At 58.2% G+C, this 115,343-nt stretch carries 95 protein-coding genes and 2 pseudogenes; 37 read left to right on the top strand and 60 right to left on the bottom strand.

Annotation, left to right across the window (positions count from 1 at the left end):
• Positions 1–655: 655 nt before the first annotated feature.
• Positions 656–997 (bottom strand): hypothetical protein, encoded by a 342-nt coding sequence (locus tag GGD67_RS13300; protein ID WP_179733334.1) that lies wholly within the window; start codon positions 995–997, stop codon positions 656–658.
• Positions 998–1,092: 95 nt separating this feature from the next.
• Here GGD67_RS13300 and GGD67_RS13295 point away from each other — a divergent pair, with 95 nt between their 5' ends.
• From GGD67_RS13295 to GGD67_RS13270, 6 genes are all read left to right on the top strand, one after another.
• Entirely contained in the window at positions 1,093–2,211 is a 1,119-nt protein-coding gene (locus tag GGD67_RS13295) for a hypothetical protein (RefSeq protein WP_179733332.1), read from the top strand.
• 347 nt (positions 2,212–2,558) lie between these two features.
• Entirely contained in the window at positions 2,559–2,936 is a 378-nt protein-coding gene (locus GGD67_RS13290) for a hypothetical protein (RefSeq protein WP_179733330.1), read from the top strand.
• Positions 2,930–3,349 (top strand): SET domain-containing protein, encoded by a 420-nt coding sequence (locus tag GGD67_RS13285; RefSeq protein ID WP_179733328.1) that lies wholly within the window; start codon positions 2,930–2,932, stop codon positions 3,347–3,349. The genes GGD67_RS13290 and GGD67_RS13285 overlap by 7 nt, the downstream gene beginning before the upstream one ends.
• Positions 3,350–4,059: 710 nt before the next feature.
• Entirely contained in the window at positions 4,060–4,209 is a 150-nt protein-coding gene (locus GGD67_RS39255) for a hypothetical protein (RefSeq protein WP_246790775.1), read from the top strand.
• 1,678 nt (positions 4,210–5,887) lie between these two features.
• Entirely contained in the window at positions 5,888–6,439 is a 552-nt protein-coding gene (locus tag GGD67_RS13275) for a MarR family transcriptional regulator (protein WP_179733326.1), read from the top strand.
• Positions 6,440–7,125: 686 nt separating this feature from the next.
• A complete protein-coding gene (locus GGD67_RS13270) occupies positions 7,126–7,617 on the top strand; it encodes a hypothetical protein (RefSeq protein WP_179733324.1) in 492 nt (163 codons plus the stop codon).
• A gap of 331 nt (positions 7,618–7,948) precedes the next feature.
• Here GGD67_RS13270 and GGD67_RS13265 read toward each other — a convergent pair whose 3' ends face one another.
• From GGD67_RS13265 to amoC, 11 genes and pseudogenes are all read right to left on the bottom strand, one after another.
• Positions 7,949–9,253, bottom strand: coding sequence for a type II toxin-antitoxin system HipA family toxin (locus GGD67_RS13265; protein ID WP_210286455.1), 1,305 nt, complete (start codon positions 9,251–9,253; stop codon positions 7,949–7,951).
• Positions 9,253–9,537, bottom strand: coding sequence for a helix-turn-helix domain-containing protein (locus tag GGD67_RS13260; RefSeq protein WP_179733322.1), 285 nt, complete (start codon positions 9,535–9,537; stop codon positions 9,253–9,255). Before GGD67_RS13260 ends, GGD67_RS13265 begins: the two co-directional genes overlap by 1 nt.
• A 322-nt stretch (positions 9,538–9,859) precedes the next feature.
• Positions 9,860–10,672 (bottom strand): transposase, encoded by an 813-nt coding sequence (locus GGD67_RS13255; RefSeq protein ID WP_409411347.1) that lies wholly within the window; start codon positions 10,670–10,672, stop codon positions 9,860–9,862.
• 146 nt (positions 10,673–10,818) lie between these two features.
• On the bottom strand, positions 10,819–11,127 hold the full coding sequence (tnpB, locus tag GGD67_RS40075) for an IS66 family insertion sequence element accessory protein TnpB (RefSeq protein WP_409411362.1): 309 nt from the start codon (positions 11,125–11,127) through the stop codon (positions 10,819–10,821).
• Between the two features lie 118 nt (positions 11,128–11,245).
• A pseudogene (locus tag GGD67_RS13245) lies at positions 11,246–11,845 on the bottom strand (transposase); the annotation flags it as partial.
• 150 nt (positions 11,846–11,995) lie between these two features.
• Entirely contained in the window at positions 11,996–12,508 is a 513-nt protein-coding gene (locus GGD67_RS13240) for a copper chaperone PCu(A)C (protein ID WP_179733320.1), read from the bottom strand.
• Positions 12,509–12,962: 454 nt separating this feature from the next.
• Positions 12,963–14,897, bottom strand: a complete 1,935-nt coding sequence (locus GGD67_RS13235) for a CopD family protein (RefSeq protein ID WP_179733319.1) — start codon at positions 14,895–14,897, stop codon at positions 12,963–12,965.
• Positions 14,897–15,835 carry a copper resistance protein CopC gene (locus tag GGD67_RS13230; protein WP_179733317.1) on the bottom strand — a complete coding sequence of 313 codons (939 nt, stop codon included), beginning with the start codon at positions 15,833–15,835 and terminating at the stop codon, positions 14,897–14,899. Before GGD67_RS13230 ends, GGD67_RS13235 begins: the two co-directional genes overlap by 1 nt.
• A gap of 80 nt (positions 15,836–15,915) precedes the next feature.
• Positions 15,916–17,163 (bottom strand): bacterial ammonia monooxygenase, subunit AmoB, encoded by a 1,248-nt coding sequence (gene amoB, locus GGD67_RS13225; protein WP_179733315.1) that lies wholly within the window; start codon positions 17,161–17,163, stop codon positions 15,916–15,918.
• Between the two features lie 25 nt (positions 17,164–17,188).
• Entirely contained in the window at positions 17,189–18,010 is an 822-nt protein-coding gene (locus GGD67_RS13220) for a methane monooxygenase/ammonia monooxygenase subunit A (protein WP_179733313.1), read from the bottom strand.
• Positions 18,011–18,164: 154 nt separating this feature from the next.
• A complete protein-coding gene (gene amoC / locus GGD67_RS13215) occupies positions 18,165–18,941 on the bottom strand; it encodes a bacterial ammonia monooxygenase, subunit AmoC (RefSeq protein ID WP_179733311.1) in 777 nt (258 codons plus the stop codon).
• 944 nt (positions 18,942–19,885) lie between these two features.
• Here amoC and GGD67_RS13210 point away from each other — a divergent pair.
• Positions 19,886–20,119, top strand: a complete 234-nt coding sequence (locus tag GGD67_RS13210; RefSeq protein ID WP_179733309.1) for a hypothetical protein — start codon at positions 19,886–19,888, stop codon at positions 20,117–20,119.
• A gap of 68 nt (positions 20,120–20,187) precedes the next feature.
• On the opposite strand, the gene GGD67_RS13205 is transcribed toward GGD67_RS13210, so the two are convergent.
• Positions 20,188–20,433, bottom strand: coding sequence for a hypothetical protein (locus GGD67_RS13205; protein ID WP_179733307.1), 246 nt, complete (start codon positions 20,431–20,433; stop codon positions 20,188–20,190).
• A 517-nt stretch (positions 20,434–20,950) separates the two neighbouring features.
• Between GGD67_RS13205 and GGD67_RS39690 the strand changes: the two genes are divergently transcribed.
• Positions 20,951–21,085 (top strand): hypothetical protein, encoded by a 135-nt coding sequence (locus tag GGD67_RS39690; RefSeq protein WP_283814109.1) that lies wholly within the window; start codon positions 20,951–20,953, stop codon positions 21,083–21,085.
• 149 nt (positions 21,086–21,234) lie between these two features.
• Here the strand turns inward: GGD67_RS39690 and GGD67_RS13200 are convergent, their stop codons facing one another.
• Positions 21,235–21,396 (bottom strand): hypothetical protein, encoded by a 162-nt coding sequence (locus tag GGD67_RS13200; protein ID WP_210286489.1) that lies wholly within the window; start codon positions 21,394–21,396, stop codon positions 21,235–21,237.
• A gap of 178 nt (positions 21,397–21,574) precedes the next feature.
• Between GGD67_RS13200 and GGD67_RS13195 the strand changes: the two are divergent.
• Positions 21,575–21,796, top strand: a pseudogene (locus tag GGD67_RS13195) (IS21 family transposase); the annotation flags it as partial.
• 168 nt (positions 21,797–21,964) lie between these two features.
• On the top strand, positions 21,965–22,780 hold the full coding sequence (locus tag GGD67_RS13190) for a YopT-type cysteine protease domain-containing protein (RefSeq protein WP_179733305.1): 816 nt from the start codon (positions 21,965–21,967) through the stop codon (positions 22,778–22,780).
• 207 nt (positions 22,781–22,987) lie between these two features.
• Here GGD67_RS13190 and GGD67_RS13185 read toward each other — a convergent pair whose 3' ends face one another.
• The 3 genes from GGD67_RS13185 to GGD67_RS13175 form a co-directional block, all read right to left on the bottom strand.
• On the bottom strand, positions 22,988–23,272 hold the full coding sequence (locus tag GGD67_RS13185; RefSeq protein WP_179733303.1) for a hypothetical protein: 285 nt from the start codon (positions 23,270–23,272) through the stop codon (positions 22,988–22,990).
• 1,370 nt (positions 23,273–24,642) lie between these two features.
• A complete protein-coding gene (gene groL / locus GGD67_RS13180) occupies positions 24,643–26,283 on the bottom strand; it encodes a chaperonin GroEL (protein ID WP_179733301.1) in 1,641 nt (546 codons plus the stop codon).
• 90 nt (positions 26,284–26,373) lie between these two features.
• Positions 26,374–26,688: a co-chaperone GroES gene (locus GGD67_RS13175; RefSeq protein WP_179733299.1), complete on the bottom strand. Its 315-nt coding sequence runs from the start codon at positions 26,686–26,688 to the stop codon at positions 26,374–26,376.
• 720 nt (positions 26,689–27,408) lie between these two features.
• Here GGD67_RS13175 and GGD67_RS13170 point away from each other — a divergent pair.
• A complete protein-coding gene (locus GGD67_RS13170; RefSeq protein WP_179733297.1) occupies positions 27,409–27,570 on the top strand; it encodes a hypothetical protein in 162 nt (53 codons plus the stop codon).
• Between the two features lie 3,205 nt (positions 27,571–30,775).
• Positions 30,776–32,122, top strand: coding sequence for an MFS transporter (locus GGD67_RS13165; protein WP_179733295.1), 1,347 nt, complete (start codon positions 30,776–30,778; stop codon positions 32,120–32,122).
• A 1,431-nt stretch (positions 32,123–33,553) separates the two neighbouring features.
• Here the strand turns inward: GGD67_RS13165 and GGD67_RS13160 are convergent.
• The 11 genes from GGD67_RS13160 to GGD67_RS13110 form a co-directional block, all read right to left on the bottom strand.
• Complete coding sequence (locus GGD67_RS13160) at positions 33,554–35,794, bottom strand: hypothetical protein (RefSeq protein WP_179733293.1); 2,241 nt, start codon at positions 35,792–35,794, stop codon at positions 33,554–33,556.
• A gap of 564 nt (positions 35,795–36,358) precedes the next feature.
• Entirely contained in the window at positions 36,359–36,715 is a 357-nt protein-coding gene (locus tag GGD67_RS13155; RefSeq protein WP_210286453.1) for a hypothetical protein, read from the bottom strand.
• Between the two features lie 293 nt (positions 36,716–37,008).
• Positions 37,009–38,250 carry a cytochrome P450 gene (locus tag GGD67_RS13150; protein ID WP_179733289.1) on the bottom strand — a complete coding sequence of 414 codons (1,242 nt, stop codon included), beginning with the start codon at positions 38,248–38,250 and terminating at the stop codon, positions 37,009–37,011.
• A 325-nt stretch (positions 38,251–38,575) separates the two neighbouring features.
• Positions 38,576–39,457, bottom strand: coding sequence for a pantoate--beta-alanine ligase (locus GGD67_RS13145; RefSeq protein ID WP_179733287.1), 882 nt, complete (start codon positions 39,455–39,457; stop codon positions 38,576–38,578).
• A gap of 202 nt (positions 39,458–39,659) precedes the next feature.
• On the bottom strand, positions 39,660–41,141 hold the full coding sequence (locus GGD67_RS13140) for a pentapeptide repeat-containing protein (protein ID WP_179733285.1): 1,482 nt from the start codon (positions 41,139–41,141) through the stop codon (positions 39,660–39,662).
• A gap of 909 nt (positions 41,142–42,050) precedes the next feature.
• Complete coding sequence (locus GGD67_RS13135) at positions 42,051–43,775, bottom strand: ABC transporter ATP-binding protein (RefSeq protein ID WP_179733283.1); 1,725 nt, start codon at positions 43,773–43,775, stop codon at positions 42,051–42,053.
• Positions 43,776–44,639 (bottom strand): ABC transporter permease, encoded by an 864-nt coding sequence (locus GGD67_RS13130; protein WP_179733281.1) that lies wholly within the window; start codon positions 44,637–44,639, stop codon positions 43,776–43,778.
• Entirely contained in the window at positions 44,636–45,625 is a 990-nt protein-coding gene (locus GGD67_RS13125) for an ABC transporter permease (RefSeq protein WP_179733279.1), read from the bottom strand. Before GGD67_RS13125 ends, GGD67_RS13130 begins: the two co-directional genes overlap by 4 nt.
• Entirely contained in the window at positions 45,597–47,285 is a 1,689-nt protein-coding gene (locus tag GGD67_RS13120) for an ABC transporter substrate-binding protein (RefSeq protein WP_246790774.1), read from the bottom strand. The genes GGD67_RS13125 and GGD67_RS13120 overlap by 29 nt, the downstream gene beginning before the upstream one ends.
• Before the next feature lie 34 nt (positions 47,286–47,319).
• Positions 47,320–48,660: an NtaA/DmoA family FMN-dependent monooxygenase gene (locus tag GGD67_RS13115; RefSeq protein WP_179733275.1), complete on the bottom strand. Its 1,341-nt coding sequence runs from the start codon at positions 48,658–48,660 to the stop codon at positions 47,320–47,322.
• Complete coding sequence (locus GGD67_RS13110) at positions 48,647–49,072, bottom strand: hypothetical protein (protein ID WP_179733268.1); 426 nt, start codon at positions 49,070–49,072, stop codon at positions 48,647–48,649. The genes GGD67_RS13115 and GGD67_RS13110 overlap by 14 nt, the downstream gene beginning before the upstream one ends.
• Positions 49,073–52,122: 3,050 nt before the next feature.
• Between GGD67_RS13110 and GGD67_RS13105 the strand changes: the two genes are divergently transcribed.
• Positions 52,123–54,450: a hypothetical protein gene (locus GGD67_RS13105; RefSeq protein WP_179733266.1), complete on the top strand. Its 2,328-nt coding sequence runs from the start codon at positions 52,123–52,125 to the stop codon at positions 54,448–54,450.
• 637 nt (positions 54,451–55,087) lie between these two features.
• On the opposite strand, the gene GGD67_RS13100 is transcribed toward GGD67_RS13105, so the two are convergent.
• On the bottom strand, positions 55,088–55,528 hold the full coding sequence (locus tag GGD67_RS13100; RefSeq protein ID WP_179733264.1) for a VirK family protein: 441 nt from the start codon (positions 55,526–55,528) through the stop codon (positions 55,088–55,090).
• 1,503 nt (positions 55,529–57,031) lie between these two features.
• Here GGD67_RS13100 and GGD67_RS39240 point away from each other — a divergent pair.
• The 4 genes from GGD67_RS39240 to GGD67_RS13080 all read left to right on the top strand — a co-directional run bounded on the left by GGD67_RS39240 (position 57,032) and on the right by GGD67_RS13080 (position 62,055).
• Positions 57,032–57,196: a hypothetical protein gene (locus GGD67_RS39240; RefSeq protein WP_246790773.1), complete on the top strand. Its 165-nt coding sequence runs from the start codon at positions 57,032–57,034 to the stop codon at positions 57,194–57,196.
• Between the two features lie 2,050 nt (positions 57,197–59,246).
• The gene (locus GGD67_RS13090; protein ID WP_104461805.1) at positions 59,247–59,936 is read left to right on the top strand and encodes a response regulator transcription factor; all 690 of its coding nucleotides are present in this window, start codon (positions 59,247–59,249) and stop codon (positions 59,934–59,936) included.
• Positions 59,937–59,963: 27 nt separating this feature from the next.
• The gene (locus tag GGD67_RS13085; RefSeq protein ID WP_179733262.1) at positions 59,964–61,412 is read left to right on the top strand and encodes a type II and III secretion system protein family protein; all 1,449 of its coding nucleotides are present in this window, start codon (positions 59,964–59,966) and stop codon (positions 61,410–61,412) included.
• Positions 61,413–61,422: 10 nt separating this feature from the next.
• A complete protein-coding gene (locus GGD67_RS13080) occupies positions 61,423–62,055 on the top strand; it encodes a CpaD family pilus assembly lipoprotein (protein WP_179733261.1) in 633 nt (210 codons plus the stop codon).
• 194 nt (positions 62,056–62,249) lie between these two features.
• Here the strand turns inward: GGD67_RS13080 and GGD67_RS13075 are convergent, their stop codons facing one another.
• From GGD67_RS13075 to GGD67_RS13025, 11 genes are all read right to left on the bottom strand, one after another.
• Entirely contained in the window at positions 62,250–63,287 is a 1,038-nt protein-coding gene (locus tag GGD67_RS13075) for an EscU/YscU/HrcU family type III secretion system export apparatus switch protein (protein ID WP_179733259.1), read from the bottom strand.
• Complete coding sequence (sctT, locus tag GGD67_RS13070; RefSeq protein WP_179733257.1) at positions 63,284–64,099, bottom strand: type III secretion system export apparatus subunit SctT; 816 nt, start codon at positions 64,097–64,099, stop codon at positions 63,284–63,286. Before sctT ends, GGD67_RS13075 begins: the two co-directional genes overlap by 4 nt.
• Before the next feature lie 692 nt (positions 64,100–64,791).
• Positions 64,792–65,067: an EscS/YscS/HrcS family type III secretion system export apparatus protein gene (locus tag GGD67_RS13065; protein ID WP_050403016.1), complete on the bottom strand. Its 276-nt coding sequence runs from the start codon at positions 65,065–65,067 to the stop codon at positions 64,792–64,794.
• Position 65,068: 1 nt separating this feature from the next.
• Positions 65,069–65,734, bottom strand: a complete 666-nt coding sequence (gene sctR / locus GGD67_RS13060; RefSeq protein WP_104461810.1) for a type III secretion system export apparatus subunit SctR — start codon at positions 65,732–65,734, stop codon at positions 65,069–65,071.
• The gene (gene sctQ / locus GGD67_RS13055; RefSeq protein ID WP_179733255.1) at positions 65,727–66,782 is read right to left on the bottom strand and encodes a type III secretion system cytoplasmic ring protein SctQ; all 1,056 of its coding nucleotides are present in this window, start codon (positions 66,780–66,782) and stop codon (positions 65,727–65,729) included. Before sctQ ends, sctR begins: the two co-directional genes overlap by 8 nt.
• 57 nt (positions 66,783–66,839) lie before the next feature.
• Positions 66,840–67,376: a hypothetical protein gene (locus GGD67_RS13050; RefSeq protein ID WP_179733253.1), complete on the bottom strand. Its 537-nt coding sequence runs from the start codon at positions 67,374–67,376 to the stop codon at positions 66,840–66,842.
• The gene (gene sctN, locus GGD67_RS13045) at positions 67,352–68,707 is read right to left on the bottom strand and encodes a type III secretion system ATPase SctN (RefSeq protein ID WP_312013679.1); all 1,356 of its coding nucleotides are present in this window, start codon (positions 68,705–68,707) and stop codon (positions 67,352–67,354) included. The genes GGD67_RS13050 and sctN overlap by 25 nt, the downstream gene beginning before the upstream one ends.
• Positions 68,704–69,327, bottom strand: coding sequence for a type III secretion system stator protein SctL (sctL, locus tag GGD67_RS13040; protein ID WP_179733250.1), 624 nt, complete (start codon positions 69,325–69,327; stop codon positions 68,704–68,706). The genes sctN and sctL overlap by 4 nt, the downstream gene beginning before the upstream one ends.
• Positions 69,324–69,944: a nodulation protein NolU gene (locus GGD67_RS13035; RefSeq protein ID WP_179733248.1), complete on the bottom strand. Its 621-nt coding sequence runs from the start codon at positions 69,942–69,944 to the stop codon at positions 69,324–69,326. Before GGD67_RS13035 ends, sctL begins: the two co-directional genes overlap by 4 nt.
• Positions 69,945–69,965: 21 nt before the next feature.
• A complete protein-coding gene (gene sctJ / locus GGD67_RS13030) occupies positions 69,966–70,805 on the bottom strand; it encodes a type III secretion system inner membrane ring lipoprotein SctJ (protein ID WP_409411361.1) in 840 nt (279 codons plus the stop codon).
• A 32-nt stretch (positions 70,806–70,837) separates the two neighbouring features.
• The gene (locus GGD67_RS13025; protein WP_246790770.1) at positions 70,838–71,359 is read right to left on the bottom strand and encodes a nodulation protein NolB; all 522 of its coding nucleotides are present in this window, start codon (positions 71,357–71,359) and stop codon (positions 70,838–70,840) included.
• A gap of 190 nt (positions 71,360–71,549) precedes the next feature.
• Between GGD67_RS13025 and GGD67_RS13020 the strand changes: the two genes are divergently transcribed.
• The 11 genes from GGD67_RS13020 to GGD67_RS12970 all read left to right on the top strand — a co-directional run bounded on the left by GGD67_RS13020 (position 71,550) and on the right by GGD67_RS12970 (position 84,593).
• The gene (locus GGD67_RS13020) at positions 71,550–72,251 is read left to right on the top strand and encodes a nodulation protein NolW (protein WP_246790769.1); all 702 of its coding nucleotides are present in this window, start codon (positions 71,550–71,552) and stop codon (positions 72,249–72,251) included.
• Positions 72,252–73,761: 1,510 nt separating this feature from the next.
• Entirely contained in the window at positions 73,762–75,561 is a 1,800-nt protein-coding gene (locus tag GGD67_RS13015) for an HrpF/NolX family T3SS translocon protein (protein WP_409411346.1), read from the top strand.
• 890 nt (positions 75,562–76,451) lie between these two features.
• A complete protein-coding gene (locus GGD67_RS13010; RefSeq protein ID WP_179733244.1) occupies positions 76,452–76,748 on the top strand; it encodes a hypothetical protein in 297 nt (98 codons plus the stop codon).
• Between the two features lie 71 nt (positions 76,749–76,819).
• Positions 76,820–77,053, top strand: coding sequence for a nodulation protein NopA (locus GGD67_RS13005; protein ID WP_084674877.1), 234 nt, complete (start codon positions 76,820–76,822; stop codon positions 77,051–77,053).
• 114 nt (positions 77,054–77,167) lie between these two features.
• Complete coding sequence (locus GGD67_RS13000; RefSeq protein ID WP_179733242.1) at positions 77,168–78,058, top strand: hypothetical protein; 891 nt, start codon at positions 77,168–77,170, stop codon at positions 78,056–78,058.
• 33 nt (positions 78,059–78,091) lie between these two features.
• Positions 78,092–78,631 carry a hypothetical protein gene (locus GGD67_RS12995; RefSeq protein WP_179733240.1) on the top strand — a complete coding sequence of 180 codons (540 nt, stop codon included), beginning with the start codon at positions 78,092–78,094 and terminating at the stop codon, positions 78,629–78,631.
• A gap of 2 nt (positions 78,632–78,633) precedes the next feature.
• Positions 78,634–79,062 (top strand): M48 family metallopeptidase, encoded by a 429-nt coding sequence (locus GGD67_RS12990; RefSeq protein ID WP_179733239.1) that lies wholly within the window; start codon positions 78,634–78,636, stop codon positions 79,060–79,062.
• An 8-nt stretch (positions 79,063–79,070) separates the two neighbouring features.
• Entirely contained in the window at positions 79,071–81,188 is a 2,118-nt protein-coding gene (gene sctV / locus GGD67_RS12985; protein ID WP_179733237.1) for a type III secretion system export apparatus subunit SctV, read from the top strand.
• 215 nt (positions 81,189–81,403) lie between these two features.
• Complete coding sequence (locus GGD67_RS12980) at positions 81,404–81,802, top strand: tetratricopeptide repeat protein (RefSeq protein WP_246790768.1); 399 nt, start codon at positions 81,404–81,406, stop codon at positions 81,800–81,802.
• Between the two features lie 1,262 nt (positions 81,803–83,064).
• Positions 83,065–83,814, top strand: a complete 750-nt coding sequence (locus GGD67_RS12975; protein ID WP_091956594.1) for a hypothetical protein — start codon at positions 83,065–83,067, stop codon at positions 83,812–83,814.
• 59 nt (positions 83,815–83,873) lie between these two features.
• Complete coding sequence (locus GGD67_RS12970; protein WP_179733235.1) at positions 83,874–84,593, top strand: hypothetical protein; 720 nt, start codon at positions 83,874–83,876, stop codon at positions 84,591–84,593.
• Positions 84,594–84,835: 242 nt separating this feature from the next.
• Here the strand turns inward: GGD67_RS12970 and GGD67_RS12965 are convergent, their stop codons facing one another.
• The 3 genes from GGD67_RS12965 to GGD67_RS12955 all read right to left on the bottom strand — a co-directional run bounded on the left by GGD67_RS12965 (position 84,836) and on the right by GGD67_RS12955 (position 87,858).
• Positions 84,836–86,662, bottom strand: coding sequence for an NEL-type E3 ubiquitin ligase domain-containing protein (locus tag GGD67_RS12965; RefSeq protein WP_179733234.1), 1,827 nt, complete (start codon positions 86,660–86,662; stop codon positions 84,836–84,838).
• A gap of 805 nt (positions 86,663–87,467) precedes the next feature.
• Positions 87,468–87,713 carry a hypothetical protein gene (locus tag GGD67_RS12960; protein ID WP_246790767.1) on the bottom strand — a complete coding sequence of 82 codons (246 nt, stop codon included), beginning with the start codon at positions 87,711–87,713 and terminating at the stop codon, positions 87,468–87,470.
• Positions 87,694–87,858, bottom strand: a complete 165-nt coding sequence (locus GGD67_RS12955; RefSeq protein ID WP_183236302.1) for a hypothetical protein — start codon at positions 87,856–87,858, stop codon at positions 87,694–87,696. The genes GGD67_RS12960 and GGD67_RS12955 overlap by 20 nt, the downstream gene beginning before the upstream one ends.
• Before the next feature lie 3,197 nt (positions 87,859–91,055).
• Between GGD67_RS12955 and GGD67_RS39235 the strand changes: the two genes are divergently transcribed.
• From GGD67_RS39235 to GGD67_RS12920, 7 genes are all read left to right on the top strand, one after another.
• Positions 91,056–91,358 carry a hypothetical protein gene (locus GGD67_RS39235; RefSeq protein WP_246790766.1) on the top strand — a complete coding sequence of 101 codons (303 nt, stop codon included), beginning with the start codon at positions 91,056–91,058 and terminating at the stop codon, positions 91,356–91,358.
• Positions 91,359–92,050: 692 nt separating this feature from the next.
• Entirely contained in the window at positions 92,051–92,413 is a 363-nt protein-coding gene (locus tag GGD67_RS39230; protein WP_246790765.1) for a hypothetical protein, read from the top strand.
• A gap of 159 nt (positions 92,414–92,572) precedes the next feature.
• A complete protein-coding gene (gene modC, locus GGD67_RS12940; RefSeq protein WP_179733230.1) occupies positions 92,573–93,697 on the top strand; it encodes a molybdenum ABC transporter ATP-binding protein in 1,125 nt (374 codons plus the stop codon).
• Positions 93,698–93,751: 54 nt separating this feature from the next.
• The gene (locus GGD67_RS12935; protein WP_312013678.1) at positions 93,752–94,348 is read left to right on the top strand and encodes a DUF2478 domain-containing protein; all 597 of its coding nucleotides are present in this window, start codon (positions 93,752–93,754) and stop codon (positions 94,346–94,348) included.
• 441 nt (positions 94,349–94,789) lie between these two features.
• Positions 94,790–94,993, top strand: a complete 204-nt coding sequence (locus GGD67_RS39905; RefSeq protein ID WP_179733226.1) for a hypothetical protein — start codon at positions 94,790–94,792, stop codon at positions 94,991–94,993.
• Positions 94,994–96,109: 1,116 nt separating this feature from the next.
• Positions 96,110–96,664, top strand: coding sequence for a peroxiredoxin (locus tag GGD67_RS12925; protein WP_179733224.1), 555 nt, complete (start codon positions 96,110–96,112; stop codon positions 96,662–96,664).
• 3 nt (positions 96,665–96,667) lie between these two features.
• The gene (locus GGD67_RS12920; RefSeq protein ID WP_179733222.1) at positions 96,668–97,216 is read left to right on the top strand and encodes a carboxymuconolactone decarboxylase family protein; all 549 of its coding nucleotides are present in this window, start codon (positions 96,668–96,670) and stop codon (positions 97,214–97,216) included.
• A gap of 232 nt (positions 97,217–97,448) precedes the next feature.
• Here GGD67_RS12920 and GGD67_RS12915 read toward each other — a convergent pair whose 3' ends face one another.
• The 8 genes from GGD67_RS12915 to nifH all read right to left on the bottom strand — a co-directional run bounded on the left by GGD67_RS12915 (position 97,449) and on the right by nifH (position 105,258).
• Positions 97,449–97,745, bottom strand: coding sequence for a ferredoxin family protein (locus GGD67_RS12915; RefSeq protein WP_179733220.1), 297 nt, complete (start codon positions 97,743–97,745; stop codon positions 97,449–97,451).
• Between the two features lie 40 nt (positions 97,746–97,785).
• Complete coding sequence (locus tag GGD67_RS12910; RefSeq protein WP_179733219.1) at positions 97,786–99,093, bottom strand: FAD-dependent oxidoreductase; 1,308 nt, start codon at positions 99,091–99,093, stop codon at positions 97,786–97,788.
• 11 nt (positions 99,094–99,104) lie between these two features.
• Entirely contained in the window at positions 99,105–100,214 is a 1,110-nt protein-coding gene (locus GGD67_RS12905; protein WP_179733217.1) for an electron transfer flavoprotein subunit alpha/FixB family protein, read from the bottom strand.
• A 14-nt stretch (positions 100,215–100,228) separates the two neighbouring features.
• Positions 100,229–100,486 (bottom strand): hypothetical protein, encoded by a 258-nt coding sequence (locus GGD67_RS12900; protein WP_179733215.1) that lies wholly within the window; start codon positions 100,484–100,486, stop codon positions 100,229–100,231.
• 721 nt (positions 100,487–101,207) lie between these two features.
• The gene (nifW, locus tag GGD67_RS12895) at positions 101,208–101,549 is read right to left on the bottom strand and encodes a nitrogenase stabilizing/protective protein NifW (protein WP_179733213.1); all 342 of its coding nucleotides are present in this window, start codon (positions 101,547–101,549) and stop codon (positions 101,208–101,210) included.
• 476 nt (positions 101,550–102,025) lie between these two features.
• Positions 102,026–103,216 carry a homocitrate synthase gene (nifV, locus tag GGD67_RS12890; RefSeq protein ID WP_409411345.1) on the bottom strand — a complete coding sequence of 397 codons (1,191 nt, stop codon included), beginning with the start codon at positions 103,214–103,216 and terminating at the stop codon, positions 102,026–102,028.
• Positions 103,217–103,402: 186 nt separating this feature from the next.
• A complete protein-coding gene (locus GGD67_RS12885) occupies positions 103,403–104,224 on the bottom strand; it encodes a nitrogen fixation protein NifQ (protein ID WP_179733211.1) in 822 nt (273 codons plus the stop codon).
• Between the two features lie 149 nt (positions 104,225–104,373).
• Positions 104,374–105,258, bottom strand: a complete 885-nt coding sequence (gene nifH, locus GGD67_RS12880) for a nitrogenase iron protein (RefSeq protein ID WP_179733819.1) — start codon at positions 105,256–105,258, stop codon at positions 104,374–104,376.
• Between the two features lie 558 nt (positions 105,259–105,816).
• Here nifH and GGD67_RS12875 point away from each other — a divergent pair.
• Together GGD67_RS12875 and GGD67_RS12870 are read left to right on the top strand one after the other, a co-directional pair.
• On the top strand, positions 105,817–106,230 hold the full coding sequence (locus GGD67_RS12875) for an ArsC/Spx/MgsR family protein (RefSeq protein ID WP_179733817.1): 414 nt from the start codon (positions 105,817–105,819) through the stop codon (positions 106,228–106,230).
• A gap of 439 nt (positions 106,231–106,669) precedes the next feature.
• Positions 106,670–107,413, top strand: a complete 744-nt coding sequence (locus tag GGD67_RS12870; RefSeq protein WP_179733209.1) for an OmpW family protein — start codon at positions 106,670–106,672, stop codon at positions 107,411–107,413.
• A 388-nt stretch (positions 107,414–107,801) separates the two neighbouring features.
• On the opposite strand, the gene GGD67_RS12865 is transcribed toward GGD67_RS12870, so the two are convergent.
• From GGD67_RS12865 to nifB, 9 genes are all read right to left on the bottom strand, one after another.
• Entirely contained in the window at positions 107,802–108,149 is a 348-nt protein-coding gene (locus tag GGD67_RS12865; protein WP_179733207.1) for a ferredoxin, read from the bottom strand.
• Positions 108,150–109,521: 1,372 nt separating this feature from the next.
• A complete protein-coding gene (locus GGD67_RS12860; RefSeq protein ID WP_246790764.1) occupies positions 109,522–109,968 on the bottom strand; it encodes a Rieske (2Fe-2S) protein in 447 nt (148 codons plus the stop codon).
• 602 nt (positions 109,969–110,570) lie between these two features.
• Positions 110,571–111,725 carry a DegT/DnrJ/EryC1/StrS aminotransferase family protein gene (locus GGD67_RS12855; RefSeq protein WP_179733815.1) on the bottom strand — a complete coding sequence of 385 codons (1,155 nt, stop codon included), beginning with the start codon at positions 111,723–111,725 and terminating at the stop codon, positions 110,571–110,573.
• A gap of 41 nt (positions 111,726–111,766) precedes the next feature.
• Positions 111,767–112,036 (bottom strand): DUF6129 family protein, encoded by a 270-nt coding sequence (locus tag GGD67_RS12850; protein WP_179733203.1) that lies wholly within the window; start codon positions 112,034–112,036, stop codon positions 111,767–111,769.
• 34 nt (positions 112,037–112,070) lie between these two features.
• A complete protein-coding gene (locus GGD67_RS12845; RefSeq protein ID WP_179733201.1) occupies positions 112,071–112,430 on the bottom strand; it encodes a DUF3024 domain-containing protein in 360 nt (119 codons plus the stop codon).
• Between the two features lie 14 nt (positions 112,431–112,444).
• Entirely contained in the window at positions 112,445–112,684 is a 240-nt protein-coding gene (locus GGD67_RS12840; RefSeq protein ID WP_179733199.1) for a nitrogen fixation protein NifZ, read from the bottom strand.
• Positions 112,681–112,995 carry a nitrogen fixation protein NifZ gene (locus GGD67_RS12835; protein WP_179733197.1) on the bottom strand — a complete coding sequence of 105 codons (315 nt, stop codon included), beginning with the start codon at positions 112,993–112,995 and terminating at the stop codon, positions 112,681–112,683. Before GGD67_RS12835 ends, GGD67_RS12840 begins: the two co-directional genes overlap by 4 nt.
• Before the next feature lie 345 nt (positions 112,996–113,340).
• Positions 113,341–113,565 carry a 4Fe-4S binding protein gene (locus tag GGD67_RS12830; protein ID WP_179733194.1) on the bottom strand — a complete coding sequence of 75 codons (225 nt, stop codon included), beginning with the start codon at positions 113,563–113,565 and terminating at the stop codon, positions 113,341–113,343.
• A gap of 11 nt (positions 113,566–113,576) precedes the next feature.
• Positions 113,577–115,076 (bottom strand): nitrogenase cofactor biosynthesis protein NifB, encoded by a 1,500-nt coding sequence (nifB, locus tag GGD67_RS12825; RefSeq protein ID WP_409411360.1) that lies wholly within the window; start codon positions 115,074–115,076, stop codon positions 113,577–113,579.
• Positions 115,077–115,343: the final 267 nt, after the last annotated feature.

Here is a 115,343-nt window from a genome sequence, read left to right as displayed (position 1 = left end):
AAATACGACGGATACTGCCTTCAAACGCCGCGAAACGTCTTGGTTGCAATGTTAACGTCCCTCGCCGATCGGGTCGGGGAACAAGCATGGCTAAGGCACTTCGCAGTACCGTCATGGCACTCACTTTTGTCGTCGTCGCCGGCAGTAACATAATTTGGAGTTTGCTGGATGACTACGTCGCGTGCGGCCTAGCGCTAGCCGCTTCAGTCACCGCCGGCTTTTGCGTCGAGCGCGCCTTCATCAAACGGTCCCATCGCGAAATGATCCGTCAACACGGCACAGACTGGCAGGCTGGTTGCGAGCGGTAGAGAACTAGGACGGCGAAGGCGGAGAAATGACAGTGGATCGGAATATCCTCGAGAGCGGCACGAAGCGGCAGGCGCCCAAGCTGGAGGTGCTCGATTGCCAAACCCCGTAGCGACCGCTGCGAGCCCATGCATCGGCGATCGAGGCATTGCACGCCTGGTACGCCATGCAGTCAACCGTCAATACTGTCGCGCTCTACGACGCCGCAGCAGCGCTATTCGGCTCGGACTTCCACCGGGCCGAATACCATGAGGTCGAGTGAACATATCTGATCTCGACGCGCTTGCAGTTGGACAAGCGCGATGCCGAAGTCCAGATTATCTTACGTCGACAGAACGGGCGAAAGCCTCTAATTCGATTCCTTCCGGAAAATCTTTTCAGCGCCAAGATGCTTGAGCGTGAATTCAATCCTTGTGGCGTCAGATGCCTTCTGGCTAAGGCCCCGACCGGTAATCACCACCACGCGCTTGAAAGTTTGTTCGGTGAGATCCCAATGCTCGGCTGCGGTGCGGCCCCCAACATAGGCTGGCGCGAACAGCGCCGGTACCCAGCGCCCAGGCATCATCGAAGACGCGGTCAGTGCCGAGGGTGTCGATCGAGGCCGGCACGGAGGCACCCACGCCAACCCAACTGAGCCTGCCTTGCTCCCGTCGCGTTTCTCGAGCGAAGTGTGGCGATCGGGCAGGCTCATTTGGCTCACCGAACTCTCTGAGTGCGTCAGCTTGTCGACAGCTGGTCCTGATAGAGTGAGGACCAGAGAGCGACACACTCGAACCAGAGGGGGACATGGACCCATTTAACAGCATCAACCCGTTCAACCCGGAGTTCTCTGCTTACAACGCCGCGGTGCCGCAAGCGCAACAGCAGCAAGCGGAGTTTGAGCCGTACTTGGATGAAGTGCCGCAGCTTGGTACCTCTGCCGTCGCAGAGCATCCGGTTTCTCGTGTTCCCTACTATCCACATCTGTCTGAAGAAGGCCTCAGGCTCGCCGAGGCCTTGGGACTTGAGCACCAGAGGGCCGAGGGGTCTCATCCCCAACACGCAGTCACCGGACACGAGGACGCCGCTGCCCTGATGGGTGAGGACTACACCGGCCAGTTGAGGCCTGCGAAGAGGCAGAGGACACTAAGCCACACGGCAGGCGATGCCATCGAGCGCCAGCCCAGCGAGCCTAGCAATTCAGCCGCGCGCGCGCTGACTGAAGACGCCGGCACACCGTTTCGGGCCAGCGGTCCGGTGATCCTTCCTGCGGAAGGCTACGATCAGGATCTGCTGTGGGCGATGCTGGGAAACGCCGGTTCATCGTCATCTCTCGAGCCAACCGCCCCTCATGACCACGCCGTGGATTCAGGAGCGGCCGTTCGTTCCGTCAACTCGCGGCAGGACGACCAGCGCACATCAGCTGCGCATGAGGGTAGCAGCGTCCCGCCGAGCCAGGACAGCGCACCCGCACCTTTCATAGTTCATAACGACCGCTTCACGGCGCTGTTCGTGCCCGCGGCGGCGATGAGGGGCCGCTCTCCACTCAATCTGTCAGGCGCAACCATTCATTTCGGATCTCGACCGGAAAGCGTTTCGCAGCCGAGCGCACAGCCGGCGAATCGGCCCTCGCCAGCACTGCTGGCACAGATGATGGAGCAAGCCGCTCCGGCGTCCGCCAGAGCTGAGACGACGCCGCCCGCGGCCCGCGAGATTTACGCTGCATCATTCGCCGTTCCTGAGGGCTTTTCGCACGGCACACAACCTGCCCCAATCACGATGATCTCGAAGCTCGGCCACTGGGGCCTCTTGCCGGACGCAGCGCAGCCGATGAAGCAATACGACATTCGCGGCGAGCGTTACACGGCCCTCTTGGGGTCGGGAGGACCCAATGACGTTCGGCTCATCCACCATCCACAGATATAGACACCAGGGACAGTCGCTACGTGAGGGGCCGGTCCAGATAGTTGAGGTAGCGGACTTGTTGATGGACGATAGCATCCTTCAGCGACTCTTGCGAGCTTAGTGGGGTTCAGGGCGGTGCGGATAAGCGCTGCCGGCCCCAACGAACTTGCGGGCGCCATGGCTTAGCGGCTCCTTATTGAGCCGAACGAGCCATGGCGCCTTTTTGTTTGTAAAGAGGATGATCACGTTGGCGGGCTGGTTGCGGCGAGAGGATATGCAGAAAAATCGGAGGTGACTGCCGACCCCTCACGGGCCCGCTCGTCGCTATAGTGTCTGCCCATGTCTCCACTTTCTTTCCGGCAAGGCACATGAACGAATGGGCATTGACGCATCCGGCCCCCGCTCTTGAAGGCCTTGATGAAGGCCTGGTCGGCGGCTTGCAGGGCCACGAGAAAGTCCAGCGTGCCGCCGCGATGAGAGTCCATAGGTCACGATCACCGGCCTTCTTGATGGGCGCGGATCTTTGCCCGGAATTCCACCGACCTGCAGCCCCTTTTCAGCAACACCAGGATGGCGGTGCCGGGGAAGGCGATCCGGAGCATGCAGCCGAAACGAATGCCAAGGAACTCCAAATTGTGATGAAGGCGCGGACACACGCCCCCTACCGATTCGTGCAGGAGATTTCGCAGCACACGTCAGTTAGCTTGGTGGCTGTTAGTGTCTTTGGGAGATTTCTTCGATGTTGATTATCGAAACTATTTTGAAGCCAGACCAGTTTGGCGGTATTGGACTTTTCTCCACGACTCATTTGCCTAAAGGCGCGTTAGTTTGGATTCACAACCCGATCGTTGACATTGCGGTGACGCGCGAACAATACGAAACTCTAGCTCCAACATTTCAAGCTCTACTTGATAAGCATGCCTATCCGAGAGACCACAAGATTAATGACGGTGTCGTAGAGTATAATGCTGACAACGCTCGCTTCATGAATCACAGCAGTCATCCAAACACATATCAAGACGATCATTGCAGAATTTTCACAGCCCGTGACGTACACCCCGGTGAAGAACTGACTTGCGATTACTTGTCTTTCGATCCAGGGTGTGACTTAGCGTGGAATAGGGAGCTACTGCCGAACGTTGGTGCCGCAGCCGCCTAGGCGGCAATAGATTGGAGACGCAGTCTGGCGACTTCGATTTCGTCGGCGAATTAACACCCTGGAGTTTCGGCAACTGAAGGCGCCAGCTTTCCAGGCTGCCTGGTCGAGCTTGAGTTGTGGCGAACGCAGCCTTGTTCGGCAGACTTCGCTTGTCACGCGGTGCGCGGTGGCACCGTCGGGAACGTGCTTCCGATGACGTTGGTAGCCTCCGACGTGGAGTTCACGAGATCTGTGGAACCTACCCTGGTCAAGATCTCCGCGGGTGCGCGCGATCTCAGCTTTTTCACCAGGTAGGATCGTAATCACGCTCGATCAACTCACAATCGCTGCTGAGTTGGCCCGGTAGCTGATCCCGATATCATTTTAGCATGCGCTGATAGTGCTGCTCCATATCAGAGACGAAAGATGTGCGGCTCACTAACGCACTTGATCGCAACTGCTTGCGGCTCGATATTTGGTCCTCAAATTGCTCTCGCACGCAGAAGAGACCCTTTCAATCCAGACGCGAGCTTGGCTACAGAGACCTTAAAGATCTGCGACTATCGAGTGCTCGAATTCTTCAGCCAAGGCCCATTCGGGCTTGCCCTTGGGGCTTATCAAACGCAATCTTTATGCGATCAAGAGTTCTCCTTTTGGGTCCTACCACGATGGTGCTCGTCACAACGGGTAGAGCCATCACGAACCGCGAGTGACAGGCACTGCCACCGGCGGTGTGGAACTGGCCCCGAGGCTACATTGGCGGGCACGTCGGCGCCGGGGTACGGCCGACCTCCTTCAGCAATTTCTTCGGCCCGTCGATCTACGGCGACGTCGTCGATATTCCATCGTTCGTCGCAGGTGGCCAGATCGGCTACGATTAGCAGAGCAACAGCTGGGTGCTCGGCCTCGAACTGGATGCCAGCACAGCTGGCGCCAACGGCTCAAACACCTGCCTGGCCGCCTCCCACTTAATTGCAAGCGCAAACTGCAACGCAGGTGCAACCCCTTTGCGACCCGGACCGGTCGCATCGGTCACGCCTTTGGCGCGCTCGGGCAAACGCTTGCCTATCTCAAGGCATGCATAGCCTGGCAAAACAATCGGGGCGACGTCGTCAACAACTTCGAAGGGGCGACCTAGCAGGGGAGAACACGCATTTCAACTTTGACCGAGTTGGTGGCGTCATCGGGCTTGGTATCGAACAAGCTCTTACGCCTGCATGGATCGGCGAACGTCGAGTATGACTATCTGCATTTTGGAGGCGCCGAGTGTCGCGACCGCTTCGACATTGCAGCTATCTCCGTTTGAAATTCTGCCGGCGAGCATACTAGCCTGTCCAACTTATCACATCGGACAAATTCGCCTGAACTATCATCTTGGTGCGGACCCAAGGGCCCCATCAAATTCCTATGCGCCGCTGAGGTTGGCGAAACGCCCAGCAGGCGGTGATCGAGGTGGAAGGGCTGCTGTTCCGAGGCCATCCCGAAGTGCCCGTAGAGGTGCGGGAGTGGATAGGTCCCGCCCTTGCGTCGCCTGACCTTGTGAGCAACGACCTCATCTTTCCACGCAGTGTAGCGGAATGGGGCCATCCACCCCAACACGAGAGCCCGGTGCGGCGGAAGCCGACGCGCGAAAGCAAGCGAACCCAAACGCGAGCTGCTGCGTGCCGTTGCGCCAGAGAAGGAGATTGGGCAGCCCCTGACACAACCTATGAGGCACGCAGCCAGATGAAGGGCTCTCGACCGGCAGCGTCACAACCGCCGCAGTCGGAGCCATTTGCGACAGAGGACCGTTCGAAAACGCCGTCCGCCGCCCTCTTTGAAAACATCCAGGAGCTGGCCAGCCGGTTTAAAGAAGCCCGCTTGCCTAAGCAATTGCTGAACTAGTCTCGCCACCTGGGACGTTAGATCGTGCACTCGCTCACGCAGTTCTTTTCTGCGTCTGAGACGTGCAGGCTCCGCTTCGTAGAGCGCTGGGTGTTCCGGGCCGGTCAGTCACGATCCTTAACGGCCCAACGTTCTAATCGAACAGTCAGGAATATCAGGCTTCTCGCAATATCCGACGAACCTTTCGAGTTCGCGTCGGACATCGACAACGTCCGTGCACCAGCCTTGTTCTCCGGCTCCCACTTTCGAAGCCTGGAGCCGGCTCCGACAGGTTGATCCTGCGGCGTACGCGTTGTTCTAGCGATTCAGACTCTCGACAACCTAAAAATTCTCGCCGTCCAAGCGCGCGGCGGAGCCGTGTCGCTTTTGGAGCGGACTCGCGACTTTCAGGGCCTTACACGCTGTAACTGCGTCAAAAGCAGTTCATGACGCCGGAATTCTGCATGTAAAACTTAGTTTTTGAGTAATTTCACCGGGGCGAGTGTGTGAAGGTACTTTGCACCTCGGCAATTTCGCCGCCGGGCCACATGCAAAGAAGGTTGGCACGGAACGGAGTTTGGTGGGAATTATTTGTTGACCCGAGATTCCACGTTTCGAGGTAAGCGCATATGTAATCCCCGCCAACTGAGCTCTGCTCGCCCGCAATGGTTTGAGGATGGAGCTCCCTGAAATCTGATGCCGTCCAAGCTGCCAGGATCGAAAAGACGGCTCGGGAAGAGCCTTGCCGCAAGTCAGGATGTGCTCAGGCGATTCACGTGGGAGATCAGAGCCATTAATGTGTGTTTGGACGACCTTCGCTATTTCCAGGCGCATGCGCTGGGCATTGCTGCACCACAAATGATGATCTTGATGGCATTGATCGACTTGGAACAGGGCGACGGTGTTCCGGTCAACGTGGTTGCAAAGTTGATGAAGGTTGAGTCGGCCTTCATTACGAAGCATTCGAAACAGCTTGAGGATAAGCGATTTGTGCGCCGCGAGCGCTGCGCGAACGACGCGCGAATCGTCCACCTGTCGCTAACAGACAGCGCTCGCAGAGGACTTGCGAGCATCGCGGCTCAGCAGGAAGAACTCGATGAGTTTGTTTCTGGTTATCTCGATATTGCGGACTTTGCAAAGCTGGCTAGTTGCCTTAGCGGAGTCAGGAAACGACTGGAAAAGGCGCGCCTGCACGCCGCGTTAAAGATGCAAGAACCTTCAAGAGAACAGCAGCTGCGGGACGCCTAGCGGGTCAACAACTTGAGACCACGAGCCTACTCGCCGCGACGCTTACAGCGAGCGCACCAAAATCCTGGATCGGGAGCTTGGATTTACTCTGCTGCTCTGCAACAGCTCGGGCCGGAGCCGAATGATCAAATTCATCCAAGCCATGACGTGCGCATGCTGAAGGAGCCATGCGCCCTCAGAGGCTCCAACGCAGCGATTTGCCTCGACTCTAGCAATCGTTTCTGCATCTTGCCCCGTGGGCGGATGATAAGCGATAACTCTGCTGCATTTGGCCACTGCTTTGCGTGGAGGCGCGGTGTTCTACGAGCGCCCCCCCCAGAGCGCTATCGGCTGTTTTCAACAGCTCGTCGCGTCGTTCTCGGTCGCGCAGCTTACACTAATCGTAAGTATGATTTCGCCGTCGAATGTGAGGACAACTGACCGAGATGCCTTCATTTTAGAGGTGGCAGCACCGTACACCGTTGCTTGATACTTCTCTTCTGTTAAGAACGCATTGTTTTGCAGTCGACCGTGACGTGCGATCGAATTGGGGCAGTGCCATCGTCGATGTCTTACGGCAGAGAAGCAGGGATTCCTAGACAACTGGACCTCTGCGGACAGTCGGACGTATTGAGAGCCATGGCACTACGTTAACAAGCGCGCCTGATCGGGCGCATCCTGTTCTTGCGTTTTCATAGCAATTTCACATGACCCCTATTGAAGCAATCAAACGTTGGTACGTGTCCCTGGACGACGAACTTCAAACAGACATCGCGTATATGTTCGTATCTTTCACGCTGGGGGACTGCCAGTTTTCGCCTGCTGCAGCCGTTCGAAGACTGCTGCAATGGTTCGACCTGCGCAGCGCGGGCTCGGAATATGAGAACGCGTTAGCGGCGGTCGTGTTTCGCGCCTCGTTCGAATACATGTTTGCCGACCGCTTCACGGGCGCCGGCTGGACCTTTCCCGAACAATTGTTCAAAGACGTGATCCGCGAGGCTGCTGAAGGGAAAGAGGCAAGCAAGATCGCAACGACGGCATTTCGATTGCTGCGGAACATTCCCGACCGAAAAACAAAATGGAGAGAGGCTGGTGAGAATTGGAATGCCTTGGTCAACTCGGTACTCAACGACGATGCGCTGAAGCAATGGACCCACGAGCAATTCCTGGCGACCGACTTCGGGCCGACGCAAGACTGAAAATACCCGGAAATATTGGAAGAGTGCCAATTCAGAATGAAATTTCGTGAGACCAGCCAGCGCGACGATTAGAAGGGCAACTTCCAAAGAGAGTAGAAAAGCCACCCGAGGGCGTCCCAAAAGAGCACCGCCGCGATAGCGAAATTCAGCGATCTAACGAATGGCCGATCTCCCTTAGGGATATTTGGCGATGTAGCATCACAACAAGCAGGATAGCGGCGATTGCAACGGCTCAGGCGCCGCATTCTGCTCGGAATTGGCGCCTGAGGCAGCCGTGCGGCGAGCGCGCCGATATCGGAATGAATGAGCTCGTGGTTGCGCTCGACTCCCTTCAACTGATGGATGATCCGTATCCTAGATCCCCTTTCAGAACGTGTTCGCAATACTTGGCTCGCGTACCCAAAGCCGTTGCGAATCGCTCGATGACAGCGTTCTCCAATCCCTCCTTTTGCGCGCGCGCGCGAATGTCCGCCACCAGGTCGGGGATCTGCCCGAACATGGAGATCAGGGTAGCGATGAGCACGTCCGCGTTAACACGCGTCTCGCGCGCAAATTTTTGCCACTGGCGCAAGCCAATTTGATCGAGCTTGTATTCACCCCCGACTTTCATGGCGAGTTTGATCTTGCGCTGATCGACATGGTCGTAAGGAAGAATGCTGGCGATGTCGTAAAGGGGGGCGAGACGCACGAGAGGACCGCTGGCCAGAAGCAATGAATAGTTCTTGGCGTGAGCATCAGAGCCTCCAATGAGCCAGTTGAAGACCAAAGCGCTGACGAACGTCTCAAGGTCAGCCTCGCGGTCTGCCGAGTAGGTACGCAAGAGCTCGACAATATCGGCAGGCGTTGGTCCACCCTCGTTCTGGTATTTCTTGGTCGGCAGGATGCCCATGGCCAGGCAGATATCTTCCTGATGAACGCGGATGATATCGTTCCCGCTGACCTGCCGATCGTAGCGTTCAACCACGATCGCGATTTCCTGTTCGAAGCGCATCACCTTGGTTTCAGCGGCTGGCAGTCCGAGCTCGCGTGCGAGCTGCAGGCAGATATGCTCATTCTCGGCGTGACCATCGAAATGGCCCGTCGGTGGTTTCAAAATGTGGGTGGTCGGTATGCGCCCGGACGGAATGCCCCATTTGTTGTCTTTGAGGACAAGCGCGGTTTTCGGCTGGGCGCCCGCAAGACTGAATTGACCCGTGTCGCGGGGCAGACGCCAGGCAGCGTGATCTTCGCGCAAGACTCCAAGCCGGTTTGCTATTTCCGGCTTATCCAGCCATTCGATCTTGTCGTCTTTGCCTGTGTTCAGAGCCTCCAATCGATCAGGCGTGACGAACTGGACGGCCCCGGCGCAATCCTCGCCGACGTTAGAGATGAGGGCAAACACGTTGCGCGCCGATACCTGAAATTTCTTGGCCCAGCGCTCGAGCACCTGCTCGTTGTCAGGAAGCAGCCCCCACAAGAAGGCCTGAACGGTGGCTGGACCGTGCTCCTCGGCGGCAAGCGGCATCGATAGCGAAAGGGGGTAGGCCCCGTCCGCGTTGCGCCATGCATTGTCGTAGACGAAGGTCAGCCGGCCGCGTGCGTCACTGCGGACGCGACCGGCTTCGGTGCCATCCAAGAGTGCAATGAGCTCGGCCATTATGTCTTGCCTTTCTTGGCTTTGGTGACGATGGCGTTGATATCAACTGCGGAGGTAGACCCGCGGCTGGTGGGCGCTCCACTGTTGGCATCCACCGGGATGCCGAGAACGTCGAGAGCACGGAGGACAAGGGCCAGCTCTGCGCGGGGATGACCGTGCTCGACCTCGATCAGCCATTGACGGCTAACGCCAATCTGCTTGGCCAGCTTCGATTGGTCTAGCTTGAGGCGTTTGCGTCTGTCGCGAATGACGGCGCCGACGTCGGCAGGTGTACGGATAAGCATGGCAACCCCAAATGTCAGCGTTCGCTTACAACTAGCATATGTCGCCGTTCAGCGACAATCGAAATGTCGCCGTTCGTCAACATCCCGTGATGTCATCGATCGCCGACATCGCAGGGTCCGGAAGTATTAACCTTTTCAATGACATAAAGAGGATGCCCGTTTCGCGCTGGGGGCAAATTAGTAGCCTGTTCAGTGTCTCTTTGCTCGGATGTGACACCGAATGGCGGCTCCTCGCCGGTCATGAGCCGCGCGTGCTCATTTGCGTTCGGATCAACGGCATGAGCATTTCCTTCTGGCCGCTCGATACCCCCGCGGAGCTTCTTCACCGCTTTTGCGGGTCTGAGAAGATGATGACGTTGCGAGCCATGCTGCCCCTTCCCCGCTCGATGCGTGGCTGCAACCCATGCTTCGATGATTCACCTCTACCGGCCAAGTAGAGCCCACAACCCTGGCCCATGGATAAGGCGCACAACTCCTCCGCCATGGCCAGGCGGCGACGCATGTGGTCCGCGATCGGTTTAAGATGGAAGCAGGCTCGGCCAGACCAGTTGCCCAGTGTCGCCCGATCAAGCCGGATTCCCTGGCGCGCATAAATCTCGGCCTGACGGTAAAATGGCGTATGGTCGCCAAACCCGGAGACGATCACGTGCGCAACGGCCGCTTCGGTCGGCAGCCCGCTGGGCACGACATGCTCCGGTGCGTGTGCCTGCACGACAGGGCCGGAGCAGCGGCGACAGATGTATTTCGGGCGGCGCGTGACCAGCACACGCCATTGCGCCGGGAACACGTCGAGGCGCTTGCTGACGTCCTCGCCGATCTTCGTCATGGTGCCGCAACCGCACGGGCAGAGCGTGCTCGCGGGCTCGATAATCCGCTCCACCCGCGGGAAGTGGGTAGGCAAGCAGCCGCGATTGCGATGAGAGCCTTGATCCGTTACGCTCCGCGATCGGCCTTGGATCACCGCCTCGGCTCTCTTCTGCGCCGCGTCCAGCATCCCTTGCGCGATCTCCACGTCTTCGAGCGGCAAGTGATACTGATCTGGTCGCAGCTTCTCGGACTTCGCGCCAAACTTGTCGCGTCGCAATTCGCCGAGAATGATCTCCAGCCGACGCCGCGCCTCATCCGACGCCGCCACCGCCCCCTTGTTGCTCGCTCAAAGCCGCCTGCGTTTGCGCCAAAAGCGCCTTCAGGCTTTCGTTTTCGTCGCGCAGCGCCGCGATATTCATGGGCTATTTCGAGCACATCGGCGCCGCACGCGCCACGTTCAAAATAGCTTCCGAGTCATTCTGCCGCAGTTATCCCGCCGCCTGCGGGCGCCGCGCTTCCTCCGGGCGGACCAACCTCCAATCCAGGCCCTCGAACAAGGCCGCGAACATCGCCGGCGACATGCGCATCACGCCGTCCGTGATCGTTGGCCAAACGAACTTGCAACCTTCGAGGGCGTTTGTGCACCAACACCAAGCCCGTTCGATCCCAGACCAAAATCTTGATCCGATCCGCTCGTTTTAATCGGAACACGAAGGCTGCGCCGCTGAACGGGTCGAGACGAAGCATCTCCCGCACCTTCGCCGCAAGCCCATCGGGCCACAGCGGAAGTCGATTGGCCGCGTTGCAACGTAACTCTTCAGATCAGCACCAGCCGCAATCATCGTGATGCTCGCAGCACGCGGATCACCCGGGACAGCTGCTCGGCATCAATGGCCGTATCCGTCCAGCGCGCCGCCGGATTGGAGGGCGACACGAACTTCGGAGTGACCTCTGTCGCAGCACCGAACGCGGCATCGTCAAGAACGGTAAGGTACTCATCGATTGCTCGACCCGCGGCCTCCGGTAGAAGCCCCTTTCTGCCTTCGATACCCTTCTGCCGATTAGCATCCGCTTTGATCAGGCTCGCGTCGACCGCGAACCTTCGCCACCGACCAGCCGCGCCTGGATACACGCGACGAAAGAGATCGCTCTGACGGAAGCGGCCGTGCCTGTTCTTCTAGAACGTCGAGTGATCGGGGACAGCCCGCTCCAGACCCAGCCGGCAAAACCAGCGGTACGCCAGATTGAGGTGGACTTCATCGCAGAGGCGTCGCTCCGATCGTATGCCGAAGCAATAGCCCACCAGGAGCATCCTGATCATTAGCTCGGGATCGATCGAAGGCCGTCCGATGTTGCTGTAGAACGGCGCCAACTCCCGGCGCAGGTCCTCAAGCTCTACGAACCTATCGATAGACCGGAGTAGGTGGTCGGCCGAGGTGTGTCTTTCGAGCGAGAACTCATAGAACAACGCAGCCTGTTCGACTTGCCAATGCCCCATCATGACCTTCAGTCCTGCCAATTAGAGAGCATGGCTACTTGATCGTGAATGTTTCCATCTCTGGGGCGTCCCCAAATTCCCATCGCCCTCATGGTTCGATCTCCCACAACCTGCCTCAGACGGCGTCCATGCTTCGCCCTTCTCCTGGCACTTTTAGTGGTGAGTGTGATGATGGATTGGCGTATCATCCTCTTCAGCCAAGCCTGCCGGCTCGATCGTGAATTCGATTTCTATGGTGCCCGCCTTTTCGAATTCCAACGTTCCTTTGACCATCTCTCCTTCCTTTAGTGCGCCGTGAAGTCCTTCAAACAGAATCCGCGCGCCACCGGGTTGAAGACGAACGAAACCACCAGGTTCTATTTGAAAGCCATGCTCATGGGTGGCGAACTTAGCTGGCCGTGCGCCTGCATCGGCTTCCTGCAAGATCCCCTTCTCGCCCGAAAGCGACGCCCCGAGCAACCGATCTGGCCCTGTGCCCCTGTTCTGAATTTCGATCACATAAGCCGTCGTCGCGGTACTGGTCGTATCCTTTGCAGCCACCCAGGGATGCTGGATCAGTAGTGTTCCGACCTCCAACTCATGGCTGAAGGCGGTACTGTTGAAAAAAGCCAGGACGGCAACACCGGCAATCGGCGACAGCAATGCCCTCGCACTCGCCTTCAACATCGTGGGTTTCCAAGGCATCATGGCCTCCTCTGTAATCCGCGTTTTAGCGCTTACCACTTTATGTTCGCGGGAAAGGTGGTCAGCGAAGGTTTCCCGCAATTGCCGCTTTTGGAGGTGGGGTCAACTGGTCTGGCTCAAGATCATTCCGCTGAATGCCGGCAGCGCTAGCCACGATCACTCGGGGGCTGATGCGGGACGGCGAGATGAGATGCTCTTCTGCTCACCGATCCCCCACCAGCGTGCCCCAAAAGAGCTACCGCCTGCTTGCCGACGCAGAATCTGCTCGCTACCATGATCATGGCTCGTCCCGGCCTGCGATCTTGCTGGCACTAGACCCGTCGCCGCGACAAATGATCGATTGAAACTTGCGGGGGGATTGCGCTCGGCGAGAGCATTGATCGCGAGTGCGATCAACGGGAGCCAGACAGCAGTGAGGGCAAGCGCGGCCCGGACGCTAATGGTCATGAACGCCTCTCTTGTTGATCTCCGGTTCAGCTTGGAGCTGCGTAATTGCGTCGACCAGTTGCGAATGCGATGCTAATCTCTCCGTCTCGTCCGAACGCCAGCGTGCGCGCACGAATCCGAATCTGTCGATAAGAAACTCGATTATCGCTGGAGGTGAATCGTTGTCATCGAAGCCGGGGTTCGCCATTGTGCGCCGATAGAGATTCCACGCAGCGGCAATGCGATGGTCTATGTCGAACACGATGCAGGGATTTCCTGCCTCACTTGGAGATGGGAACTCCTCGGAGGGAGACGGCATCACCGCGACGATCATTCCGCCTGCTTGCTCGATGGCGTGCGCGTGTTGCGTCAACTGATCTAGGCGCTGCGTTTGGATGCCATCTCGGAAGATCAACACAAGTTTTGAGCGCCCATCGCTCCTATCTTTCAACTTCTCTCTCGGGTCAAGGCCGCGGCACGTCGGAATGTCGATCGCGTGAAGCCACGGCTGCCCCGCCGATATTTCGGGACCAAGAACTCTTGCTTCATAGCCAAGCGATAGAGCCATCACGTACTCGACCACTCGCCACCTGTCCAACTCCGACAGACTTTCGGCAAAGCCCGGCATCGCCGAGGATGGGAAGCCATAGCTCACCCACCAGTACATGTCTCCCATCGTATGGTCTCTCGTGTGCGGAGCAGTGAGATCGGCGGGCGGCGGCTTCAACTCTTTTGCCAACGGGCCGTCTCCTCTACCCCTCAAGCCGTGGCAAGCTGCGCAATTAGCAGCAAATATGTCTTGCCCCTGGGCAATCGCTTGCGCGTCATACGGCACTGGAACCTTTGAGTAGGTCGAAGGATACGCGGGGACTGACAACCCGGGCAGTGCGACAGCCCCTGCGACGCCAAGTCCAGCAACAGCCGCGAGCGTCGCCCACCGCCATCTTCCCATACGGCCGAGCTCAAATGCGGCAATACTCCCAACTAACAGAGCAATGCAGCCGCCAATGGCCAGAACGTTACTTCCCGGTACGGTCCCCCAAGCGACGACTGGATCCAGACGGAACGAAAGCGGCCAGACTATCTCGACGTGCCTCGATGGAATGGCCTGAGACAGGCAGCCCGCAAGTAGCGTGACCAGAAATGCGAAGGCTAGCTCGATCTTCAAGACCATCGCGAGTGGCTGAGTTGCCCCTTCGGTCTTTAGCAACGGCAATAGCCTCTGTCTGATAAACGCCGCGCAGATCAGGACCGTGCCGATGCAGGCGAACTTGCCCGCCAGGAGCCAGCCATATTCGGTCGCCACCAAACCCGGCCAAGTCCCCACGTTTTCGATCGCTAGAGCTACTCCGGTTGCGACCAGGAGCAACATGAGCGGCAGCGCGACCGTCGAAAAGCCGCTTAGGAGCCTAGATTTACTTTCGGGCCTCTCCGCTGCGTGGCGAGCCAACGCGACAACGAGGGTCGACAGTCCTCCGAACCAGAGCGCCGCCATCGCAACATGGATCATATTGATCGCGAGGTCTGCTATAGTGCCGCCAGCCGCCGAGTGGCTCGAGAACAATCCCACCAGCAGCGATAGTCCGCTGAAACTCGCGGCAAGACCTGGCTTGTGAAGAAGTCGCAAGCTCGCAACTCCGACTAGCACAAACCCAAGCGCCGCGACCTGAGCTCTCCCGAACCGCGTGTCCAAAATGATGAAGAGCACGTCGCTGGAGCTGACAGCTAAGACCGGCTTGCCTAGGCCGGCGCCGATCCGAACCGTCAAATACAAGAGACCGAGGACGAGTCCTACGGACGCAGCGATGGAAGCTATCGTCGTGAAGCGCGACCGAGTGCCGCTTTCAAGACCCTCGCGCCACAGTGCCAAACCCCAGCAGAATCCGCCGAAAGCTGCCGTGGAGGCGAAAGCAGTCCCTCGCGCAAGTGAGAGGACCGTTTCCATCAAGGTTCTCGGTAGAGAAATTCAAACTTGCCTTCCGTGCGATGCCCATCAATCGAGACAACGCTCCAACTGACGGTATAGAGCCCAGCAGATAGATGAGGTAACGAAACATTCACGATTCGCCCGTTGCCGCTTAGCACGGGCTGCGAAAGCCCTGATACGGATTTATTATCGCGAGAAAGGGCGACATTGATGAGCCGCTGTTCGAGTGCTTCAGTGAAGTACAGGACCATCGGGTCGATCGGAACTGAAATTTCGCTGCCATCTTGCGGCGTCGATCGAATGAGATGCGCATGAGCGAGTACCGCGCTTGTCGTTCCGATCAGCACGGCCATCAGGACGAGCACGAACCTTTTCATCGAAGCAACTCGCCTTTGCCTGTGGTTCGCCGAGGATAGCTCCCGCCCGATCGAGTATCGCCGCCGTGCCCACAGAAACGTTCCCACGGCGCCTGACACTATGACCAGGCACCACGCCAGAAGACGTATCAGACTCCAGCCTCGCCCCACATCGAATGGAAAGTTTGCCACGCTTTGCCCACGACCCTCGATCGCCACCATGCCGACGTATCTGCCGGCTTTCTCGAAATTGACCTCGATCTTTATCGTTCCGTTCGGATACTTCCTTGGTGGAATGTAGAGGATGCTGGATGATGTGTCTGTCATTTCCATCCTTTGTACGCCGTCATCTCTAGCCAGTTTCACGCTTACAGGGATGTCTCGAAGGGACTCGTCGACGAAATCGAGAACAATGATCGTTCGCCCGACCTCCGGTATGTCCTCACAAAATTCGGCTCTCGAGCTTTGCGGCTGATAGCCAGTAAAATGCATGAAGTAGCTGTCCACTTTCAGCTTGCATTGGTCAGCCTCCATGGACACCGCTCCGTGCGCATGACCTTCGCGGACGGCGGCAAGAACAACGAAAGCGCCGAGCGCCATCACAAGGATGGCCGGGAACGCCCCTCTTCCGCTCGCGGTCGTCCGCCACTGACCTCGTCGCAACATTCGCGCACCCAAGTTTACTTGAGTTCCGTGAATACGGGCACGATTGGTCCGCCCATCTCCGCTATGACGCGTTTCCCTTTCGGAGTGTAGAGGAGCAACAACCCGCCGAACTTGGAGTCGACGTCGGTGAGGAAGCTGACAAGGCGCTCCAATTCCCACACGGCGTCCGTTGCCTCGACGAGCACCTCTCTCGTCTCACCAGGATTTATCGGCGTATCACTACTGAGCTCAAGCCCTGTGCGTGCGACGAGATCCCTTGGGTAGGTCGGATCTACATTGGCTACTGCCGCTGGGAGCCCCTGATTGAGGAAGCGGATGTTTGCGGTCGTAAGCTCGCCGATTGAAAGAGGTTCCGACCCTTTGTTCGTTATCCTTATCGCTAACCTCATCGAACGGCCCGGCACCTCATAGGTGGCCGATATGACCTTGACCTCTGCGTCAGCAGGGCTTGCCGGGCGCGGCGCGACCTTATTCAACCCGCTCTGGAGGGGCACATTATATGGATATTCCTGATTGGCTCGGACATAGCCGCCGAAGACCATGACGAGAACGATCGCCGCCACTATAATCCCGACCCCGGTGTCCCTCAACGAAACCAACAAATCCTCCCTGCCCTTCTGCAGAACAAGCCATCGAGGCAAAAACAGTGGACGAACCAACCAGAACAACAACCAAGCCGCAGCCACGGCCAGCCAAGCCACATGCCATCCGATGGCGTTAGTCAGCCCGAACGTCTGCAAGTCGTCGATCTGCAGTCCAGTCATAGTCTTGATCGGAAACGCGAACGAATGCGCATCACCCGAGATGTTTATCCGCTGCCCCGGTCCCACCAGAGGGCCAGATCCCTTGATCGAGATCGAGGGATGGATGTGGCTGCTGCCCGGTGTACGCCCCTCAAGAACCATTCGAAAATCGTAGTCGCGGCCAAGTTCCAGCTTAGCGAAAGACTGCCTCGCTGGCTCACCGTTGAGGTATGTTTCCACCCTGGCAATTGTTGGTCCGGGCGATACGCTCGATACGAAAACAATATCCGGTGGAGTAACTGCGTCCGGCCAGTCCTCCATCAGCCTGAATTTTCCCGTTAGCTCGAACCGCTCGTTCACCTTCACGTCAGTTTTGGAAAACTGGACATCGTAGAATTGTACCGTCCGGGTCCTCAAGTATGGCTCCTGAGCACGTTCGCCATGAGCGGCTGCGCTAGACACTCCGGCAGTGAAGGCAACAACCCAACCGGCAGCGAGTTTTATAAATTTCGCCAACATACCCATGTTCCCTGTGCTTATTCGCTTAGGACGCTGGCCTGCTTTTCATACCCATGAAGGATTTGACGACATCGCCGTTCTTGAGGAACGTCGTCTGGGACGCAAAACGCCCAAGCTGCCACCAAAGTTGGTGCATGAATATGCAGATGAAGCCCGCGAACGCCGCCGACACCCAACTAACCGAGCTACCGAAAGTCCGGAGCGTACCGCGCTCGATGATACGCAGATACTCAGGCATGTTCGAACGCGGAAATGTGTAACCGATCATGTCGGCCAACGATGCGACCATTCCTTGGTGCTCGACTGGGAGATAGAACGGAGCCAAAGCGGAATAATTCGATGGCCAGAATACGAATCCGAACGCAAAGCCCGCGAAGATGGATGTGAACAGGCTATTGCGAAGGACGATTAAGGCCATATCCATCAACAATGCGCCCGCGATCACCTGTGACGGCACGCCTTCCGTGAACGGGAAGCCTGTCCATATCCACCAATTCGCGTAGCGTCCGAGCCACGTGGTGATCAGCAACACTGTTGCGCCCACCGTCGCGCCGATGGGCAAACGGAAGTTGACCCAGAAGATCGCCTGCAGAGCAGCAGGAAACATGATCATGGAGACGGGCGTGACAAGGGGCCAATACTGCCGGTCTTTCCAGTCGACATACATGTCCCAATCACCGACCGTGAGCATCACGTGCAAATGAAATGCTCCCGCAAAGAGGGGCACCACCGCCGCCACGACCAAGAAGTCGAATATGCGCGAGTATCTTGCTGCCTTGGGGGTTAGGCCGGAGACAGAAATGACCGTCTTACCCTTGGGGCCAGCTTTCAATTTCGGAATCGCCACTGCATTTATGTCGGTAATTTGAGGTGACTCCTCTCCCTAGGGTTTACCTGCTCTTCCCGGACTGGGATCGCTGTCCGGGAAGGCTGTTGGCTTGTATTGTTGTCACACGGCTTCCCGGACCGCGCTTTTCCTGCGCGTAGCCAACGTGGGTCCGTCACGCGCTCGCTGCGTCCTGCTCGAATACAATCGGAAAGAGTTCTCTAAATCGTCCGACGATCTGCATCAGGACACCCGCCAGCGCGAGTGCGCACCATCCGAGAACCACGAAACCCCAATGCAGCGGGTGGGAGAAGATTTCCTCGGTGAGCCAGTAAGCGTGCCCCCATTCGTTGAAACCGAGATTCGGCAAAATGAGGAAAGGCCCCACTACGGCGAAGACATGCATGAGCGAGACCCCCCTGCAGAAGGCCGGGATGCGGGTCATTGCGTAAACAAAGCTGCCTACGCCAAAGAAGAGATAGATTGGAATGGTCGCATAGAACAGAATTATGTGACTGGGAGTAAACGGCGTGTCTCTGAGGGTCGTCTGATGCCAGACTCCATCTCCATCGGCGAAGAAGCTGCCTGTCCAGAAGATGCAGAAGCTGTACACGACGAGCCACATGGTCAGATAAAAGTAACTGCGCAATTCGACCTCGGGCGTGATGGCCTCAATGTTATTGTCACGCGTCAGGAAGAGATAGGTCCAGCAGAGCGCGCCCGCGCCATACAAGACCGGCAATTCGATCTTGAAGAGCGTCATCCAGTATTCGCCAAATTCTGGTGAACTCGCATCGAGCCCCATGGAGAAACCAAAAGCCTGCTGATACAGCCGCGCGCAGATGTAGAGGATCGTCAGCGCAACGATCGCGAACGCGAACAATCCGTAGTTTATGCTAAAGGTCTTGGTGCCCGTGACATTCGGTGTGCGATCTAACGCAGCGTCAGACATTATTCCTCCTCAGTTTTGTCCTAGTACCTCGATACTGAGATTTTGTTTGATTGGTTTTGGATTCTAAGACGGGTAGCTGCTCAGGAGAGACCAGCACTTCGATGCTGTGCGGCGATCCGGGCCCGCGCCTGATGAAGCCGCGCGCTCGGGCGGCAACACCATTTTGGTGGACGAAGTTGCCAAGCCGTCGCACCAATGCACCGACGTTGAAGCATTTTTCTGGATACGCTGGCCGACAATGAGTGCATATCCCAGTCGGCATCAGTGCGCTCTCCAGGAATATTCATCCTACGGTGCGGACGCGCCGAGGATGCTCGCCTTAACGATTCGGAGTTGCCTTCGAAGTCGAACAGTGGACCGTCGCCCAAAACAAAGGCCCGCCTGTCGTGGAACGTCGCTCGACCGTGAGGCCGGCCGCGTGAGCTGCATCGAAATAGGGACTGCTCTTATTGAGCACGTAAGCGGTGTTCCGAAAATGGCCGGCCGGTCGATCACCATTCGGGAGCGGGCTCCGCTGTTGCATATCCATTCCATCTGCCAAGCTACACCCCGACCGCTTTAGAGAGCGTGAAAAACAAGCGGACGACCTCGGACCGAACTGGAGGCTCTGTACGGCTCCACGGAGCTCAATCGGCCCCCTCGCTCAAACCTACTTAACACCGGCTACGTGGCTTGGGCAGCTACCAAGTCAGGTAGTACCAGAACACACCAGAGTATGTTCAATCCGCTTAGATGGTAGCGGTTGGATCCGTCCTCAGTAGCTCCCTTGGCGGTCGGTAGTATTCGGCCTTTCCTAGATGCTCATCTGCCCTCATGACGAGATAGTGCGGGGGAAGGAGTAGGTTTCATGAGCTAGGGCCAACCCACAATCAAAGTGGCTCACTGGGATGCGCCGGCCAGTTATCACGAATAGAAACCATTAGTTCGCTGTCCGATTGCCTATCATGGCGGAATCGTTCGGGAACTCGTTCACCATCGTTGATGTGACGGCGGACGACTCAAAAGCTCAAGTTTGGATTGCGCCGGCCAAGCCAAGCCAGGCGCTGACATTGGTCCTCGCCGCAGTCTCGGAAGGATGGACTGCGGAAGTGTTGGACGTCGTGCTGCCCGTTGAGCACAGCGAACGCTCGAAGAACTTAAGCTCGAACCCTGCGACGTTTACAAAGTGGCTGAGTTAGCGAGCGCGGCCTGTTTCCGGAGGGCCATTCTGGATAGCAAAGGCTTTCCTCGCCGAGTTGTAGGTTGCCTAGGCAGGCTTACGCCGCTCGTTCTCAGCCCTATTCGCAGCCTTGAGCCGGCCTTCGATGTAGTCGGAAATGTCGCCGATCTCAGCCCGCAACTCGGCTTCCGAAATACCCTGCCCTTCGGCAGCCTCGACAAGGCGCCGGTTGAGTTCGGCCACGTCCTGCGACGCGCCAACCATCCGATACTGCTCGACAGCGTGAACGCTGTTCTCGATCCAGAAATCGATAAACTCGCGAGCGTTGCTCACCGTGACCCCCTACGCCGACAGAAGGGCTAGCGTTAGCGCCAGCGAGTAAAGGGAGCAAGGCCGCATCAGTTAGCGGAGCCTTGCGTCCGACGCCATCGAAGGCGCTGGCCGTGGGACTGGATGCCATCTTTGGCGGTTACGCCTCGCCATATCGCGCGATCTTCGACGCGGACGACAAGGACGGATTGTCGGGCGCCGGCGTCAGCCCAGCGCAGGCGCAGATCGTCGATCCCGCCGTCTGGGCTCAAGAGAGCGCCGATCTCGCAAAGCAGTTCGCGTACGCGCCGCCGGTCAGTATGGGAAAGAGAGCCCGCCCTCCTGACGCGCGAGTACGAGACCGACGCCAAGATCGTGGCCCGAGCGCGGGCCGCCCTGGCGGGAAACAGGCTGGCCAATTTGATCGAGACCGCTTTGAAGTAAGCCTTTTTCGCCGGCAACCGGCAGGATATTGATTTGGAAGTTCACGCAATGAAAAGATTATTCGCGCAACATCGCTGCTAACCCTTCCCGCCTTCGCATGGGTGCTCTCGTCCAATTGACGCCGACCACGGGGGCGCCCGTCTTGTTCGACGCCAGGAAGATCACGGCCGTCGTCGCCCTGTCGACCAGCGAACTTCACGTCGACGCCGAGACCCCGTCCGACGCCGATTGACAGCCAATCCGCCGGTGGCGGTTTGTCCGCACTCGCTGCGGCGCCGATCTGGAAATCATCATAAGGCGCTCGCGACCTCGGATGGAAGATGACGCCAGCCACGACATCAACCCATTCGCGCCGAAGCCGCCAACGATTATCCAAGCTCATTAAGCGATTATGCCGCCATCGGCGATGGTTCCGTCGCCGACCGACACGATGTCCAGATGGTCGTCCTTGCGCCGGCTCAGGGCGGCGTCGCTCATGCTCGCTTCACCCGTCGCATCGGGCTGCGGCGTTGCATCGGATCGGACCGACGGCAGCGCGCGCACGCCGCTGCCTCCCGCGCGTTCAGGCCGGCGCACGCTGGCCTCCCCCCAGCGTCGCTGCGGTAGCGCCTGGTCGAGGTCTGGTAGTACTGCACGCGGATGGCCGCCATGGCCTCGATCAACGGCCCCCACGGCGCGGGAAAGTGTTCTTCCGCCATCACCCGGTGCAGCATGCGCGTATGAGGCGCTCGATCACCGGCTCTGTCACTTCCGGCTGGCGTTCTCCAGCTTCGAGCATGCCCATGTCGTGCTCGGCGGCGAAAGCTTCGTCGCTCTGGCCGAGGGCTTGCAGAACGCCCTGTGGGCGCTCGGCGGCCTGCCGCGAGGGCATCGCAGCGATAGCCTGTCAATGTCGTTCCGGAATCCGGCAGCCGACGCGCGGGAGGATCTGACACAGCGCTACGCCGCGCCGCATCAGACATTGTCAGAAGTCCGACAAAGGAACGCTCTCTAAGCTGGACAACAGCTGCCCGTCAGCTCGCCATCAGCTTGTCTGGGTATCCTCGCAGCAGGGCCTAAGCAGCCCGAATTGATGCGTAGAGACTAGCGCAGCACAGAAAGGTGAATCGTCATGTATGATCGAATCAGTGGCTCATCCACATGCACTAGGCAAGCTGACGAACCGAGTCAGTCGGTGGATAGCGGCAGCTTTTCGGAAACACTTGCAGGTCTCGCGCCTCAGTGGAGCTCACAACCGGGGGAGTTGCCTGACAAGATGGGGGCCTGCTGCAGCAAGCCACATACCTCGGATGCAAACGTTCAAACTTCTAGCGCCTCCGACCCCAGTACATCCTCTCCAGAGAGTCCGGCCACCTCCTTGTTTGAATACAGAACGGCCGACCTGCGTGATGCGAATGTGGACGGCATCTGCGTTGGGCTGACTGCGGAGTGGTTCCGCAATCTTAACAACAGCCCATCAACCCGAATGAGTGCGCTCACACCCGGATCGCAAACGCACGCCTCAGCGGCTGAACGGCAGCAGCAATATCAAAATCTCAAGGATCAGTTGCGGAGCAGGGGAGCAGGATCTTCTCAGGCCGACCTTCAGGCACAAAATACCATTTTGGAGAACGCAGGCTTGGAACCGGCTGGAGAAGAGAAGAGATTCGCATTCGGCAAGTCTTCGAACGTCAAGCGCATGGTGAACGAAATCAACGAAGATGGATCGAACCATTTGCTCAGCTTGTATTTCGCCGAAGGCGGCGCACACACAGTGGCGACGTCGGCCTCGAATGGAAGGACCACGGTTTTCGACCCTAACTATGGAGAGTTTACTGTTCAATCAGATCCGGACCAGATGGCTTCATTGTTACAAAGCCTCGCCAATCGTTACAGGAATCCCAACGGGCAGCATTTATCGACAATCACGACGCAAAGGATGCAGTGAGTTGGGCCTTCAGGCTGGTGGTGATTGACGAAGGCGCGGATGCGTCGGCGGGCGGTCGCGGCGTCGGGGGCCAAACTGCGGCGGATAGGCGGCTGCGTGTCGGCTGGCGAGTGTGCCGGCCTCGAAAGCGGGGGCGCCGGCCCCCGCTATCCATGACGGCCGGCACAAATTGCAGTTCTGTTTCGGAATGACCGCCTGCGGCTTCTCTCAACTGACGTCGCCATTGCTGCGGCGACAATCCATGCCGTCCGCTGTCAAACCACGCGCTTGATCCAGACCGACTGTGCGCGGCGTATGACTTTCCACGACATCAGCTTTCGTTCGAAGCACGTAAAACCGACGCATCGATAATGGTTCAGCCAGGATGTGCCCCTCACAAGCAGCCGGGGATAGGGCAGGCTCCGCGTTTTGCGATGCGATCTGGATCGTCGAGCGGAAGAACTCAGCATCGCGCTCCCTGGGTGTTAAGCGAAAGACGCCGGCAGTTTCCATGATCGGATCGCCGGCTCGGAGAATTCCGCGTTTACTACTCGCGCCGGTCCGGACCAGTTAAACGACGGCATGTCGCGGCCCATCGCGAAAGGCTCGACGGGGTTGTTGATCTAATTGGAGTCCAGGGTCCGCAAGTCCACGCAAAATGCCTTCTATGGGATACCGATGACGCGGTCGTGAGCAGCATGAACTGGGGTTCTCAAACCGGCTCGACGAGCTTGGACTGCATCTGGAAAGGCCCAGTCTCGCCACATGCCTTTTGGAAAAATTCGAGGATCAGCTCGAGGACTGATCAGTGCCGCGCAACTTTCTGCACACCAGACCCGATCTTCGCATGCAATGTTCGCTTTTGGACCATTATCAAGCTCCACGGCTCGCTTTGAGTGAGCTTCGGGATAGCTCCGACAGTGTCGTGGCGACCTATGTATCGGAGTAATGGAGCGCTCACAAACCGACGTGGTCGACGGCCAGCAGCGCCTTACGACCATAACGATCCTCCTTTGCGTCCTCCTGGACCTGGCGGATGCGAAAATCGGGCAGGCGATCCATTAACTACATCTTCCAGACCGGCGACCCGCGATTTCGGCGGGGAGTTGAGGAGGCCAGGCACCATGGTGGCGCCGACCTTGTTGGTGCAGCAGATGAACCGCTCACCGGCTTCATGCGCCACCTTCCGCAGCAACCGCTCGGGATCCTCGGCAAGAAGGACGGTCAAGGCCAGCCGCGGCAGCGGCGCGTGCCTCCTTCGGGTCTCCCAGCAGCGCCAGCGTAGGGCATCTGCGATCGGCCGCCATTGTGGTATTGGTACCGCGGGCATGTGACGCTGCTCGGTGACGCCGACCACCCGATGGTGCCGCATTCGGGCAAGGCGCCGGGCAAGCCATCGAGGATTGCTTCGCGCTCGCCGTTCTGCTGGAGCACGCCAAGCGCGACAAGATCCCAGCGCGTCTGAAGGCTTATCAGGAGCTGAGATTAGAGCGGACCAGCCGCGTGTAAGCCGCCTCGCGCCTGGCTGGCAAGTTCTACCCGATCCGCGGCCGGGATCCTCTGGAACTGGATGAGAGGATGCAGGAATGGATGTCGGCCGCCGCCTGGATATTTCCGATGCGGAGAAGGCCGCTTTGGCACTTCTGTAGGAAGAACCTCAAGGACCGAATTTTGCTGAGACCTTCTGAACGTACGCTTCTGGCCATTCGCGATATTTGCTGCTGTTGCCGTGATCGGCATATCTACACCGGCTTTTCAACTTCCGTATGAAGTTGCGGCTTGGGCTAAGCGCACCGGAAAACAAGGGGACATAATAGGGCGTGAAAGAAAAACCCCGGCATTGGTGCCGGGGTTCTGTAATTCTCGTTTTCTTCGCGGCTGGATCAGAAGTCCATGCCTCCCATGCCGCCGCCCGGAGGCATGGCCGGGCCGGCTGCGGCCTTCTTCGGCAGCTCGGCGACCATCGCTTCCGTCGTGATCAGCAGCGCCGCCACGGAGGAGGCATTCTGGATAGCGGTGCGCACGACCTTGGTCGGGTCAATGATGCCCTTGGAGACGAGGTTGCCGTACTCGCCGGTCTGCGAGTCGAAGCCGTAGGCGTACTGATCCTTCTCGAGGATCTTGCCGACGATGACCGAACCGTCTTCGCCTGCGTTGATCGCGATCTGGCGGGCCGGCCAGGACAGTGCCTTGCGCACGATCTCGACGCCGGTCTTCTGGTCGTCGTTCTTGGTACGCAGACCCTTGAGTTGTTCGGAGGCACGGAGAAGAGCGACGCCGCCGCCGGGGACGATGCCTTCCTCGACAGCCGCACGGGTCGCATGCATCGCGTCATCAACGCGATCCTTCCGCTCCTTCACCTCGACCTCGGTCGCGCCGCCGACGCGGATCACCGCGACGCCGCCCGCGAGCTTGGCAAGACGCTCCTGGAGCTTCTCACGGTCGTAGTCCGAGGTGGTCTCCTCGATCTGCGCCTTGATCTGGGCCACGCGCGCCTCGATGTCGGCCTTCTTGCCGGCGCCGTTGACGATCGTGGTGTTCTCCTTGTCGATCATCACCTTCTTGGCGCGACCGAGCATGTTGAGCGTGACGTTCTCGAGCTTGATGCCGAGATCTTCCGAGATCGCCTGGCCGCCGGTCAGGATCGCGATGTCCTGCAGCATGGCCTTGCGGCGATCGCCGAAGCCCGGAGCCTTGACGGCCGCGACCTTCAGGCCGCCGCGCAAGCGGTTCACGACCAGCGTGGCGAGGGCTTCGCCCTCGACGTCTTCAGCGACGATGACCAGCGGCTTGCCACTCTGCACCACGGCCTCGAGCAGCGGGAGCAGCTCGTTCAACGAGGAGAGCTTTTTCTCGTTGATCAGGATATAGGCGTCGTCCATCTCAACGCGCATCTTGTCGGCGTTGGTGACGAAGTAGGGCGAGATGTAGCCGCGGTCGAACTGCATGCCCTCGACGACGTCGAGCTCGGTCTCGAGCGACTTGGCTTCCTCGACCGTGATCACGCCCTCGTTGCCGACCTTCTTCATGGCGTCGGAGAGGAACTTGCCGATCTCCTGGTCGCCGTTCGCCGAGATGGTGCCGACCTGGGCGATCTCCTCGTTCGAGGTGACCTTCTTGGAGTTCTTCTGGAGATCCGCAACGACGGCTTCGACCGCGAGGTCGATACCGCGCTTCAGGTCCATCGGGTTCATGCCGGCGGCGACCGACTTGGCGCCTTCGCGCACGATGGCAGCGGCGAGCACGGTCGCGGTGGTGGTGCCGTCGCCGGCCGCGTCAGCGGACTTGGAGGCCACTTCGCGCACCATCTGCGCGCCCATGTTCTCGAACTTGTCGTCGAGCTCGATCTCCTTGGCGACGGTGACGCCGTCCTTGGTGATGCGGGGAGCGCCGAACGACTTGTCGAGCACGACGTTGCGGCCCTTCGGGCCGAGCGTGACCTTCACGGCGTTGGCGAGGATATCGACGCCGCGCAGCATGCGGTCGCGGGCGTCGACGCCGAATTTCACTTCTTTGGCTGACATATTGGTTTCCCTGAGTTGTCTTGGTGTCATCTCCCCCTTGGCGAGGCGCCCGGCAGGCGCTCCTCAGGGGTGAGCGGTGCGAGCGGTTGGTTAGGCGGCCTTCTTCTTCGAAGCGGGAGCTTCGAGCACGCCCATGATGTCGCTTTCCTTCATGATCAGCAGGTCGACGTTGTCGATCTTGACCTCGGTGCCCGACCACTTGCCGAACAGGACATGGTCGCCGACCTGGACGTCGATCGGGGTCAGTTTGCCGCTCTCGTCGCGGCCACCGGGGCCAACGGCGATGACTTCGCCCTGCGAGGGCTTTTCCTTGGCACTATCCGGAATGATGATGCCGCCAGCGGTCTTCTCTTCTGCGTCGATGCGCTTGACCACGACGCGGTCGTGAAGCGGACGGAATTTCATGCAGCCCTCCTAAGCATTTGCACGAGTTGAAGATTTTGGAATGTTAGCAATCGATGCCCGCGAGTGCTAGTCACGGGCCGAGCTGAGATAGGATAGGATTTTTGCGGGATCAAGGGACTCTGGCGGAAAAATAGGCGCTCAGGACGGTCGCCTGCCATCAGTCTCAATGGTTAACCGGAGACGTGCTGGGCTGGGGTTAGCTGGTCGCTGGTATACACCTGTCGCACCCCCAATCAAACCGGCGAGCCGCCAGCGCTCGCCCAAAACGTAGTGGCTACGGTCCGCTTACCAATGCGAATATACTCCTAGCCCCCGCGACGGGCGTCGAGCCCAGCTTCGAGTAAGTAAGAAGCTGGCCAACGCCCAACCTGCGCGTGAGTTGGCGAGATTGCTCGACAAGCAGCGGCGGACGCAGGACGCCGGAGATGAGCAGACTGTGCGGGCGGCACGGCGGAAGATCTATATAATCGCGCGCGACCACCAGCCCGCTCCTAGGTCGAAGAATAGTTTTGCACCGTGCATGCCGACTGAGTAGCTGCACTGTGAATGAAGCCCATGTTTAGATCGATCACCGCGTGATAGGAGCTGTGAGGCACGACTTCGTAGATGATGTGCGTGTTGCTATCGATATACGTTCCGCTGTTGCCGGAATGTTTACACGTTACGACGACGTCCTTAACATCAGCGGTGCTGTTGTTTCGAATGACAAAGGACGCCTTCATGATCGTCGCTCACAACTGCTTTGAGCTGACGGTCTTTCGATTGATAGCAGGTGGCGGCGATGTCACCGTTAGTCGGTCAACGTCCGAGCCGACCGTATGGAAGGCGCTCGACGCCACGATTCCTAAATTCCGCAGCGGGATCTCTCCTGAGCAACCGTGACCGCGGCGAGCCCCAACATCACGTCGCGGGTGAATCCGAAATGGAGACGATAGAGCCACCAGATTGCGCAGCACCGGTCGAGATCGTACATGGCGAGCGCGCGCCTTATTGCTACGACCATCCGCGGCATCGGCTTCATTCCTCGTATCATCTGGAAACCTCGACGACTCGGGGCTAGCGTTCTCCCTCTCGTGTTTTGATAGGCGATGGTTCGCTGTGCGCGTGCATCCGCAATGGACTGGTAGCTAAGCTTGATGTTCGTCATGCGCTCTTTTCCGCGTTTCGAAGCTGGCTGCACACGCCTATGTGCGTGCGATCTACCGTGACCCTACGGTGGAGGTGCTGCTTGCAAAACGCCCAGATCTGGTAGGGCCAATTGACAGGACTCCCATCCGATAAATACGCTCGCGCAATCCCACTGCTGGTTTGGCGGCCAAACCCCGTCTGAGCGCGCTGGCAAGTCTCCGCCTCGCTAAACAACACCTCGGACAGTCGGCCCGCCGCAGCACACCATCGTGCAGCGCTTGTTGCGATCGATCAGACGCAAAGCAGCCGAGACGGTCATCCCGCGCACGGCTAAAGGTGCGACGCTGGCCGCATGCAATGGGCATTCCGCGACGTACTCCAGTCCTCCGATCCTGCGTGCTATGGTGCAACCTCCGACTAGCCGAGAGCCGGAGCTACATCGGTCAAGCGAAAGTAACATCCTCAGATGAGGCAATACGGGGTGATATTGCAGCCCGGATGCCGGGTCCGGCACCACCCAGACGAAATGGCCAGGATGACCGTGCATCTCGTGGGCCGCCAGCGGGTCCGATGATGCGTACCCACTGGCGGCGCGAGCAATCCACTGGAGTCGTCTATCCAGGTAAGGAGACCCGAAGTGACCGCAGGGCTCCAGTCCCGCGCGATCGCTTCACCGTCGGGTTGCGTCTCATACCCGCGTAAGCTTGACAACCCTCCTTCGGCTAATTCGGCTTTGTAGGCCCGTCCGTTAAGCTGGATTGTTCTGGGGCTATTTGCGGTCGGCATGAAACCTTCTTCGCGCAGCTTGTCCATCAGGGCAGGTGTGGCCCATTGCTGTGGTAGCGGCGTTCCGAAGCGCCGGTGCTCCGTGAAGAATGCTCCGAAGTCCGGTACCCCTGCCCGGCCGACGCCAACCACTTGGTCCTCCGCAGGGTTATGAACAAGAAGAACGCGATTGGACCCATCCAAACCGGCCGTGTAGCGGTGACCTCGAATTTCATAGGTCATCGTCGGCTGGTCCGAGTCAGGCAAGAGACCCTGGTGGAACAGCCTCTCGACCATGAAGTCAGGCGCGATTTGCGAACCGTGTGAGAATCTCTGGGGAGCGGCGAATGAGACATCTACCGCTTCCTCAGGTGCGGCAGATGATGATGGTCCCGCTTCATTCATGATCTGACTGACAAATCATGATCCTCTTGTGTCCAGACGTGCGCCGTTGGTGATTCTGGTGAACGGGCATTGTCGATCGGGTTCGGATCCATAAAGCTCTCCTTTCTATTTTGAGAACAAAGGCCTCTTGAAGATCTCCCCAGGGAGTGACGAATTCAGACATGGGCGGCTTCGTCATCGAGAGGCCAAGTTTGAGTGTTAAAGAGGCTGGCTTTCGAGAAGCTGACAAAGGTCGAAGAAGGGAGACAAACCCGCGGCCGCATCTGCCACGTCTGATGCGATCATCTCCGAGCCAAATATCTTTCCGCCTGACCTCCCAGTCGGCGTGCAGGTCTGCGTCGTGCATCGCATTCACCTGGCAGTAAAGCTGGTTAGGAGGTCCAGGCGATGCGGATCGTGGCCAGATCCAGCCTTGCATCGAGCGTGTGCATTTCGATCTCTGCTCGCGACCAGTCGTTCTGGCTTACACTTCGAGCCTATGCTCGGGCCGCAAGCCGCAGCCGCGCCAGCACGAGAACAGACGAGAGCGCGACCTACGTGAGTCCGGCAACCGCGGAGCAAACTGTTCACCTAATTAGATGAAGAACGCAATCGCTCAGACGCAAAGCAGCCGAGCCGATTATCCCGCGTACGAGGTGCGACGGTGCCGGTAATCCCGGGACTACGGCTGTCACTGCGTGTAACGGGCAGTCCGCGACCTCCCCAGTGCCTCCGATCCTGCGCGCCATGATGCAACCGCGGACTGACAGCCGGAGCTACGCCGGTCAAGTAGAAACGAACGGCCAACTTTGTCCCGGCTGCTATTGACGCTCAGCGTCACATGCAGATGGCGCTCGTGTCAGGGCGCGCTTAGAGAAAGCGGACATTTCAGCGGCGACTTCGACACCGCGCGCATAAATTACGACGATTTTCCTTTATTCAGGACACGAGCGAATTCTCTTCCAACGGTCAGTTGGCGAGAAGAAACGTAACCCGCATTCGTGCTCGCCCGTCCGGGCATCGAACGGTAGCTCCTACATGTGGCGTCACTGATTTGCGTTAACGGCTCCCCAAGTGGTTGACCAAGATGTACGCCCCCGAAACTTTGGCAGCGTTCACCGAACAACTTGAGATCGGCATCGTCGGCCTCGGGGCCGAATACGCCTCGCCTTGTCCCCGTCCCGGGGACGCCGTCGCGCCGGAGATAGCCGAGATGCATGGCGAGGGGCGCCGAACGCACGGATGACGAACGGTCTGGGTCTTGATTGTCGCCACATGCGGGAGGCCCCTGAGCAGACGGGCCGCCCGCTCCCTGGCGACCCGGCCGCGGCCGTAGGCGGAGCACCTATACATGGTGATCTTGCACGCGCGCGAGAAACCGCCGCAGAGCGCTGAGCGGCGGCAAGCGCCTTGGCGATAAAGAGCCTAGCCCATTGGCTCCTTAGGGGGCGGGACGTGACCTGGCCGAGGCGGAATGGCTCGAGTCGTCGTCAGTCGTGTGCGGCGCCCGTCAATTTTGTCACACACTCGCCACAGCAGCGCAAAATTCTGCAGCCATCCGACGAACTCAGCAGGTTCTCATATTTGTCTTTACCGGCTAAGGCAGCGATCAGATCAAGGGCTAAACGGTGACTCAGAGACAGGCATCTTTATTGCAGACGTTACGGTGAGCCTCGTCGTGACACGCTTCAGCCTACTGTTGACTGGCGCAATGGCCGTGAGGGACGAGTTCGGGCAAGTGGAATGCAACAGTGCGACCTAGCTGGCCAAAATGTTTGGGTCAGGGATCGCGCTTCAGATTGGGCCGAGGATGTCGGGGCAATCTACTCGAGAGAGGCTGGAGCCGGTCCTCGATCCCGCAGACGAACGCTTGACGAGCCGCGCCGTGTTGGGCGCAACCATCGGCAATATTCTCGAATTCTACGACTTCGGGACCTACAGCTTTTTCGCGATACAGATCGGCCAAGCGTTCTTCCCGGCAACCGACTCGTTCGCTAGCCTCATGCTGTCACTCGCAACCTTCGGCGCAGGTTTTGTGACCAGACCGATCGGGGCCATCGTACTCGGCTCGTATTCGGATCGGGCCGGCCGACGGCCCGCGATGACTGCCAGCTTTACCATGATGAGTGCCGCGGTCCTATTGTTGGCTATCACGCCATCGTATGAGATAATAGGACTTGCCGCTCCGTCACTGGTCGTCTTCGCACGCTTGCTGCAAGGCTTTGCTCTCGGAGGTGAAGTGGGTCCGACGACCGCCTACTTGGTGGAAGCGGCCCCCGCTGACGCGCGCGGTCTTACTGTCTCCTTTCAGCCCGCGAGCCAACAGATAGCTGCGACGGCCGGAGCGCTGGTTGGAGAAATACTCTCGCTCACCATGACAAGCGAAGCGCTGAATGCGTATGGATGGCGGATCGCGCTGTTGCTCGGCGCCGCTACGTTGCCGTTTGGACTTTGGTTGCGGAGCGGCTTACCCGAAACGTTGCACCGGTCCGAGGCGCACGTTCTGGTCACTCAGCCTGCAGGCCAATCGCGTGCAGATCGCCGCATCATGAGCTTGGGATTTGTCATCTTGGCCAGCTGCACGATCACTACTTATGTGACGGGATATATGACCACCTACGCGATGAACACCCTCCACGTTTCCGCGCCGCTCGCCTTTGGTACCACGCTCATCAGCAATGTGGTCGGAATTGCTGCAGCACTGCTGGGCGGCCTACTCGCCGACCGCGTAGGTCGTCGTCGCATTATGATATGGCCGCAGGTCACTGCATTGCTGATGACCTATCCGGTATTCTTGTGGATTGCAGAGAGCCGCAGTGCCTTCGCACTTCTAGGAGGTCTCGGCGCCCTCACCCTGATCGGAACGATTCCGTATAGCGCCTTCTACGTGAGCATGGCCGAAGGTTTGCCCAGGAACATTCGTGGTGGCGCCTTCGCGACGATTTACGCTTTTGCGATAGCGATTTTCGGAGGCACAGCTCAACCGATCGTCACCTGGCTGATCCACCTTACCGGGAGCGCACTCGTGCCCGCCTGGTACATGCTTTTCGCTAGCACGGCCGGGCTCTTTGCCATGCTCATGATGCCGGAGACGGCGCCCCTCAATTTTACGCCTAACCATAAACGAACGTTCGTAACGCCACGACGGCTACCCTAGGTATAGCGGGAACAATGGACATCCATGACGTCCGAAATCAATGCGAACCATCGAACCGAAGGGGCGCTATGGGCGTGGCAGAGAAAAGCAATAGAAATTCAATTAGTTTTGGATCGAGCTGTGGCTCGCATCGGAACACAACGTCGCGATCTAAAACGACTTTTCCCGTTTACCCAACCTACGCCGATGCGGCGGGCTGCGCGCGGCGGTAGTCACAGACTGGCTAAAAGTGAGCAATCGCTTTGATCATCTTAAGAGAATTGAGATGGCGCCGCTTGCACCATCTCTGCCAGTTTAACCGTACGCCATGAGGACGCGGCCGCTGTCGGAGCAAGCGGCCGCACGAGGCTCAATCCTCGTTCTCTGCTTGACTTGTTTTCGGTCCTCAGTGTCGCACGCACGAGGGATCGGTCAAACAGAAGAACAGGTCGCAGATACCATCCAACGGGTCGTCGGCGCACTGAGGATATGATGTATCGGCTACCTCCACCCTGCCGGCAACCGGTTGCGCGGCAACTTTTGCAGCAAAAGGAGGCACCGCCGCAGTTGCAAGCGCGAGGGCGCTCGCCGTCACTAACACAGACTTTTTCATCCGAGAAATCGCTTCCCTAGGTTGGCCCCAACCGTCCTCGGGTCTATCTGACGACGCTGTAAGCGGTAAAATTGATTTTCTTGATCAGATCTATCTAGGGAACGGATAAGTCCGGACATCACCGTACGGCTCAATGTTAGCTCGCCCGGAACCTGCAATCAGCTTGATCGAACGCTGGACGAGCCGCGGAGTGGTCGATGCATGTCTGGGAGCACTCGAGTACAGCGTTTTCTGGAATCCGGCTTGTATCGTCGAGCAAGGCGACAGTCGGTTTGCATGGTCCCGCACATGCGCTTCCCGAACGCGCCTGCGTCACACTTGGGCGCGCGATGTTCATCAGCGAGTACGAAGACTGCGAAGATCGCTTACCCATTGTCGTGTTCGCCTGGGCTGCAGAGACGCTCCAGGAAGAACGACGAGCCCCAGCATCTTTGGGGGCCAAGGAGGCTTGATGCTGGGACCGTCGTAGCCTTATGCAAAAGTAGCAAACAGGCGGCGTTGTTGTGCACCGCCCGGCTTGATTCGTCAAAGCGGCCATGATGCTCGGCTCCCGTGCCACCGAACCATCCGCGATCCGTTGCAGCTCCGCCGACGGTTTGCGCGCCAGTTTGCCGCGGCCAAACAGGCGAAAGCACTGTTACATCCGGCGGATCGCCGCCGGCATCAGGTACATGTTTTCCATCTGCAATACTCAGCGGCCTAACTTCTCGCATGGGTGCCGATGTTCGCAACATGCCTTTTGTAAGATGGGCTCGACGCTGCTCAGGCAATCCGCCGCGCCGGTCTGGAGGCATGAACGCTGCCACCGAACGGCTCACCGCCGCAAGGCAGCCAGCTCACTAGATCCCCAGTCGAGCCATCTGCGCTGAAACGTGCTCCGGATCGGGAAGCGGCTGCCACGGCCGGCCAGCGGCGGTGCTCAACAAGGACCTACAGAACCCAGGAGTGAGCTTGCCGCGGTGGATCACGACATTCTCGTGACCCTTGGCGGCTCGAGCGTTCTGCCAATGCTGATTGTATCCGCGCTGCTCGTCGGACTTCACGTGGCAGGCGGCGAATTCGCGATCGCCCAGCGTCGCCAATTGCCAGGCATGAACCGGCTGCTCGGTATGGATGTGCACCCACATCGGCCTTGGCATCGCGCCCGTGCGCAACGCCTTGGGCTGCAGCTTGATCTCGAATAGCTTACCTGGCTCTCCCTTCAACGCTTGCGGCGGACCCACTGAGTCCAGCTCCCCCGCCGCGCGCAACTGTTCGAGATACTTTTGCGATGGAAACGGGTACGACTTCATGCAATCGCTCGTGATTGCTGCCTTCCGCGTTTTCAATGAGTTTGCCTGTCCCTGCACCTCAGACCACATCGCCTTGAGCCGGAGTATTTTTTCGTGCACTTCGGGCACTTGCGCAGGCGTGAGCAGGCCACGTCGGCGAGGCTCCTCCAGCGCGGCTACACAGGCCTCAATCTCGGCGGCCTGCGTCTGCAAGCGCCCAATGACGAGATCCAAGACGTGGTCGGCATCCTCGGGCTTCATCTGGCGCGCTTGCGAGACGGCACTTTGCTGAGCCGGCAGATCAAATTGCAGCAGCTCGTCAAGTCGCTCCAGTAATCCCGCCAGTGCTTTCCTGGAGGGCGGAGCCTGCCACATCTGGAGGTGCTCGGTAGCAGAGGTTGACGCCCTCGCGCGTGCCTCCTCCGCGGTCGCGAGTTTTTTGGTACCGAGGTCCGAGAGCACGATAACCTTGCCGGTCGGGGCCGTGGCCGCATTGGGCCTGGCGACTTGCGGCTCGGGCGGGCGGGCCGTCGAACTCCCCTCGCCTGCGGCCGCCGCGCGCCTTCCTTTGCCCTTTCTGCGCGCTGCACTGCTTTCGCCCACCATGGCGGTATTTTCCGGCAGCGCAGCCCAAGCCGGCGGTTCAATCGTGGCTGCTAACTTTGGCTGCACTGCCAGCAACCGCATGACTTCGTTCGCCGTAAGCCACGCACCTTCCACGATCCCATCCAGCAACTGCAACGGAAGGTCAGCTCCCGTTCCGGCCGCCCTCAGCGTGGCCACCATGGAACTCACCCCTGAAGCGAATTCCGAAAGCCGCTCCATGACACCTTCCAGAACGGCGCGATGCTCGGCGTCGAGCGGTGCCCCGTTGCTGTTCAGAACGGCCTCGGCGGTCGAGACGAATGCAGGAAAAACATCCCCGATGAAGGTCCCAAGCAGACGCACCCGCCCGCTCTCGTCCATGAGGGCGTCGTGCACGTCTGGGTCGAGCGTGCTCACTCGCGAGTCAATCAAGAGCTCAGCGAGAGCGATCCGCGATTGCAGATACATGCACTTCGTATTGAGAGCCCAGCCGGTATGCAGTCTTAATGCGGCCTCTTCGGCCTTGCGCATCTCGGGCGTGCTGCTTGGCAAGTTGGCAGTAGCCGCACAGACAGACTGCATCCGCTCCGAGCGCAACACCTTCTTTCCCCACCAATCCATGCAGGCTTCATAGTAGTTCGCCACGCTTGCAAACGCGCCGGACACCTGGGCGGGCGTACCGGTGCCTTTGATCCTCTCCAGCCAGCCTGTTGCTTTCTTTCTTTTCTTCTCCAGCTCGTAGACAATCCGGGTGGCCACTGCGTTACATTCATCGGCCGCGTCCAGCGTGTCATCGCGGAGCCGTCGAGCCCGATCGTCGGGCAGAATGCGACGCGCCAAATTGGCAGGCAGATCTGCGTAATACTCCAGAACAGTTGAGCCTGCTTTGACGACTTGATCGATCAGCTCTTGCGCCTCTTGCAAGTCCTGGGCGTGCCCCGCCGCTCGACGGCTAGTCTCAAGCTCCTCAAGCAGGCCGGTCATTTTTCGCCTTGCTGCCTTAAACTCGTCCCGGGTTGGCGCCGCCACATCCGAAGTTGGGTTGTCAAGCGCCGCGGCTCTGTCTAGAGGCCCAGAGCGCATCCGCTCTACGACGGCATCGAAAGATTGACTGCGTCTTCCCGGGAAGAGGCTGGGCTCCACGTTCGAACCGCTCACGTCTGCGGTGTTGCCGGCTCCCGCAGCCCCAACTTCCGATGCGCCGGCTCGGCCAATGCCTGTCATGCTTCGTCTCCGATAAAAGTCGCGAATGTGCAGCCCGTCTGGATAGACCGCCTGACTGACGACTAGCTGACCAAAAGCGTTCACGGATGCACAAGAATGCCGATGTCACCTGAAGTTCCATTTCCAAGGGAGCTCCAATGTTTCTGAAGAGATCGATGCGGGTAACGCCTCGATTGCGGTGTAATCAGAGATGTGACCGCGGCTGAGGCGCCTTGGCCGCGACGCGATCCGGTGCGAGTCCTGGTCGTTTGCCGGTGGCTCCGTCCACGCCAACTGGGTCAACTCGTCCCAAACGAATGGGTAGTTGGAGAACACTCGCCCTTAAACGGCGAATTTTGGCCAAGCAGAAATGGCCATTAATAGACCTACCCTCGCCGCGGGCGTCCTCCTACTAACTGTAAGGGGAGTTTGACAGAAGAGCTTAACAAGCTAACGGCCGCACACCGAAAAAGAGATTGAAGGTCAATCAGCATCAATATTTGTCCTCATCCGAACCGGCAGAATCGACCCTCCGCAGATCCTCATACTGCATTTCGCAAAAGCCCGGGGCCCATTTAGGCTCGGTCAAATCACCTTCATGGAAATATGTGCAGCGAGCACACCAAACGCACCGAGAACCAGCCCGATCAGCGAACCGGCGGTCGTCACTTTTCTAAAGAGCAGAACCGTGAGTATCGGCTCCACGACCAGGATAGCTCTCACCGATATCGCGACAATGATCCAGATATTCTTCAGATGCATGTAGCCCAGCGCGCATCCGAAAACGAGGAGGATGCCACCCAAGCATACCAGGAGAAACATCGGCCAAAGCATCGCCAGATCGCCACCGGCCTTTCTGAATTGCCTTGACGCAACCAACTCGGCAAATATCGAAAGAGCTTCCCAAAGGAAAATCGCTGCCACAGCTACAATTTTCAACATCAAGGTCACTGGCCTCTATGGTTTCGGCTATTCGAGGTGGCCCGGAGAGACCTGCATCGGAATAGCCGTTGAGGCTCAATTTTCGGCATGCCAAGCGCTTGCGAGTCGAGACGCGCGCCTCACTTATCGCTTCTCGCAGGTCCTTCCAAGCGTCTGCCGGGCCGGTAATTGCTTCCGACATGTAGCATAGTTTCCCGTCGATCACCTCAGCTGCGCTGCTTGCAGAAACCAAAGATGGTTCAGGACAAGCTTGCTCTGCCGCCTGCTGTCTGCGTGAGCAGAGCAATTTGGACCTAGGCTGCAATCCGCACGGGGAGAGCGGAATAGCCGTGCACGAAGTTAGACGCAATCCGCTCGGGTTCGCCGACAACCTCGAACCACAATTCCGCAGACAAAATCTCTTCCCAGAGGACTCTCAACTGCAGTTCCGCAAGATGTCGACCAAGACAGCGATGGATGCCGAATCCAAACGAGAGATGCTGCCTCACATTCTTGCGATCGATCACGAAATTGTTGGCGTTCTCAATGATCTCTTCGTCCCTGTTACCGGAGATGTACCACATGATGACCTTGTCGCCTTTCCTGATCTGTTTTCCGCCTACGATGCTGTCGATCGCGGCGGTACGGCGCATATGTGCGATTGGCGTCTGGTAGCGAATAATCTCGGACACGGCGCTTGAGATCAGCTTGGGATTGTCAATTAGCTTTCGCAGCTCGGAGGGGTACTGACTCATGAACAGGAGGCCGCCGGTAATCGAGTTGCGCGTGGTGTCATTGCCCCCAACGATCAGCAGAATCAGATTTCCGAGAAATTCACTCGGCTCCATCTGGCGGGTGGCAGGCGAATGCGCCATCAGGGAAATCAAGTCGAGGCGCGGCTCGGCTTTGATGCGCTCGTTCCAAAGCCGGGTGAAATAGTCCAGGCACTCAGACAAGAATTTGCTTCGCTTGTCCCAGCTGTCGATTGCATGGTCTGCTTTCGGAGCTGTAACCGCGACGTCTGACCAATAGGTCAGCAGTCGCCGATCCTCAAATGGAAAGTCGAACAGCGTGGCGAGCATTTGCGTCGTCAACTCTATGGAGACCATATCCACCCAGTTGAAGGCCTCATTGCGCGGCAGGCCCGCGAGAATCGCCCTGACCCGAGACCGGATCAAGCTTTCGAGCTTCGTCAAGCTTTCCGGTCCGACGATCGGGCTGACGGTATTGCGCTGCTCGGCGTGCTTGGGAGGCCCCATCTTGATGAAACTCGGGGTCCAGTGCTCGCCAGGCACGTCGGCAATAGTGACACCTTCTTCTGACGAGAACGCTTTGTGGTTTGTGTCTACGGCTACGATATCCCGGTATTTCGTTACGGACCAATATGGACCATGAGCGCTGTCTTGACAGTAGTGAACGGGATCTTCCTTTCGCAACCGCTCAAAGCAAGCCCACATGCTGTCGTCTTGAAAGCGCTTGCCCTCGCTTACATCCAGCTTGCTCAGCGGGATAACACACGAATCCTCAGCCCTATAATCTTCCGATCGCCTTGTCATGATCATCTCTGCAGATTCTGCTCTCGAGAGTTTACGGTGTGGCGCGATTCATCGCTTCGAGCTGCCGCAGCGCTTGGCTGCGACGGGCCGCTCGACCAGGCTACCTCACAGTGCAGCTAGCCTCGCCCTACCATGTCGGGCAGTAAGGATCGCATTGACTTTCCAACTCGATCTACTCAATGGATCAGCGAGAGCTCTCAGCGCTGGTTAGAGATGGCTATGCGCTGGAGGCATCAAGCCGAGTACGCCTTCATAAGTTGACCCTCGCCTTGAGATACGGCCGGAGCGGATAGCTTTCCAAGGTCATGGATGAATAATCGTCTGGCTAGGTCTGTTCAGGCAGATCGACCCAGATATCCGAAGGACCCTTCATGAGAGTATCCTGATCTGGAACGTAGATATTATCGAAGATCCTGAGACCATGAGCCGTTGCCGCTCCTACAATTATGAAAGGGAGCTTGACTTGCTCTAGGTCTTCGAAGTTGTCAGCGCCGACGATTCGAACAAAATCGAGTTTAAAGTGTCGGAACTTGATCTGAGATGTGGCCGACGCGACCAGATCCTTCACCCTAGATACCCCTTGGGCGATCGCTTTCCTCGAATGGTTGAGTGCCGTGAAAAGACAAGACAGCTCATCAAGCTGGGAACGGCTAAATCGCCTCAAACGCGACGAAATGGGCACTCCGTTCTTGTATCTCACGGTCGGCACAAACCTTATCTCGCAATCCAGAAGGAGGTCTGCGACGGCGCGCTTCACCAGGATCGCCTGACCGATATCTTTCAGGCCGAAGTAGCTGCGAGTTGGCCTTGCATAGCAGATCCAGCGGACTGCCCCGGTAACGGCTTCCTTCAAATACGCCTCAGGCCCCCCTAAACGCAAATGACAGTCGCCTTGCGATACAAAGGTTCGATAGCCAGGCGGAAACATTTCGGTGTCGTTGGAGGAAATCACGGCAGTTGCTCCCGAACGCAATGCAAGTCCAATATCCTCGTCCAAATTGAAATCGTAGCTCCCACCTGGTCTAAGCTGGATCTTGTTCGGGTAGACTGTGACGATCGCGACGTCATTCTCCGATGCCGCCCTTCTGATCAGTTCTGCATGCCCGAGATGCAGGGCGCCGAGAGTATGTACCGTGCCGATAGTCTGCCCTGTTCTCGCCACCTCCCGGATGAACGCTTTACCTGCGGAAAGACATGCCAGATGCATTTTCCTACTCCAGTCACTTTGAACGCCAAAAGAGTGATCTGATCGGTCGGATCGCAGAAGGTCTGCCCTGCGTCTCGTATCGGTCGCGAATGCCAACGAGCGCCAAAGAGCTATAGCGCTCGCTCACAGCTCGGCCACCGCACCAACACGTTCTAAGCTCACGGACACTGTAGTCCCTTCCATTTTGCGGTTTCCAAAGCAGTCAGGTTGACCCTTCTCGACCACGTCTGATCACCGATGAGAATTCAGCCAGATAGCTTGATGGCTCGGGCGGCTGATCCGCCTTCAAAGCGGCCTGCAGTCCCCGACATCGGTCTGCAAAAAACGGTGGCTCGAATGTGGTTATCTTCGCGCCCGAAAAGTCGACCTTTACGAAGCTGGCCTGGAACGGCGATATCCCACTCAGGTTCGCGTCACGCAACGACGATTGGTTCATGCGAACGTATGCGACGCGCGCTGCCTCCAGATTGCTGTGGGACATTCCCGCGGCGAGATATGCCTGAACGAGATTGGACCCTTCGAGATTTGCGTGATCCAATGCCATCGATTGAGGAGGATCACCGGTAATCATCGACCGGTAGAGGTAAGCCTGGGACAAGTCTGCATGTTCAAGATCGCAGTCGCGCACAAAGGCGCAGCGGCCACGAAAGCCCGTCAATTTGGCGGCTCGCATTGTACTCTCTGTTATCGAAATGCTTTCGCCTGATACCCGAGACAGGTCCGCTCCATCGAACTGACAGGAGTGAATAGAGGCACCGTTCAACACAGCCCCGACCAGGTTCGCGTTGGACAAGCTTACGGACAGAAGCCGCGCCTGGCTCAAGTCTGCCTGCTCAAGCTCCGCACTTGAAAGATTTGACAGGTGAAGATCAGCGAATGGAGCGTTCAGGGCTCTCGCCGCAATGCGGCCGCTCACCTTTGAGAGTCTCAGATACGGAAGATGAGCGCCTTCCAGGACAAGACCATCGACCGAGGTGGGACGCACGATCGATAAACAGTCCCCCTTTGACTGGAAGAACGAGCAATCCGCCAGATACGCCTTCGTGATCGTGACTTGGCTCAGCTTGGCAAAGCGGAAGGAAGCGGAAGGCAGGAAGCATTCGTTGATGGTCGAACCCTGTAATTCCGCGCCATCAAATACAGCATCACTCGCGTCGCATTGGTAAGCGAGAAGCCCGCTGAGCATGGCGTTGTCAAAGCGTGTTCTTTTCATGCTGCAACCGTGAAACAGGCTGCCTGTTGCATCAATTACATTGCGCAGACTGGCATCATCGAAGTTACAGACCTGCGCTGCAATGGCATGCATATACGCAAAATCGAGCTTGGCCCCGAGGAAACTTGCCCTTTCTAGCCCCGGACAGATAAGATTCGCCCCAGAAAGGTCTGCCCGATCCAACTTTGCTCCGTAGAGCTGCGCACGATTGAGGGTACAGCGTCGCAACGGGAAATCTGACAGGTCGTGACCGTTAAAGTTTTCGGAGGATAGCTGCAAGCCAGTCCCGGTCCTTCTGATCGCCTCTTCGGTTCGCCTCCCGACGGCGGCCACTGCGCGCAACCGATCGGCAGTTCGGCTCCAGTACCGAACAAAGTCGCCATCTGATGAAAGCTTGTGTTTCGGATCCGACCAGTGCTCTGCCCCTTCATTCGCGGTGCACTCGCTATCTGTGCCGATCGTTTGCGACATGACGACGATTCCGTATTGCCCGGATTACGGGGGGCCTGGTATTGACCTCTTTTTGCTCTGCCTTGGAGGTACGCTATGCGATCTGTGGCGAACTCGTCGGCGAAATGGCGACGCGATGCGTCGATGAGGCGCCTATTGTGTCGGTGACCTCCGCAGCCGGGACGCTTGAGCACGTCAGCCGAATTCTAGTCATGCGCCCCCCAACTGCCGCTCGCTCGCTGAAATTGTTCACCGGGCCAGGCAACGCTGACAACGCAACGGTCGTTTGACAGTGCCGATATGTCCAGAAGTCGCGGTTTGGCTCGTCAGCTCTTATAGGCACATCCAAATCGCCCTCCATCAAACAGAATGCGAAAAATTCAAGGTCTTGCTTCTTTCTCAATGGACCCACGGCTTCCGGGCGGAAAAGTGATCGTTCGTCTAGGGCCGCACTCAGCCCTTACGCGGCGTTACCTCATTATCCGATAGCAACGACCGTGCCAGCCGCGCATCAGTCGCAAGCAAGGGGCTGAATAGGCGTCATGAAATCGATATTGACTCCGAATGTGTTGAACCTGACAAACACGGTCTCGTTGTCGCGGACTGCACCATGATCGCAAGGCTATCGCGAAAGCGAAAATTCCGAGCTCATTAGCAGGAGAGCAAGCCGCCAGTCTCCTTGCGGGCACTCAATCGATGACTTGCAACTCGACATTTGCGGAACGCCGACCTCACGGTTGGCGAGTGTTCGAGCTCGGCTAGCCCTGCTCGGCGCGCCGGTCCGTCATCTAGTGGGAACCCGCGCCACAGACTGTCCTGGTCGAGCGATGAACGAGCGCGCAATCGTGACCAAATCGGCGGGTGCAAAGGCGAATGCTCCCGCGATCGGAGATAGACAATTTTATGATAAGGGATCGAATTCGAAGGCATTCACGCGATGCCTTCTTCGAGGATCGTAGCTGAATGACCTATCTGTTGGTGCCGCACAAGACGCGGCATGGCGGCGATAAGGCTCTTGGTATATTCAGACTGTGGATTACGAAATATCTCGTCAGTGACGCCACTATCGACAATTCTCCCCCGACGCATAACTATGACGCGATCGCTGATATGACGAACAACACTGAGATCATGCGAGATGAAGAGATAACTTACGCCGAGGTGGTCCTTCAGATAGCCGAGCAGGTCCAAGACCTGGGCCTGGATCGAGACGTCGAGCGCCGAAACCGGCTCATCGCAGACGATTACGGCAGGATTTGGTGCGATCGCGCGGGCGATCGCAACGCGCTGGCGCTGACCGCCCGAGAGCTCGAGCGGTCGTCGGTCCAGCAACGCCTGGGATAGTCCGACCATATCGAGCAGCTCGATAACGCGCTCCTGCCGCTTGCGCGGTGTCTCAACATCGCTCGAAAGGCTGTCGGATATGATGCGTTCGACCGTCCAACGCGGATCAAACGAGCCAAGCGGATCCTGGTAAATGATCGATATAGACCGCCGCCGAGCCCGCCGTTCGCGTTCGGCGAGCGTGGTCCAAGGCCGGCCTGCAAACTGAACGGCTCCCTCGTCAGGCTCGTCGAGCGCCAGGACCATGCGCGCCATCGTTGACTTTCCTGATCCGGACTCACCCACGATGCCCAAAGTCTCGCCGGATCGCAGTTCGAAGGAGACGCCGTCCACAGCCGCCCGTAAAGTGCCATCCGGGCCCTTGAAGCGCTTCACTAGACTTGTCGCTTCGAGCAGGATGGGACGAGATTTCGGCAGCGATTGTAGGGGTAGCTGCATTTGCTGCAGAGGCGAACGCACAATAGTTGATGGTGAGAGGCGTGAGCCGCGCGGCCGGCCTGATGGCACGGCGTCCAGCAGTTGACGAGTATAGGGGTGTCGCGGATCTCTGAATATCTGGGCAGCGGTGCCGCGTTCGATGACCTCGCCTCCTCGCATGACGAGGATCTCATCCGCCACGCGGGAGACCACTGCCAGATCGTGACTGATCAGGATCAGAGCCTTGCCCCTCGTTTTGGTCTCCTCGAGCAGTGCCAGCACATGAGCTTGCGCCATCACATCGAGCGCGGTCGTCGGTTCGTCTGCGATCAGGATGCGCGGATCGAGTGCAAGTGCCGAAGCGATGAGAGCCCGTTGACGCTGGCCGCCGGATAACTGATGCGGCAGCTGCTCGGCCTTGGTCTCGGGCTCAGGGACACCGACGAGCTTAAGGAGAGCAATGACGCGCTGCGCGAGCTCCTTGCGTGATGATACCGCACCGTGGAGGAGCAAGCCTTCACCAACCTCTTTGCCGATCCGGCGAAGCGGGTCAAGCGAGACGAGTGCATCCTGTAATACAAAACCAATCTCGGTGCCGCGGATGCGCCGCCAGGCACGATCGCTAAGGCCGATTAGGTCCATCCCGTCGAAGCTTAGCTTTCGTGCATGAACATTGGCGTAGCGACCAGCAAGGCCTATGAGAGACCGCGCAGTCACGCTCTTGCCCGAGCCCGATTCACCGACAATCGCAAGACACTGTCCCGGTCGGAGGGAGAAGGATATGCTGCGCACGACCGTGTTCTGGGCGATGCCGCGCCCGAAGGAAACACGCAGCGATTCGACCCTGAGGAGGTCTGGCTGCTGCGGGACAGGCTGGCGGCGATCCTGCGACATTCATCTTTGTCCTTCCAGACGGTCCTGTAGATGGCGCCCGATGATGGTGAGGCTGAGGGCAAACGCCGTAACTGCCAAACCGGGTATGATCTCCAGCCACCAGGCGTAGATTACATAATTGCGCCCGGCATTGAGCAGCGCGCCCCATTCAGGCGCCGGGGGAGCGACGCCGAGTCCTAGAAAAGCAAGACCGGAGGCCCATATAATCGCCTGTCCTACGCCGATCGTCATCATTGCCGTCAGCGGGTTCATGGCGTTGGGAAGAATATGCCTCCAGACAATACGGGGAAATGGATGGCCCAGCACCTTAGCGGCCTCCACATAGCCTGCCTCTTTGATGGAAAGCATCTGGCCCCTGATCATGCGCGCATAGCCTGGCGCTGTTCCGATTCCGACAGCTACGACTTCAGTCAATACTGACGGCCCAAAAACTGTCACGAACAAAAGGGCGAGCAAGAGCGTTGGAATTGCGAAGAGCACGTCAATAATTCTGCTGAGAATGCTGTCTAATAAACCGCCAGAAAGTGCAGCGGCGCCGCCGATGGCCATTGCAACGGACATGCTCAGCGCCGTCGCGCCAAGTCCGATAGCCAAGGATTGGCCTGCGCCCTCGACCACGCGAGAGTAAAGATCTCGACCCAGTTGATCAGTTCCAAACCAGTGAGCGATCGACGGAGACTGCAATGCCGATCTCAAATCAATAGCAAGCGGATCGTGCGTCTGCAGCACCTTTGGCACCATGGCAGCGAGGACAAAGACGCCAAAGATGATAAGACAGACCGCAATTCGAAAGGGGACATGACGCACGATCGCTAGGACTTCTCTGAGCGGCCGAGACAAGGTGACTTCGGCGAACATGCTCATGTCAACTTGATCCTCGGATCGACTACCCGGTAAATCAGATCGACAATGATACTGGGAAGGACGAATAGGGCCGCGGAGATCAAAACAGCTCCAGAGACAATCGGAACGTCTCGCGAGGACGTCGCAGCGACAAGGACGCCACCTAGGCCTTGACGGGCGAAAACCACCTCGATCAAAATCGCGCCCGAAAGAAGTTTGCCGAGCGCCCAACCTGATAAAGTAATGCCGGGCAATGCGGCATGGCGGAGGACATGGCGAAGCCTGACGCCGAAATCACTCATACCCCGCGCCCTTGCGGACGTAACGAACGGCTGCTCGAGCACGCGCGTGAATTCGTTCTGAACGACTTGTCCGAAAAAGCCCGATAGTTCAAGAGCCAACGCAAGTGTCGGCAGAACGAGCCCAATCGGCGAATTTCCCCCGATCACCGGAAAAATGCCTAGCTTTACCGCAAAGAGCACAAGCAGAATTGTGGCTAGCCAGTAAGGCGGCACCGTTGCCAAAAAGACTTGTGTGTCATTGAGCAGCTTCGACCATATGTTGTCTCTGCCAGCGATGAACAAGGTTGTCAGAATTGCGATAAGCCATGCGGTCAGCAGCGCAGCGATGGCCAGAACAATCGTGGGGCCAATCTGTTCCGCAATAATCGCTGCGACAGGCCGATGTTGCTGGTACGACTCGCCAAGATCTCCATGCAGGATCTGCAATATGTATTTGCCGTATTGAACCGCGAGCGGTTGATCAAAACCATATTTCGCATTGATCGCTGCAAGCTCCGCCGACGACGCCGGCCCGACGTTGCCACTCGTCACATTGATGATGATCTGGGCGCGGTCGCCAGGGAGCACACATTGAATCAAGAACGCAAAGGTTGCGGCAGCCCACACCACGACCACGCCGGAGAATATCCGGCGCGCGAACCAAACGATGGGACGATGGGCTACTATTATCACGGCGTCACTTCCCGTCATCGAAATGAGCGTCATAGAAAACGGGTTCGCCAACCGAGCCGCGGTCCAGCCAAACGTCTTTGAGGTTCGGCTTGGTCGCCAACGTTACGTCCAGCACCGTGAGGCCAATCACAGGAGCCTCATCCACGATCTTCCGTTCCGCCTGCTGATAGAGGGCGGTACGTTGCGCCCCATTGAGTTCCTGCTCCGCCTTATGAATGACGTCCCAAAGCGTCAGATCTTGATAGCGTGAGGGATTGAAGCGATTGGTCTCGCCGTTCCGATCGGGCTTCCACGAGATCCGGAATATCTCAGCGCCGGGGGCAACCCAATAGAGGACAACGACCTCATAATCATCGGGTCCGAGGTTTTTTCCGGCGAAGAAATCAGCCGGATTGGTGGGTTGAAGACGTACGTCAAAACCGGCCTCCCTTGCCTGCTGCTGGATAACTTGCAAGGCTTGCTCGCCATCCGGCTTCAGAAAAGCGTTCGAATAGGAAATGCGCACGGTGAGCGGATTGCCGTTCTTGACACGAACGCCGTTACGATTGCGCTCAGTCCAACCCGCCTGATCAAGCAGCTGATTGGCCTTCCGAACATCGTATCCATAGGAATGGCCGAGCTCAGGCAGGTATTCCGGCGAGCTCCGACTTAGCGCCCCGTTGCCCTCAAACGGCAAAGAGCCAAGGAAGGATGTGTCGACCGCGGCCCTTCGGTCAGTAGAATAGGCAAAGGCCTTGCGGACGAGCACGTCGTCAAATGGGGGCCGGGCCGTATACAACGCCAAGCGCAGGGGGGTGCCGCCGGTAAGGTGCCGCAATACTGAAAAGCGGGAGTTGGCGTCCTTCCATGCGACCGCCGGGATATCGTATATGGCATCGGTCTCGCCCGTGATCAGCGAGCCGTATCGGACAGTCTGATCTGGCAGAAACTTCCAGGTTATCCCGTCAACGTAAGCCGGCCCTTGATGTTTTGCGGTGGCCGGGGCCGAATTGTAGTCGGGATTGCGGCGGAAGGTGACTTCTCGCCCATGGCGCCACTTGTCGACAATGAATGGGCCGGAACCGACAGGGTTCTCGCAATTGACCGCAAGTCCACGTTTGAGCGCCGATGGCGAGAGAATGCCTTGTGAGGATTGGGCGAACACGTTCAGCAAGGGCTGGAACGGCACCTTTAATTTTACCTGCAACCTCAGAGGAGCAATTGCAATTGCCGATTCGAAGCTATCGCCTAGATAGGGCGCGGCAGTCGGATTGCGAAGATCGGGGTCGTTGCTAAGCCATCCGTTGATATTGTCAGCGATAGCCTGCGCATCGAGCGCAGTCCCGTCGGTGAACTTTACTTTCGGCTTTATCTCGAATGTGTACACCTTTTTGTCATCGGAGATGCTCCAAGACTCGGCCAGCCATGGCACAATGTTGCCGCCCTCGGTGCGCGCAACCAGATTATCGCTGTACTGACGTTGCAGATACCATTGCTGCACCCAGCCCCCGAACAGGCAAGCAGGCTCTTGAAAATGCCCGTAACGAATAACGCCTCCTGGCTTTACACTGCCGGCTAACCATTCTTGAGCATGAATGCTGGGCACCAATTGCGACAGGCCCAAGAGCACGACAAGGGTAGCCGCCACTTTTCTTGCTGGATAGTTCGACTTACCAGTGAAGCGCCTCGTTGACCGCGAATTCGATAAAGGCATATTCAGGCTCCAGAGCATTGGTGTTGAGGAAGCGTCAGAGCGGTGAGCTAGGTGTGGCTCTTGCCAGCTCGAAAGGAATGGGAATCCCGAAATGCTCTCGCAGAGTCTGTCCCCGATATTCTTTGCGAAACAGCCCGCGCTTCTGCAGGATGGGCACCACATTGTCGACAAACGCTTGAGTGCCATCTGTCAGCACGTCGGGAATGATGTTGAAACCATCGACCGCGCCAGCGCGGAACCATGCCTCAATCGAATCCGCGATCTGCTCGGGTGCACCCACGAGCAAGCGATGGCCAAAAGCTTGAACGCTGCTGATGATCTCGCGAACCGTCCGACCTTGACGCACCAGAGTTTCAATCGTGCGATGGTGACCGACAGAAAACGGAACATCATCTGCAGTAGGCAAAATCTCCTCCGGGACCGGCCTTTCGAGACTAAGCTTCTCGACCGCCACGCCCATGCTTCGTGCAAGAGCGGCAACGGCGCGCTCCAGATCGAGCAGTCCGTCCAGTTTTTCTTTGCGACGAGCCGCTTCTTCCTCGGTACCCCCGATACAGGTGACAAGGCCTGGCAGGATGAGCGGAGCCGCAGGGCGGCCGAATTGCCGAGAGAGCGCGCGAAGGCGCCCTGCCTCCTGCAAAGCCGTTGTCAAGTCTCCAGCTGCCGCAAACACGACATCTGCACTGCGGGCACCAAGCCGTAGTCCGGGATCCGAACCACCCGCCTGAACGATGACTGGCTGGCCTTGGGGCGAAGCGGGATGCGTGAGTGGGCCTCGGATGCCGAAACTATTCGTACTGGGGTCGAGCAGGCGGAATTGACTCGCATCTGCGTAAACTCCCGCAGCCTGATCGGCGATGACCATCTCGCCGCTCCAGCTCAGCCAGAGAGCACGGACGGTTTCAACGAAGTCCTCGGCGCGTCTGTATCGATCCGCTCGCCCGAGCTCTCGACCGCCAAAGTTTGCTACCGTCGCCGGGCTCGACGTCGTGACCGCGTTCCACGCAACGCGGCCACCGCTGATGACATCAAGCGATTGGAAGCGCCGAGCGAGATTGTATGGTTCATTGTAGGTTGTCGACGCTGTCGCAATCAGGCCAATTCGCTCCGTTTCACGTGCAATCACAGCGAGAACCAGCGTCGGTTCGAGCCCATTAAGCGGCGGCTGGTGCGTAATGTCGGAACTTATCGCAGGGGTATCGGCCAGAAATACAGCATCCAGCAGACCACGCTCCGCAATCTTCGCAGCGCGGACGTAGTGCTCGATGTCGAAAAAGGCGCTTGGATTTGTGCCCGGCCAGCGCCACGCCGCGAAATGACCACCGGCACCATGAAGATTTAAGCCAAGATGAAGCATGGAGTTACCCGAAGACATCGCAGCCCCTCGTGCGGCGGCCTCTGAGCTGCTTGGTGGGCCTTGTGGACAAGTCGATCTCGGCAGCCAGCCTGCGCTTTCTCGCAAGCTCACCCTGCATGTGCTCCAGGCATTCAACTTGAGTGATGGACAACAAACGGTCGGTTGATGTGAGAAGAATGTCACTAAAGAAGCTTTTGTTAGGTCTTGCGATCTTCTCCGAGCGGGCGCGGCCGAGAAGAGCTTCAATCGCGCTGGTTGCCGATTGGCGCCGACGTGACAGCTTGTTTCCAGCGGCAGGTTGTTTCCACACGAGTACACTCACATCGGCTCTCCAGAATTCATCAAGAAGCCAACTCCTTTTCAGGAAGATGTTTTGGATGGCATTCGCGATCGAAACGTTTGGACTCCCGACCGGGCGAGCAATGATCAAGCTAGAGGATCTTTAGAGGTCCAGACCCCGCAAACGCAATAGTTGAGTATTTCAATCTACTATCGTCTGTTGGCATCCTCTTCTATTTCGAAGCCTATCTTTCCGTCGCTTAACCCAAATGGTCTCTGATCAGGCTCGCCGAAAACGCGCTGCCTGATTGCAGCGGCTTCAATTGGCAGCGCCGGCTTGAAGCGAACGACATCAATTGATGCGTTCGAGAACACACGACAGATTTGGCGCGACATTGTTGATCAACCGCTTGCTGCCCCGTTTGAAAGCGACATCCGATCAATAAGGCCGCGCCAAGCCAACCATCTAATAATGCGGTGAAACATTCCAGATTCTCGATGCCTCCTTAAAGCAACGCTTGGAAGCTGAATTCTCTTCTGCACCACCCGTGCCGCCTACTGCATTCGAGGATGCTACGGACCTTCGGTTGATTATCTTGCAGGCGCCGCATCGTCCTCGCCTTTATCGGTATGACGACCGAGCGCGACTTTGCAAGAATGCCCGTCGTCACAGCTCCTTCTCGTGAGCGCGCCGATACGTGCACGGATTCAGTTACCTTTGGACATAGGCCACCTCAGAGCGTCAAAAATCGCCCGCATCAACGTTCACGAAATCACGCAGTTGGATATTGGAGCGTGTCACTTACCGGCACATGAAGTGGGGCGCCTCTCGCGATGAATCGCGGGCTATCAGCTTCAACAATGCCAGATCGAATCGCCTGCCTAGCGTCGAGGTCTGCGGCCATCATCGGCGAGGGAGATCACGGATGACACGCTCCGCGCCAGCTTGGTGGCCGACCGCCCCCCCGGCGTTCTGACCTAAGCCATCACCGTCCTGCTGCCGTCCTGCCACTAGCAACCGGGGTGCAACCCGCGAGCGCCAAGAGCCGCTTCCTTCGGGCATCGCAGCGGTCAACTGGCCGCTTTGGATCAACCCAGGAATTGGGTGCGGCACCACTTACTCAGTGGTTTAGGAGCAGGCCTCCGCCGCTTTGAATAGCTCAGGCCTTTTTAGCTGTAGGCGTTGCGGGAACCCCGTCCATCACTGGTCTGGGATCTATCGCTACTTTGACTGGAATCGCGTCGGGCCCGGAGGATGGGAAGTAGGAGCCGATACGACCGACTGCGCAGATCGCTCTAGGTCCTTTTGTTCGGCTGCGCCTGCAGGCCACGCCACAAGGCTTTCGCCGCGATATGGTTGTTAGGCGCGACCAACCTTGTGGTGCACGTGTGGCGCATTGGCTGCAAGCGTCAACTCCCCATTTTGTCTTTCCGAGCTGAGGCGCCCGTGCGCCGGTTCGTCGCCGCCGCGGCTTTCATGCGAGCCGAATTGTTCGTGGCCTTGCCAAGTCTAGACGGCAATCCAACGTCTCGCGGCAACCCAGCCCCCATGATATTGTGAGTTTATGCTATTCCGCGCGTGTTGCGGATGCCTGGATCGAAGTAGCATCGCGCACGTCTTGTTGGCGACCAGCGCCCGGCGGGCCCACGCGAATCCTCGCGCCCATCAGCAATCCCAAGAGAGCACAGTGAGCTCCACGCCACGCCGGCGCGGTCACGAGCCCGTTGGCCGCGACCAGATCGGCTGTTCGGACCAGAGCTAGCGTCTCGAGTAACGTTTCAAGGACATCGACTCGCAGCCGATGCAAGCTGGCCTCGGCAGACTTCCTCACGCAGCTCTGGCTCAAAATCTGGAAGAGAAGAAGGAGCTGGTTCCAAGTCAGTCCCACGTATGCCCTCAACACAGCGACCCGTTCGAGAACCAGATCCAATCCAGTTTATAGACATTTGCGCGCGCCTCAGTTGCTGATCCTTATCGGATAACTTTGTCTGAATGATATCGACAGAGGCTACCAAAGGGAGACGGGAATGGACCCATTTGACGACGTCAACCCATGCGCGGCTCAGATGAATTACGTCGAGCCGCGACAGGAGACAGCGCAAGCAGCGCAGCGGCTTAGAGAACCACAGCCAATCCTCCCAACATCAGCTTCACCCCGGGGCTGGATCGACGCGGACTGCAACGGATGGCAATAAGAGAGCGCAGGCTATCCAGGAGAACGAACGGTGCGCAGCTGCATCCTTTGTGAGAACGCGCGCTCAGGTGCCGCAACGCTGACCTGCGCGAATATTGCGGAACTCGAAGAGAAATCGAACTCGCTGCGCAAAGATCAGCACAATGGTCAAGAGCGACTGGCCGTCAGCCGACGGCGTCGATAGTGGCCGCCTCTACGACGACGTGGTGGCATCTTCGTAGACGGAGCTGCAGCGCTTTCAAGACACGCCAGCCATTGCAAGCCACATGGGTTGGACAGTCAAAGCGCGATGCCCCATTTGCGTTCCATGGCGGCTTTGCGTTACGCGCGCCGCCCCCTGGAATATCTGGGGAGGCCAACGACTTGATCTGGGTCGCGCAGAGGCAGAGCACATGAGGGGCGATATTTGTATCACTGTCCGAGGAGGCCTCACAACTGCTCCTTTCGCCGGACGACGACAACGAGTATGGCGCCAAAGCAATCGCGGAAACGCGAATGAGCTGCACAGCTACACGGTGCCGAGGGCCCACTTGGACGGCCGAAGAGATCGTCAGTATTGTTGAGGACGGGCACGAGAATGATGAACCCAATCGGGCTTGGGTGAGCGATACCCAACTGAGGAGCGCGAGGTACTGTTTCTGGGCGGAAATCTAGCTGACTATCGGACCGCTAGCGCATCGAATCCATACAGAAAGTTAGGGACAAAAGGCTGAGGGTAGAGGCTCCGCAGTTGTCTTTTCCGATGCTCGGAAAAATCGAAAGCAGCGTTCGCGCCATCTATAACACTCCGGTCCGACTGGCCGGGGGGCTGGCCGCGTACTGCACTTGGACAATCAGAGTTTCAGACGAAAGCTGTACCGTCTTTAAATTCGCCGCACTTGTCGTCAGGTTGGAAAAGCCACTTGCCCGCCATCATTCATTCTATCTTTCCGCCCGGCCACGTCAGGTTTTGGAAAGCTAACGTGAGTAGCGAAAGAACGAGGAAGCGACGCCAGTGGACTGCACCATGGACCGATACAACGCGATCAACCCAGCCGATAAAGATTCCGCTGCGTCGGATACCACCGTGGAGCAGCCGCAACCACCGCAAGCGGTGTTTGAGCAACACTTGGGAGAGGTGCGACAGCTCGGCCCGATATATTCCCATAGCGATCTTTATGTCATCACTGAAGAAGACGATCGCCTCATCCAATCAGCGTCTGGTGCTGCCCTTGACCGAGGGCCACCGCCGAATGCGACCACCATCGAAATTTACGACCGTCGGCTTCGGAAATTGGCTGAGGCGCTGAAGCAGTCTGGTCAGTCGATTGCTGAGCTCGATGACGATACGTTGCTTGACCGCTCCAAGAAGCTACTGCCAAAAGACAAGGTCATCGCCCCTGCATTGTCAATGGTTAGTAGGTTCCGTGAGCCCAGCGACACCGCTCCGGCCCCTACAACACATTATCGTCCGTCCAAGGAAGACGCGAGCCTCATCAGAAAGGCCACCGAGGCGGGCTTTGGTCGAGCACTCGATGCAAAAACCGCCGCAAATTATGCTAGCAGTCTTCGGAAGCTAGCGGCAGCACTGCGACCTTTGTCAATTGCTAAGCTCAGTCACAAAGCGCTGCTCGGCCATGCCGACGCTTTGTTTCCGAAGGACAAGAAACTCATCTACTCGTTGAACAGGCTGAGTGACTACCGCCGGATCGCCGGGCAGGACGATTCGGGGGCGCACGGAGGCAACTCGCGCCAGCCAATACAGCCGGACGCCGATTTGCCCGTGCAGCTTTTCGATCATGAGCAGCCTTTGGGGAACGCTGCGGACCAAGGCGGCTCATTGCCGGCCCACGGTTTCAATGCTACGCAGGTTTGGGAGGGAACGGGTTTAACCCTTCATTCTCCCGTGCAATGTGTCGCCCAGGATGTGCTTTTCGACGCTGTGCACCGAAGCGAAGTGCCTCCACGTGCCAGCTTCGATGCGCCGATACTTTGGCGGGGAATGAGTGCCGCCTCCTCGCCCGTGCAGAGTTTTGCTCAGGAAGCGCTTTTCGATGCCGCGGATCGCGAGGGCCTGCTGCCAGCGACATCCTTCGATGCACCAGTGCTTTGGCCAACCACGCGTTCAGTCACCCACTCGCCCGTGCAAAGTGTCGCCCAGGAAGAGCTTTTCGATGCCGCGGATCGCGAGCGCCTACTGCCAGCTGTGCCCTTTAATGCACCGGTGCTTTGGCCAACAACGAGTTCAGTGACCCACTCGCCCGTGCAAAGTATCGTCCAGGAAGAGCTTTTCGATGCCGCGGATCGAGACGGGTCTGCGCCTGCTGTCGATCTGGATGCATCCAAGTTATGGAAGGCAATGGGGTCGCCCCTCCAAAGCGTCGGCCGAGCGGATCCTTTCGATGCCGTGATCTGGCAGCCCGGCTCACGGTCGCAGAATCCCGCCTCTGAAGAAGACTTTGGGAGGATGATGCATCAAGATGGGGCGACCCCGGCAACACGTGATACGATGTCCGCCGCAGCCGGCGAGAGCTTTGATGCCTCTTTGGCCGTTCCCGAAGATTTCTCCCATGGCACCCAGGCCGCGCCGGATATGATGCGCTCCAGGCTCAGCCGCTGGGGTCTGTTGCCGGATGCAGCACAGCGGGTAAAGACCTACGATATTCACGGTGAACGCTATGCGGCCGTGCTAGGACCGCGTGGGCGCAATGATGTTCAGCTCATCCATCTGCGGTCTCCTGCTATCGGCGATACGTTTGATGTTTCGTTCGCCGTGCCCAAGGATTTTTCGCATGGCACCCAGTTGGCCCCCGAAATGTTGCTTTCCACGTTGGGCAAGTGGGACTTCTTGCCTAATGGAGCACATCCGGTCATGAACTATGAGATTGGCGGCGATCGCTACACGGCCGTGTTGGGACCGAGAGGATCCAAGGACGTTCAACTCATTCATCACCCAAGGCTCGCTTTGCCGGGTGAAGCTGCGCTGGTAACGCCGACGGCTCCCCCGCATGCCTACGGCGGCCTTGCACCTGGGTTTAGTCCGCTCTCCTCGTTCGAATTGCGAAAGGACGCTCCTTTGGCGCTGGCGCCAAACATTCCACTGCCGTCTGCCGCACCGGGATCGGGCCATCAGCCGTCCCCGCAAGTGCCGGAACTCGGAGAGTTGTTCGGCGACGACTGGAGGCACGGCCCCCAAGAGGCTTCGCCTGTCGTGATCGACATGCTCCAAAACCTGGGCCTTCTGCCGAGCCAGGAGGTCCCAATGACCCGTTTTCTGATCCACAGTCAGCCCTACACGGCCGAAAGCCTACCCGGTGGCCGCGTTCTTCTCTTCCATCGGCCGCAATTTGGCTGAACGAGGTGCTCGTCGGCACCTCGGGCAGCTGCTCAAGCTCCCGGAACCACGTCGGATCGTTTGCTTTCAGAGAAATTGGAACTGCGTCCGAAAGACAGTTTAAGCGGCGAGCAAACCCCACAGCGGCGAGGCCCAGCATGATCTAAAGCGGGATGGTTCAATCACGTTGTGGCCGCATTCGGCAGCACGGAAGTTCCGGTGAAAGGGCCCCAAAAGACGCGGGATGCAAGATACGAGCGCATCGTGGGGTGGGCAAGGGTCGCGCGTCATCATCGCGGGCGCCGCTTGATCGGATTGGAAACAATGCCCTCACAAGGACCGCGGACAGCGTGCGGACGTACCTTGGCGAGCCAATCTGGAGCGCTCAACTGAGAGGCCTTGGCTCCAACCCAAACACGATAGCCTGAACCGCCGATCTTCCAATCACTGAGATCGAACCGAGATCGACGGCCCTCATAAGTTACCTTGATCGAACTGCGGCAAGTTCGTGCCACTCGATGTCTCCCCGACGAAAAGACGGCCAGAAACACTCTGGCCGTTCCTGACGATCGAAACGATCCGTGTCATGGCTTGGGAAGATGTCCACACGATTAAAGGATCAAGTCTTCGAAGGGCATCCCCTGCCCTGTGCTCTTCGTTACCAGATGAACTTTGCGCCATCCGGCAGTTCGCAGATGAATTCGCCCTGGTTCACGAGTTCGGTGGTCCCGACGACGAGCTTCGAGGCTCGCACCGTCAGCTTGCCTTCGCGGCTGAGGCTATGGCGGATGTACTCGGTCACGGCATGTCCGGAGCTGTCGACCGTTTGGTGCGCATTGGCGAAGCTGATGCCGTTCTGGGCGGTCACCCTGAAGGCATTGATGACCAGACCGGCCTGCGTCGCCGACGCAGGCTTGCCAGCCTCCGCGGTGGTACAGCGGCTCATGTCCAGTATGAGCTTCACATTCTTGCCGGCCTGCAGGGCATTGAGCACCTCGATGTATTTCGGCGAGGGCTCATCGGCTCTCGCCAGAGCGCTCGCGCTCGCGGCCGAAAGCAAGGACAACAGGATCGTCAGTCCTATGCCAGTAAACTTCATATGCTCTTCTCCCTCGATTAAGTACCACAGATCTCGTTTTTCAAGACGTCGTGCTTGCAAACCGCTTGGCTGATTCCACACATCAAGCGCGCTCTCGCCCGCGACAAAAACATCCTGTCGCAACCAAGCGCAAGTAGTTGTGATGGCTATTCCGACATCACAACCTCGTATGTCAGGTTTGCGGAAGTGGCTTAGCCTCGCGCGACGTCAACTAGAACTATCTGATCGAGCGTGGGCCGCTTGGAAACACAAAACGGCAACCGGTCGCGCTCCTCCATTGCAGGCCCAACGACCGAAAGCATGCAATTCTCACATCTGCATAAAGTAGACGATCTACGAAAGAACACTTCGACCGGCCGCATGCGCCAGCTTGTCCATCTTGATAGCTGTGCAAGGACTGTCTGCCATAGACGACGTGTCCGCAATGAGGTGGCGGAGCGAACCTGACGCGGTGGTCGGATCAAGCTCAGTCAAGGCACCCGATCCCGGCCTAGTCGAAACAGCAATACCAAAAGTCACAACGCGGCACCGACTGTTGATCCGTCGCTTTGCGCGGCTTCCGTCCAGCTGACCGCTCGCCACATGACTGAATCCATTCGGCATCCCTGAAAGGCTAAAGCTAAATGGCTTCGTTCCTGGTCAGTCAGCTTCTCGAAAGCTGCACCTGCAACAATCTACGCCGACAGCCGGCACTCGAAGGGAGAGAGATATGAATGTTGATCCACGGAGTGCGGCAGACACTCCCTTTCAGGTTCACGGCGCGCTGCAGCACGCGCACGGCGTCGACTGTCCGGACGAGCTTAGCGCCCAGACCGGCGCACCAGTAAGAAAGCTTTGAGCAAGCAGCTGAATGACTTGGATCTAGACGACTTAGATTCGGTCTTCCCCCGACGTCGGATTCAGTCTCCTTAGCGGAAAATTCCGCGACTGCCACGTCCTCGTCTGCGCCAAACGAGGTGGCCCCGGAAACCAGTCGCTATCCAGCCTCATCATTTGTCAGCGCGCGCGCTCAGCTTGCCGCGACACTGACAGGTGCCACTCTTGAAGCGCTTCGGAACGAGATCGACCTTGCCGAACAGCAAGCAGCACATTGGTGATCGGCTACCGCAGCTCCCGTCGATCGGGACCGCCTATTCGACGAGGTGATGGGGTCGTCATATGTCACACTGCAGCGTTTTCAGAATCAGGACAATGATTGCAAGCCGCGCATGGAAGAAAAACCGAGCGCTATATCGCATGTCCGCAACACGGCTCGGGATCATTCCTCCCTTGGAGATCCTCTGGATCAGTATCCTATGAACCGAGCGCGCCAAGCTGGCTGGCATATGCGCGGCAAAGACAACAGCATCACCCTTCGTATCGTTGGTCGAGGATCCGGCAAAACTCGCCGTTTCTCGCGATCCTTGGGCGAGAGCGATCGCCAACAATGTGGACGCGCTACATCCCCTACCGAAGCCAACTGTCTGGACCCCCGACGACGTGCTGAGTAGCATTGGGCTTGGAATGAATGCCGAAGATCAGGACAACATCGATGAGGAGGTCGATTCGATGTGCTCACTGGGCAGAACGCCAACCCGAGAAACCGAGCGCCTGTTCCTGGGCGGCAATTTGGAAAGCTACCGGACCGCTAGCGAAGCAACTCCCTACAAGCGCGAGAGTAATGAGTAGATGGTCTGTCGACTGCACCATTTGAGAGGTTCGTTGGCGTTCAAGCACCAAAACACCCCCCAACGAAGAATTGCAAAACGGCGCACCAGCTCCGCCTCACGCACAACAGCTTGAGCATATTTAGCCGCGTGATCGATGGCCCGATCAATTCGCCGATCGAGCGTTACAGCGGTTGAGGGCAGCGACGGAAGATACACCCCCGACGGTTGGGAGGACGCCGGACCATCCTCTCTCCCCTGCCCGCTCGTTAAAGCATTCTGGCATCTTGGATGCGTTGTGACATCGCCCGGCATCAATTTGTTAGCCGCCCCCACGGCTGGCCGGCGGCTTTGGTGAGGTAAGCCGCTGAACGCTCCCCGCCTTAGCTAGCTCGGCCTGACATTAACCGCGCGGTCAACCAACGGGTCTTTTGGCCGCAATCGTATCAGGTATTCACTCGTCCGCAGCAAGCGGCGTTGTTGCAGTACGGCCGATCCGCCACCTGGATGCGTTCCATCAAAACAATCGATTTTGCCGAGCACGCCTAAAAGCCCCATAGTCGATCGCAATGTATGGAGGCCGCATTCAAGATGACGTCTGGCAATCGATTCTCTCCTCGGTCCCTTGCTGAACAACTTGGCTCGCGCGATCGGCCGTCTGCATCTCGGACCTTAGCTCCTGTCGTCATTTGGACGCATCCCGCGCCTTGCCACGGTCTTCCCGCTAGATTGCCACGTATGAGGCGGATCGGATCGCCCGATCGTGGAGTCGTGGCTTACCCAAAGCTTGGTAAGAACGACCGCCTTTTCGGACATTTCAAAGGGTTTCTGGCGCCACCTTCCTCACGACGTTGGACAGAGCGAGACCGACCGCCACGCGCAGGTCGACGGCGTGGCCGAACTGTGTCGTCGTTGCCTCACAACGATTCGGAGTTTGAGGGCACTGCTACAAGGGGCCTTTAAAGGCACTTGTATCGCACCCAGCGTCAGATTGTAGGATTTCCGACAGTGTCGCGACAGAATCCGCTCGCGTGAACTCTTCCTGACAGGTAGCAACAATTGCGAACGTCTCAGAACCTCAATGCTCGGCCGATCGGCCTCGTCGCACTATTCGACTGCTCCCCTTCAGAGCTTGCGTCGTTTATCTGCTCTGTAAGCGCAGGACGCAGCGCCCTCCTCGCAGCCAGACCAGGATCCAGCGCACGAGAACAACGCGGGCAATCGCTATTTCGCCTGTGCCGACTACAGGTCGAGTCCAAGCTCGAGATTAGATCATTCTTGCGCCGTTCCCCCTGTCTGACGAAAGGGAGGCGGCGTAACCACCTTAGACAATGCGCGACAGCAACACCGGACTCAATTTGTCGTTCGTTGGCAGCATTCGCTCGACTGCGGCGGAGAACGTCTCCGGAGCGACCGAACTTCGGGACAGTTGACGTCTTGCTCGGCTATCACCGGCTATCGAGAAGATGTCTATCCCCGCCGATGTCGCGTTTCGTCGCGCATCTCGGCCTTTTCCAGCCATAGGTCGATGCATAACGCGTGAAGTGTCTTCAAACGCGGAAAACTTGCGTTGTCGTGACTTGACGACACTACGGGCTCAACAGCCTTGCAGGACTGACCGCGGTCAAGGCGAACTTGGGGAGTTACCAATGTCGGTTTCGCAAGTCTGTTCGGAGGCAAATACAGCCGCTCTCGCCTGCGCTTTCGTTTCGTTTGGGCGGTTTGGCACGATCGCTACTGCAGGCGCTCGTGTAGTGCATGCAGGCACGGCTATGCTCGGCCTACAGATGCATAAGCGCGCGGCCAGGACTCTCAGCTTCGTGAGAGATTGCAGAGCTCTTGCCTGCGTAAGGGAGACTTTGAGCCGCGTCCCCCCGCGCAGGCGATCCGCCGCAGGCCGCCACCTATCCGATGACGATGGATGCGCAGACATGGGTCGCCTGCCAACCACGTCTTGCGTGTCGTTTAGGCCTTTTCGAATTCACGCCAAAGCGGCAGCCTCTGGGTTCCGCCGAATCTCATGGTCAGCGTGGCACGCTCAAGTCCTGCCGAGGATGGACGAGAGGCAATGAATGCGAATTCTCCTGGTTGATCATCATGCGGACTTTGCCCGCGACGTGAAGGAAGCGCTCTTAAAATGTGGCTTCGCCCTCGACGTGACACGCACGCTGGATGAGGCGGCGGTCGCGCTCGATTGCGCGAACTACCACATGGTCCTACTCGAATCGGCTTTGCCCGATGGAGACGGATTGGACTGGCTGAAGCAGTTGCGGCGCGAGGGACGATCAATGCCGGCTATGATGATGAGCAGTCTCAATGATCTTAGCCGGCGGATTGCGATCTTCAATGCGGGCGCGGATGATTTTCTGCCCAAGCCCGTGTCTATCGACGAACTCATTGCCCGCATGCGAGCTATTTTGCGACGGTCAACGCAAATGATGGCGCCTGTTGTGACATTCGGGAATCTGCATTTCGATCCGATCGCGAGACAAGTCTCGATCGGTGGTCGAATACTGAGAATTGCACGCCGCGAAGTGTGCATTCTTGAACATCTGCTCAACCGCGCGGGCCGTACCGTGCCGCGCGCATCCCTCGAAGATAGCTTGTATGCATTTGACGATGAGGTCTCGACCAATGCGCTGGAAGTCGGGATTTATCGCTTACGCACGCACTTGAGCCAAGCGGGTGCAACGCTGAGGATCAAGACCGCGCGCGGTGTCGGTTACACCCTCGAACTCATCGGCGTAGCATCGGCTGCCTAGCCGATCGAACTTGAAAGCAGCACTCCCTTGAACGTGGTTAACAATGACGCCGGCGAGCCGCCGATGGTCGCCAGCGGCTCGCACTATGCGGCTTTTCCCCGCCTCTGCTACGTCCTGTGCGCACTCGCTCTGCTATTTCCGCTTGCTGTCACAGCTCAGACAAAGCGGGATGGCAGAGGGGAACCGCCACGTGCGGCGCCTGGCAGCACCACGGGCACGATCAACCTTACCTCCTCACAGGGCAAGACAGTTCATCTGACCGGGCCGGCTGCGAGCATTTTTATAGCCGACCCGGCGATTGCGGATTATCAGGCGCCATCGAACACCACGATTTTCGTGTTTGGCAAAAAGGCCGGACGGACGAGCCTGTTTGCCCTGAACGACAACGGAGAGGCTCTCGCCGAGCTGCGTGTTGTCGTCACTCAACCGATCGAGGATCTGCGGGCCGCGCTTAAGGCCGAGGTCGGGGACTATCCAATTCAGGTCAGCTATACCCCGCGCGGCGCGATCCTTAGCGGTACTGCGCCTAATGCCGATGTGGTCGAGACCGCCAGGAAGGTCACTGAGCAGTTTCTTGGCGCGGGCGCGCTGGTGGTCAACAAGATCCAGGTCGCCGGCTCATTGCAGGTAAATCTCAGCGTACGGGTGGCAGAAGTCTCCCGCAGCGCCGTCAAGGATCTCAACATCAACTTCACGGCCTCGAGCCCAAACGGCGCTTTCCTTGTGACCGGCAAAGGGGGCGGGTCCGGCGCGGCCGGCGGCGGCGGCACGATCGGGATTGGGTTTAGCGCCGGCAATACCAACCTGAGCGCTGTTCTCGACGCTCTCGCGAGCGAGCACCTCGCCTCAATCCTGGCTGAGCCGAATCTAACGGCCATGTCCGGCGAAGCCGCAAGCTTCCTCGCCGGCGGCGAATTCCCCATTCCGGTGATGCAGGACAACCGGCAGGTTTCCGTCCAATTTCGCCAGTTCGGCGTGAGCCTCGAGTTCGTTCCGACGGTTCTCAACAATAATCAGATCAATGTCCGTGTGAAGCCCGAAGTCAGCGAATTGTCGAGCGAAGGCGAAGTCAAAATAAATGGCATGGCGGTCCCTGCCCTCTCGACTCGGCGGGCGAGCACCGTGGTCGAGCTCGCCAGCGGTCAGAGCTTTGCGATCGGCGGCCTCATCAGGCGCAACTTCAACACTGATATCGGCGAGTTTCCCTGGCTCGGCGATGTGCCGATCCTGGGCGCGCTTTTTCGCTCCTCATCGTTTCAAAAACGTGAAACCGAGCTGGTCATTATTGTCACGCCCTACATCGTGCGGCCCGGACCGAATCCGAACCGGATGAGTGCGCCGAGCGACCGCATCTCACCGCCCTCAGACGCGGGGCGGATTTTGACGAACACGGTGGCCCGGCCGCCGCGAGAGCGCGATGCGCCTCGCGCCAGCGCACCAGGATTGACCGGCAGCGCCGGCTTTATTATCGAATGAGGTTCGCCAAATGACTTTGCGACATCTGTGCTACCCGATCGTTATTGGAGCAACATTGGGGGGCTGCGCAATTACTGCTTCGATCCAGCCCGCGCCGGCTGACCAAGAGATCCAGGTCGAGCAGAAGAGTAGCGTGCTGTTCCTGCAGAGCCTTCGTGGTTCCGAACGGCATCGGCTGCGAAGCTTCATTGCAGCGACCAGTCGCGGCCGGCTGGATGCCCTCCATGTGGGCGTCATCGGCCCACCTAGACTCATTGCACAGGTGGCCCACGAGGCTCGCGCAATGGGCGTTGCCACCTACAACATCCGCCTGTCCGCTTCTCGTGTGGATTTTCCGGCTCGTTCCGGGGTGAGGATCGAAGCGATCACTTTCGAAGCCCATCCTCCGCTCTGCCCCTCGCTCTCCATCGTCGGTCCTACAGTGAACGACAATTCGTTCAATCCAACCCTTGGCTGCTCAGTCCGGCATAATCTTGCGGTCATGGTCAATGAACCTGGCGACTTGTTAGGCAATGGCGCTGTCATGCCGACCAGTGGTGATCGTGCAGTGCTTCCCATCATCGCACGTGGGGCCACGTCGGCGGGCAACAGGAGCAATTTGGCGGATGAAACGCATAACAGGGTTGCGCCAGAAACCCAATAGGCGGCTCGTAAGACCCGAGCAGCATGAACGTCGGTTGGCCATTCTTGTCCATATCAGTCTTGGAATCGGCGACGAGCCTCCTGGAATCCAATCTTTGCTCGTCCTTTTCTTGGGATCGTGCAGCTTGCAGATCAGGTTCTGGGACAGTTAGGTCGTTGACTAGAGATTTGAGCGAATCGCTGTTTTGCGCGACGCTAAACTAGGCCGGCGGCAAAGACTGCCTTCGCAACCCTCTCGAAACACTCCATCGGAACGGCCTTGCCCATCGCACCTTTTCGGATCAGCTGACGCGCCAACACATGATCCTCGACAATGCTCAGACGTTGGGCGCGCGCCTCCGCCAGTAACTGTGAAGCCGTCTCGCCCTCGCCGCGGCACACCAGTACCGGGACGCCGGTCTCGCCCCGAACGTAGCGCAGCCCAATCAATGTCGCTCGCCCCGTCAGTATCACTGTCGCCCGATGGATGCCGAGCGGAGACTCGTTCGCCGACTCCCGGCGGAGCCTGCGGTGTTCACCCTTGATCTGCGGATTACCATCCTGTTCCTTGGACTCGCGCTTGGCTTCGCTCTGCGTCATGCGCATGTCGCGCAAGAACAACCAACGCTGAATGAGCAGATCGGCCAAGCCGCCAATCAGAAGAGCGCCGGCAGCAATCGCGATCAGCACTTTGAGCTCTTTAAAGACAAAACCAAAGCAGCTCAAATCGCACACGGGCAAGTATACCAGTGCCCTCCAACTTGCGAGCACAGTGAAAACGAACGTAGCGCCAAGAACCAACACCTTGACGATAGACTTTCCAAGCTCGACAACCGACCGCTGGGAGAAAATCCGCTTCAGCCCTTTGACGGGGTCCAATTTTTCAAAGCTGGGTTTAAGCGGCTCAACCGAAATAGTCAGCCCGCCGCCGGCCAAGACACCGGCCAAAATCGCCGCAACAACCGCCGCACCTAGGATGGGAGCCGCGGCTGTTATAGAAAGGTCCATCAATCCGACCAACGCCTGCCGGGCCGCACTGTTGAAGGGCTGTTCCTGCAGCTTGTCGGTGAGCCGCACGGCTTCGCGCCATCCGTCTTCGATCGGGCCCGCCCTGAAGCACAGGCAGCCGAAACCAGCGCAAAGGCTTGCCGCGGTCACAAAGTCGGCGCTGCGCGGGCTCTGCCCTTTCTTACGCGCGTCCCTCAGCTTCTTGTGACTTGGTGGAAGGTTTTTCTCTTCGCTCGTGTCGTTCATTTCAAGAACTTCTCGAGCCACTCTAGCACGCCGTTGAACCGAATGATCTCTGCTTGCATATATTCGATCAGGAAGACGGCGTAGCTGACCATAATGATGCCAAAGGCGGCATTCTTGATGGTCGGAGAGAGATCGCTCAGCTTGATTTGCGGCGCAAAGCGCCCGAGCAGCATGAGGGATACGTCGATCAGAAGCAGCAGAGCCAGCACGGGCCCGGCGACCACGAGGGTCGTATGCATGATATGGTCGAGAAGCCCGATAAACTCCATTGCCCCTTGGTGGGTCAGGGGCGGTAGCAGCCGATACACGGGCCAGATCAGATAACTTCCATAGAGGCATCTGACCATGGTCTGCAGACCTCCTGATACAACGAAGATCGTAACCGCGGCAGTCCCGAGAAAGAGCCCCATCGGGGCGGTTTGACTGCGTGTGGCAGGATCGTCCACCTGGCTGGAGATGCCGCGCTGGGTATCAATGATGTCACCAACGGCCTGGATGCTCCAAAGTGGTATACTAAGCAGAAAACCGAACAGCAGGCCGATAAATATCTCCTTCAAACCGAGGAGCGAGACCGCAAGCATGCGGGTGCCCGGATCTAGTGTCTGCAAGCCGTTCCTGATCTGCATCAAGCAAGGCAATCCAATCACAACCGTCGCGCTTGCGCGGATAATCCCGCCAATATGCGGTCGCGTGAATACCGGAAGAACCAGCATAATGCCGAGGGCCCGGGCCGCGCCAAGTCCGGCCGCAACGACGAACTCGACAGCAGTCTGAATCAGAGTTTGCGTCTCGGTGGGTGACAAGGCATCCATTTGAGCTCAGTTCGTCGTTCCTTCAGCCAATGCAACCGTCGCACTCACGTCGCCATGATGTGAGACGTCAAGAACTGTGCAGATCTCATGTCCCAGCGGTTGCAGAGTGACAGGCCCACAAGGCAGATGACTTCGGCTTCAACCATCCATATGACTACAGCCATCCGGCGCAGAGGTATGACCATTCGATGAGAGCACCGGCGAAATCGCGCCGCTGCGCGGCCTACAAGCCACGCTTCTTCCGCTCTCACCGGCCGCAGCGCGGTTTGGAGATCTGAGGGCCCCAAAGCTTCCATCAATTTCGCAGTCATTGGAGATCGGTCTCGAGCGGCACCTTCATTCGCAGGCTCATTCACCAGAACGCCAGAATCGTGGGGCCGCTTGCAATCAAGGCGGTTCGCCCGTTCACTGCGTCGACAACTCGCCAGGCAATGCATCGAGGACGAGGTCTCAGCAGGTAATTCCGTCGTCGAAGCAAAACCTAAATCGATTGGATAGAACTTCCAAATGGGGTCATTCTCCCTCCGAATATGGCAGGCTCACGGAGCCGAACAGGACAGTTCGGATATTTATCCGTCGCATGCTAGTGAGGCGAGCTTTCGATAAGCTGACGAACTCGCCCTTTTGTGGTTCACAATCAAGGCCGACAAACGCGCTATAGCTAAAACTTAGACAGCCGTGCGTTCCGCGCACTAATACCTCGCTGTGAGCGCGGGGAACTCAGTGAATATATGCTGGGCTTGCTCGATCAGCGGCGCGCTCAGCACCGGAGCAAACAGAACGAGCACGGCGACGACGACGAGGAGCTTCACGGTAAGCGGCAAGGTTTGATCCTGGAGCTGGGTTGCTGCCTGCACGATGCCGATACCCAATCCGGCCACGAGGGCTGCCAGGAGCGGCGGTAGAACCCAGATCATGAACAGGACCAGTGATCGGCTCACGTGGGTGAGGATGCTGGCCTCGTCCATCTCAACTCCCCGGAGATGCGTAGCTTAAGACCAGTCCGTGCATGAGCCGTGACCAGCCGTCGATTGTGACGAACAGAAAAAGCTTGAAAGGAACGGATATCATTGTTGGTGACACCATTGACATGCCCATGGCCATCAGAATTGTCGTCACAATCAGGTCAATTGTGACGAACGGAAGATAGAGAAGGAAACCGATTTCAAACGCACGCTTAAGCTCGGAGATCAAAAAGGACGGCACCAGGATCGCAAAATCATCGGCTGTTGCGTTGCCGCGCATCTCCTCCGACCAGATATGTTCTGTCGACGACAGGAAGAACGTGCGCTGCTCCTCAGTGGTGAACTTCTTGAGGTGGGCGCGTAGCGGCTCGCTGCCCTCCTTGGCGGCGGTCAACCAGTCGTCGGTGGTTTGGTAACGAAGTTGCATATCGGTCACGCGGTTGTATGTTTGCTCGAATACCGGGGCGTCTATGAACACGGTAAGGATCAATGCAGCGCCATACAGAACGATGTTCGGTGGTATCGACTGAGTGCCGAGCGCGTTGCGGATCAGGAAGAGAACGACGGAAACCTTGATGAACGCCGTCGTTGTGACGACTGCGAACGTCAACAGGCCAAGGCCGACGGTCGCCGCAACAAGCGCAAGGATGCTCGGTTGAATGTCAACCATTGACCGCCAACCTGCTACGTAACCGGATGCCCAACGCTTCACCGACACGTACGATGTCGCCGCGGCCGATCAATTGACCGTTGGCGACAATGTCGACCGGACCGTCCAGCTGCCGGCCAAGCTCGAACACGTGCCCCTCGTTGATGCTTCTCAACGTACCCAGCGGGATGGGCCAGCGGCCGCATTCGAACACGAGCGTGATCTCAACACTGTCGATGTCGGCTTCCGAGGGCGGGATTGCTTGCTCCGCTTGGGATCGTATCGTCATATTTGCATACCTTAGAGGATGGGACTGCAGGCGGAATGGTCCCCGAAGGATAAGTCTGTCGCCCGCGACCTGCGCCGGCGCCCACAACTTGTCCGCAGCGAGGATGAGCTGGGCATGGGCAAATGGAATGACGTCGGGCAGCAGTGCGTCGCCGGGCTGTGCTTGACGAAGAAGCCTGACGGGCGCCCGCAGCGCGCCGATCTCTCTCGCAATCACGACCGGCAATTCCGAAGAAATCTTGCCTAAGTCTCGCGGTAATTGGCCGATCAACTCGCCTAACACACGAAACGCAGACGGAACCAGACCGTCAAGTGGCGCGAACAAGAACAGGCGGGCCTTGGCGGCCAGCGGTCCGAAGGTAACGTCAAGCTCCAAATAGGGGTCTTTTGCCGTCGCGTCTTCGATGCGGATCAGCTGCAAATTCCGCGCGAGCATGATCTCTAATCGAGCGAGCCAAGGTTCCAGAGCAAGTTCGAGAAGCAGCGAGCGGGTTGGGTCGGAAGGTAAAGTAAGGCCATACTGGACCACTGAAATCAGCGCCTCGACGAGAAGGCGGGGCAAGGACAAGACAGCGGTCTCGCCTCCGGCGCAAAATACGCAGTCGAGCATCGACATGGCATATGGCTCGGCCTGCCAAACAAGCCGGCTTATACGGATCGATAGCGGCTTATCGCCAAGGCGGCTCTGCAGAACCGTGCGTGGTGCGGCGACCTCGTTGAGCCACGAGACCACACCATGCGACAACTTTACCGCTGGCTGAAATAGTGCGGGTTCACCCACGGCATTTACCGACAGGTTCCACGGGCGCAGTTCGCGACGTGATAAGAGAACGAGCCATCAGGTCGAGCCACCGACCGCTTGGCTGCGCGAACCACCCTGATATCGGAGCAAAACCTCGTCGTCGGCATCGATTTCGGCTGCACACTCCGAACGGGCAGCAGTAGTGCGCCGGACATCGCCCTCAATCTCCTCCCATTTCTGGCTCGCCGCCGAACGCTTGGCCCATATGGTCCGCGCCTCATTCACTGACCGCTGAGCCTGCTCATGCGCGACGCGCGCCTGCTCACGCGCCTGGCGTGCCGATTCGATCTGTGCTGCCAGTCGCCCAAGGACGAGTTGACAGCGACGATCGAGCTCGGTCACCGACATCGTCTTGATCGACGCCAGCTCCTGATAAAGTTCAGCTTCGACCATGGCGCGACGATTCTCCGCGCCTTCAAGATTCTCAGACGCTCGCTGCAGCGCTTCGACCGCAATTCGGCGCCTGGCTTCCATGTTCGACAATTCACGAAGCGCGCTTCGCTCTCTCATGTCTTTCACCAGCCGCAATTTCGACGCTTGCACGAGATTCAGGCCGTCAGACGCGACATCCAAGAAACGGTCTCCTCAAAGCTAGACGGCTCGTCCCGTCCCTGGCGCAAGAATGCGCGCAGTTCCTCGATTGAATCGATTGCCCGATCAGTCAGTGGATCGCTGCCCGGCTTGTATTCACCGACCTTGATCAGGAACTCAGCCTCATTGTAGCGCGAGAGCAGATCGCGGAAGACGGATGCCGCGTTGCGATGTGGACCAGAGGCGACCGCATCCATGACACGACTTCGGCTCGACAGCACGTCGATGGCGGGAAAATGCTCCCGCGAGGCCAGCGCGCGCGAAAGAATGATATGACCATCGAGAATGCCGCGCGACTCCTCGGCGATCGGATCGCCCGTGCCGTCACCCTCGACAAGCACGGTATAGAATGCCGTGATCGAGCCCCGCTCGCCCATACCGGCACGCTCCAACAGACCAGGCAGCAGCGCAAAGACGGAAGGAGGAAAGCCGCGCCGGGTAGGAGGTTCTCCTGCGGCAAGGCCGATTTCGCGCATCGCACGGCTAAAGCGGGTCAGCGAATCCATCATCAGAACGACCTGCAGCCCTTGATCACGAAAATACTCGGCGAGTGCGGTCGCCATATGAGCGCATTGAGCCCGCTCCATTGCCGATCGATCGGATGTCTCAACGACAACGATCGTGCGAGCAAGGGCATCTCCAATATGACGTTCGATGAATTCACGCACCTCGCGTCCACGCTCTCCTATGAGCGCAACCACGGTGACATCTGCGGCCGCGCCTTTTACAATTTGCGACATCAGCGTCGACTTACCGCAACCGGCATCTCCATAGATTCCGATCCGCTGACCTTCGCCACACGTCAGAAGTCCATCCAGCACGCGAACGCCGAGCGGAAACGGCTGCTCGATGCCACGCCGCCTCATCGGGTTGGGCGCCTTGCCGCGGAGCGGACAGGTGTGGACCGTCTTTATCGGCCCCTTGCCATCGAGTGGACGGCCGAAGCTATCGATCACGCGGCCGAGAAGGTCGGGCCCGACTGACACCTCCTGCATGCGCCCGGTCGGGAGCACTTCCGCCCGGTGGGACAAGCCCACCAGATCGCCAATGGGCGTCAGCAACACCCCGTCCGGCAGCAAACCGATGACTTCCGCTTCAAGTGACCATCCGGAAGCATGATCCTGCAAGAGGCAAAGTTCTCCAACGCGGGCTCCCGGCAATACGGCATGGAGCAAGGTGCCGATCGCACGCGTGATCCGTCCCCGCACGGCACGCGTATCGACATCCTTTGCCGCGAATCTTAGAGATGCTATCGCCGCATGCACATCTCCTTCTCCGGCGGATTGATCATGGCCTGATCGTTGCGTCGTCACGGAGCGCTTTCCTGAGAAGATGGATTAAGGCTGAGACGCAATGTGCGGAGCTGCGCGGCAAGTCCTAAATCGACACTGCCGAACTCACTCCACAGAACGCACTGGTCGGGCCCCACGGCCGGGTCCGGATCAATTCTGACTTTCGGCCGACTATCCGTTCCATCGAACGCCACGAATTCATGCCTTAGTGCATCAGCATTCACAGGAGACACGTGAAGGCATACTTCTGCGCTGCCATATCTTTGCTCGATGGCGTGACGAACGGTCCTTACCAACATCTCACCCGGATCAAAGGAGCCCAACAAATCGCTCAATATCTCAATCACGAGCTGTGGCAACTCCCGTTGCAGAACGGCTTTTCGCCGGGCCACATCGGAAGCAGCTCGGGCGATCAGCTGTGCCATTTCGTCCGAGCCTGACCTAAGACCTTCGCAATGGCCGCGCTCCCGCTCCTGCTGATAGGCTTTCCTTGCCCAACTGCGAACCTGCCGCAGATATCGCTCGGCTAGCGCGCGCGTTTGCACCGCATCGTACCAGATACCAAGTTCCGCGGCTGGTATGAGCGGACCAAGCGGCCGTATCCGCGGGCTATCTGGCAAGACTGTTTCGTTGGCCGTCATGCCGCTGGCTTCTCCGTGGCCAAGTGGGCCACCACCAAAGACAGTAACTGACCCGCTGAAGTGTGGTGTTCGGCTGCTGGGGATTCGGCGGTGGTCCCCACAGGTAAGCGGAAAAGAACGCGCACACGGTCAAGCTCTGTTGCGTCCTTGAGCCAAGCACCAAGGCAGGCACATCCGTCATGTTCAATCTGGCTCGCGAGCTTCTGCGGATCGTCAATCGATGTGGTTGCGACGGCGCTGGATAAGTGTCGGATTGCGAAAGCATGAGCTTCCGCACCAATATTTTCGATCAGGATCGCTACATCGTGCTTTGACACAAGCTTGAGCACCGAACGGGCATGCCAGATACTGCCGGCGAGCAGGGCCGCCCGACGCGGATCATGCCCGAGCAGAACGTCCCTACCCCAGTGGGCTCCGTTCGAGACCAGCTCACTGCCCATTAGCAATTCGACCAGTCTTTGCTGCAGTCTCGGAGTCTTCTGCAGCTGCAGCACTGTGGCGGCCGACAGGAGCCCATCAAGATGGCCGGCAAACCTGCCGGGATGAATCAAAGCGGCAAGCTCGCGCAGGCGATCGGAATGCGCGTTGAGTGAATGATTTGGGTCAGTGGATGCCATCGATACGGACCTGCTTGCCGCCTATTTCGGATCGGAGGACAGTTTTTTGCCGGCGGACTGGACCGCTGGCTTGCTGGCACCTCTGCCGAGATTTGTCACTTTGCGCCAGGATTGACGAAGCTGTCGCCCACGTGTGCTCAGCAGCACGTAAGATAGAATGGCCAACGCGGCGAGCGCACCTCCTGCACTGATCGCGATGTGAGTTGCGATGAATTTGGTTGGTTCGGCGGAAGCTGCCGCTGGGACAACGGAGACCTCATGCTGAGCTCGCTCAACCGGCACGAACACGACCGCCACCTTGTCGTACGATAGACCTTCGATGCTGTTGGCGACGAGCATCTTAATCTGCGGCAGCAAGGCTGAGAGCTTCGCGTTGGAGGCGTGTCGAATGAAAACCGACGCCGAGGACGGGGTTGCATCCTGTCGCAAAAGATCATTCTTCGGCAGAACGACATGAACACGGGCGGAGAGAACCCCATCGATATCGTTGATCGTGCGCGACAATTCTTCACTGAGTGCATAGACGTAGCGGGCTCGCTCCTCAACCGGAGAAGCAACGAGGCCCGCTCCCTTGAACACCTCACCAAGGCTTTTGAAGGATTGGCGCGGCAAGCCATGGTCATTCAGCAGCTCGATTGAGTAGGCGAGCTGCCTTTCTTCCACCTGAATTGTGCTGGTCCCATCCTTACCGACGACACGGATGGCATCGACGCCCTTGCTCAGGAGCAGCCCAAGCATCTCGTTGGCTTCACGCTCCTGAACTTTGGTATACAGATCAGCTTTGCAACCGGCGAGGGTCAGCAAAAGCAGCAACAGGACGAGAGCATCAAGCCGCTTTCTTGCGGGCCGTCCCTTACCGATCTTGTCCTTCGTCAAGACAGCCAACGGCCCACTCAGCCCGCCGATAGAAGCTTATTCAGAGATGAACTGACAGCACCTGTCCCCTTGGAGATGAGCGAAACCTGGATGACGCCGTTGTAAACATCCCGCAGATTCGCCAGCGCCGAGTCGAAATGATCCACACCCTCCGGTTTGCCCACTGGATGTACCTCCACTTGCTGCACACGCAACACCGGTTGCGCGGCCGGCCCAAGTTGCAGACTCTTGGTAGGATCAGGCTCGCCGACGAGCGTCGGCGAAACTGCACCCGACGGAAATGGTTTGCCCTGGTGGATAGCAGAAATGCTCTGAAGGACGCGATCGCCTAGCGGGCTCGCCGGCGCTACTGCGCGCTGCACTTCCGGCAGCGATGGAGCTGGCGCGCGCTCGGTCACAGAAGAGGCGACACCTTGGTTCGAGGCCTCCTGCGCAAGACTCTCACCAAACTGAGCGTGTGCCGGCGAACAGCCGTTGGAGGCACACTCGACGGAGTTGGCAGAGATCGACGTAACGCCAAACAACATGGAGGAAATCATTTCTGTCACGTGGTGAGATGAGCCGTTCGTTCACACGGATGGGCCGCACCTTAGAAAAGCAAGCTGACCAAAAACTGACGAGCATCTGTCATCTAATGATCACGGTTAGCTTCCAATTTGAGACGAAGCATCGGCTTCCAAATTTTGGGACAAATTCCGGTGCTTGTTCTCAAGTGTAAAAATAGCAGGAATGCTCATCCCATCCACAAGGCTGCACATCTTGAAGAAAGCTCTCTATGCTGGTGTTTTCATTTGCTTTGGCGTCGTCGAGGCGCTCGGCGCTCCCCTGGCGCTGCCATCGACGCCTTACAGTTACACAGTTCTGGATCAGGACCTCGCGGCCGCACTGCAGGAATTCGGAAACAACCTAAATATTAGGGTCAATGTCAGCACCGGGGTGAAGGGGCGGATTCGCGGGCGAATGCCGGATCTCCCACCGCGAGAGTTCCTCGAACGGTTGATTAATCTCTACAATCTTCAATGGTACTACGATGGGCTGGTGCTCTACGTATCCGATGCGCATGAGGCGCAAAGCCGCCTTTTGGTCTTGAGTCCAATCAGCTTTGATGCGTTCAAGGCGGCACTCGATGCGCTCAACGTCTCCGACGAGCGTTACATCGTGAGACCCGTACCGGGAGATGGCCTCGTCTTCACCTCTGGTCCACCGCGCTTTGTCGCGCTTGTGGAGCAAACAGTGAAAGGACTTGCGGCGGAGGCACAGGCACGGCGAAACCCGAGCGGCGCCGAAAAGCCGCCGCACGAGTCGGTTTTGATGCTGTTTCGGGGATCCTCCAGCGTGGTCATTCGCGAAGGACGACCGAATGACGCTCCTTCGCCGGAGGCACCACATCAAGACGGCGTGGTCCAAACACCCGATGCAGGTAAGAAATGACTTGATGACAACAGATGGCCTGGAAGAGATGCAATGCGCCTGCTTATGCCCTCTCAGCTTTTCGAAAGCTACTGCTGCCACTGTCAGAGCGCGGATGTGTAGATGGCCGATTGCCGCAGGGTGGCGTAATAAACGTCCAAACCGGAGCCACGGATGCGAACCAGAATTCTAGCCAGCAGCATCGGTGAGCGTGCTTTGGCACTTTAGCGCCTCATGCGATCTTTTGAACAACTCCACGAAGTCCGTCATGCAAATGAGCTTCGTCGCATAAGAATGAAAGCCACTCCGTGTCCAAAAGGACGAACAGGATGGACTTGAACGCGCTAAGCCGGGCGGACAACAGCCCAGAAGTCCCACTCGTCCTCATCGCCCGCCGGTCCAAGGGAGTTTGAGCGTGAACTAATGGCATTGCATGAAATACCCGAATACAGCCAGGACCTAATTTGGCAGGAACTCGGAGGCAGATCATCGCGTGTCGAGCCATCGTTGAGCGGCGGCGAGCGGTCCAATTCCCAACAGCCGATCGCTCAACATCGCGCGGACGCCTCCGATTTCGGAGCTTGGCAAGATCTTGAGCCTTGGCTCATGCGGGCCGGGTCACCTCACGCTGGACCGTCTCAAGCTGGCCCTCGTTGCACGCACGGATTGCTCCGCCGGAAATTGGAGATTTCGCCATGGCGAACGGTCGTCGCGCCAAGGACGACTGGGTCTTCACTGGCCAAACCGCTACGCCCGCTCAGATCGAAATGCTAACAAGCCGCGATCTCAAACCTACCAGGGATGTCCGGACAACAACGTTCACCATCCTGGGTGTGCCTCACACGGCGGAATGGCGAGAAGAAGGTCTTATTCGTCTCAAGCCGTCGCTGGACCCTTCCCTTTGGCCTGCAGGTTCGAGCGAACACTCGCCAAGCGGCTAAGCATGATGACATGAAGAATGCCGAGTGCAGCTGAGCTTCGATCCGCTCGGGGCAATAGGCCCCGCACAATACCGTCGGCTTTTTCAAGCATCTACGCAAGCGCCAACACTCTCGTTGGGCGCAGGCGCGAGGTCGCTACGCGTGGGTGATTTCACCATAAGATGCTGCGGAGACCTGCGACGTTGTTTCACGAATCAGCGCACGTGACCATCCCCAGAGCGGCAGACTCGGCCTCGCTTATTCGGACTAGTTGGCCCGGAGGCGAGCGATCGAGCATAACAAGCAAGCCGATTCCGATATCGAGAACCCATCACCGCCTCTCACACCATCATTGCGCGTCTCGTTGTGAAACCTCTGAGCGCCGTCAGCTTTTGGAAAGCTAATCGAACCTACCATGTGGCGTGAATATCTAGATGGCGATGTGCCTATAGATTGTAGCGGAACTGAGCGCGGGGGGCGCACTGAGCAATCGGAAGCGAGTGGTAGGAGCCATCGAAGCCTATCGACATTTCTTGCTCGTTGTTCGTCGCGATTCTCGGGCTGCGCCACATCACCGGCTTGTGGTGCGATCTCAAATCAGAGGACGTATAATGTCAGTCAACAACCTATCGATAACCGCCAGCTCGAGTTTGTCCGGCCTGGCCCCCGGGCCCTCATCGGCGCAGGATCTTTCAAATTTCGAGGCGATGCTGGCTAGTTTCTCGTTGAAAGACAATGCCGATGACCGTTCCACTCCACAGGATCCGCCGGCTGCAGACTCGGCCAAGCAGCTGACGGAGGAACTGACGCAGGAGGTGCGGAACATCCTCCCGCCGGAGATCAAGGCCGCACTGGACGCATGTCAGCAGGCCCCAGAGCCATCCTCCGCGGAGTCCTCCTCCGCTGCGAGCGCCCCGAAGATTGCAGAGGCACCCGTACAAAGCTCCAGGATCACGTGGAACAGCGGCACGCTGACTGATGCCGAGCTGCAGATTGTGTCGGTGCTGAACCGACACAAAGACAAATGCCCGCTGGATTGGAAATCTCTTGGAGATTTGGCCAACGATCCCTCCACACCACCGGATCTAAAGGCGGCGATCGAGGCTCTGCAACTGGACCCAGAGCTCTTCTATGCGATAGGCTCGCAAGGTGACGGTCGCTGTGGCGGGAAGATCAAAGCAGGCGATCTCTCCGGCTTCTCCGATCACCACCCTCAGGTTGCTGCTTTCCAGGAGCAGCGGGCAAAGAGCTATACGCAAAACTACATCCCTTCCGACGGCACCCGGAATGGCGAGCCATCGGTTATGACCCAGACCGATGCATTGCGCGAGCTCTATCGCTATTCCGACAACCTGCCTAAGAACCTGAGCCTTGCGGATTTCAAGCGGATCGTCGACGGCGAAGCTAAAACCGGCAAATGCCCGCCACAGGTCCTCGCGGCCGCTCAATACTTCCTCGACCACCCGGATGGATGGAAGAACTTGTACGGTGGCTCGATAGACAAGGTCCACAAAGAAGACTTCCTGCAGGTTGCTTCATCATCGATGAATCTCTCGCAAGCCGAGCTCGATACGCTCAATACGATCAGCAAGAACCAAAACGCATTCTTCGGAAAGGGTGATCTGACCCGAGAAAAACTGGCGAGCATGGTCGATGATAAGAGCCTCGCGCCCGAGGTGCGAAAGGCGGCCTCCCAGCTGCTCTCCGATCCTGTGTTGTTCGGGTTGATGAACAACGCGATTACGGGCTACAAAACCCACCATAAGTTCTTCGACTTCGGCGGAGGTCATACGGTCGATTCCGGCAACATCAGCAAGACCGATTTCAATCAGTTCTTCAACAACATGTCGGGTGCGAACCGCACCGCTCACCAAGTGAAGACGCATGCCGTCCGAACGCCTGCCGAGCAGGACGCGGTCGCGGACATGACGATGGGCGCGGCAGACCAGCCCGACATCAAGTCTCCCAAAAAGAACGGTGGCGCCTTCATGCACGCACTTAATGACGTGCTCAAAGTTGGCTCTAAAATATTCGACTGGGCCGCGACAGCAGTCGGCGTTCTTGGCTTCATTCCAGGCTTGGGTGAATTGGCCGATCTGGCGTCAATGGTGCTCGAAGCCGAGGCGCAAGCTGCAAATCTTCTTCACACTGCCATCAGTGGCGGCAACATAAAGCAAGCGCTGGAAGAAGCCGGGCTGAGCCTTGCGGCACAGGCGGTGGGCTGCATCGCCGGACCTGAGGTCAAATTAGCAATGCGAGAAGGCTTGGTGAAGCAGGCAATTCAAGAAGCCGCGACGGCCGGCATCAACCTGCCGGTTTCGGTGGCCCAGTCCTATGCGGAGGATTATCTGAATAACCTAAAGGCTCGCATCGAATCTGAGCGCTTGCAAGCTGCAGGCGCTAACGCCTAGGCGGAGCGACACTATCTTCTCAGGATCACGCTGGAACGCTAATCGAGCTTGCGCGGCCTCCGCGCGGTTGGGCCTCTCTGCCGAGCAGTAGGTCGCGCAAGCTCTACCAGCATATTTGAGACCGCCCCCGAATCCGAAGAACTTATTTCGGCTCTTCACTGCGTACAAACTATGTTGGCCGCACTCGATCGTTCGAATCCGACCTCAAACCCAGTCTGCCGCTGTGAAGTTCACATCGATTGTATACGTCCGCCTGTCAAGACCGCGATGCATTAATACTACGCGACAGACCGGCCGCAGCCGCGGAGCCTGCCGGTTGCGCAAGGATCGAGAGCACATTGGTCCAGAGCGGTAGAAGTCCGAAGGGCTCTTTCTCGAGTGGCGGGCTTCTGCTCGGTCTCCCTGAAAGTAGGTCGCGATTGACGGATCTGCTATGGGCCCGCCAGGACCGAGGGACCGCTCTTGGCCGCTGAATCGGCCGTCACTCTGGCTTTCCGCCTCGCTCCGACCAGGTCAAGCTCCACCTGCAAGCAAATTGTCGAAAGAGCTCGGAGGCATCGCAAGGGACGTGAGCCCGAGATTGCAGCACGTCGGCCTCAAAACGCTTTTGTTAGTGGTGGCTTTGATATTTCGCTATTGAAGCTTTGGAAACGATGAGCAACGTGCTCACCCGACCAAGCTCCACAAACGATTGTTTGTCTTAACACTGATCTCCAGCTTTCGCGGGCAACTTGTTCAAATACGGTCGGCTGGTGAAGACGTATAATGATGATCGACCATCGGCTCGTTGCATTTTCTACGACTCGTCAGCTTGTCGAAAGCTAATACTTGCATAGTGGAGGATGGAAACTGCCTCCATTGGCACGATCGAATTGACATAGGAGAACCCGATGCGCGTTACGAGCTCTAGCGCCGCTGGGCACGTTGATGCTGACCTCCATGCGGCTGGCGGCAAAAGCGGCGGCAAAAAAGGATCTCACAAGCCTGGCGAGGGCGACGATCATGCCCGATCGCCTGATGCAAACATTCCCGTAAACGGCGGCGCGTCCACTCCGGGCGGCAACTCGCACGAAGCCGCTATGCAGCAAGCGTTCAGCGCCGCTTTGGGAGCCGCTGCTCTCCAAGTTGCGAATAGTGCAATGAGCCATTTCGACGATGTCATGGCCGAGACAGAGGAGGATTCCTGACGTCGCATGTTGCGACGTTAGGAAATAGGAGCCGCACGTCGCGGCGAAATTCGAGCACACAGGAGAATAGTATGACTAAGAATGTTGGTGCGTCTCATACCTCGACTGCAGGTGGGGCAGCCGGTACCGCTACTGCTGCAGCCGCTTCCACGGCCGCTGAAGCTGCTGGAGAGGCGGCATTCCAACGGCAAATCGCCGCTCTGACTTTGACCAGCACAAAGGCTGCTGAGAGGGATGTGGAACTTCGCGTCGTCTCGACCGAGCTCTCGACCGTCAAGAAAGCGGCCGATGAGCGGGTGCAGTAAGGGATGAGATGGGGCGACGTCGCCGCCCCACCTTCCCCGGCTGCTTAGTCTGTGAAGTCGCACGGGCCGTACGGTTTTGCCGTACGGTTCCGTTCGCTGTTCAGGAAACCGACCGTGAATGATCCAAATTGCCCGCATTTCGAAGTGTTGTCGGGGTGTTACTCCGGGCTGACAAGTAAAGTGGGGGTCGGATCGTGTCTGATTGGCAGCAGCCTCGATGCTGACTTGATCTTCGTCGAACAAGGCCTCGAACCGCACCATCTTCGTGTCACCCCCCGTTCCAATTCAATTGAGATCGAGGCCCTTGCCAGGGACGTTAGGATCGAGGGGCAAGAGACTGTTTTACCGAACGAATCCATTGTTGTCCCTCTTCCTGTCGTTTTGCATGCCGGGGCGATGTCCATTCGCTGGACGACCGAGGACTACAAACAAGCTGGCTCCATCGACCGCCGGCATATATCGCTCGCCTTTCTTGCTTTGGTCCTGATCAGCTCTGCCGCGGTTGGCGCAGTCTCACCCAGTTTTGTCCAGACCGTCACCGCCGTGGCGTCAAGTCCGTCGTCCCCTGCTCCGGACATTGCGCCCAAGCTGGCGCTCAGCGCTCCTGACGCTCTGGCCACCGATGCAGCTGCCGAACGGTTGCAAGAGGAAGTTGACAGAGCGGGCCTTGTCGGCATCAAGGTCGGCTCTGGGGCGGGCGTTGTCACCGCCGATGGCACCGTTACGCCCGCCTCGCTCGCCACATGGCGAGACGTCCAGCAGCGGTTTGATCACAATAGCAATGGCGCTTATACGCTCGTCAATGCGGTGGCTATCAAGGATGAGAAGACGCCTCCCGCAATTGGGGTCCAAGCTGTTTGGCGCGGGAGCGACCCCTATATTGTCATTGCTGGTCAAAAGTATTTCGTCGGCGCGCTCTTAAGCAATGGATGGACCGTCTACGGGATTGAGGAAGGGCGTGTTCTGCTGAGCCGGGATGGCCGGCTTGCCACTCTACCCTATTAGCGTTTTAGGCCGCAGGTAAGGAAGCAAAGTGCCATGACTAGGCTGCCCCCCAATCCCGTCGAGCCCGGCACCTCTTTTCAGGAGCCAAACGTTGATCATCATGCATCTGCCATCACGCCGGTCAATTCTCGAGCCAAGTCCATCGGGATTGACCGGACGCGCGGCAATGATCCCAAGAGCCACACCTCACTTTCTCGTCATAGTGACGTGCCGGATCGGCTGGTGGACGCCACGATCGAGAGCGCGCTCGAGCTCAGTTCGATCGATGCAGTTTCGCGCATCAATCTAGACGAGGCGCGCGCCCCGCCAGGTCAGATCGATCCAAGCTCGGAACTCGCTTGGCTTAATGAGCCCAATCTCGCGCACAGTCTGCTCTCCTTCGTGACGCCGCGCTTACGTCATTCGCATGTTCTGCGTCCAGAGCAACACGGCCTTCTTCTGGAGCGTTTAGCTGATACGCTATCAGCCGCGCCAGAGGATTTGGTGCCGCGTGAAGGGGCCGCCCTTCTGCAACTGGAGCTGCAACGTTTAATCCTGCTCCGGCAGAGTCACAACGGCCTGATCAAAGGCTAGCAATGGTCGGGCCAGACAAAGTGCAACACTTCACATCTACACAGCCGCCGATCGTTGCCGAAGCCGGCGCTATCGAGCTGATCTCCGGGCCGGAGCGAGATTTGCTCTGCGTGCTTTCTTATGTCTACCTCGCGTGCGGACAGAGCGCCAAGAGCCTGGCTCTGTTGCGGCTGGTCGCTCACGAACAGTCTCAAGACATCGGCCTGCTCCGCATCCTGGCCTACGCTCTCATCTCGGAGCGTCGCGGTGACGAAGCACTGTCGGTATTGGACAGGCTTGACAAACTGGATGACGAGCCGTCTTCGTGTCCGCCCTTGATGCTGATGCGCAGCCACGCCCTGCGCCACGCCGGCCGCATGACCGAAGCGCAAGCCGTCTTCAAACGCTATGTTTTGTTGCGGGGCAGCACAGCTGCAATCGAACAACAATAAGGCTTCTCATGGCCAACCTTCTACGAAATCTCCTCACGCGCGCGCCGGCTCACCCGGATTTGATGGTCGCGTTGATGCTTCTTCTGGCGATCGGAATGATGATCATGCCGATCCCGATCGTCGTGATCGATATGCTGATCGGCTTCAATCTGGGGTTTGCCATATTGCTGTTGATGGTGGCCCTGTATCTCAACACGCCGCTCGACTTTTCGTCCCTGCCGGGCGTCATCCTGATCTCCACCGTCTTTCGTCTCGCTCTTACCGTTGCAACGACGCGACTGATCCTAGCCGAGGGCGATGCCGGCAGCATCATTCATACGTTCGGCGATTTCGTCATATCCGGCAACATCGCCGTCGGCATTGTCATATTCCTGATCGTGACCATGGTGCAGTTCATGGTTCTCGCCAAGGGCGCCGAACGGGTGGCGGAGGTATCGGCGCGCTTCACGCTCGATGCGCTGCCGGGCAAGCAGATGGCGATCGACGCGGAGCTGCGCAACGGCCATATCGATCAGCACGAAGCCCGCAGCCGGCGCGGCGCGCTGGAGCGAGAAAGCCAACTGCACGGCGCTATGGACGGCGCTATGAAATTCGTGAAGGGCGATGCCATAGCCGGACTAATAGTCATCTGCATCAACATGCTGGGTGGCATCACGATCGGATCGCTCTCCAAGGGCATGTCCCTCGAGGAGGCGATGCATCATTATACCATCCTGACGATCGGTGATGCGCTCATTTCGCAGATTCCGGCCCTGCTGCTGTCAATTACAGCTGCAACCATTGTCACTCGTGTCAACGGTCCTTCCAGACTCAATCTCGGCGCCGATATCGTCAACCAACTTACGGCCAGCACACAAGCGCTACGCTTGGCCTCCTGTGTCTTGCTTGTGATGGGGTTCGTTCCTGGCTTCCCTTTGCCGCCCTTTGTCATACTGGCCGCGCTGTTCTCCGCCGCCAGCTTTCTCAAGGTTGGCGTGCAAGAGGGCAAGACCGCTCTCAAGGCCGGCGCCGGTGCCACCGGCTCGGCTCCCGCTTCCGCACAAGGTCAGAAGCAGACCGTGCCCGCGGAGGCACTTCCGATTACGCTGTCGCTGGCGTCGAGCCTGATGCAAGCAATCGACGTAGGGGAACTCGAGCAGTGCGTCGCACGGGTTTCGGCACTGGTTTCAGCTGATCTTGGCATCACAATTCCACGCATTCCCGCCCAAAGCGCACAGCACCTGGCCCAATCGCAATTCCGGGTGGATGTCGAAGGAGTGCCGGTGGAAGAGGGCGCCATTGACCCGACACAACTCTTACTTAACGACGACGTGGCGAACATTGAACTGAGCGGGATTCCCTTTTGGCAGGACCCAGACACGAATCGGATCTGGATCGAAAAAGGCCATGCGCCCGCTCTCAAAGCTGCCGGAATAGGGCACCACCGTCCGAGCGAAATCATCGCCTTGCGTGTCCAGTCGACGTTGACACGCTATGCACAGCGCCTGGTGGGCATTCAGGAAACCCGTCAGCTGCTTAGCCGGATGGAGCAGGAATATGCTGATCTGGTGAAGGAGGTGCTGCGCACGACACCGATCCCTCGCATCGCGGATGTGCTACGTCGCTTGCTGGACGAGGGCATCCCGATCCGGAACACCCGTTTGGTTCTGGAGGCGCTTGCAGAATGGAGCGAACGGGAGCAAAGTGCCGTACTGCTCACCGAATATGTGCGCTCCGTTCTGAAGCGGCAGATCTGTCACCGCTATGCCAACGCCCATCGTGTCGTGGCGGCCTTTATCGTCGAGCGTGAGACCGAGGATATCGTGCGAGGTGCTGTGCGCGAGACCGCTGTCGGTCCCTACCTCGTTTTGGAGGATCGGCAAAGCGAGATGCTACTTGCACAATTTCGCCAGATCCATTCGAGCATCGCGCGCAGTCAGAACCAGCCAGTTATCCTGGGCTCGATGGATATCCGGCGCTTCGTCCGAGGCTTTCTCACCCGCAATGGAATAGACCTACCTGTTCTCTCGTATCAGGATCTCGCCTCGGATTTCACCGTCCAGCCGATTGGCTCCGTCAAACTTGCGCCTGGCAAGGACAAGACTCCTACAGGCGGGCATCGTGACCTCCTCCCTGCGGCCGGCTGACGAGCAGGTGTGGGGTCGTGAGATCGCTTATGAATTCATGTAAGATTAATGTTCTGCGGCGCTGGCGTAACTTTCGTCGCCATTCGTGCTCGGCCTTTCTCCCCATGCTTGCCATTGTGCTGCTCGCGGGTTGCGCTAACTCGCACACGTCGGGTCTTTCACAGCAACCGACGTCTACGGCAGAGCTGGTTAGGGCCAAGGAGGTCGATCCAGCTATGCGCGAGCGCATTTCTCACGCCCTCGGTCGCGATGCTGACGAGAAGGCTTTGCGCGATGCGCTGAAGCAACGACCGGACAATGTCGATGCGGCGATTCCTCTTGCGCGGGGCCTGCTGATGCGTGAAAGCCCTGATGAGGCGCTTGAGGTGCTCGACACCATCTTGCTTGCAGCACCCGGCGACGTGCGCGCACTGAACGCCAAAGGTGTTGTGCTCGATCACGAGGGCCGCCATCACGAGGCGCAAACGCTATACCGCCAAGCCCTGGCAACTGACCCAGAAAATCCGATGTTGAGCAACAATCTCAAGCTGTCGCTCGCCCTTGAAGGGAAGAGGCAGAACGGCAATCCCGACCCACAACTGCAAGCGGATGGCCGGCACGCACCGTACCGTTAGAGGTAGTCAACGAATAAGAGCGGATCGCAGTTGCTCGGTGCCTGTCTGTCAGCTTACCGACAGCTAGCCGATCATTAGCCGCCGTGGAGGCTCAAGACTTAAATTCCGTGCGAAGCGACATCGTTCGTACAACGAAACCGACATGTATAACCAGGATCAGTAACCCAACCACACGCCAAGTGTATCCGCGACGGATGAATGAGACGCCCCGCGAACAATGGATCTTACTGAACTGATAGTCAAACGTTTCCAGGACATAGTCTCTACTAAGAATTCGGCGCCATCGAATTTTTCCTCCGGGTCGATCTTCGATGGCAACCCCGCCGTACTCGCTCATTTCCAAGCCGCCAGTGGTTGATATCTCAAAGTCTTAAGTTTGCTGGATGAGATGAAAGCACCTCGACGATAGATCTCAGCGTCACTCATCCGCTGAGCGAGAGCGCACATACGCCAGCCAATCGTTCATTCCCTAAAGGTTCTTCTGAACCCGCACCACGCGGCGTCATCGGCGAAATCTGCGCCAAGACAAGATCACCGTTTCCGGTCGCTCGACGCCCGGTTTCTTTTGACAGAGCGTCCTCGATATCGCTTCGCCAACGATGTTGAGCCGTCGGCCGCCCCCCCGCTCACCCTTCGATCTTGTTCTCCATGACACGTTAATCTCGCCTCGGCACGAGCAGATGCATGCTTGCTATTTGCGTCACCAGCCCGCTTCAGCACCCGCATATCTCGATATTCTTCAGCAGAGTGAGAGCTCGTCGTTCGGGAGCATCTCTCGGTAATTGACGAGCCACTTCGCTATCTGCCGAAATGACGATCTGATCCAGCAGACCTTTGATGATCTGCCAAGCCATAGCCGAACCGCGAAGCACCGCCTCGATTGCGCTTCCACCGAGCTCGCAGTCTGACGCTACGTAAGATTCGGTCGCTTCATGCCAATCTAGATGGCGGCAGCGATAGATAAACCTATGGCAATCGCAACGACCACCACAGGCAGACAGTTGATTCTTGGTGGTGCATTTCCAGCTGCCCACAAACCTCACGTAGATCACCAGCACAAGTGATTTACTCCCCATTCTCAGCCTGCATCGTCGTTGCGATCCAACGACGTCACTTGCTTGATGTTGAAAACGTTCATCGGGTGCAGAGCTCTCGCATCGAAGCTTCATTGCCCCTTCTTTCTGCCATGTTCGCACCCAAAGCAGAGACGCGCCGGTTGCGCACTTTGCGCGCGGCAATAGCGAGTATCTCAGGAGATTTCCATGGTGAAGCCAGTTGTAATTGTGGTCGGCGCGGACAAGGGAGGAGTCGGCAAGACGACCGTATCACGAACGCTACTGGACTACTTCAGCGTCAACAACGTGCAAATACGCGCATTCGACACGGAGTCGCCGCGGGGAACGCTGAAGCGCTTTTATCCCGAGATCACCGAGATCGTCGACATGACGACGACGGCTGACCAGATGAAGATCTTCGATACCCTGAACTCAGGGCTGTCCGTCACTGTGATCGATGCTCGCGCAGGATTACTGTCCTCTGCGTTGGCTTCCTTGCGCGACATCGGATTTCTGGACTCGGCGCGGTCTGGCCAGATCACGTTTGCCGTGTTTCATATCCTGGGATCATCCATCGCTTCGCTAGACGAGATCGCAGAAACCGCGACCTTCATGAGCGGCGCAAAGTACTATCTGGTCAAGAACTTCATCAACGACACTCAATTCTTCCAGTGGGATCAAGCGACCTATAATTCCTATTTTCACCGCATCAAACATGCGACTGAGCTGGTCATACCGAAGCTTAACGAGATGGCTTATGAGCAGGTGGAAGTCGCATCCGTCCCATTCATAGACTTCGTCGCAAACAAGGGGCGGAACGATGAACCCGCGAACAACTCTTTCGTGCTGCGCGGCTATGTCCGGCACTGGCTGGCAAACGTCTGGAGCGAGTTTGATCGCATCAACTTGACGGAATTAGCCGGCGCCAAGTCCGCAACCCGGGCCGGCGAGAAGTAGTCGCTTATTCGGCGAGCTCAGGTCGGGCCCACGTACGAAACAAAATTGATCTGCTGGCTATGTTAGCGACCCCCATCTACATCATCTGCTCTCCTAGCCCGCAGGTCGGTAAAACTCTCATCGCTCGGGCCATGAGCGAGTTCTTGTTGCTGAAAAACGGCACAACGCTGTCGTTTGATGTCAACTTGAAAGAGCCGTCGTTGCTCGACTACCTCCCCAATATCACGGAGACCGCTGATGTGATCGACACTTACGGCAAGATGCAGCTGATGGACCCCCTTGTCATCCACGATCGGGTACCCAAGGTAATCGATCTCGGCTTTCACGCCTTCGACGAATTCTTTAAAATGTGCGATGAGATCGGCTTCATGAAGGAGACGGCGCGCTGCCATGTCGCCCCTATCATCCTCTTCGTCGCGGGCGCTGACCGCATCTCGTTTCGCGGTTATGAAATGCTGCAGCGGCGAATTCCACCGGCGTCGCTGGTCACCGTCCACAATGAATTCGTGCTGCGTGGCGAATTACCTGAAGCGATGGATGGCGAGCGGGTGCTTCGGATTCGCGCGCTTCCTCTGTTCCTCAAAAGATATATAGACCGGCTTAGCTTTTCCTTCACTGGATATCTGCGCAACGAGAAGGACTGGTCCACCGAGCTGCATCAATGGATCCGACGGAACTACAGCATGTTTCGCGATCTGGATTCGAGTGTGATGCTGCGAAAGGCCTATCGATCTCGGGGCACGGATATCGACAGCCTACGTTCCACAAGGGCCACCTGAGATTCCGATCTGCTTGCCAGCTATTCGTGCGGCTATGAGCAGTCTTCAATAGCGTTCTCAACGGGACGCGAACGCATGAATTGCGGTGTACGAGTCTGCAGTGGATTGCCCATCTTTACCGTGACGTCCGCACCCATTCGCCGAATAGCCCATGCAGACACGCCCGTCCTGGAAAGGATCGATGACTGTCTTCACCTTGTGAGCGGCTAGGCGGATCGACAGGCCCTTCCATCAGAGGGCGATCATAGATCAAGGCCGAGTTTCCCGAGCACCTGGTGCATGACCGCGCTTTTGATCTCGCGGGCGATCTCGTTTCGGATCTGGGCGCCGAGCACCCGCTCGGCATCGGCGTTGCCTGTCAAACCTTCCTCGGCCAGTTGGAGACTCAGACGGGTTTGAAACTCTTCGCCCATAGCATCGACGAGCCGCTCCTGCATGGCAGCATAATCTTCGGGCGCGATGCGCCTTGTCACGCTTTCCCACGGTTGCCAGCGCGTTGCCAGATAATCGGCAAATTCCGCCGCTTCCTGATTCCGCACCGATGCCCCAGCGCTGGCCACATCGTCCTCGGTCACGTGAGAGACGTTCATGAAGCGCATGTCGGGAGCGATGTGCCGCAGCTCGAGCGGGTCGCGCAGCTGGGTCTGGTAGGCAAGGTAGACCTCGATTTCATCGACGTCCGCGTCCGGATCGGCACGACGAAGCGAGTTGACCCTCTCGCGCGCGATTTCGTCTAGCGCTTCCAAGCGAAACATGACGCGGCCGTGCTGGAGCAGTTCGCCCGGTCGCCCGTCATAGACGCCGTCCTCGACATCAGCGTTCAGGCGTGCGGTCTGCATTCCGTTCCAGGCCAAAGTAACGCGATCCTCGCAGCTCGCGCTCGCTTCCGAAGCCAACTCGAAATATTGCTCGCGCAAACGCGGCCTAACGGCTGCCTGCCGCAAATCTTCGGCGACCGCCTGGCGGAACGCCTCGTTGCCATAGTTCACGGTGCCACGGAGCCTGTCGAGGAAGCGTGCATAGTCCGCGGCCCCCGCTTCATGGCCGAAGTGCTGCCAAGTGGCCATTGCCATGGGCTCGTCCTCGAGCCAGTCCGCGGCAACCTCTTGCAGGGACCGCGGCTGAATTTCCACCGCTCCGTCCGCCGTCGAGAAGAAAACCTGCGGGCCGGCATAGTGTCCGGCATGCATCGCTGTTGCAAGGCCGGCCTGCACCCAATCGGCGAGCGGATTATTTTCCAGATCAATGCTCGAGTCACGACGTAGCTGCGTCAGCAGGGTCTCGGGCACGCTAGTCAGCTGGTTGTTGCTGGCGCCGAGCCACAGCAGCTCGGGCGGGACCGTTTCAGGCAGGCTGGTCAGCCAGTTGTGGCTGGCGCTGAGCCATTCGAGCTCGGCCGGAAGAGGCTCGGGCAGGTCCGTCAGCTGATTGTAGTCGACGTTCAGACGCTGGAGCCCGGCTGGAAGCCCGGGCAGGTGGGTCAGGCGGTTGCCGCTGACGTCCAACTCCTGAAGCGTTGCTGGAAGGCGTTCGGGCAAGCTGGTCAGCTGATTGTTGTCGACATTCAGCCGCCGCAATCCCGGCGGCAGCTCTGCGGGCAGGCGCGTCAGCCCATTGCTGATGGCATAGAGCCGCCGCAGCCCAGGTGGAAGCTCGGGTAGGCTGGTCAGCCGATTATTGCTGGCGTAGAGCCGTTGGAGGCTCGCCGGAAGGGTCTCGGGCAAGCTGTTAAGCTGATTATCGTCGACATTCAGGCGGCGCAACCCGGCCGGAATGGACGCCGACAAGGCGGTCAGGGACAGAGACGACAGATCTAACGGCTCATTGAGATCGCCCGCGCCCCGCCAAGCCCTCGTTACCGCCTGTTGCCGATCCTCATGTTGCCCCTGCCCGTTTTCGGCAGCCCAGTCCGTCAACATCTCGTCCTGCGAGGCAGCCGCCTCGGCAGCGGACGCCTGAACGTCCGTTAAGGCCTCTCCCCACTGCGATGCGGCCGGAGAGCCCGGTTCGGAGCTTTCCGAATCGGACGTTGCGGAAGGAGTACCAGCGCCGAGCTGTTCTGCATTCATCGATGTCGTCTCTTCGGTAGCAAAATGAAGCAAACGCGCCGGGGCGCATCTTAGAACTGGTTACCGGCCATGGAGAACGCTCCACCGGCTAACTGCAACGAAGTGCGATCACACAGCGGGGCCGTCACGCACCGCTGGCGCGAATACGCTGGCGAGTGCTACCCAGTAACTTCAGACGGGGCAGCGAACCCAGGCGAAGTCTCGCTCGTGGATCAGTTGATATTGGAGTCTATCCCGGTGCCCCCTGCCAGATCTAGCCCTTTGAGCCGGCTCTGCCAGCGAGTAGCGATGTTCATGATACGAGAGCCAGCTGTCGATAAGCTGACAGACCGCGGAGCGACGAAACTGGACGGCTCCCATCAATTACACAACCTTAGGCTCAGCGCGACGCAGTGAATTACTTCGAGCTGGGCCGACTGGTGCCGGGCGCCGGCACCCTGGCAGCGGGACGCTTAGGCTCGCAACTTTGCTGTCGCTTGCGGAGGCGGCCCCACTTCCCCCTGCGTTCAACGCTTATGCTAAATAGCTGAGCTAAAAAGCTTGCAGCCCATCGCGCCTCATGCCGCTCGGCCTTCCACGAGACGCGGCGCGCATCCGATGTTAACAACACGGGCTCGCTCAGTTTCTCCGATGACGAGTTCCCAGCCATTGACATCGGCCAGAAAGACCGGACCTGCCCCCTCGGCTCACCGTCGCAGATCTCGACGGGCAAGCGCTGATGAGACGGCACTTGACCCGTACGCGTTCGACTGAATGATCGAACAGCTGCATCTGCACTGGTGCGAAGACTTTCTGTATGCCGAGCTCAATTTAGTCGATCCGCGCCGCGATCAATGAACTCGAGCATCGACTGCGCCTCATTGATCTCGCGTGAAACACGTTTCAATATCCGTATTGCCATCTCCTCCGTCGCGATCAGTCCCGCTCTCTCGCAGGCTAGCCCAAAATGATGCATCACCTGCTCGTCAGAGGGCGCGATACGGTTCTGCAACAAGCTGGTCGTCAATGACGAGAGCATGTGCTCGACGACGTCATTCTCCGCCTGGCTCAAGATCTTGTCCTTCTGATTTTTTGTTCGAAGGGTCGACGTTGCGCAGTTTCTTGTCGCGCGTGACCACCACTATTGAGAATGCAACGATGTCGCTGGCTCGATCGATTTTGCCTAGTGCCCCCGTGAGGCTGGTTTGAATGGACATAACGACCTTCCGAGCTTTCACCGCAGCGCTCTGTGCGGCCATCAGTCCTGCCGGTCATCGCCTCTGGCCGGATGAACAGTCTATTCCGTTGGAGTATTTGCTTGCGAGCGCGGGCTGTTCACCCGGCGTGCTTTCGCTGGACCGCTAAAAACGCGATTACGGCTGGGGTCAGCCATATTCTGCTGCCTGTATCGTTCCACCATCCAGGCCATCTCGCGACTCCAACTGGTCGGTGTACCTTAGCCCGACGTCCCGTGCAGACGATGCAAATGGCTCCCTGGCCATCGCCCGCAAGCGCGAAAACTGGCAATCGGCACGCCGTCCCCATCGGTCTCCACTTTCGATGCGCCATCAACGCCTGCCAAGCGGGCCTTTATCTTTTACGCATCAGCAAGCCTACAATCTGTCGCAGCGTGAGATTCAAGCTATCAAATTGGTCTTCTGAGGCGGACTGTGCACAGCGGATGTCGATAGCAAGATTGTCCATGGAATGCTCATTTGGCTCGACACTGCGTCTAGCCGACATTTGCGTCAGATTGCCAAGATCCCAATCCCGGCGCGTGCGTCTCTTTCATTGGATGGATCGTGCCGGGGATCGCAGTCAGGCTGGCTCGCCTTCCTAGAACAATCGTCCCCATGGCTTTCTCATGTTGTTGATGTGGTCCACCTCGCCCGATAAATTATTTATCGGGTAAGCGATTGCGAATGCCGGGTACCACCGCGGGACTGACCAGCATCAGAGAGGAGGCGTTCGCAAGAAGCCGCCGCCGCTTTACGCCGCTTGGGCCGCTAGAGCTCGACATCGCTACGTGCGACTCGCGAGCTGTGGCCCAAGTCAGGTCGCGCCCAGCGACTCAACAGGCAACAAAGCCGTCGAGCCCTTGCAAGTTCGTGAGATCAGATGGCTGCGGAACGAAATCTGGCGCTGCCGTCGATTCCTTAAAGGGACCTACCTGGCACGGAGCCCAAGGCCGTCGAGAAGCGTCTGCTTGAACAGCATTCTGCCTTTGAACGGCTCTTGTCGACGGCGTTTCCTTTGACCTTGAGTCCTAAAGTGTATTCGGCCAAGAGCACCACGATCGGACGAAGCGACTCCCCTGCAGCGCCCATCGAGAACGCCGCAATGGCATCAAGCGATTCCTTCGAGAAGCCGATGGGCAGCTAAAAAAAAGAGGTTTCCTAGCTCAATCTGTACCTTGAGCCCGGCACTCGAGACCAAGCTAATCCCCAGCTGAGAAATCTGAGGAAGACCGCGACGGAACAAACCTCCAACGCTAACATTCCGGCGATCTTTTGCCACTTATAGCGATTTAGCCGCCTGACGGAAAATACCTGGTTGCCGACCATAACGCTCTAGATCGATGGGCAGCACGGATTCCTGCAGATGTCCGGCCGTAACCACCACAGTTTACGCAGATTGTCCTTCCGACCAGTTACGGTGAGCCGATGGCAATTTCACGACGGCCTCAAAGTCGGCGAATGACTGCAGCGCTGAATAAAGCGCAACTGCTGCAGTACGAAATAGAAGTTCAGAGCGCATTACAACCTCGTAACACGCGTCGGCGCACTATTGATCGGCGATCGAGGCCAGTCGATTCACGGAGCTCGCTCGATTTCTGCAACTGCTGCTCGGACGCTTCACTCTCGATGGAGGACGATCGGAAGCCTGTTGAGACTTCGTCTCGGTCCGTCGTTTCTCTCCGCCGCGGTTGGCATCATGCGGCGGCATTCGCCGCGCAAGTTCTTGAAGTTGTCCCTAAGACAAAATATGGCTACGTCCACATCGCTACGCCCTGTAAAGTGGTCACAGAAGCGCTTCACGTCTGGTCTGCACGACGTGAAGACTTGCTCGGCCCGCCGATCCCGCGCACGAGCGTGTCCTGTGCACCACGTGGCTGCGATCGCGATCACGATCGCAGCTAGGGCGGCTGCACAGCGATGCGCATTGCAAATCCAGCTCATTCCCCGCTCTTGATTCACCAAACCTGTCTTAAGCCGCATATCCTTCACTATTATTCTTCGCCCCGCGAGCGTAATCTGTTTACCGGATGGGCGCCTCGGCAGCCACTGTCGCTGTTGCGGGGTAGCCGCAATGATGACGGCCTCTCGAATCATCGTCCCGCCACGCGCAACACGCTCATTGCGAAGAGCGAGATACAACGGAGATCGGCCGTTTAGCGCTTGTGTGGCGACTGGCTCCCAATATGGTGTTTCTGCTACGCAATGCCTACAACCTGACGCTACGGTCGATTCAAGCACTTTGAGCGTCCGGCATGTGTGAATACGTTCTGAGACGGGCATACCCAGTACGCCAGTAAGACGAACTCCCGACAACTGCAGGCCTGACCGGCTGCCCCGGGTAGGAAGGTCACCGGTGTTGGTGGATGACGCTTGGCCTAGTGTAGGGTTTGAAGGCGAAAAGCATCGAGACGATCGGCGACAAGCTGCGTCGACGCAGCTCGCTTTGTTCGCGTCCGAATCAGGCCTTGACCTGCAGAGTCAAAGAGATCGGTACAATGGGTTTCCGAGAAGCAAGAGGTTTGGACCGACAGGCCAGGATACCGTGGCTGGATGGTGATTGTGGCAACCGTCACGTACCGTCGATTCGACAGCCTCAAACCGCCTGCTGCTATTCACGGCACGCAATTGCTTCAAACCAGCTCAGCAGCTTCGGCCTTGAGCCGCGCTGGCACGCCGGTTGCTACTAACACCGGCAGCGCGCAGCCTAGCCGGAACTCGGAAGACACCATGCGTCGTTGACTGCTGCACGTCTTTCTGCGGACGGACGCGGACCGCGCGCTATGTTCGCGATTCCACTAGGACAAAAGCGCGACTTCACATGAGGAAATTGTCGGTACGCCCGCAGCTTAAGTGTTGTGGTCGCAACCATTTTGGTTTCGCCAGCAGCAGGCGCCGATGAGGATTTGATGAGCGCCGCCAAACGGATTTTCAAGTCGATTCCCTCCAATCGTTCCAGCGGTGAAGGACAATCCTATAACCCATGAAACGGTCACACTTCGCAAATCCTTGTTTTTCGATCCGAGGCTATTGGCGATGGCGACGGATATGCTCTCACTGATCAGCAAAAAGCCGGGCTGAAGCTACGAAAAGGGATGCTCCTCTTGCCACAACGGAATCAAAGTCGGTCGACAGGGACTACTTCCCGTTCGGCATGAGCGAAAGGCCAGCCGAAAGCTTTGCTTCCGAGGGAGGACAAGGGTCGTTTTGCCGTAACCAAGGATCTTGGCGACGAGTATGTTTTCCGCTCGACGCCGTCGCGCAACGTCGCATTGCGTCTCTCCTACTTCCATTCTGGTCAGGTTTGGAGTCTTAAGCAAGCGGTTGACGTGATGAGTGCGGTTCAGCCTGGCGCAAAGCTCAGCGATGAAGAAGCTGACGAGATTGTCGCCTTTCTGAATTCGCTCACCGGCCAGCCGCCAAAGATCGATTACCCCGATACTGCCCACCCGGACCGTTGCAACCCCAAAAGCGCTCCTTAGACAAATAGGCCTTCACGATAGCGGACACGCTTGTTGTGATTAGCGAGGAAGATAGCGCTGCCGCAGCGAAATCAGGCGATGTCGCGGTCCAAGCTGGAGCATTCAGCAGACACACATTACGAGCCTCGAGCCCCAACCCGTTCGTCGCTGACGCAAGAATTCCCTAGGGGCCTGTCAAATAATTATCCATCTTGGGCAGCTCAATCCTGGGTCACCTCGCGTTGCAACGAAAGGCCCGCGCGCCCTGAAATGCGCCAGCAACCGGTGCTGCGAGGAAGACGCTCTTCCCTAGCTCGAGGCACAGCATATCACCTCAGATCAGCCCTTTTCCGAGCGCCCGGCAGCCGACCTTCTCCTGCGCGCACATCGGAAGGTTGGCCAAATCGGATGGCATGGACTTGTGCATCATTGACGAGTTTTACGGCCGCGTGTTCGCCAAAGCACCATCTCCAATGCAAGAGGCGATGGATCATCCTCAGTTTCCATCTCCTAGTTCCTGCATGTGCGGTTGGTGACGCGAGCGTCCAAACCCCTACAATAAGATGCGTCGATTTAAGACGTCCGGTGGAAACCGATACAAAGCCCCCCTTGCCGCTAGACGCGCAGATATTCCTTGAAACGGCACGCGGATTGCTGGGTAACGATGTCCCAGTTGCCGCGAAGGAAGCGGCCGCGGCGGAGCCGGAGTTCCAATGAGGCTTATCCGATTCATCCTGATCGATCTGGCTTTGATGCTGCTCGCACCCGAGAATGCAGAGGCCATGACCATGGCAACCGGCGCAAACTTCAAATCGGCGACCAAAGCTGTGGGATCCTTGATGCGAATTTCCGGCTCCGAGCCAGTATTCAGCTCTGGCGTGAGCCGACATGTTTACCGCCAAAGCTCTCAAGCCGCGCCATTTGGACATTCAGCAGAATCCCTCCGCCCGGAGGAGCAGGCTCAGAACTCGCGCTGCTGGACAGGCGCTTTGCCCCTCATTGGCAAGCGCACTGGGCAGCGTCCGATTGTCAAGATCCTCGCGGCGCGGGGATACTCAACAAGCCTCTGGTCTTAACACCGATCTGCAGTCCGCCGCCGCACCTTATGCCCTCACGCGAGCAGAGACGCCGTTCTGGAGCGGCACAGACTGGATTGCCGGAGGCATGGCCATCATCTGCATTGCAGCGATTGTGTTCGTAACTTGGATAGGACGATACAGCACAGGCGTAGGTTCATGAGAGAAGCAAAAACGGGCTATATTGAGGTTGCCTTCAACGACCCTCTCGCAAATATCCCGCTTGATGCGCAATTCAGCCTACCAGCCAAAGGCGTCACAGCGATTTTTGGTCCGCCCGGATGCGGCAAGACCACACTCGCGCGCTGCATCGCTGGCGTGCAGCGTCTGCCCAGCGGATTTTGTGCGGTCGATGGAGAGATTTGGCAGGATGAGACGACGTTTCGACCGCCTCATCTGCGTCCCGTCGCATATGTATTCCAGCTATCAATTCTTCCTTCTCATTGGTCTGTACGGCGCACCCTCCTATATAAGGCGTCAAAATCGACACCGACACTGATCGATTTTGATGGTGTGGTCGAATTGCTCGCCTTGGCGCCACTGCTCAAGCGCTCCCCATCACATCTTTCCGTGGCCGAGCGACAGCGACTTGCCCTTGGCAGCGCGCTGTTAGGCCAGCCTCGGCTACTTCTGCTGGACGATCCACTCATTGTGCTCGACCGCTCCGCCAAATGCGAGATCCTGCCATTTCTCGAGCGCATGCGGGAAAAGCTCCCATTGCCGATGATCTACATCAGTCATGATATCGCTGATATCGAGCGTTTTGCCGATCATCTTGTCATGATGAAAGATGGCTTCGTGAGTGCGGCCGGGCCGCTCAATGTCGTTCAGAGCGATCCGGCGCTTGCCAGGCGCGGCGAAGCGGCAGTCTGTCTTGATACCTTGGTCGGCGGCTATGACGGACGCTATGGGCTGATCACGCTCCGCCTCAACGGGGCGCGCCTTCTGATACCTGGAGTGCCGCTTAGACCGGGCGCGCAGCTGCGGCTGCGCATCGCAGCCAGCGATGTCAGCATCGCGTGCTCGCCCCCACGTGCAAGCTCTATCCTCAATGTATTTCCGGCACGCATCAAAGCCTCTCTGCCGTTCGACGACGCGGAGGTCACCTTGGTTCTGGCTCTTGAAACTGGCCGTTCTGGCGTGCCGCTTTTGGCGCGCATCACGCGCCGCTCCTTTGATGCGCTACGGCTCAGCAATGGAACGGACGTTTTTGCGGAGGTCGCGCGCGCCGTTCCGCTCGGGGCTGCCGAGCGGGGCTTGCAACGCGTGCCACGATCCGCATGAGAGCGTTCGACAGCTATGCCCAGATACGAGAAACACATCAACAGGAACCCCGCCGTGATCGATAATCTGGATGAGATAGATCCGAATAGTGTGGGGGCTGTTCTCTACCGTCCAAAAGACGATGTCGATAGGCTACTGGCCGATTTCGCTCAGGATATCGCGCAGCAAGGCGTACGCATCGGCGGCATCGTGCAGCGACACTCGAGGTGCGCAAATGGCACGCATGTCATGCTCGCAATCGACGTTGCGACGAGACAAGAGATCTCGATTTCTCAGCCACTCGGCAGCGGAGCTATGTCCTGTAATCTCGATACAAATGGGCTTGCCGAGGCGGCAGCTGTCGTTTCCCAGGCACTTCGCGACGAGATCGATCTTCTCGTGATCAACAAATTCGCCAAACAAGAAGCCGCTGGCCGCGGCCTGCGCGCCGAATTCGTTGACGCGATCACCCGAGGCGTACCAGTCCTGACAGCCGTTACGAAAAAATGCCTTGCCGAGTGGCGAACCTTCACCGCGGGCGTTAGCACGCTGCTGCCTTGCGATCGTCAATCCTTGGAGCAGTGGTGGTGCGATATTTCAACGCGCGTCGCGCGCAGCGGGGCCTTCAGCCCCAGCCGCGGTTATTGGCGACGACGATACCGGACCGCTTGATGACGACAGTGAGACTGCCGAGCACGTTGTCTTCGACATCGCCGATCAAACTCTTCCACCACCTCCGAAAACGGCCTTAGCTGTGGCGTTCGCTCCCACGCTCTGTGCCACGTGATGCCTCGCGAACGGCCGATTGCGGACCTTCAATGGCCAGACGTCGCAGTTCAACCAGCCGCACGCGCTAACCAGTTCAAGCCGACATCAACCCCTCCGTCGGTTCTGCAGTGCCTGCCGGTCGACTACGAGATTGCTAAGGTCCAGGTCTGGCTGTCGTCTCCCCGCCAACCGCCTGGCCAGCGCCCGCACACCGTCGAGCACAAAGACACCGAAATCGTAGCCGTTCCTCTGCTGGCGTATGGAGGCGTTTTGCAGGTTGGCCCCCACACGTTGTGCGAGCATGGCTGCAGGGCTATCATTGTGCCCCCTGCCGGAGTCGTAGTGGTGGGCTACGGGATTGTTGCAATCGCGGCGGTCCACCAGCAGCAGCGACCAACGGGAGCCGTGGTGATTGAGGTCCGTAGCGCTGGCATCGTTCACGGGCATGAAGAGGAAGTCGGCTGTATCATTCCCATTCCGATCATCGTCAATGCGATGGAATGCGCGGAGCGCATCCGCCTCGGCCCGTTCAATACCATTCCCCCTTGATGACATAACTCTTCATAGCCGCCCAGAGCCACACGCCGGTGCACCGTCCACAGAGCCTCCAGCGCAAAAACGCCGGCCGACGAGATGGATGCCTGAACAAAAGAGACCCCCATCGCACCGAGCTCGCGCATTACACACACTTGCCCAACCTTCCCTGCTGCAGCAGAGCGCCCGCCCCTGAGCGGCATCGCTAAAACTGAAACAGTCCAAGAGAAACGAAAGCCAACTTGCCTCATCCGAAGAGCAACGGCGTTCGCGTACTATTCCCGGGCAAGGTCGCATGAGGCACATCGGGATCGAAATTGGGCTGATCCATCGCCGTTGGAAGAGCTACCGGGATTTGATACTTGCAACGGAACGTTCTGCTTCGCATTCGATTCTTCACGCCAATGCCCTCACATCCGGACAAACCGCGTCAAGCCTGCACAGCCACATACCCAATGCACCTAAGATCTTGAGACATTGAGGTCTCTCATTTGACCATGAAGCTTTCAGAGTGATCGCCGCATGTATGATCCGGACTGTACAACCTGACGCTATGTAGAGTCCAAGCCCCAATCGCCGCCGACGGCGAGCCTGGTTCTCTTTCAAGCGTTTCAGGATCCGGCAAACCCTCGAGCCTGGTGATCTACCGCCGCTTCAAGCGGCTCAATGCGGGAGGCGCCGTAGCCTATGATTACTCGCACCTTATTTGGCAACGGCGAGCATCTGGCCTTACTAGCGCAATCTGTTGTCGCGGCGATACAGCCACTCTTGTTTGCGCCAGATGCTACGCACGTCGCGCTTCGTCAGGTTCAGTATTTCCATTAGATCTCGGCAGGCCCACAGTCATTTGGCACGTTGATGGCGAGATGAGGCAGTTTGCTCTGAGGGACGCAGAACGGGCTCTGACCAGACGCTTGCAAGCGAACATCTCAGGCGGTCGCCCAAAGCAAGACTGTTTTCATGAGTTCTGCCAAGGAATCGCTTGGCTCCAGATTTTTCGCTGATCGGCGCACTGAGCGCGCGGCTTGCCTGTATCAAAGCCGCTGGAATCTACTCCTGAGAACGGATGGCATATAGCTTGCTTCAACAGTGAAGTCACCTTCTACAGATAAGCAAATTTGTGAGGACAGCATGCTCGGAATTGGAAGTCAGTTGCCGCCGTTCGAAATCACAGGAGTGAAGCCCGGTTTTCAAGTGCAGGAGGAACGAGGACAGAGTGCATTCGAGACGCTGACCGAAGCGAGCTTTCCAGAAAAATGGAAGATCATCTTCTTCTACCCGAAGGATTTTACCTTCGTCTGCCCGACAGAGATCGCTGAGTTTGCCCGGCTTTCCAAGGATTTCGCCGACCGCGATGCGGTTGTACTGGGTGGTTCGACTGACAACGAGTTCTGCAAGCTCGCTTGGCGGCGCTCACACGTCGATCTGCACAATCTACCCATATGGCAGTTTGCCGACACAAAGGGAACGCTCGTCGATGGTCTTGGGGTGCGTTCACCCGAAGGGGTTGCCTATCGTTACACCTTTATTGTTGACCCCCAAAACACGATCCAGCACGTCTATGCGACCAACCTCAGTGTCGGGCGCAGCCCTAAGGACACGCTCCGCGTTCTGGACGCGCTGCAAACCGACGAGCTCTGTCCCTGCAACCGCGAAATCGGCGGCGAAACATTGAAGGTTGCTTGAGGCATGTTGTCGATCGAACAAATAAGCGACAGGATTCCCGATTTCGCGAAGGACGTCAGGCTTAACTTGACCTCCTTGGTGGCGGATGAGACGCTTTCGCCGCAACGAAAATACGGGCTGCTGCTGGCGAGCGCGATTGCCACCCGCAATGCAGCCCTGATTGCCACGATGGAATCGGCTGCGTCCGCCGTGATGACATCTGTGGCGATCGCTTCAGCGAAAGCCGCAGCCTCCGTGATGGCGATGAACAACGTCTACTACCGCTTTGCTCACCTCGTTTCCAACCCGGAATACAAGGTGATGCCACCACGGCTTCGTATGAACGTGATCGGCAATCCCGGCGTCGACAAGTCCGATTTCGAGCTGTGGTCGCTTGCGGTCTCTGCCATAAACGGCTGCGGAGCCTGCATCGACGCACATGAGAAAACACTGAGAGCTGCGGGCGTCAATTTCGAAGCGATCCAGACCGCCGTGCGCTTTGCCGCGATCATGCAGTCAGTGGCGATCGCAATCGAGGCCGCTGGGCCCAACCCCTCTCAAGCGGGAGACTGATCCTTCCTCTCCCATCAGATCGACTGCGTTGTGGCGCCACTCGGTGACGCCACAACCAGTCCTTCGTGGCTCCCGAAAGAGCCGGACATCGGCAAGTCATGTCTTGCCTGGCGTCCCCATGAAGAGTGTCTTGCTTGAATCCCAGGCGCCGTGCATGTGACGCGGAATGCGCCACAGATACGGTGAGATCCGGTCGCCCAACTCGGTCGCACCATGGCGCTTCGTTCCACCATCACCCAAACTTGAACAGTACTCCATATCCGCCGCGCGGATGGCTCCATTGGATGTCGCCGGTGGGCTCGGCGATCACGCGGCAGGTACCGCACTCGATGCAGCCGTCAACTGTTATCTCGACCTGGCCGTCATCGTTGAGCTCGTAGCACCGCGCGGGGCAGGCTTTCAAAAGTGCAAGTAGCTGCGGCGATGGCGTCGTGTGCGCCCGGACCTTGACGTGAGGGTAACCGACGTCAACAAGATAGCGGTTGTAATACAGCTTGTCTTCGACGCGCACTGAGGGTTCGACATTCATGCTTTGACCTTCCATTGTTGGACTTCACACACTGTTGCGGTCAGCGCCAGGCCCGGGCAAAACGACAAGCATCGCCGAACAGACCTGTCCATGACCGCGCCTTGACAAAGGATTTCAGGGTCGCCTTCTCCTTCTCAGCCTTCGGCGTACCATCGACGCGCACAAAGTTTTGCATCGCCTTGGAGATGAGCTGCGGATAGGTGAGAAAGAAGTTTTGTGAGTGAGTATGCATCAGGGGCGGCAAATCCTTGTACTTCTTTAGATCTTTGACGACGAAGGAATCGTCCAGCATCTTCTTGTAGATCGACAGATTTGTTGCACTCATTGGCTCGCCGCGCGATTTCACCAGACCTATCGCTTCGGCGGCGATGCGGCCGGAAGTCATCGCGAGATTGGAGCCCTCACGATGGACGGCATTGTTGAGTTGGGCCGCGTCGCCCACGACCAACCACCCTTCCCCATAAAGCTGCGGGATCGACTTATAACCGCCTTCAGGAATGAGATGGGCCGAATATTCCTTGACTTCGGACCCTGCTATCAGGGGCGCCACAGAGGGATGCCTCTTGAATTGATCGAGCAGGCCGTAGGGCGTCTGGCCGGTGCGCTGGAAGTCGGATACGAGACAACCTATGCCGAGCGAAATGCACTCTTTGTTGGCATAGATGAAACCCATTCCGGTCATGCCGCGGGAAATGGTACCGGCCGCCTCAATCACGACGCCTTCATCGCCCTTGAGATTGAAGCGTGCCTCGATGGTCTCGCGAGGTAAGAAGTGCATTTCCTTCACCGCAAGCGCAACATTATCGGGTGTCGGGCGCGCGCGCAGACCCGCGCGCGTCCCGAGCAGGCCATTGACCCCTTCGGCCAGCACGACGACATCGGCGTGTATTTCGCCGTCTCGGCGATCTGTACGAACACCGACGATCCTTTCACGCTCGTCCCGTGCGAGCTCGGTGACGGTCGTCTCGCACAGCACGGTCGCGCCAGCCTCCCGCACCTTGGAAGAGAACCATTTGTCAAATTGGGCGCGTATAATCGTGTAGCGGTTCGGCCGTTCCTCGTTGAAGTCCTCCGAGCGGTAATGCATGCCGACATGGGAGCGATCGTCCATCATCCAGAACCGCTGCTCGATTAGGTGACGTTCGAGCGGGGCCTCCTCTCGAAACTCGGGGACCAGCTTTTCCATCATGTCGGCGTAGAGGATGGCGCCCTGCACATTCTTTGATCCGGGATATTCGCCCCGCTCGAGCTGCAGCACCTTCATGCCGCGTTTAGCCATGGTCAATGCCGCCGCGTTGCCGGCCATACCGGCTCCGACCACGATCGCATCGAATCTCTCTTCAATCATCATCATCTCCTCTAGACTGCGATACGGGCGCGCGAATTCGGCAAAAGCCGGGCACGAAATGCGGCCGTCAGCGCCGGTAGCAATTGCATGGCGTCACTGACGATCGCGAGATGGGCGAAGTCGAAGATCGGAGCGTTCTTGTCAGTATTGACGGCGACGATGAGATCCGCGCCCTCCACGCCAACCCGGTGCTGGATCGCGCCGGAAATGCCGGCGGCAATATAGAGCTTCGGCCGGATGGTTTTGCCCGTCTGGCCGATTTGCCGGTCAGACGTAACCCATCCTTTTTGCACGAGAGGACGCGAGCAGCCATATTCAGCGCCAAGCAGAGTTGCGAGCTCGCGCACCAACCGAAAGTTCTCAGGCGATCCCAATCCCAGGCCGCCCGCAACCACGACATCGGCATAGGCCAGATTGGACGTTTCTGCATCGCGGTCGGGAAGGAACGACAATACTTTTGTGACAATATCATCTTCGACAAGGCCGAGCGGATGGACGATGATACGAGCGGCATCGCGTACGACGCGCTCAGGCATCGGCATGACCCGCGGGCGTACGGTTGCCATCTGCGGACGATAATTCAAGGTATAGATCGTGCAGAGCAGCGAGCCACCAAAGGTCGGACGCGTCGCCGCAAGAGAACCATCGGCGTCGACCTCCAGCGCGGTGCAGTCGGCAGTGAGCCCCGTCGACAGGGTCGTCGCCACGGAACCTGCGAGATCGCGACCGAGGGTCGTCGCCCCCAACAGTAGGATTTCGGGTTTGTAGGTGTTGACGAGTTCGGTTAGCGCTTTGGTGTAGGATTCGTTGCGGTAATCCGACAAAACATTGTCGCTCACGAGATAGGCCAGATCGGCGCCGTAGCAAAAGGCGTCAAGCGCGGCGTTACGTGTGTGCTGCCCCTCCGGACCGATAACGACAGCGGCAAGATTTACCTTTAGCCTGTCGGCAAGCCTGCGTCCCGCACCCATGAGCTCCCATGAAACCGGATTCACCTGGCCACGCTCCAGCTCGACGAAGACCCAGACGTGCTTGTACGCCTTGAAGTGCTCCGGCAGTTCTTTTTTGGCTGCTGCGCGGCCGGCCGGCGCCGGCATGGCCGTTCTGGTGACATTGCTCATACTCTAAATTCCCCTCAAAGATAGGCGCGCCCGCGCCACAGGTTGCTTTTTAGCTTCCTTAACTGAAGATCACTTTTGGTCAGCAAGTGGCCGGCTGCTCTGCCCGGTCTGCTTGGTCCGACCGGCCTCACAACAAGACGCGTCGTCGCGATAGACGTACCGGTCCGGCCGGATTTGGCGACGTCTTCCACACTGACCGCTTGCGCGCCGCGTTTGACGAGCGCCACCGCGGCGACCAGGGCGTCGCGGTGATTCTGACCGGTCGCTTCCATGCCTGAGTTGACGAGTCTGTTCGCTCCGCAACACCTGCGCCTCACTTTCGGCCCAGCGGCTCCACATCGACTGTGACGACGACGGCGATCCTGGCAACGCACCTGTCACGCCATCCATGCCGAGCCTCCAGTGCGGACAGCCCGTATGGGGCGACGTTGGCCCTCTTCCTGACGCATGTTGCTATCCGCCATGAGATGGATACAAATCTGAGCGGAATCGGGGACCGATTTGATGCGGACGACGCTGTGCATACCCTCTCCAGGTGTAGCGCGAACGGGCGACTTATCCATTGACCACCATCTCAAGGTTCATACGGAGCCTTGATCGCGTAAGACCGTTTCGAACGGACCTTGCGCGATCGTAGGCCACGAGATGATGGCGCAGGGCTCGGCAGGCACTAAACGCAGCATCACGGGTCTCCCTTCAACCTCATCTCGGACGACTACCATCTGTCGGCATCGATGATCGGATCGGCAGGACAACAGCAATTGTCGTACCAGTTACAAAAACAATTGAAAGTCAGTCGAAAGTAATGGTTTGGCAGACACTTGAAACAGCCGCTGATACCGTGGACACGACCAGTCCAGACATGGGTCGGGAATACGACAGCCGCCGCTCGGGTGACGGCTGCAGAGAGTTGACCCGGATAAAGACGAAGGCCGGACATCGGGTTGCCACGGCGCCCCGTCGGGCACACCTTGCTTGCAGTGGAGCGCGAGATCACTTCAGCTCGCTCAGCGGGACAAAGGCCGTGGCCTTCTTAGGGTCTGCGACGGCATCCTTCAAAACCTTGAACACTCGCTGGTCGATCGGTGACGATGCCACAAAATCGGCATAGGCCTGCTCCAGCATCGCCTTGCACCGAGCTCTGATCTCCAGCTCTGCGACACCAGCAAATTGCTCTTTTGCAAAATATTGTCCCATGCGCTTTAAGATGTGAAGGCGCGTGACATTCACGATTTTAGGGTCGTAATCGACGCCAAGTAGCAAAAAAAAATCCTCTGCCGACGAGGCCTTGCTGAGCCGATCCAGGATACGGGCTGCCGGGGACGAGTTGATCATGGAAAATTCTCCTTCGGATTAGCTCTCGACGGTAAATGAGATGGGGTTGTCCCTGTTGACTGCTGCTGTCCTGCTTCGCACAGCTGGTGCACATCGCCAAAGCCTGACTCCGCAAAACGAGCCCTCAACTTCGCTGCCCAGATCAGCAGGTACGCCGGTGACGACGTCGGTCCCGATAAAGATTTGGGATCAATGGCCAGACCACGATCGAGGTTGACGCTCGTCAGGCCGGTCGCCGGACCGGAAATCAGCCCCGTGAGAAGACGCCGATTGGCGGTCCGGGGACGGCTCGCCCTTGGGTAAGAGATCACAGCATGTATGGCGGAACGGCAAGTAAGATCTGGAGGTGAGATCGCGCCAGGGGGTCTGACGCGCGAAAGCTGGACGACGTTCACGCCCATCAGCGATATCGAACACCGTCCTTGCGGCGCGTCGGTTTGCGAATGGTCGACGCAAATGCTGTTCGACACGGCTTTTCACGCGGGGTGGCTTGCCAAGAATCCGCACACGTCGCGCCAGATCGCCGCCACGGTTTCGCGCTCGACCGGCCGCTTGTGCTCGATGGCATATTTGCGGACTTGCGACAGAATCTGTCTGGCTTGATCGGGGCTGGCGACGAGCTGCAGTTCATCGAGTAACGCGGTGATCGCCCCAAGTCCGGAATGCTTGCCGATCACAAAGCGGTTGCAGCGGCCAAGCAAAACGGGATCAAGCGATTGATAGGTGCGTTGATCCTTCAAAAGGCCATCGACATGGATGCCGGACTCGTGCGTAAATACATGCTCCCCGACGATGGCCTTGTTCGTAGGAATGGCACGTGCGGCCGCGGCTGCTACCACCGCGGCGACGTTCTCGAGCTCCGGGAGTATGATGCCGGTCTCGCGCCCGTAGAGCTGCTTGAGTGCGACCGCGATTTCCTCGAGCGGGGCATTTCCGGCCCGCTCGCCCAGCCCGATGACCGTCACCGAGGCGTGGCTCACGCCAGCCTTGATAGCGGAGAGCGTGTTGGCGGTTGCGAGTCCGAGATCATCGTGACCGTGAAACTCGAGTTCGAGATCGGTGGTCGCACGCAAATTCATGACCAGCGCGTAGGTTGCGTCGGGATCGAGCACACTGAGCGTATCTGCAATACGAAAGCGACGCGCGCCCGCGGCTTTTGCAGTTGCCATCAGTCTGATGAGAAAATCGATGTCGGCGCGGGAGGAGTCCTCACCACCGACGGCGACCTCAAGTCCGCGCGCACAGGCATAGCCTACCACTCGCTTCACCCGTTCCAGTGCCAGGTCGCGATGACCACCTAGCTTGGCCCCGATCTGGACATCGGAGGTCGGGATCGACATATTTATCATGGATACCTTTGCTTCGATCGCCGCGTCGACATCCGATTCCCGCATCCGACACCAGCCTATGGTGGTCAGCGGAAGATCTGCTTCGACAATGGCGCGGATGGCGGCGATCTCCTCGTTGCCCATCGCTGGCGTTCCCGCCTCGATCTCCGTGACTCCGGCCCGCGCCAGCGCCCGCGCGATCGCCAGCTTTTCCTCTGTGGTGAATGCAACGCCAGGTGCCTGCTCGCCGTCGCGTAATGTCGTGTCGTTGAGCACGGTGGGCTTGGCGCGCACCTGGTCGGACCAAGACGATTTTGCGGCGGTGCTAGCGGCAATCACGCGAGAGCCCCTCATTGTTTGACCTACCCAAGCTGCAGCAAATGGATTGTCGTAAATGCGACAGGCTCATGAAGCGGACGCCTTGCCTATTGCCCCGCCGAGTTCGAACTTTAATGCAGTTGCGGCGCGCCAGGATGTGAGAATTGTTGCGGAGCACTTGAGCCCGCCGCCGCCTTGGACACATGGTCACTCGCTCGAAACGGCGTCAGCCGCGCCCTCAACCTTCCGGCGGCTTACCAAATCCTGCGAGGCTTTCTCCGACGATGGTGCGATCGCGGACCCTTGTGGCAGTTCAGATGGCCAGTCGCCGGCAACGACCGGCCGAGCCGCCTGCAACAGAAAATCGCGCCGGCGCTTGGCCACCCGGCTCTCACCGCTTTCTTCGCCGAAGCAGAGGTTGAAGTCGACACATTGCGTGCACACGGGTGTCGTGCACATCACGAGGCCTTCATCCTCGCAAAGCATGCGGTAGAAGAAGCGCTTCCAGCGCATATTGTTGACATTACGCAAGGCGAGCGGCGCGAAATGGCGGCTCAGCAGCCGAGAGAGTTCGCCACGATTGCGCAAGCCGAGAGCTTCCCACAGATGGTCTGGCTCAATGGCGCGGCGCGCGATCATCGCAGCCAGCCATCGGCCGATATCCCCTTCAGTCGAGCGTTGCTTGAGCAAGAAATCGCGCAGCATTGCGATCTCGTCGTCCTCTTCGCACTCGAAAGCCGAGAACTGCTCCGCGAGCTTGATCTCAAGGGAGGGAAAGTACTGCTCCAGCAAGGCCACCAGTTCAAGGCCGGACAGGCCGGCCTTCTCGGGAAGGGAACCACCATCCATTGTGGCAGCCGCCAGGATGGACGCCAGGACATGGTGATCGAAATTGCTGTCAACGGCAATATCGGCATCTGCAGGAGGCACACCGGTGAGCAGGCTGTAGGTTGCAATTCCCCTCTGCATCTGGCTGTTGGCATCAACGGCACAAGCAGCCATCAACGGAAGGAGGTGCGCTTCGGACATAATTTTGCGGGTTTCCACAGTGGTCAGTCTTGCGCTGCCGCATCCTGGTTTTGATCAGGGTCGATCGTCAGAATGCCGGCCTCCCGGGATGGGCGGTGAGGGAGACCGGCATTCGTCGCGCGCCTTCGCAAGACCGCGACTCGCGACCTTTACGAGGCCGCGAGTTCGGCGGCGGTCTTGCCGACGACGGATTCGTCCACAGGCTTCATAATGCCATGCTCCATCAGCATGTCCTCGAGCTCGTCCATGGAGATTGGAGTCGGGATGATGCCCTTGCCGCCATTTTTGTGAACCTTGGTCGCAAGATTGCGATAGTGATCGGCCTGCTTGGAATCGGGTGCATATTCGAGCACCGTCATGCGACGTAACTCGGCATGCTGCACCACGTTGTCGCGCGGCACGAAGTAGATCAGTTGAGTGCCTAGCTTCTTGGCCAACGCTTCCGCCAGTTCCAGCTCCTTGTCGGTCTGCCGCTCATTGCAGATCAGACCGCCCAGCCGCACGCCGCCAGAGTTTGCGTATTTCAAGATTCCCTTGGAAATGTTGTTTGCGGCATACATCGCCATCATTTCACCGGACATCACGATATAGATTTCCTGCGCCTTGTTCTCCCGGATCGGCATCGCAAAGCCACCGCAAACCACGTCGCCGAGCACGTCGTATGAGACATAGTCAATGTTTTCGTAGGCGCCGTTCTCCTCCAGGAAATTGATCGAGGTAATGACGCCGCGGCCGGCGCAGCCGACACCCGGCTCAGGACCACCGGACTCCACGCAGCGAATGTCCTTGTAGCCGACCTTCATTACGTCCTCGAGCTCGAGGTCCTCCACGCTGCCGGCGCTCGCTGCAAGGCTCAAAATCGTGTCTTGCGCCTTGGCGTGCAGAATCAGGCGGGTCGAGTCCGCTTTCGGGTCGCACCCTACAATCAGGATTTTCTGACCCATCTCAGCCAGCGCCGCCAGCGTGTTCTGCGAAGTGGTCGACTTGCCGATGCCGCCCTTCCCGTAAAACGCGATTTGTCTCAGTGAAGACATGTTGCTCTCCATCAACCGATTTGCCAAAAGTTGCGCGCTTCTTGCGCGCGAGCTTGTTTCTCTCGCAGAAACGGGGGCACACGGGTTCAAGGGAAGGAGCGCATCGCTCGTCTTACGCGTCGGCGTGCACTCAGCCCTCACTCAGTGTTGCTGCCGCTTATTAGCAACCGCCGTGCCAACGCTTGACCGCGCTCCTTAAGCTTCTGATTACGTTTCTGAAAACCAACTAGCCGGTGAGCAAGGTCCTGGCTGTTTCGGATCTAACAGGACCTGCGCGGCTGTCAGAAAACTAACAACGACCACAACCATCAACGCGAAAAGCCGATTTGAGGCGACCTGTTCCGATGCCTTCAGGTGTGGAACGGAACTTGCTCCGATTTGACGACAGTGAATATGCCGGTCGGGCCCGAAGCCTGGCGCATCAGCCGCGAGGTTGCATACAATGGTACGGCGCTTGGTGCGCTGACTTTGGAGATGATCGGCAAAGAAACTGAACAGGCTCCCGAAGCAGCGGCGCCGTGCCAATCGTTCAGCTCAGCGCGCCTGCATAGGTATATCGTGGCGACAATCATCTTTTATCATAAGCCCGGCTGCGCCACTAACGCGCGTCAGATCCAAGCGCTGAAGTCCGCCGGCCACGACGTGATCGCCCAAGACATCTTGAAGGAGCCATGGGATGCGGAGGAATTACGCGGCTTCTTCGGCAATATGCCCGTCGCCTCCTGGTTCAACCGAGATGCGGCACGTACCAAGTCAGGCGAAGTCAATCCCGATACTACCGACGCGGCAAGCGCACTCGCATTGATGGTCGGCGATCCGCTCCTGATACGACGACCGCTGATCGACGTTGACGGGGCACGATGTGCCGGACTTGATCATGAGCCCGTGCTGTCGCTGCTTGGCCGCAAGACGCAAGATGATCTCGAGGGATGCTTGCACGAAGCAAACCCCACGCGTTGTCCGCAGACCTGAGGAAAACGGAGCGTCCCCCAGCCCATCAACAAGCTAAAGGTGACGTTTCCCACTTCCGGCTTCCTTCACGGGCAAGAGGCCACGGGACCTTCGCTGAGACGGCCCGCGCGAGTGGCTGTTCCGTAATGGGTATCGCCTATATTGCGCTAGAATGCCGCGCGCCCTTGTGAGAGGCCGCGACAGTTGCCGCTTATCGCGCATGACGTCCGCGGCCTGGATTGGATCAGAGCACCAAGCCGAGAGGTGGTTTCTTGAAGAGCCTCGGCTCTCTTGAATTGAATAACAATCAGAACAGATCTCCAAGCTTCGCGGCCGTGATCCTTATGCAACTTAGCGGCTTAATTGCGCTCTGCCCGCTCCCATTTTGATCGGCATCAAATCCTCCGCCATTCCCTGTGTGTGACAGAGATCTCGCGCGGCTCTTCGCGCGAATTTTGGAATGGAGAATTCGATGAGAACAAGGACAGTTCTGACGAGGGCATCACTCCTCGCGCTAACGGCCTCGTTGGCCAACATTCCGGTACAGGCTGCAGATCTGGGCCGGTCGTCGATCTACTATAAAGCGCCCCCGATCGAACCCTTCAATCCATGGATGATCCGCCTCCGCGTGCTTGGCGTTTTGCCGGATACCGCAGGCAGCTCAGTCAGCGTCGCCGGGGCGCCCTCGCTGTCCTCACCAAGGTCTGGGCTTTCGATCAGCGATCAAGCCATACCCGAGCTCGACATCACCTATTTCTTCACAAAAAACGTTGCCGCCGAACTCATTCTCGGCGTGACCCGCCATCACATTAGCGGCAATGGCGCGCTCACCGGCCTCGATATCGGCAAAGCCTGGCTGTTGCCGCCAACACTGACCCTGCAATATCACTTCACCGATTTCGGCGCGCTCAAGCCCTATATCGGCGCGGGCATCAATTACACCGCATTCTTCAACCAATCGGCAGCCAATACGTCGCTCGTCGGTCTTGCCGTTACGGATTTGCGCATCAGCAACCAATTCGGCGCGGCGGTCCAATTCGGCTTCGATTACATGCTTGATCGTAACTGGGGCCTCAACTTTGACGTGAAGAAGCTATGGCTGCGGCCGGAGTACTCCGCGACCGTAAACAATACGATTGCCGTCACCGGGCGCGCCAACATTGACCCGTGGCTCGTCAGCGGCGGCGTCACTTACAAGTTCTGAGGCTGGAACAGGATCAGAAAGGGAGTCCGTTTGATCAATCCGGACGCGGCGAGTTCATCGAGCGCGTCCCCTAATCTCACCTCAGTCCAAGCAGAGCGAGATGACGCGTCAAGGACGCCTCATCTCGCGAGATGCGGAGAGCCATTATCGCGCGGCATGGAGTGACAGCACACAAACAGATCGCCCAGCATGCGCGCAAAAGGCGCCATTTGCCGATTAGGCCGGAGAAGAAAGGCGGCACGCCGCGGAAACGTCAATGACTTGCTGTTCTCAAATCCGGGGCGTGATGCTACGCTCAGTCTCAGACGCTCTGACCTCCGAGCGGCCAGCTCATCGCGGACAAGCCGTCGATGCTTGCTAGCCCGGGCAAGTGGCCGCTAACCGGCCTCTAGCTTCGCTTTAACACCATCACAAGACGGTCGACACGTTTGCCCCGCTTGAGGTGGGAGTTTACGATTTCGTCGACATCCTCAGGCGTGGTCGCGCGATACCACACTCCATCGGGATAGACGACCATCAAGGGACCAGAGTTACAAAAGCCAAGGCAGCCTGCCATCGTGAAGCCAATATCGTTGAGGCCTTCCGCTTCGATCGTCTTGACCATTCGATCCCAGAGGGCTTGCGCGCCGGAGGCGCCACAGCTGCCGTGCGGATGAGTTGGCGGACGCTGCGTGTTGCAGGCAAAGACATGATGCCTATAAAGTTGAGGAAGCTCGAATTCGGTTTCTGAGTTCATGCGCCTATCCTGTGATCGATGGGGTTCATCTGAGAAGAGACAAGATGCGAGCACATCCCCCACAATCTCTTACGAATAAACGCCGCATCCACCAATTGATGCTAATGATTCCCACTCGCGCCTGCCAAAGCAGGCAAAATGAGCGGGCGCCATAGTGATTGTCGTCGCTGAAGATCAGCGATAGATGTCTTCGCGTCCAGAGCAGCCTCCTTGATCAATTCCGACCTCTTCTGCCCTCATCGCGATCCTTGCTCACCATCCAACTTCTCCAAAGCAAATTACACACCACATGCGTAACGTTCGTTTCTGCATCGATCCCTTGCTTTGCGCGACTAACAATCATTGCGACGGTTGCGACAATGTCGTTCGCTTCTGTTTCGGACACGACAAATCTCGCATAGTGTTTGACCCTTCAACCTTCTGCAGTTCGTACGCAGAACAACCACGACTCTCGTTTATTTTACCGAGCTCTTGCGCTATCATATCTTGGAATGAGCAGTGATCTTCATGACCCTCGAGCCGCCTAGCGAGGAGCTCAAAGATCGTGCGGTGAATCGCGCGCCGTTGTTCTGCCATGGGTGATCGGCTGGCCGCATTGACCAGCACGAGCCCACGGCATCTTTTTCGCCCTGAAGCTGGACGCTGCGTTCCGCCGCTGCCCATCTGTCGTTTGCTCACCAGATAGCGCCTGTCGCGAGAGCCCAACGAGGCAGGACTGATCGACGAGCCACCTTTGAGGCTGCAGACCAAGCCGATCGCCATCCCCGTCGGCAGCAACGTTAAACCGCAACACAGCTGTCCCAAATTGGGACCACACTTCGCACGATACGCATCAAGACACGCTTGCAGCTGCAAATGCGAAACAACGAACGCGAGCCCATGAATGCATTTGCTCCTAGCCGGCCCTAACTGACGATGGTGGCGCCATTCGCTGAGAGCGTCGCACGAACCGAGGTTTGGCATGGCAGTTGCAGCGCAGGGAATAATGCTGGCTGCGCCGTCTGGCCTTCTGACACAGGATCGTCATTCCTCCTGGCCAAACGGTCCTGTCAGTCTGGGTCCCGCCGTTCTCCAAGCCCAGACGATGCCCTCGGCGAACTTCCAGCCGCCGGGGGCATTTCCCGCTCAAATATATCGCCGGCAACAGGAAAGCATATCCCGCCTGCCGGCTCGATTTGACGAGCCAGCGCAAGAGCAGCTTGTTGGTGCAGCGGAGATCGCGGAGTGCAAGGCCCCAATCCGACGAGCAGTCCGTTCTGTCTCACAAATCAAAAGCTGTGACACGCATCTGCCAAACGCTCATGAGTACAATGGCCTCATCCGAGAGGCAAATCGCCTCAGGCAGCTTGAGCACAACAAAGCTATAGACCCGTTAGTCCGGATGGATCGTGATATCCATGGTTTCGTCGCTGTCCCCGAAGGGGTCAGCAAACCGATCGTCCTCGAGCAGCTTGACACCGCACAGGCAGACTTCACCTTCGATCACGGCGAGCGCTACCGGCTCAAGCGATTGTCCATCGCAAGGACCGTCGATGCACATTCCAGTGTCGATCTCGAATCTTGCACCGTGCCGGCCGCATCCGAGAAAGGCGCGGTCCGCCGAGAAAAACGCACCGGAGCCCATGTTGAGCCAGGCGCTCTCATGCGGACAACGATTGACGTAAACGAGGTAGTCATTGCCGAAGGTGCGCACCACACTAATTGGAAACGGCCGGCTCTCGCCCCTATCATCAATCCGCGACAGGCTAAAGCCCATGACCTCACTCCGCTTGATGGCATCGGCCGGACAGACGGCAAAAACCTCGATGTGACCGCTCATCGGGTCGCCGATTATAGGTTCGCGCATCCCGGCCTCGCAGTTTCCTGCTTGAAGGCTTGGATCGCAGTCCGGCTCAGCTGAAAAATCCCACGGCCACGAGCGAGCGGCCGATAAGCCGAGCTGGCACGGGTCTTGAGGACGTCAAACCACTGGTTCGGCGTGAGCTTCGCCGGACGCTCGCTGATTTGGATCACCCTTCCGTTCGGAGCGAAGCGGACGTGGATGATGACTTGTTGCGAGTTCATACCGATCCCCTGTCTTGGTAACCCTAGAGATCCTGAGCGGACACCGAGAATCTCGACTGTAATGTGCTTGGTTTGGGGCCTCTTGACGCGTAGGCTCTCAAGCCGCGCCTTGGACGCGCCGCCTTCTCTGCTAGCGAGTAGATCTTCTTCGCGCTCGCTGGGGAGCATTTCTCCTGCGGCCTTAAGACGAGTGCATGCCTCCAGCGGCATCCGGCGCGCTCCCGCCATGTGGATCACGATGTGTCCGACAACGCTGCGACAAACGACATATCCTCGGTCCGTTTGCTCTCGCGATGAGAAACACCACGCTCATCGCAATTCAATCCTCGTTCTTTCGTGTCGTGGATGACGCGCATCTCAGTAAATCGCCGCACCCGCTCCCACGTTGATCGACGCATCTTTCATGGTCTCGACGATGAACTCGATCTGCTTGTTCGTGAGATGGGTGTGAAACGGAAGCGCAAGAGCGCGATCTGATATTTTTTCCGCAACCAGGAAATCGCCACGCCGATAGCCGACGTCAAAGTAGTGGCGTTGCAAGTGCAGCGGTTGGCTATAGGCGGCGGATTCAACCTGCGCGACGCGCAGATCATCGATAATGGCGTCGCGCCCCGATCGAGTGAAGCGTGTCCCCAGATGAACGAGATAAAGCAACCAGTTCACCTCGGTTACATCGGGGCCAACATAAGGCGGCTTGAGGCCCTCAAATGATTGCATATGCGCGTTATAAAGCTGCTCGATGAACCGACGCCGCTCCAGGATTTCATCGAGACGCTTGAGCTGCGCTAGGCCCAAGGCAGCCGTGAGATCGCTCATGCCGGCCTGATAAGGCGCCGTGCTACCGACAACAACGGAAGAACGCTCGTCCAGGCGATGGGCGCGATGGCGGCGCAAGCCGAGCGCGATGTCGATATCGTCGGTCACCACCATTGCGCCTTCGCCACAGGTTAGGGCCACCGGCTGAGCAAAGTCGAATACCGCGAGGTCGCCAAACCGGCCGACGAGCTCACCCATGTAACTCGATCCGATCGCCTCGGTGGAATCCTCCAAAAGCAGCAGCTGATGGCGCTGCGCGACCGCTCGCAGCTCCGACCATGGCGCTGGATGACCGTTGGGATTGCCGGCGACAATCGCTCGCGTGTTGGCCGTGATGCGCTCTTCGGCCTTCGCTGGGACTAATGCTCCCGACCAATAGTCGACATCTGCAAATACCGCTCGTGCGCCTGCGAGACTGATGGCATGCGCGGTCTCACGAAAGGAGTAGGGCGAGGCGATAACCTCCTGCCCCGGGCCAATGCCGAGCGCCCTCAGCGCAAGGAGGAGCCCGATGGTACCACTCGAGACCGCAACAGCATATTTGCGCCCAAGATAGGCGGCGAAAGCGTGCTCAAACGCCTCGGTGATCCGCCCGTTGGAGATCTGCGGCGAACATAGCAGCGTTTCCACGGCAGAGAGCTCGGCGAAGGTGATATCGGGATCGGACAGTGGAATGAATGATGTACTCTCGTCCACAGTGTGCACGCCACCAAGCCGATGCTCTGCTAGTTCAGTGCTCACAGCCCAACATTCCTTTTGGCCAATACGATGCCGGTCGCCCGCGTCGGATCGGCCGTAATCTGCACGCAGTGATCCGATCCATCGATCAGATGAAGGTCGAAACTCGGAAACTGCCGGAACGGCTGGTGCGGCACATCCGACGCATCACAGCGCACCCAAGCAAGCTGCGGAAAGCGGCGCCGCAGCTCGGCAAACGGGCGCATCTCGGCGCCATCGGCTGCAAGCAGCCGCTCGATTTCGATCACTTCCTTCGCGGTGAGCGCCATCGTGGCTCCTTTATGACTGGCGAAAGGCGGGCCGTCATTGCCAAAACAGACGCTCCGGATCCGCATTCAATTCGTCGATTGCCGAAGTCAACCGATGGCAAAGGCTGTAAAACTCCCAGATTCCTCCCGCGTGGTTCTTGCGAAACAGCTTCCAGACCCCGCTCACGGCATCATATAGAATCAGCGCGACATCGATGAGAGCGCCATCTTTGTTGATGTTACGCGAGCAACACGGGCTCTCGACGAGGTAGCCGCCCCTCACCGGCGTCACGTTCGGCGAGACGTAGAGATAGCGCTTGCGCGAGCTCAAGCCGCGCTCGATCCGTTTGCGATCGAGCTCGTTGGGGTGAGGCACTAGCCCCGCCTTTATCTTTCTCATCAGCGCAGCATTCATGCGAAAGCCTCCATTCAAAACACTGTGATTTCTGCTTCAAGACAGCCGATGAGCAGTTGCTTATCAAAATCGACAATGTAGATCGGCACGTTCGCTTCGGTATGGATCGCGACGTTGATGATCTCGCCGGTCGCTCCGGCGACGAGCAAGACTCTCTCGGGCTCCGTATCGGGAAATGAGTCGTCGTTGACGAGCTCGACTTCGGTCTTGGCCCGCTGGCCACGCCGATATTTCGGAAAGCCGCGATGCGTCATGACTCCTCCGGCAACGGCAGATCATCGACCTCCTCGCAGGCATCCACCGGCTCCAGTTCCTTGCGCTTCATGCCAACTCGGTAGCCGCTTTCCAGATATTCGACGCCGTAGATGTAGAACTGCTGCAGGAACGTCCCGATCGATACGACGTAACCCACCTCTCCCTTCTTGGCTAAAACGTCGCCAATCTCCTTGCCGCGATAGGTGCCATCATTGCGGATGGTGCAATTAGCTCGCACCTTTTGGCCAAAGCTGAAGACAGGTGGTTCGCTGAGCTCGACGACGTCGCTGTCGCGAACGATGTTGTTCATGTACCGCTCCTCATGCATCGCTCCTTTAGAGATGCGGGGAGCCGCCTCGCCCACCGCAGGCGAGATCCTGCATCACTTCATCCTCGCGCGGCATTGTCAGTCACAACCACGATGGCAGCGCTGCCGAGAAGGCCGCTCTCGGCATAGCGAAGCGCCTTTGGAGCATCGCGCGCACCAGGGCCGTGCTGCCGACCAGCAACAGCACGATCGCAGGGCAATCCAGCGCGGCCGTCGTCCGTGATGGAGGACCGAACGTAGGCGGCCTGGGCCGCCGCCAACGCGCAGCACGAAGCTTACGACGCTTTCAGCACCAGCTCTTGGCACGCCACTCATGGGCCTCACGCTTTAGGCTGGCGCGTGGTAGCGAGGCAAGGATGTGTCAACCACGCAGGTATTGTCGACCGGACAGGCGGCGACACATTGCGGCTCGTCGAAATGGCCTACACATTCAGTGCATTTCGCCGCTTCAATGACAAAGTCCCCGCCCTTCTCCGAGATGGCAACGTTCGGGCATAAGGGTTCGCAGGCTGAGCAGCTCGTACACTGCGAGGCGATGATCTTGAATGGCACATATTCCCCCTTTACGCTGCAGAGATCAGAGATCCTTGCCGGATCGCGGCGTCGCCGCGCTGCACGTGCTGGATCTCCCCGCGCTTCACCTTGTCCAGATAGGATTTGAACCAGGCGATCGCCGACTTCTCAATGAACTCATGGGCGTATTGATCGATCGGCTCGATCCCCGCCTTGATCAGATTGCTTTTCGGGCAGCCGCCAATCTTCGACACGAAGACCGCATGGCAGTCATGGATGCCACGCATGATGGCGGAAAGCCTGTCCTCCTCGCCATAACCGCCTTGGCAATAAACGTCCACGCGGCGGTGGCCGACGAATTTGGCGCCGGATGTAGAAAGTTCGTACACTTGGAATTCCTTTGCATGCCCAAAGTGCTCGTTGATCAACCCCGAGCTCTTGGTTGCGACGGCCACTAGAAGAGTGATCGCGCTCGTCTCTCCGGCAAATTCCGCAAGCTCCTTTTGGGCGGCCGCGGCTTTGGCGGCACGCTCATCCTCTACCTTGCCCTGATATGCCTTGCGCATCTCTAAGTCATATTGGACGTCCATCCTCATGACCTGATCGGTGGTGAACTCTGCGCTGCGATTCTCCCCGAGTAGACCGACCGCATCGGCGCGGCACTGGCGGCAATGCCGCATCATTTTTATCTCTCCTTCGCAAGCATCTTGCAGCGCCTTCAACTCCTGCGCCGTCGGTCCGCGCTGACCGTTGAGGCCAAATACTGTGCCGTGCTCGGGCGCGGAGATTAGCGGCATGATATTGTGAAGGAAGGCACCGCGCGACTTCACCGCCTTGTTGACCTCGATCAGGTGGTCGTCGTTGATGTTTGGGATCATCACCGAGTTGACCTTGCATAGGATACCCCGTTCGCTAAGCATCTCGAGGCCTTGCAGCTGGCGGTCGGTGAGTATCCTTGCCGCGTCGATGCCGGTGTAGCGCTTGTGGTTGAAGAAGATCCACGGGTAGATCTTGGCGCCGATTTCGGGATCGACCATGTTGATAGTGATGGTGACGTGGTCAATTTTCAACCTGGCGATGGCATCAATATGGTCCGGCAGCGCCAGTCCATTGGTTGACAGGCACAGCTTGATGTCCGGAGCCGCCTTGGCGACCAGCTCGAACGTCTTGAACGTCTTTGCTGGATTGGCCAGGGGGTCGCCGGGGCCAGCGATGCCAAGGACCGTCATCTGCGGAATGGTGGTCGCGACCGCGAGCACTTTTCTTACCGCCTGCTCAGGCGTGAGCTTCTCACTCACCACACCCGGACGCGATTCATTGGCGCAGTCGTATTTTCGGTTGCAGTAGTTGCACTGGATGTTGCAGGCAGGCGCGACCGCGACATGCATGCGGGCGTAATGATGATGCGCTTCTTCGCTGTAGCAGGGATGGTTCTTGACCTTTTCCCAGATTTCGATCGGCAGATCGCCTTGACCTGCCTGCGAGCCGCAGCTCGCCTGCCCGGTTTTCGCCGAAGCGCGGCAGCCCTTATGCTCGGCGGCCGGCTTCATCTTGCCGCTATCCACTACAGCTTTGACATATTTTCCGCGTCCGACGACCGCGTTCATTTTCATTTTTCCCTGCAGGCATCATCGGCCCCAGGACCATCCGTGAGCGAGCCTCAAGAAGCTGGGTAGCAACTTGCATGCCATGGCGGAGACGATGAAATTGGAGCCATACGCCAACGAGTTAGCGGAAACGATCGGCGCTGGCGCATGTAAGAGCATGCAATGATGCGCTTGTTGACAATGCGACAGATACGTCGTCATTCTCACGCA

Source organism: Bradyrhizobium sp. IAR9 (assembly GCF_013408065.1).
GTDB lineage: Bacteria > Pseudomonadota > Alphaproteobacteria > Rhizobiales > Xanthobacteraceae > Bradyrhizobium.
The sequence above is the reverse complement of the archived record's forward strand: the minus strand, read 5'-3'. Positions and strand labels throughout refer to the sequence as shown.

What these genes read in the sequence shown, in the direction of transcription:
- nifB (WP_409411360.1), bottom strand. Translation starts at nt 115,076, where the DNA reads ATGAAGCCGGCCGCCGAGCATAAGGGCTGCCGCGCTTCGGCGAAAACC.
- GGD67_RS13260 (WP_179733322.1), bottom strand. Translation starts at nt 9,537, where the DNA reads ATGCTTATCCGTACACCTGCCGACGTCGGCGCCGTCATTCGCGACAGA.
- GGD67_RS13165 (WP_179733295.1), top strand. Translation starts at nt 30,776, where the DNA reads ATGTCGGGGCAATCTACTCGAGAGAGGCTGGAGCCGGTCCTCGATCCC.
- amoB (WP_179733315.1), bottom strand. Translation starts at nt 17,163, where the DNA reads ATGTTGGCGAAATTTATAAAACTCGCTGCCGGTTGGGTTGTTGCCTTC.
- GGD67_RS13285 (WP_179733328.1), top strand. Translation starts at nt 2,930, where the DNA reads ATGTTGATTATCGAAACTATTTTGAAGCCAGACCAGTTTGGCGGTATT.
- sctV (WP_179733237.1), top strand. Translation starts at nt 79,071, where the DNA reads ATGGCCAACCTTCTACGAAATCTCCTCACGCGCGCGCCGGCTCACCCG.
- GGD67_RS12900 (WP_179733215.1), bottom strand. Translation starts at nt 100,486, where the DNA reads ATGGAAGCGACCGGTCAGAATCACCGCGACGCCCTGGTCGCCGCGGTG.
- GGD67_RS13080 (WP_179733261.1), top strand. Translation starts at nt 61,423, where the DNA reads ATGACTTTGCGACATCTGTGCTACCCGATCGTTATTGGAGCAACATTG.
- GGD67_RS13155 (WP_210286453.1), bottom strand. Translation starts at nt 36,715, where the DNA reads ATGTTGAAAATTGTAGCTGTGGCAGCGATTTTCCTTTGGGAAGCTCTT.
- modC (WP_179733230.1), top strand. Translation starts at nt 92,573, where the DNA reads ATGAGAGAAGCAAAAACGGGCTATATTGAGGTTGCCTTCAACGACCCT.
- GGD67_RS13300 (WP_179733334.1), bottom strand. Translation starts at nt 997, where the DNA reads ATGAGCCTGCCCGATCGCCACACTTCGCTCGAGAAACGCGACGGGAGC.
- GGD67_RS13240 (WP_179733320.1), bottom strand. Translation starts at nt 12,508, where the DNA reads ATGTTGAAGGCGAGTGCGAGGGCATTGCTGTCGCCGATTGCCGGTGTT.
- GGD67_RS13160 (WP_179733293.1), bottom strand. Translation starts at nt 35,794, where the DNA reads ATGACAGGCATTGGCCGAGCCGGCGCATCGGAAGTTGGGGCTGCGGGA.
- GGD67_RS12925 (WP_179733224.1), top strand. Translation starts at nt 96,110, where the DNA reads ATGCTCGGAATTGGAAGTCAGTTGCCGCCGTTCGAAATCACAGGAGTG.
- GGD67_RS13065 (WP_050403016.1), bottom strand. Translation starts at nt 65,067, where the DNA reads ATGGACGAGGCCAGCATCCTCACCCACGTGAGCCGATCACTGGTCCTG.
- GGD67_RS12860 (WP_246790764.1), bottom strand. Translation starts at nt 109,968, where the DNA reads ATGAGCGGTCACATCGAGGTTTTTGCCGTCTGTCCGGCCGATGCCATC.
- GGD67_RS13035 (WP_179733248.1), bottom strand. Translation starts at nt 69,944, where the DNA reads ATGGCATCCACTGACCCAAATCATTCACTCAACGCGCATTCCGATCGC.
- GGD67_RS12905 (WP_179733217.1), bottom strand. Translation starts at nt 100,214, where the DNA reads ATGAGCAATGTCACCAGAACGGCCATGCCGGCGCCGGCCGGCCGCGCA.
- GGD67_RS13125 (WP_179733279.1), bottom strand. Translation starts at nt 45,625, where the DNA reads ATGACGCTCATTTCGATGACGGGAAGTGACGCCGTGATAATAGTAGCC.
- GGD67_RS12885 (WP_179733211.1), bottom strand. Translation starts at nt 104,224, where the DNA reads ATGTCCGAAGCGCACCTCCTTCCGTTGATGGCTGCTTGTGCCGTTGAT.
- GGD67_RS13130 (WP_179733281.1), bottom strand. Translation starts at nt 44,639, where the DNA reads ATGAGCATGTTCGCCGAAGTCACCTTGTCTCGGCCGCTCAGAGAAGTC.
- GGD67_RS13185 (WP_179733303.1), bottom strand. Translation starts at nt 23,272, where the DNA reads ATGGAAACTGCCGGCGTCTTTCGCTTAACACCCAGGGAGCGCGATGCT.
- GGD67_RS13120 (WP_246790774.1), bottom strand. Translation starts at nt 47,285, where the DNA reads ATGCCTTTATCGAATTCGCGGTCAACGAGGCGCTTCACTGGTAAGTCG.
- sctT (WP_179733257.1), bottom strand. Translation starts at nt 64,099, where the DNA reads ATGGATGCCTTGTCACCCACCGAGACGCAAACTCTGATTCAGACTGCT.
- GGD67_RS12920 (WP_179733222.1), top strand. Translation starts at nt 96,668, where the DNA reads ATGTTGTCGATCGAACAAATAAGCGACAGGATTCCCGATTTCGCGAAG.
- sctR (WP_104461810.1), bottom strand. Translation starts at nt 65,734, where the DNA reads ATGGTTGACATTCAACCGAGCATCCTTGCGCTTGTTGCGGCGACCGTC.
- GGD67_RS12840 (WP_179733199.1), bottom strand. Translation starts at nt 112,684, where the DNA reads ATGACGCATCGCGGCTTTCCGAAATATCGGCGTGGCCAGCGGGCCAAG.
- GGD67_RS39690 (WP_283814109.1), top strand. Translation starts at nt 20,951, where the DNA reads ATGGGTGCTCTCGTCCAATTGACGCCGACCACGGGGGCGCCCGTCTTG.
- GGD67_RS12915 (WP_179733220.1), bottom strand. Translation starts at nt 97,745, where the DNA reads ATGAATGTCGAACCCTCAGTGCGCGTCGAAGACAAGCTGTATTACAAC.
- GGD67_RS13270 (WP_179733324.1), top strand. Translation starts at nt 7,126, where the DNA reads ATGACCCCTATTGAAGCAATCAAACGTTGGTACGTGTCCCTGGACGAC.
- GGD67_RS12850 (WP_179733203.1), bottom strand. Translation starts at nt 112,036, where the DNA reads ATGGCGCTCACCGCGAAGGAAGTGATCGAAATCGAGCGGCTGCTTGCA.
- GGD67_RS12965 (WP_179733234.1), bottom strand. Translation starts at nt 86,662, where the DNA reads ATGAATGCAGAACAGCTCGGCGCTGGTACTCCTTCCGCAACGTCCGAT.
- GGD67_RS13100 (WP_179733264.1), bottom strand. Translation starts at nt 55,528, where the DNA reads ATGAAGTTTACTGGCATAGGACTGACGATCCTGTTGTCCTTGCTTTCG.
- GGD67_RS13265 (WP_210286455.1), bottom strand. Translation starts at nt 9,253, where the DNA reads ATGGCCGAGCTCATTGCACTCTTGGATGGCACCGAAGCCGGTCGCGTC.
- GGD67_RS13170 (WP_179733297.1), top strand. Translation starts at nt 27,409, where the DNA reads ATGATCGTCGCTCACAACTGCTTTGAGCTGACGGTCTTTCGATTGATA.
- GGD67_RS13020 (WP_246790769.1), top strand. Translation starts at nt 71,550, where the DNA reads ATGCTCATCCCATCCACAAGGCTGCACATCTTGAAGAAAGCTCTCTAT.
- nifH (WP_179733819.1), bottom strand. Translation starts at nt 105,258, where the DNA reads ATGTCTTCACTGAGACAAATCGCGTTTTACGGGAAGGGCGGCATCGGC.
- GGD67_RS12955 (WP_183236302.1), bottom strand. Translation starts at nt 87,858, where the DNA reads ATGTCCATTCAAACCAGCCTCACGGGGGCACTAGGCAAAATCGATCGA.
- GGD67_RS13190 (WP_179733305.1), top strand. Translation starts at nt 21,965, where the DNA reads ATGTATGATCGAATCAGTGGCTCATCCACATGCACTAGGCAAGCTGAC.
- GGD67_RS13025 (WP_246790770.1), bottom strand. Translation starts at nt 71,359, where the DNA reads ATGATTTCCTCCATGTTGTTTGGCGTTACGTCGATCTCTGCCAACTCC.
- GGD67_RS13235 (WP_179733319.1), bottom strand. Translation starts at nt 14,897, where the DNA reads ATGGAAACGGTCCTCTCACTTGCGCGAGGGACTGCTTTCGCCTCCACG.
- GGD67_RS13230 (WP_179733317.1), bottom strand. Translation starts at nt 15,835, where the DNA reads ATGGCGCTCGGCGCTTTCGTTGTTCTTGCCGCCGTCCGCGAAGGTCAT.
- GGD67_RS13135 (WP_179733283.1), bottom strand. Translation starts at nt 43,775, where the DNA reads ATGTCGCAGGATCGCCGCCAGCCTGTCCCGCAGCAGCCAGACCTCCTC.
- GGD67_RS13075 (WP_179733259.1), bottom strand. Translation starts at nt 63,287, where the DNA reads ATGAACGACACGAGCGAAGAGAAAAACCTTCCACCAAGTCACAAGAAG.
- GGD67_RS13010 (WP_179733244.1), top strand. Translation starts at nt 76,452, where the DNA reads ATGCGCGTTACGAGCTCTAGCGCCGCTGGGCACGTTGATGCTGACCTC.
- groL (WP_179733301.1), bottom strand. Translation starts at nt 26,283, where the DNA reads ATGTCAGCCAAAGAAGTGAAATTCGGCGTCGACGCCCGCGACCGCATG.
- GGD67_RS13015 (WP_409411346.1), top strand. Translation starts at nt 73,762, where the DNA reads ATGTCAGTCAACAACCTATCGATAACCGCCAGCTCGAGTTTGTCCGGC.
- GGD67_RS13105 (WP_179733266.1), top strand. Translation starts at nt 52,123, where the DNA reads ATGGACCGATACAACGCGATCAACCCAGCCGATAAAGATTCCGCTGCG.
- nifW (WP_179733213.1), bottom strand. Translation starts at nt 101,549, where the DNA reads ATGATCAACTCGTCCCCGGCAGCCCGTATCCTGGATCGGCTCAGCAAG.
- GGD67_RS12990 (WP_179733239.1), top strand. Translation starts at nt 78,634, where the DNA reads ATGGTCGGGCCAGACAAAGTGCAACACTTCACATCTACACAGCCGCCG.
- GGD67_RS12975 (WP_091956594.1), top strand. Translation starts at nt 83,065, where the DNA reads ATGGTGAAGCCAGTTGTAATTGTGGTCGGCGCGGACAAGGGAGGAGTC.
- GGD67_RS13005 (WP_084674877.1), top strand. Translation starts at nt 76,820, where the DNA reads ATGACTAAGAATGTTGGTGCGTCTCATACCTCGACTGCAGGTGGGGCA.
- GGD67_RS13115 (WP_179733275.1), bottom strand. Translation starts at nt 48,660, where the DNA reads ATGTCTTCGGGTAACTCCATGCTTCATCTTGGCTTAAATCTTCATGGT.
- GGD67_RS12995 (WP_179733240.1), top strand. Translation starts at nt 78,092, where the DNA reads ATGACTAGGCTGCCCCCCAATCCCGTCGAGCCCGGCACCTCTTTTCAG.
- GGD67_RS13210 (WP_179733309.1), top strand. Translation starts at nt 19,886, where the DNA reads ATGGCGGAATCGTTCGGGAACTCGTTCACCATCGTTGATGTGACGGCG.
- GGD67_RS13290 (WP_179733330.1), top strand. Translation starts at nt 2,559, where the DNA reads ATGAACGAATGGGCATTGACGCATCCGGCCCCCGCTCTTGAAGGCCTT.
- GGD67_RS12835 (WP_179733197.1), bottom strand. Translation starts at nt 112,995, where the DNA reads ATGAACAACATCGTTCGCGACAGCGACGTCGTCGAGCTCAGCGAACCA.
- GGD67_RS12980 (WP_246790768.1), top strand. Translation starts at nt 81,404, where the DNA reads ATGCGCGAGCGCATTTCTCACGCCCTCGGTCGCGATGCTGACGAGAAG.
- GGD67_RS12870 (WP_179733209.1), top strand. Translation starts at nt 106,670, where the DNA reads ATGGAGAATTCGATGAGAACAAGGACAGTTCTGACGAGGGCATCACTC.
- GGD67_RS12865 (WP_179733207.1), bottom strand. Translation starts at nt 108,149, where the DNA reads ATGAACTCAGAAACCGAATTCGAGCTTCCTCAACTTTATAGGCATCAT.
- GGD67_RS13090 (WP_104461805.1), top strand. Translation starts at nt 59,247, where the DNA reads ATGCGAATTCTCCTGGTTGATCATCATGCGGACTTTGCCCGCGACGTG.
- GGD67_RS13145 (WP_179733287.1), bottom strand. Translation starts at nt 39,457, where the DNA reads ATGCATCTGGCATGTCTTTCCGCAGGTAAAGCGTTCATCCGGGAGGTG.
- GGD67_RS12910 (WP_179733219.1), bottom strand. Translation starts at nt 99,093, where the DNA reads ATGATTGAAGAGAGATTCGATGCGATCGTGGTCGGAGCCGGTATGGCC.
- GGD67_RS39240 (WP_246790773.1), top strand. Translation starts at nt 57,032, where the DNA reads ATGAATGCCGAAGATCAGGACAACATCGATGAGGAGGTCGATTCGATG.
- GGD67_RS12970 (WP_179733235.1), top strand. Translation starts at nt 83,874, where the DNA reads ATGTTAGCGACCCCCATCTACATCATCTGCTCTCCTAGCCCGCAGGTC.
- sctL (WP_179733250.1), bottom strand. Translation starts at nt 69,327, where the DNA reads ATGACGGCCAACGAAACAGTCTTGCCAGATAGCCCGCGGATACGGCCG.
- amoC (WP_179733311.1), bottom strand. Translation starts at nt 18,941, where the DNA reads ATGTCTGACGCTGCGTTAGATCGCACACCGAATGTCACGGGCACCAAG.
- GGD67_RS13295 (WP_179733332.1), top strand. Translation starts at nt 1,093, where the DNA reads ATGGACCCATTTAACAGCATCAACCCGTTCAACCCGGAGTTCTCTGCT.
- GGD67_RS13275 (WP_179733326.1), top strand. Translation starts at nt 5,888, where the DNA reads ATGCCGTCCAAGCTGCCAGGATCGAAAAGACGGCTCGGGAAGAGCCTT.
- GGD67_RS12845 (WP_179733201.1), bottom strand. Translation starts at nt 112,430, where the DNA reads ATGAATGCTGCGCTGATGAGAAAGATAAAGGCGGGGCTAGTGCCTCAC.
- GGD67_RS13175 (WP_179733299.1), bottom strand. Translation starts at nt 26,688, where the DNA reads ATGAAATTCCGTCCGCTTCACGACCGCGTCGTGGTCAAGCGCATCGAC.
- GGD67_RS13140 (WP_179733285.1), bottom strand. Translation starts at nt 41,141, where the DNA reads ATGTCGCAAACGATCGGCACAGATAGCGAGTGCACCGCGAATGAAGGG.
- GGD67_RS13150 (WP_179733289.1), bottom strand. Translation starts at nt 38,250, where the DNA reads ATGACAAGGCGATCGGAAGATTATAGGGCTGAGGATTCGTGTGTTATC.
- GGD67_RS39230 (WP_246790765.1), top strand. Translation starts at nt 92,051, where the DNA reads ATGAGGCTTATCCGATTCATCCTGATCGATCTGGCTTTGATGCTGCTC.